Origin of the sequence: Hugenholtzia roseola DSM 9546 (genome assembly GCF_000422585.1) — a bacterium.
GTDB lineage: Bacteria > Bacteroidota > Bacteroidia > Cytophagales > Bernardetiaceae > Hugenholtzia > Hugenholtzia roseola.
This window is the reverse complement of the sequence record NZ_KE383879.1, coordinates 266,476-360,203: the sequence shown is the minus strand read 5'-3', so window position 1 is coordinate 360,203 and position 93,728 is coordinate 266,476. Positions and strand designations below refer to the sequence as shown.

General features: G+C 42.2%; 78 protein-coding genes and 1 tRNA gene (1 of these 79 running past the window's edge). 56 read left to right on the top strand and 23 right to left on the bottom strand.

Annotated elements, in window-relative coordinates; all coding sequences use genetic code 11:
* The 5 genes from G500_RS0112135 to G500_RS0112115 all read left to right on the top strand — a co-directional run.
* A partial coding sequence (locus G500_RS0112135) for an Rpn family recombination-promoting nuclease/putative transposase (protein WP_027002752.1) occupies window positions 1-693 on the top strand: 693 nt, incomplete at its 5' end.
* A 196-nt stretch (window positions 694-889) separates the two neighbouring features.
* Window positions 890-2,218, top strand: coding sequence for a TlpA disulfide reductase family protein (locus G500_RS23375; protein ID WP_051203520.1), 1,329 nt, complete (start codon window positions 890-892; stop codon window positions 2,216-2,218).
* Between the two features lie 407 nt (window positions 2,219-2,625).
* Window positions 2,626-3,579: a hypothetical protein gene (locus G500_RS0112125; RefSeq protein ID WP_154657142.1), complete on the top strand. Its 954-nt coding sequence runs from the start codon at window positions 2,626-2,628 to the stop codon at window positions 3,577-3,579.
* 150 nt (window positions 3,580-3,729) lie between these two features.
* Complete coding sequence (locus G500_RS0112120; RefSeq protein ID WP_027002750.1) at window positions 3,730-4,668, top strand: hypothetical protein; 939 nt, start codon at window positions 3,730-3,732, stop codon at window positions 4,666-4,668.
* Window positions 4,669-4,695: 27 nt separating this feature from the next.
* Entirely contained in the window at window positions 4,696-5,616 is a 921-nt protein-coding gene (locus G500_RS0112115; RefSeq protein WP_027002749.1) for a CHAT domain-containing protein, read from the top strand.
* A 297-nt stretch (window positions 5,617-5,913) separates the two neighbouring features.
* On the opposite strand, the gene G500_RS0112110 is transcribed toward G500_RS0112115, so the two are convergent.
* Entirely contained in the window at window positions 5,914-6,702 is a 789-nt protein-coding gene (locus G500_RS0112110; RefSeq protein ID WP_035757191.1) for a prohibitin family protein, read from the bottom strand.
* A gap of 196 nt (window positions 6,703-6,898) precedes the next feature.
* Between G500_RS0112110 and G500_RS0112105 the strand changes: the two genes are divergently transcribed.
* A complete protein-coding gene (locus G500_RS0112105; RefSeq protein ID WP_027002747.1) occupies window positions 6,899-7,954 on the top strand; it encodes a zinc ribbon domain-containing protein in 1,056 nt (351 codons plus the stop codon).
* A gap of 72 nt (window positions 7,955-8,026) precedes the next feature.
* Window positions 8,027-8,572 (top strand): GbsR/MarR family transcriptional regulator, encoded by a 546-nt coding sequence (locus G500_RS0112100; RefSeq protein ID WP_051203518.1) that lies wholly within the window; start codon window positions 8,027-8,029, stop codon window positions 8,570-8,572.
* A 96-nt stretch (window positions 8,573-8,668) separates the two neighbouring features.
* Here the strand turns inward: G500_RS0112100 and G500_RS0112095 are convergent, their stop codons facing one another.
* The 4 genes from G500_RS0112095 to G500_RS0112080 form a co-directional block, all read right to left on the bottom strand.
* Entirely contained in the window at window positions 8,669-9,301 is a 633-nt protein-coding gene (locus tag G500_RS0112095) for a peroxiredoxin (protein ID WP_027002745.1), read from the bottom strand.
* A gap of 175 nt (window positions 9,302-9,476) precedes the next feature.
* Window positions 9,477-10,883: a hypothetical protein gene (locus G500_RS0112090; RefSeq protein ID WP_027002744.1), complete on the bottom strand. Its 1,407-nt coding sequence runs from the start codon at window positions 10,881-10,883 to the stop codon at window positions 9,477-9,479.
* A gap of 162 nt (window positions 10,884-11,045) precedes the next feature.
* A complete protein-coding gene (aroQ, locus tag G500_RS0112085; RefSeq protein ID WP_027002743.1) occupies window positions 11,046-11,468 on the bottom strand; it encodes a type II 3-dehydroquinate dehydratase in 423 nt (140 codons plus the stop codon).
* A 44-nt stretch (window positions 11,469-11,512) separates the two neighbouring features.
* Window positions 11,513-12,238 carry a 3'-5' exonuclease gene (locus G500_RS0112080; protein WP_051203515.1) on the bottom strand — a complete coding sequence of 242 codons (726 nt, stop codon included), beginning with the start codon at window positions 12,236-12,238 and terminating at the stop codon, window positions 11,513-11,515.
* A gap of 693 nt (window positions 12,239-12,931) precedes the next feature.
* On the opposite strand from G500_RS0112080, the gene G500_RS0112055 reads away from it, so the two are divergent.
* From G500_RS0112055 to G500_RS0112045, 3 genes are read left to right on the top strand one after another with little or no spacing between them, the layout of a single operon-like run.
* Window positions 12,932-16,093 (top strand): tetratricopeptide repeat protein, encoded by a 3,162-nt coding sequence (locus tag G500_RS0112055; protein ID WP_027002740.1) that lies wholly within the window; start codon window positions 12,932-12,934, stop codon window positions 16,091-16,093.
* 37 nt (window positions 16,094-16,130) lie between these two features.
* Window positions 16,131-16,889, top strand: a complete 759-nt coding sequence (locus G500_RS0112050; RefSeq protein ID WP_211220157.1) for a Fic family protein — start codon at window positions 16,131-16,133, stop codon at window positions 16,887-16,889.
* Between the two features lie 31 nt (window positions 16,890-16,920).
* On the top strand, window positions 16,921-17,910 hold the full coding sequence (locus tag G500_RS0112045; protein ID WP_027002738.1) for a bifunctional heptose 7-phosphate kinase/heptose 1-phosphate adenyltransferase: 990 nt from the start codon (window positions 16,921-16,923) through the stop codon (window positions 17,908-17,910).
* A gap of 194 nt (window positions 17,911-18,104) precedes the next feature.
* Here G500_RS0112045 and G500_RS25100 read toward each other — a convergent pair whose 3' ends face one another.
* Window positions 18,105-19,118, bottom strand: coding sequence for an OmpA family protein (locus G500_RS25100; RefSeq protein WP_154657141.1), 1,014 nt, complete (start codon window positions 19,116-19,118; stop codon window positions 18,105-18,107).
* Window positions 19,119-19,638: 520 nt separating this feature from the next.
* Between G500_RS25100 and G500_RS0112030 the strand changes: the two genes are divergently transcribed.
* The gene (locus tag G500_RS0112030) at window positions 19,639-21,978 is read left to right on the top strand and encodes an ATP-dependent helicase (RefSeq protein ID WP_027002736.1); all 2,340 of its coding nucleotides are present in this window, start codon (window positions 19,639-19,641) and stop codon (window positions 21,976-21,978) included.
* A gap of 266 nt (window positions 21,979-22,244) precedes the next feature.
* Complete coding sequence (locus tag G500_RS0112025) at window positions 22,245-23,291, top strand: CAP domain-containing protein (RefSeq protein WP_027002735.1); 1,047 nt, start codon at window positions 22,245-22,247, stop codon at window positions 23,289-23,291.
* Window positions 23,292-23,399: 108 nt separating this feature from the next.
* Here the strand turns inward: G500_RS0112025 and porZ are convergent, their stop codons facing one another.
* Window positions 23,400-25,670, bottom strand: coding sequence for a type IX secretion system anionic LPS delivery protein PorZ (porZ, locus tag G500_RS0112020; protein WP_161626128.1), 2,271 nt, complete (start codon window positions 25,668-25,670; stop codon window positions 23,400-23,402).
* Window positions 25,671-25,840: 170 nt separating this feature from the next.
* Between porZ and G500_RS0112015 the strand changes: the two genes are divergently transcribed.
* The 3 genes from G500_RS0112015 (at window position 25,841) to nadC (ending at window position 32,083) form a co-directional block, all read left to right on the top strand.
* A complete protein-coding gene (locus tag G500_RS0112015) occupies window positions 25,841-30,010 on the top strand; it encodes a hypothetical protein (protein WP_027002733.1) in 4,170 nt (1,389 codons plus the stop codon).
* A gap of 290 nt (window positions 30,011-30,300) precedes the next feature.
* Window positions 30,301-31,164, top strand: coding sequence for a hypothetical protein (locus G500_RS0112005; RefSeq protein WP_154657139.1), 864 nt, complete (start codon window positions 30,301-30,303; stop codon window positions 31,162-31,164).
* Between the two features lie 43 nt (window positions 31,165-31,207).
* Window positions 31,208-32,083: a carboxylating nicotinate-nucleotide diphosphorylase gene (gene nadC, locus G500_RS0112000; RefSeq protein WP_027002730.1), complete on the top strand. Its 876-nt coding sequence runs from the start codon at window positions 31,208-31,210 to the stop codon at window positions 32,081-32,083.
* 77 nt (window positions 32,084-32,160) lie between these two features.
* Here the strand turns inward: nadC and phaC are convergent, their stop codons facing one another.
* Together phaC and G500_RS0111985 are read right to left on the bottom strand one after the other, a co-directional pair.
* Window positions 32,161-33,225: a class III poly(R)-hydroxyalkanoic acid synthase subunit PhaC gene (gene phaC, locus G500_RS0111995; protein WP_027002729.1), complete on the bottom strand. Its 1,065-nt coding sequence runs from the start codon at window positions 33,223-33,225 to the stop codon at window positions 32,161-32,163.
* Between the two features lie 230 nt (window positions 33,226-33,455).
* Complete coding sequence (locus tag G500_RS0111985; RefSeq protein WP_027002728.1) at window positions 33,456-33,887, bottom strand: hypothetical protein; 432 nt, start codon at window positions 33,885-33,887, stop codon at window positions 33,456-33,458.
* A 384-nt stretch (window positions 33,888-34,271) separates the two neighbouring features.
* Here G500_RS0111985 and G500_RS23365 point away from each other — a divergent pair, with 384 nt between their 5' ends.
* From G500_RS23365 to murI, 11 genes are all read left to right on the top strand, one after another.
* Window positions 34,272-34,619: an ArsR/SmtB family transcription factor gene (locus tag G500_RS23365; protein ID WP_051203513.1), complete on the top strand. Its 348-nt coding sequence runs from the start codon at window positions 34,272-34,274 to the stop codon at window positions 34,617-34,619.
* A gap of 79 nt (window positions 34,620-34,698) precedes the next feature.
* The gene (locus tag G500_RS0111975) at window positions 34,699-35,631 is read left to right on the top strand and encodes an arsenite methyltransferase (protein WP_051203511.1); all 933 of its coding nucleotides are present in this window, start codon (window positions 34,699-34,701) and stop codon (window positions 35,629-35,631) included.
* A gap of 90 nt (window positions 35,632-35,721) precedes the next feature.
* Window positions 35,722-36,321, top strand: a complete 600-nt coding sequence (locus G500_RS0111970) for a low molecular weight phosphatase family protein (RefSeq protein WP_027002726.1) — start codon at window positions 35,722-35,724, stop codon at window positions 36,319-36,321.
* A 144-nt stretch (window positions 36,322-36,465) separates the two neighbouring features.
* A complete protein-coding gene (locus G500_RS0111960; protein ID WP_051203509.1) occupies window positions 36,466-36,915 on the top strand; it encodes a GNAT family N-acetyltransferase in 450 nt (149 codons plus the stop codon).
* 65 nt (window positions 36,916-36,980) lie between these two features.
* Window positions 36,981-38,054, top strand: a complete 1,074-nt coding sequence (locus tag G500_RS0111955) for an alanine racemase (RefSeq protein ID WP_027002724.1) — start codon at window positions 36,981-36,983, stop codon at window positions 38,052-38,054.
* A gap of 219 nt (window positions 38,055-38,273) precedes the next feature.
* Complete coding sequence (locus G500_RS25740; protein WP_154657138.1) at window positions 38,274-38,426, top strand: hypothetical protein; 153 nt, start codon at window positions 38,274-38,276, stop codon at window positions 38,424-38,426.
* A 253-nt stretch (window positions 38,427-38,679) separates the two neighbouring features.
* Window positions 38,680-41,418 (top strand): PAS domain S-box protein, encoded by a 2,739-nt coding sequence (locus tag G500_RS0111940; protein ID WP_027002722.1) that lies wholly within the window; start codon window positions 38,680-38,682, stop codon window positions 41,416-41,418.
* A 94-nt stretch (window positions 41,419-41,512) separates the two neighbouring features.
* Window positions 41,513-43,063: an OmpA family protein gene (locus G500_RS0111935; RefSeq protein ID WP_154657137.1), complete on the top strand. Its 1,551-nt coding sequence runs from the start codon at window positions 41,513-41,515 to the stop codon at window positions 43,061-43,063.
* 75 nt (window positions 43,064-43,138) lie between these two features.
* Window positions 43,139-44,245, top strand: a complete 1,107-nt coding sequence (gene porQ, locus G500_RS0111930; protein WP_051203507.1) for a type IX secretion system protein PorQ — start codon at window positions 43,139-43,141, stop codon at window positions 44,243-44,245.
* 100 nt (window positions 44,246-44,345) lie between these two features.
* On the top strand, window positions 44,346-45,053 hold the full coding sequence (locus G500_RS0111925) for a lysoplasmalogenase (protein ID WP_027002719.1): 708 nt from the start codon (window positions 44,346-44,348) through the stop codon (window positions 45,051-45,053).
* 105 nt (window positions 45,054-45,158) lie between these two features.
* Window positions 45,159-45,995 carry a glutamate racemase gene (gene murI / locus G500_RS0111920; RefSeq protein ID WP_245574486.1) on the top strand — a complete coding sequence of 279 codons (837 nt, stop codon included), beginning with the start codon at window positions 45,159-45,161 and terminating at the stop codon, window positions 45,993-45,995.
* Here the strand turns inward: murI and G500_RS0111915 are convergent.
* A complete protein-coding gene (locus G500_RS0111915) occupies window positions 45,964-46,758 on the bottom strand; it encodes a DUF6348 family protein (RefSeq protein ID WP_027002717.1) in 795 nt (264 codons plus the stop codon). The two genes, murI and G500_RS0111915, sit on opposite strands and share 32 nt — an antisense overlap.
* Window positions 46,759-47,325: 567 nt before the next feature.
* Here G500_RS0111915 and G500_RS0111900 point away from each other — a divergent pair.
* Window positions 47,326-49,863, top strand: a complete 2,538-nt coding sequence (locus G500_RS0111900; RefSeq protein WP_027002716.1) for an ATP-dependent Clp protease ATP-binding subunit — start codon at window positions 47,326-47,328, stop codon at window positions 49,861-49,863.
* A gap of 91 nt (window positions 49,864-49,954) precedes the next feature.
* Here the strand turns inward: G500_RS0111900 and G500_RS0111895 are convergent, their stop codons facing one another.
* Window positions 49,955-50,869 carry a fructosamine kinase family protein gene (locus G500_RS0111895; protein ID WP_245574485.1) on the bottom strand — a complete coding sequence of 305 codons (915 nt, stop codon included), beginning with the start codon at window positions 50,867-50,869 and terminating at the stop codon, window positions 49,955-49,957.
* A gap of 35 nt (window positions 50,870-50,904) precedes the next feature.
* Complete coding sequence (locus G500_RS23360; protein WP_035757289.1) at window positions 50,905-51,399, bottom strand: low molecular weight protein-tyrosine-phosphatase; 495 nt, start codon at window positions 51,397-51,399, stop codon at window positions 50,905-50,907.
* A 597-nt stretch (window positions 51,400-51,996) separates the two neighbouring features.
* Here G500_RS23360 and G500_RS0111875 point away from each other — a divergent pair.
* The 3 genes from G500_RS0111875 (at window position 51,997) to G500_RS0111865 (ending at window position 56,243) form a co-directional block, all read left to right on the top strand.
* Window positions 51,997-53,424 (top strand): PDDEXK family nuclease, encoded by a 1,428-nt coding sequence (locus G500_RS0111875; RefSeq protein WP_154657135.1) that lies wholly within the window; start codon window positions 51,997-51,999, stop codon window positions 53,422-53,424.
* Window positions 53,425-53,429: 5 nt separating this feature from the next.
* On the top strand, window positions 53,430-54,581 hold the full coding sequence (locus G500_RS23355) for a site-specific DNA-methyltransferase (protein WP_086047894.1): 1,152 nt from the start codon (window positions 53,430-53,432) through the stop codon (window positions 54,579-54,581).
* 153 nt (window positions 54,582-54,734) lie between these two features.
* On the top strand, window positions 54,735-56,243 hold the full coding sequence (locus G500_RS0111865) for a leucine-rich repeat domain-containing protein (RefSeq protein WP_027002713.1): 1,509 nt from the start codon (window positions 54,735-54,737) through the stop codon (window positions 56,241-56,243).
* A 1,046-nt stretch (window positions 56,244-57,289) separates the two neighbouring features.
* Here G500_RS0111865 and G500_RS0111845 read toward each other — a convergent pair.
* Together G500_RS0111845 and G500_RS25735 are read right to left on the bottom strand one after the other, a co-directional pair.
* On the bottom strand, window positions 57,290-58,108 hold the full coding sequence (locus G500_RS0111845; RefSeq protein WP_027002712.1) for a M48 family metallopeptidase: 819 nt from the start codon (window positions 58,106-58,108) through the stop codon (window positions 57,290-57,292).
* Window positions 58,109-58,119: 11 nt separating this feature from the next.
* Window positions 58,120-58,299, bottom strand: a complete 180-nt coding sequence (locus G500_RS25735) for a hypothetical protein (protein ID WP_154657134.1) — start codon at window positions 58,297-58,299, stop codon at window positions 58,120-58,122.
* Window positions 58,300-58,416: 117 nt separating this feature from the next.
* Between G500_RS25735 and G500_RS0111835 the strand changes: the two genes are divergently transcribed.
* From G500_RS0111835 to G500_RS0111745, 15 genes are all read left to right on the top strand, one after another.
* On the top strand, window positions 58,417-58,926 hold the full coding sequence (locus tag G500_RS0111835; RefSeq protein ID WP_027002710.1) for a hypothetical protein: 510 nt from the start codon (window positions 58,417-58,419) through the stop codon (window positions 58,924-58,926).
* 284 nt (window positions 58,927-59,210) lie between these two features.
* Window positions 59,211-59,444 (top strand): thioredoxin family protein, encoded by a 234-nt coding sequence (locus G500_RS0111825; RefSeq protein WP_027002708.1) that lies wholly within the window; start codon window positions 59,211-59,213, stop codon window positions 59,442-59,444.
* 80 nt (window positions 59,445-59,524) lie between these two features.
* Window positions 59,525-60,559, top strand: coding sequence for an ACR3 family arsenite efflux transporter (arsB, locus tag G500_RS0111820; RefSeq protein ID WP_027002707.1), 1,035 nt, complete (start codon window positions 59,525-59,527; stop codon window positions 60,557-60,559).
* On the top strand, window positions 60,556-61,167 hold the full coding sequence (locus tag G500_RS0111815; RefSeq protein WP_027002706.1) for an arsenate-mycothiol transferase ArsC: 612 nt from the start codon (window positions 60,556-60,558) through the stop codon (window positions 61,165-61,167). The genes arsB and G500_RS0111815 overlap by 4 nt, the downstream gene beginning before the upstream one ends.
* Before the next feature lie 4 nt (window positions 61,168-61,171).
* Complete coding sequence (locus G500_RS0111810; RefSeq protein WP_027002705.1) at window positions 61,172-62,146, top strand: permease; 975 nt, start codon at window positions 61,172-61,174, stop codon at window positions 62,144-62,146.
* Between the two features lies 1 nt (window position 62,147).
* Window positions 62,148-62,603, top strand: a complete 456-nt coding sequence (locus tag G500_RS0111805) for a DinB family protein (RefSeq protein ID WP_027002704.1) — start codon at window positions 62,148-62,150, stop codon at window positions 62,601-62,603.
* Between the two features lie 270 nt (window positions 62,604-62,873).
* Window positions 62,874-63,275 (top strand): nitrophenyl compound nitroreductase subunit ArsF family protein, encoded by a 402-nt coding sequence (locus tag G500_RS0111795; RefSeq protein ID WP_027002703.1) that lies wholly within the window; start codon window positions 62,874-62,876, stop codon window positions 63,273-63,275.
* Between the two features lie 112 nt (window positions 63,276-63,387).
* Complete coding sequence (locus tag G500_RS0111790; protein ID WP_027002702.1) at window positions 63,388-64,095, top strand: aromatic aminobenezylarsenical efflux permease ArsG family transporter; 708 nt, start codon at window positions 63,388-63,390, stop codon at window positions 64,093-64,095.
* The gene (locus G500_RS26275) at window positions 64,086-64,397 is read left to right on the top strand and encodes an ArsR/SmtB family transcription factor (RefSeq protein ID WP_027002701.1); all 312 of its coding nucleotides are present in this window, start codon (window positions 64,086-64,088) and stop codon (window positions 64,395-64,397) included. Before G500_RS0111790 ends, G500_RS26275 begins: the two co-directional genes overlap by 10 nt.
* 87 nt (window positions 64,398-64,484) lie before the next feature.
* Window positions 64,485-65,123, top strand: coding sequence for a hypothetical protein (locus G500_RS25095; protein WP_161626127.1), 639 nt, complete (start codon window positions 64,485-64,487; stop codon window positions 65,121-65,123).
* 102 nt (window positions 65,124-65,225) lie between these two features.
* Window positions 65,226-66,098, top strand: coding sequence for a M28 family metallopeptidase (locus G500_RS25090; RefSeq protein ID WP_051203503.1), 873 nt, complete (start codon window positions 65,226-65,228; stop codon window positions 66,096-66,098).
* A 292-nt stretch (window positions 66,099-66,390) separates the two neighbouring features.
* Window positions 66,391-67,263 (top strand): hypothetical protein, encoded by an 873-nt coding sequence (locus tag G500_RS0111765; RefSeq protein WP_027002699.1) that lies wholly within the window; start codon window positions 66,391-66,393, stop codon window positions 67,261-67,263.
* 224 nt (window positions 67,264-67,487) lie between these two features.
* A complete protein-coding gene (locus G500_RS0111755) occupies window positions 67,488-69,059 on the top strand; it encodes an FAD-binding oxidoreductase (RefSeq protein ID WP_086047892.1) in 1,572 nt (523 codons plus the stop codon).
* Window positions 69,060-69,063: 4 nt separating this feature from the next.
* On the top strand, window positions 69,064-71,331 hold the full coding sequence (locus G500_RS0111750) for a 7TM diverse intracellular signaling domain-containing protein (RefSeq protein WP_161626126.1): 2,268 nt from the start codon (window positions 69,064-69,066) through the stop codon (window positions 71,329-71,331).
* A gap of 424 nt (window positions 71,332-71,755) precedes the next feature.
* A complete protein-coding gene (locus G500_RS0111745) occupies window positions 71,756-73,297 on the top strand; it encodes a YifB family Mg chelatase-like AAA ATPase (protein WP_027002696.1) in 1,542 nt (513 codons plus the stop codon).
* 286 nt (window positions 73,298-73,583) lie between these two features.
* Here the strand turns inward: G500_RS0111745 and G500_RS0111740 are convergent, their stop codons facing one another.
* Window positions 73,584-74,609, bottom strand: coding sequence for a glucosaminidase domain-containing protein (locus G500_RS0111740; RefSeq protein WP_161626125.1), 1,026 nt, complete (start codon window positions 74,607-74,609; stop codon window positions 73,584-73,586).
* A gap of 375 nt (window positions 74,610-74,984) precedes the next feature.
* Between G500_RS0111740 and G500_RS0111735 the strand changes: the two genes are divergently transcribed.
* Complete coding sequence (locus G500_RS0111735; protein ID WP_027002694.1) at window positions 74,985-77,012, top strand: thioredoxin domain-containing protein; 2,028 nt, start codon at window positions 74,985-74,987, stop codon at window positions 77,010-77,012.
* 51 nt (window positions 77,013-77,063) lie between these two features.
* Here G500_RS0111735 and G500_RS0111730 read toward each other — a convergent pair whose 3' ends face one another.
* Both G500_RS0111730 and rimO read right to left on the bottom strand, forming a co-directional pair.
* Window positions 77,064-78,536 (bottom strand): sodium:solute symporter, encoded by a 1,473-nt coding sequence (locus G500_RS0111730; protein WP_027002693.1) that lies wholly within the window; start codon window positions 78,534-78,536, stop codon window positions 77,064-77,066.
* 167 nt (window positions 78,537-78,703) lie between these two features.
* On the bottom strand, window positions 78,704-80,017 hold the full coding sequence (rimO, locus tag G500_RS0111725) for a 30S ribosomal protein S12 methylthiotransferase RimO (protein ID WP_027002692.1): 1,314 nt from the start codon (window positions 80,015-80,017) through the stop codon (window positions 78,704-78,706).
* A 239-nt stretch (window positions 80,018-80,256) separates the two neighbouring features.
* Here rimO and lpdA point away from each other — a divergent pair, with 239 nt between their 5' ends.
* The 3 genes from lpdA (at window position 80,257) to gldB (ending at window position 83,837) form a co-directional block, all read left to right on the top strand.
* On the top strand, window positions 80,257-81,651 hold the full coding sequence (lpdA, locus tag G500_RS0111720; protein ID WP_027002691.1) for a dihydrolipoyl dehydrogenase: 1,395 nt from the start codon (window positions 80,257-80,259) through the stop codon (window positions 81,649-81,651).
* 374 nt (window positions 81,652-82,025) lie between these two features.
* Window positions 82,026-82,775: a tetratricopeptide repeat protein gene (locus tag G500_RS0111710; protein WP_086047891.1), complete on the top strand. Its 750-nt coding sequence runs from the start codon at window positions 82,026-82,028 to the stop codon at window positions 82,773-82,775.
* Window positions 82,776-82,841: 66 nt separating this feature from the next.
* A complete protein-coding gene (gene gldB, locus G500_RS0111705; RefSeq protein ID WP_211220156.1) occupies window positions 82,842-83,837 on the top strand; it encodes a gliding motility lipoprotein GldB in 996 nt (331 codons plus the stop codon).
* Between the two features lie 87 nt (window positions 83,838-83,924).
* On the opposite strand, the gene ppk2 is transcribed toward gldB, so the two are convergent.
* The 4 genes from ppk2 to G500_RS0111685 all read right to left on the bottom strand — a co-directional run bounded on the left by ppk2 (window position 83,925) and on the right by G500_RS0111685 (window position 88,073).
* Window positions 83,925-84,770 carry a polyphosphate kinase 2 gene (gene ppk2 / locus G500_RS0111700; RefSeq protein ID WP_027002687.1) on the bottom strand — a complete coding sequence of 282 codons (846 nt, stop codon included), beginning with the start codon at window positions 84,768-84,770 and terminating at the stop codon, window positions 83,925-83,927.
* A gap of 54 nt (window positions 84,771-84,824) precedes the next feature.
* Window positions 84,825-85,934, bottom strand: coding sequence for a DUF4837 family protein (locus G500_RS0111695; protein WP_161626124.1), 1,110 nt, complete (start codon window positions 85,932-85,934; stop codon window positions 84,825-84,827).
* 145 nt (window positions 85,935-86,079) lie between these two features.
* Window positions 86,080-87,330 (bottom strand): TRM11 family methyltransferase, encoded by a 1,251-nt coding sequence (locus tag G500_RS0111690; protein ID WP_035757185.1) that lies wholly within the window; start codon window positions 87,328-87,330, stop codon window positions 86,080-86,082.
* Window positions 87,327-88,073, bottom strand: coding sequence for a BsaWI family type II restriction enzyme (locus G500_RS0111685; protein ID WP_027002684.1), 747 nt, complete (start codon window positions 88,071-88,073; stop codon window positions 87,327-87,329). The genes G500_RS0111690 and G500_RS0111685 overlap by 4 nt, the downstream gene beginning before the upstream one ends.
* Window positions 88,074-88,395: 322 nt before the next feature.
* Between G500_RS0111685 and G500_RS0111675 the strand changes: the two genes are divergently transcribed.
* Window positions 88,396-89,610 (top strand): NAD(P)-dependent oxidoreductase, encoded by a 1,215-nt coding sequence (locus tag G500_RS0111675; protein WP_027002683.1) that lies wholly within the window; start codon window positions 88,396-88,398, stop codon window positions 89,608-89,610.
* A 42-nt stretch (window positions 89,611-89,652) separates the two neighbouring features.
* On the opposite strand, the gene G500_RS26470 is transcribed toward G500_RS0111675, so the two are convergent.
* The gene (locus G500_RS26470; protein WP_281169327.1) at window positions 89,653-89,787 is read right to left on the bottom strand and encodes a hypothetical protein; all 135 of its coding nucleotides are present in this window, start codon (window positions 89,785-89,787) and stop codon (window positions 89,653-89,655) included.
* A gap of 60 nt (window positions 89,788-89,847) precedes the next feature.
* A complete protein-coding gene (locus G500_RS23345; protein WP_051203498.1) occupies window positions 89,848-90,333 on the bottom strand; it encodes a tetratricopeptide repeat protein in 486 nt (161 codons plus the stop codon).
* Window positions 90,334-90,754: 421 nt separating this feature from the next.
* Between G500_RS23345 and G500_RS23340 the strand changes: the two genes are divergently transcribed.
* From G500_RS23340 to nusG, 6 genes are all read left to right on the top strand, one after another.
* Window positions 90,755-91,174: a hypothetical protein gene (locus tag G500_RS23340; RefSeq protein ID WP_245574484.1), complete on the top strand. Its 420-nt coding sequence runs from the start codon at window positions 90,755-90,757 to the stop codon at window positions 91,172-91,174.
* 92 nt (window positions 91,175-91,266) lie between these two features.
* Window positions 91,267-92,106, top strand: coding sequence for a hypothetical protein (locus G500_RS0111645; RefSeq protein WP_027002682.1), 840 nt, complete (start codon window positions 91,267-91,269; stop codon window positions 92,104-92,106).
* Window positions 92,107-92,139: 33 nt separating this feature from the next.
* The gene (locus G500_RS0111640) at window positions 92,140-92,727 is read left to right on the top strand and encodes a hypothetical protein (protein WP_027002681.1); all 588 of its coding nucleotides are present in this window, start codon (window positions 92,140-92,142) and stop codon (window positions 92,725-92,727) included.
* Window positions 92,728-92,952: 225 nt separating this feature from the next.
* Window positions 92,953-93,023 (top strand) — tRNA-Trp (locus G500_RS0111630).
* A 231-nt stretch (window positions 93,024-93,254) separates the two neighbouring features.
* Window positions 93,255-93,446, top strand: a complete 192-nt coding sequence (secE, locus tag G500_RS0111625; protein WP_027002679.1) for a preprotein translocase subunit SecE — start codon at window positions 93,255-93,257, stop codon at window positions 93,444-93,446.
* A gap of 100 nt (window positions 93,447-93,546) precedes the next feature.
* Window positions 93,547-93,728 carry the beginning of a transcription termination/antitermination protein NusG gene (gene nusG, locus G500_RS0111620; RefSeq protein WP_086047890.1) on the top strand. 502 nt of this gene lie beyond the right edge of the window, so the window shows 182 of its 684 coding nt (coding positions 1-182); it begins with the start codon at window positions 93,547-93,549; its stop codon lies beyond the right edge, outside the window.

Here is a 93,728-nt window from a genome sequence, read left to right as displayed (position 1 = left end):
ATTTTCGATATTCATTGTAAGGCACTTTCGGGTGAAAGGTTTATCGTAGAGATGCAAAAAGCAAAGGTAAAATACTTCAAAGATAGAAGTTTATTTTATGTAACTTTTCCGATTCGCGACCAAGCGCAAGCAGGCGAGTGGAATTTTAAGTTAGAACCGATTTATTTTGTCGCCATTTTGGATTTTGAGTATGATGAGGCAGAGGAGCGTCGTAAGTTTCGCAGAGATGTGGCTTTGAAAGACCAAGATGGCGATTTATTTTTTGATAAACTACATTTCAAATTTTTGCAAATGCCTTTATTCAATAAAAAAGAAAATGAACTACAAACGAAGTTTGATAAATGGTGCTATTTTCTAAAAAACTTAGAAAGTTTTGACCAAATTCCAAATGTTTTGAAAGAGCCTATTTTCCAAAAAGCCTTCGGAACGGCAGAGTTAGCGAGATTAAGTGCCGAGCAAAGGGCAATTTATGAAGAAAATTTGATTCAATATTGGGGTATGAAAAGTGCGATTGAAACGGCAGTGGAAGAAGCCGTAGAAGCCGCCGTAGAAGCAGCGGTGGAGGGAAGTAAGGCTGAAATTGCGAAAAATGGTATTTTAAAAGGTTATGAAAATAAGATAATTTCAGATTTGACTGGTTTAACTGTAGAGCAAATAGAAAAGTTGCGTGCGGAGCTGAAAAAGAAAAGTTGATAAGAACCTTAGATTTGCCAAAAGCGAGTTCATGTACTAACTTTGGCTTCAAATGTTCAATATCATTAGGGTAAGGGGTTGTTATTTAATCGCACCCTTAGCAAATATTTTTCTGAAAAGGCGAAAAATTAGAAAGTTCCAGCTTTTTCAAAAATCGTTGCTTTAGCTTGTCTTAAAGGTCAAATAAATTTTCTTTATGAACTATAATCACAATTATTTGCTTAATATGAAGTTTTCCTTTTCTGCTTTTCTTCGGATAAATTTGATTGGTTGGAAAGCGGCAGCGGCTTTGCTTTTCCTCGCCTTTTTTTCCGCTTGTCAGGATAAGCCCACCGAAAAACCCAAGACATGGACGCTCGAAATGGGCAAGTGGCGTGGCGAGGTAGAAATTGTAGAGGGCAAGCGCGTGCCTTTTCTCTTTGAGGTAGAAAAAGATAGTGCAGGCAACTTTGTATGGACGTTGCTCAATGGGCAGGAGCGTTTTCGCTTAGATGAGGTTATCCAAAAAGATAGCCTTTTTACGATTCCGCTCTATATTTTTGATGCTGAAATAGAAGCAACTCTTTCGTCGACCAATACCTTGCAGGGTGTATGGCGTAGGCGTAGCTTTGGAAAGGCTACCGATTTGCCTTTTTCGGCAGAAAAAACAGAAATGCCGCGCTTTGAAGCCAAAGAGCCACCTATCAGCGATTTTTCGGGTAGTTGGGAAACCTACTTCCTAAAAGCCAACGGCGATAGCGTGCCTGCCTTAGCGACCTTTTCACAGGAAGGCGCAATCCTAACAGGCACTTTTCAGACCAAAACAGGCGACTATCGCTTTTTAGAGGGTATCGTAGAAGGAAATACGCTCAAACTTTCAGGCTTTGATGGGGCAACGGCAACGCGATTTGAGGCGACTCTCGATACAAGCACTCAAAAACGCAGGCTCAAAGGCGATTTTTGGGCAGGAGCTTCTACACACCAAACTTGGCAGGCAACCTTTAATCCTACCTTTGAGCTACCTGATGCCGAGAGCCTAACCAAACTAAAAGAAGGTTTTGATAAGATACAGTTTCGCTTTCCCAATATCGAGGGCAAAGAAGTAGCCCTAACTGATACGCGCTTTCAAAACAAGGTTGTTATCGTTCAGATTTTGGGTACTTGGTGCCACAACTGCATGGACGAAGTTGCTTTTTTAGCTCCTTTTTATGAAAAAAATAAAGCACAGGGCTTAGAAATTATCGGTTTGGCTTACGAGCAGACTGATAATTTTGAGCAGGCACAAAAAAGATTGCAGCGTCTTGAAAACAAAATGAAGGTAACCTACGAACTTCTTTTTGCAGGTACAAATGAAAGGCAATTTGTGGAACAGTCCTTGCCTATGTTGGAGGGTACGATTGCTTTCCCTACTACGATTTTTATCGATAAGAAAGGCAAAGTCCGCAAGATTCACACAGGTTTTTCAGGTCCCAGCACAGGAGCGAGTTATCAGGCTCATATAGACAAAATTTCTACCTTCGTGGCGCAACTTTTGAAGGAGGAGTAGCGTACTTATTAGAAAATCTTAACAATGTACTAACGCACTTGTTTTGGTCTGCTTTATCTTTTTTATCTTGTCAAAATACAGGAAACAAACAAGATAGGGCTTATTCAAAAACCTGATTTTCAGTATTTTGAAAAAAATCGTATCTTTGCTTTTGCTTATTAGTAGAAGTTCGAGGCTACCGCCAATAAAGCCGTCAGACCTTTAAAATGAAGACTAAGGCGTAGAAAATTTTGCCCCTTCAAAACTTTTTTGAAAAGGGCTGCGTTAGTTTCTCAAATCAAAAACGCTTTTCAAATAATTGGGCTTGGAAAATAAGTCGCTATCACCTTTTTTTCTCACCCTTTAAACCTTTTTGTAAAATTACTCTCTATACCATATCTCTCTTTATTTCAAATCAAAAGCGCATCATGAAAACTAAACTCTCATTTTTAATCGCTTTCTTTTTCCTTTTAGGAAGCACTGCCTTTGCACAAAGTTCTTCTTTTAGAGTTTTGGCGGCTAAGGGCAACAACACAAAGGGCAGCGAGGCTCTCCGAATCGGGACAACCCTTAGCCCTAACGACCAAATTACCTTAGCAGACGGCAGCTATTTGGGACTTCTGCACAGCAGCGGACAGACCCTTGAAATTCGTGAAAAAGGTACGTTCAAAGTTAGCGATTTGGAAGGACGTTTGAAAAAAGGAAATGCCGACCTTACAGGGCGTTATGCGCAGTATGTCGTTTCGGAAGTAGCGAAGGGCGAAGAAGCCGCAGGTGCGCACCGACACATGGGCAAAACGGGTGCGGTAGAGCGTGCAGGAAAATCTGCCATCATGTCTGTAATGCCTCGCTCTTTGAGCTTGGCAGGCGACCAAACCGTTGTTTCTTGGTTCGTATTGGAAGAAGTTGCCAAAATCAAGGAAGAGGACGTAGATAAGTATTTGGTTACGGTTACTGATATGTATAATAACGTACTTTTCACCGAAGAAACCGCAGAGCCTAACTTCGTCATTGACCTTACCGACCCACGCTACAAAGGTGAGCGTTCTGTTTTGTATCAAATCTCTGTTATGGAAGAAGGAAAAGAGTCTATCAAATCTGAACCCAATAACATCAAGCGCGTCAATGCGAAAGAGGCGAAAAAATACGTAACCGAAGCCGACCAAATTGGCGACAACTCTGCCTTAGGCTACCTCATCAAAGCCCAATATTTTGAAGAAAAGCAACTTTTGGCAGACGCAGTAGCGGCTTACCACAAGGCAATGTCATTAGAGCCAGATGTAGAAACCTACAAAATCTTATACGAAGGTTTCCTCGACCGCAACAAAATGACGAAAAACTCTATCTTAGACGCGATGGCTTCTAACAAAGAAGGCTACTAATCCATCAAATTAGCGTACCTTTCACTAACTCATTCAAAAAAACACTTCTCAATTTTCAATTTGGGAAGTGTTTTTGCTTTATCTTTGGATACCATTGCGCATTTGATAGGTAAAAAAGCCTCTTGAAAATCATCTACTTTTTATTTTTATATGAAAACTAAACTACTTACCTTTATATTTTTGAGCTGGACTTTCCTTCTGCAAGCCCAATTTGCAGAGCAGTTTTCTATCCTTGCACTCAAAGGGCAGGCTTGGCAAAATGAGCAACCTTTGAGGGTAGGAGGCAAAATCTCACCCCAAAACAAGCTCATTTTAGCCGAAAATACCTACATTGGCTTGGTCAATCAGGAAGGACAGACCTTAGAATTGCGCGGGGCAGCACAATGGACTTTTGAGCAACTCAAAGAAAAAGTAGCCCAAAAGAGTGCAGACGACCTAAGCCTACGTTATGCACAGTATGTCTTAGGCAAACTTACAGGCGAGGACAAGGAACACCAACTTAGATACACCACCGAAACAGGAGCCACCGAGCGCACTACCGAACAGCAAGATGTAGCTGTTGCGTTCCCTTCCTCTGTTAGTCTTTTGGGTGAGCAGACCGTTTTTTCTTGGTTTCTAAATGAAAGCAAGGTTAAGGTAAGACCGCAAGAAATTGAAAAATACGTCGTACAGGTAATGGATTTGTATAACGAAGTGCTTTTCAAAGAAGAAACCAAGTCGGAAGAGATTGTTTTAAATCTTAACGACCCACGCTGCAAGCAAAATCAGGCGTTTATCGTGCAGGTTGTGGCGATGCCTGCGGGTAAGAAGCAGCTTCTTTCTCGCCCTAATTACATCAAACGCCTAAATAATGAAGTTTCGCGAAAATATGCCAGCGAAGCCAGCAGAATTGGGGAAAGTCATTCCGCTTTGGGCAATCTTATCAAAGCACAATATTTCGAGGAGCGCGGGCTTTTGGCAGACGCATTGATGGCATACCGCCGCACTTTGAGCATAGAGCCAGAAGTGGAAAGCTACCAAATTTTGTATGAACAATTTTTAAAACGCCATCACCTCGATAAAGAGAGCATCTTAGGCGTAAAAAAATAGTGGTCATTTTATTCAAAGCACCCATTTATGTACGGTATCGATAAAGAAATTAAGGGCATTTTGCGTGCCTTAGACATTCTTTTAGAAAAAAAAGAATTTTTAGAAGAGGAATTACAAATTTCTACGGGGCGGCAAAAATTCGCACTTTTAAAACAAGTAGAACAAACCGAAGTAGAAATTGAAACTTACCGCCAAAAAGTAGCTACTTTGCAGGCGCGTTTGCAGGGTTCGCAGCAGGGCGAAGTTGTACTTGCCTTAGGAGAAGCCGCCCAAAAAGTGGAGCAGGTGCAAAGAGCCTATGCCAAAATGCAGCCACCTGTGGTCTGTTTGGCTTTTGCCAATGGGGAGGGGGCGTATTTAGAAAATTTGAAGCAGGAGGAAAAAGCCATTCGCGACGCTTTGCACCAAGCAGACGACGAAGGAAGTATTAAACTTTATACAGAATTTAATACTACGATTGCAGATTTGGTAAAAGTATTTACAGAAAAATACCGCAATAGGGTTGCCATCTTTCACTTTGCAGGACACGCAGGCAGTCAGGAGTTGGTCTTAGACGAAACCAGCGCAAACGCAACAGGGTTTGCCCAACTTTTAGCCCAGCAGCAAAGTTTGGAGTTGGTCTTTCTCAATGGTTGCTCTACAAAAAGGCAGGTAGAGGGCTTATTGGAAGCAGGGGTAAAGCGTGTTATCGCGACAAGCACCCCCATCGATGATGCGCAGGCAGTTGCCTTTTCAAGTCAATTTTACAAGTCGTTGGCGAAAAAAGCTACCTTAGGGCAAGCCTTTCAGGAAGCCGCCGCCCTTCTGACACTTCAAAATAGCCCTGTGCAGGTGTATCGCTCCGCCATTCCTAAAAGCAAGATAAAAGAGGACGTTGCGCCCTCGCCGCTTTTGTGGGGTTTTTATACCAAAGAAGAAGCACAAGCAGATTGGGAACTGCCTTTGTAGGCAATAGAAAATTTGGTTTTGCGCTTCGAAGAATAGAATTTAACTCCACTACCTTTTGGGGTAGGGCTGTTAAGTTCTAAAAACCAAATGCAAATGTAGGGACAAGGCATTGTCTTGTCCCCTATGAGATTGAAATAAAAAAGGAATGAATCCCACCCTGCCCTCCCCCAAAGGGAGGGTTTTAAAACCAAATTTTATTTCGTGTTAAATTTGAAAAAAACACCTCTGCCGTTGTTTATTAGGGCTTGGGCGCATTTTTTGTGTTCGTTTCTACCTTGAAAAACACTTTTTTGCCTACTAATCTATCAAAAAAGGCGTTGTGCCATCTGTAACAATGACTTTGGCGTTATTCGATTTAGAAAGTTCGCGAAAAGCCTCGATGCTTTTGTATTTGATAATCATATCATTAAGCCCTTCGGAAATAATTTTTTGTGCGTCGCGTATGCCCTCTGCCTCAATTTTGAGGCGTTCGGCTTCTTGGCGTTCTCTATCCAAGACAAATTGCATGGTTTGTGCCTCTTGTTCGGCTTCTAATTTGGCTTCGATGGCACGTGCCAATTTTTCGGGCAGGCGAATACTTTTGAGCAAGACCGACTCCACTACAAAACCTCTATCGCCTAAGATTTCGGTCATCTTTGCACTAATGGCTTGTTCTATCTCGAAGCGTTTGGAAGTGTGCATGTCTTTGGCAAAAAATTGTGAGGTTACATCTGCCGCCGCCGAGCGCAGGACGCTCAAAATAATACCTTCGCCGTTGCGCACGCCAACGGTTTTGATGACATCAATCGCTGCCTCTTCTTTGATGTGAAAAAGCACCGCTAATTCACAGCGAATACTCAAACCTTCTTTGGAGGGGAGCGCGTCTAAAACAACGGGCATATTGATAGTACGGGTTGGCACTTTGACAACTTTGGTCGTGAAAGGATTGTGAAATACCGCACGCGGCTGCATAATACCGCTTTTGATTTTGCCCAAACGCTGTTTTACGCCCACTTCGCCAGGGCGAATTACGGTACAAGCACTGATAAATTGTATCAAAAGCAGGCTGCAAAAGCCGTAAAAAAGCCAAGTTTGTATTTTTTTCATACAAAAAAAGAATTAGGTGGAAAAAGGGAAAGGCATTTGAAAGTCTGATGCAAAAAGGGGACTGGCTGCATAAAAATAGGCAAAAAAAAGCAGATTTCAAAGAACCTAAGTCATAGAAGAAAAAAAAATTAGCGTTTATCTTGCAACGTGTCTGGCACAATCGCCCTACTTTTTAGCTACCACAAACAAAAAAAATATGGAAAACGAAAAATCTTGTTGCCCTCATTGTGGCAAGGCATTGATGGCTCAAATGCCACTCTGCCCCCATTGCGGATTTGATTTGGAAAATGAACAAAAAAGTACCCAAGAAGAGCCTTTTATTCCTTCGCCCACTACTTTTTTAGCACCTTCGCCTAAGGATTTGTCGAGCGATTTAACCAATGATTTGCCTATTGAATCTGTGACGCAACCAAAAAAAATAAATAACCGCACGCCACTTGCACCCAAAAAAGCAAAACAGACTTCCAATAGCGAGCCTTTTCGCCCTGCTTTTTCGGACGAGCTATTAGAAAAAATACAAAATTTAGTAGAAAATAAACAAAAAAAATATAAAAACTACGCACTTATATTTGCTTTTGCAGGGCTTCTTTTGGTTTTTTTGCCTCCCTTTTGGATAGAGCCAATGGAAGGTGGAGGGGCTTTGTTGCTTTTGGGCTTGCTTGTTTTTCCTACTTCTATTTTTGTTTATTTTTTATACAAAAAAAGAAGTAAAGTTTTAGGAAATATGTTAACAGGAGAAAGTCTTTTGGCGTGTTTTTTCTATGAAAAAGATAGCTACCAAGAACAGATAGAGGCGCGTTTTCAAGAAAATCAAAATCGCAATAAAATTATGTTTAATTTTATTTTTGTAATTACATTGATAGTCTGCATAGGCTTACTTTTGCTTTCGGGCTTTGAAACAGAAATGTGGCTGACGGTGGGTTTTATGATGGGTTTTATGATTTTTTTAAAGTTGTTTTCCTATGCGATACCTTTTCTTACTCGGAAAAAAGAGCGTGAAAGCGTGGGTCTGGTCTTGATTTCAAAAGATGGGGTTTGGCAGGCAGGCTATTTGCACAGTTGGGTGCATTGGCGCACGCGGCTGAAAAGTGTCAAGTGGGATAAGGCTAAAAAAGAGCTATCTTTTCGCTATTCCGCACCTGTCAATTTATACCTAACGCGCGAATTATTGGTAAGAGTAGAAGTGCCAAAGGGCAGAGAGGCAGAAGGGGAGGCAGTGGCGGCTTTTTTTGGGTCTAAAAAAAGAAACTAAATATAACATTTTACCCATCAGAGGCGTTTTTTTGAAGATGCTATCCTACCTATTACCATTTTCTCCTGCGCTATGAAAAATATACCGCCTTCCGATACCCCTAAATCTCCACTTGCCTTCGAAGAAGCCAAATCGCGCTTCATAGAAGCATGGGGGGCATTGGGTACAACTTGGGGCATCAGCCGTAGTATGGCACAGGTGCATGCGCTTTTGCTTTTGGCGCAAGAGCCTTTGAGTGCGCAAGCCGTCATGGACGCGCTCAACATTTCGCAAGGCAATGCTAATATGAACCTTCGCGCCCTTATGGATTGGGGATTGGTAGAAAAAATAACCAAATTAGGTGAAAGGAAAGAATTTTTTGTAGCCGAAAAAGACATGTGGGAAGTTACGCGCCGTATCGTGCGTGAGCGCAGGAAGCGCGAATTAGAACCTATTTTTAAGGTCTTGGAAGAGCTAAAACAGGTAGAGGCACAAAGCGAAGAGGAGGCACAAAAGGCTGCCCATTTTATCAAAATTACGGAAGAGATTAGCACCTTTGCCGCGCGTGCAGAGCAGGCGATTGATATGATGCTCAAACTTTCTGAAAATAAATTAGTAGAAAAAATATTAAAACCCTAACTATTGAAGGTTTGTACCTTCAATAATTAGGGCAATAATTAGGGTTTGAATCGCGTTTAAACGCTCTTTGAAGCCCTATTTTTTCGCATCAAAGCCTTAGTGAGCCGCTAAGTAAGTGGCTACGCCTTCTTTTGTTGCGTTCATAGCCTCTTTGCCTTCGCTCCAATTTGCAGGGCATACTTCGCCGTATTTTTCCACATGCGCTAAGGCTTCTACCATACGTAGGGCATCATCGATGTTACGACCCAAAGGAAAATCATTGACTACTTGGTGCTTGACGATACCTTCTTTGTTGATAAGGAAAGTGCCGCGAAGTGCAATCGGTGCGCCTTCGAATATCAAATTGCCGTTTTCGTCGTAGCTATAATCGCCACCCAAAACGCCGAAGTTAGTGGCAATCGTCTTGGCAAGGTCAGCGACAAGCGGATAAGTAACGCCCTCGATGCCACCCTGACCTTTGGGGGTAGAAAGCCAAGCTAAGTGCGTTTCTTCGCTATCGGTAGAGCAGCCTACTACTACTGCATCACGCTTTTCAAACTCTGCTAATTTTTCTTGAAAGGCTAAAATCTCGGTAGGACAAACGAAGGTGAAGTCTTTTGGATAGAAGAAAAAGACGACATATTTTTTGCCCAAATACTGGTCGAGTGAGAAGTTACCCACGATTTCTTCGCCGTTGATGACAGCGGGAGCAGAAAAACGAGGAGCAGGTTTGTTGACTAAAGTTGCCATAGTAAGTTTTATAGATATGAAAATGAATTTACCAAACAAGGGATAGATACCAACTAAAAGCCCCCAAAAAGGCGCGAAGACCTTTCAAGGGCTTTCTTATCCACAAAAATAACACACAAAAAGATAACGCCCAAACGAAAAAAAGGTTTTAACCGATTTTTAAAGACCCAAAGCCTTATTCGGCGTTCTTGTCGGCATCACCTTTTGGGTTGAGTGGTGGGTTGAGTGGCGATAAAGGTTCATTTTTTTTATCATATTCGGAATCTAAGGCAGTAAAAAATTTGATGTATTCATCTAAGGCAGTGATAGAGTCCAAATCCATAGGCGCGTCTTCCTTTGGCTCTATATGGGTTGTTTTTCGGAGGTTTGCCCTAATTTTGGCATCGAGTTCTTCTTCCGAAATTTCACCATAGACTTCATTTTCTAAACTTTCTTTGGTGTTAAGCTCCTGAATGTCAGAAAGTTCTTTTGCTAAGTAACGCAAACGAAGGTTTGTTTTTTCCTGAAAACGCAGCACTTTCAACTTTTTATTGATGCGTCCCAGCGTTTCGATACGCTTTTGTACCAAACGCAGGTTTTCATGGCAGGCACTAATGACTCTTTTGCCCATCTCTATATTTTCATGGCTCAAATCGGCAAAGAAGTCGTCTTCTAAAAAGTATAACGATTGGTCGTTGCGGTCTTTTATCTCAAAAAGGACAATGGGGTTTGCCATGCGCTCTAAATCGGGGTTGCGACGCTGATAATAAAGCGTTTTGTAGGCTTCTTGTAGTTTGTCTTCTATGCTTTTTTTCAAATCTTTTTCCTTATCTATTTGGGCAGTGTTGTTCGCAATTTGCTGTTCTATGGCTTCGATAGTGCCATTTTTGGGCTGCTCTTTGGTTTTTTTCGAATCGGCTTGCGCTTTTTGGGTTTTGAAGGCAGGTGCAGGAATGTGGGTTGCGCCAAATTCCTCGAAAGTAGCCAAGTAGCCTAAATCGCTTACAAGGGCTTGTTTCCACGCTTTGAGTAGTTTTTCGGTAAATTCTTCAAAATCGCCTTCCTGAAAAAAGCGACTTTCAATTTCTACATCACGATAAGAGCCGTCGCAAATGACAAGTTTGGCTTCGCTATCCAAGCCTGTGCCTATGGGTTGTGGTGGTAGCCCTTTGCTTTGGGCTTCTGCCCGATTTTGTTCTATTAAAAGGTTGATTTGTTCGTTTAGATAGCGTCTTTGACGGCGCGGGGGCTTGTGTGGATTTCTGATAAGGGTAATGCTCTTGATATGGCGCAGGCGGGTTTCGACGCGCTCATGATTTGCCCCTCGCTGTATTTCCAAATCCAGACTTGTAATTTTTACACTTCTAATTTGTTTTGCCCAATATTCTTTAAAAAGTGGAAATAAGATAGAGCCAGAGATGAGCAAAAAAAGAATCTGAAAAAAAGACGGCATCCAGACCATGCTATAAAAAAAGGCAATTCCTGTTACTAATTTGCCAATAAAAATATTGTTCATCGGGCGCATGGCAGTTTGCTCATAGCGTACTTCGCTCGCCTGCTTTCTAATCTCGTTTGGTCTTTCTTGGTGAGAGTTGGTCAGCATATCGGGAAAATAAACAGTGTGGTGGAATAAAATTTTGTGTATTTCGTTTTTTCTGCATTTTTATTGGCAAAAGTCAGATAAAACAAAAAGAAAAGCCCGTTTGAATACAAACGTAAGATAGCCTCGAATGGTTCTTTTCAAAACTCGCAAAAAAGGTAAAATTTATGCGTCCTTTTGCAGAAACTCTATCGCCAAGCGGTAGCCCTCCAAGCCCAAGCCTGTAATCATACCGACACAAACTGCACTAAGAAAGCTATGATGGCGAAATGCCTCGCGCCCAAAAATATTCGAGATATGCACCTCTACGGCAGGGGCAGGAACGGCGCGAACTGCGTCTGCAATCGCCAAAGAGGTGTGTGTGTAAGCACCTGCATTGATAACCAAGCCCTGATGCGAAAAGCCGACTTGCTGAATGTAGTCGATAAGTGCGCCCTCGTGATTGGACTGAAAGTAGGAAAGTGCCAAATTGGGATAGCGGTCTTGAAGGCTTTTAAAATAGGTTTCGAAAGAGAGAGAGCCGTAAATTTCGGGTTCGCGCTTGCCCAAAAGGTTGAGATTTGCGCCATTGATGATAGCAATTTTCATAGGGATATGATTTGTTATGATTTTTAAAATAAAATGACGCTTTTCTAAAAAAGTTCATCTACATTTTTGATGCCTCTTTTTTGTAATTTTTTGAGTTGGATTAGAAAAATTTGAGCGGTAGCCAAAGTATCGCCTGCCGCCGTATGCCTTTGTGCGATACGCAAATCGTATTGATTAGAGAGCGCGTCTAAGCTAAAAGCGTCGTCGTTTTGGGTCAGATGCTTTTGTAGGCGTTTTTCCATACGAGCCGTATCGAGCTGCGGATTGAGCAAAGCAAGTTTGGTTTCCTTGTTCGGAAAAAGCACCCGATTCATCATACTTTCCATCATACCTACATCAAAACCTACGTGATGCGCCACCAAAACATCTGTACCAATAAAATCCAACCATTGTTCAATAGCTTTACTTTCCGAAATGCCGCCTTCGGTTTCTTGTGGCAAAATTTGGTGAATGGTGATAGAATGTTTGCTACCTGTTTTTTGGCGCGGTATAAAAAATTCCAGACTCTCGCCTATTTGTATCGTTTGCGCTTCCAAACGCAATGCCGCCAAAGAAATGACGACATCTTTTTGCATATTCAAGCCCGTAGTTTCGGTATCAAAGACTACAAAACGCGCCTTTTGCAGGGTAGGAAAAGGGCTTTGACTTTCCTGCCGCTGACGGTGAGCGCGATAATAGCGCACAGCCCATTCAGGGAGTTGGGGAAGGGCGTTTTCCCAATTTTTCTGTGTCTGCTTATTTTTCAGATAGGCTATAAAGTTCCAATTCATAGTTTTTTGAGTTGATGCCAAAATATAAACCGTTCATTCCGCTTGCCCCTTCTATCTGCGAAGGGCAATTCTTTTTCGCTTGCTGCTATGAATTTCGAATAATTTTGCGAATTTTGCAAATGCAATAATTAGGCTTGAGGTGCTTTCAACCCAATATGGCGTTGTTGTAACGGTCAGAAGGTCAAAAAATAGGGCTTTGTGCTTCTGCAAACCTCCTGAAACCCCACCCTGCCCTCCCCCAAAGGGGAGGGTTCGAAAACCAAATCATTTTTTGGCATAAATGCAAAAAAATGATGCCGAATCAAAGCCCCGCCATAATGGGCAGTAATGTTAAGTTCTGTAAAAAGCCTTGTTTTGTCAAATTTGAAGTGAAATAAAATTTGGGCAGAACCCTATTTTTGGGTTTGAAAATCCTTTTTTATTTCAATCTCACTGCGGACAAGGCAATGCCTTGTCCCTACATTTGAACCTGATTTTTAGAATTTAACATTACTGCCCCAAAGGGGAAGATGCGAAGATACCCCCACCCTGCCCTCCCCCCCATAGGGGAGGGTTCGAAAATCAAATCAATTTTTTCGCATAAATGCGAAAAAATTGATACGAAATTGAAGCCCCTCCCTATGGGGGAGGGGTTTGGGGTGGGGTGCATTTTAAAAACAGACAAATTACAACCACTTAGAAGAAACTACTTGCATGGAAAACCTTTTTTTTTGGCAAAACTGGAAACTATCTGAAAAAATAATCCTGACCAGTTTTTTGGCTCTCTTGGTCTTGGCGGCAGGCTTTTTCGCTTTTGCTTGGTATAGTGGCGTAGATGAGGCTTTTCGCTGGGAAAAGCAGGCGGAATTTCGCGCTTTCCCCTTAGAGGTGGAACGTTTTGAAAAGGGCTTTTTCGAATGGAAGGCAGAAGTGCCAATTTATGTGCAGCAGGCGCACTATCAGGCAAATCCGCGTGTGGTGATAGATGTCTTTTCGCCGCTTTATTTATTTTTTATCGGCTTGGCGATGGTCGGCTATTTGGCAGCGATTACCTATTTGCCCAAATTATATTTTGCTATCGGTACAATTTTGGTCGCTTTCTTTCTTTCTTTTGCCAATTTCGACGCGCTCACCTATTTTCAGACCCTACTGACGCTAAACGATTCTCAAAATCTATTTATCGTCGCGCTCTTGCTTTATCTGCCTTTGGCTTTTGTCTTCAATTCTTTTTATACAAAAGCCCCTTTTAGTCTGCGTTTGGCGGCTTTTTCGTTGATTAGTGTAGGCTTCTATTTTTATATCAAATTGCAGGCGGCAGTTGTGCTTTTCCCCGAAAATTTTATCGCCTCGCAAGGCATTGTCATTCCCCTTGTGATAAGTGTGATTTTTATCCTCCTCAATGGGCATGAAATTCCGCGTGCCTTGCTCTACATTACCACTTTGGCGGGCAGGGCTTCGAATACCAACATGACGCATTTTTTTATCGCTTCGGGACTTTTCGCGCTTAATTCTTTCTATGTCTTACTCAAATCGGTGCGCTTTATAGAATGGGAGATGTACCATTTGCCACCCAAAACGAGCCTGCTTTTGATAGTCTTTTTGGCACTTTGGGGCGTAAAACATCGGGCTTCACAGTACGAAAAAGTGTTGCCCTTCGGACTGCCTGCCGCCATTATTACCTTAGCAGGGGGCATTATTACATTAGCTACCTTCTCTTTTTCGATGCTCAACGCCAACGACCCCATGACGGAGGGCTTGGAAGATGTCGTTATTTTTTCGCAGGTAGGATTTTCTATCATCTTTATCGTTTATATCATAGCCAACTATGGAACAATTTTAGAAGGAAATTACAATATCTATAAAATCCTTTGGCAACCGCGTCAGCTCGATTGGAGTTTTGCCGCTTTGATGGCTTATATCATTGTTGCGATTTTATTGTATCGTGCAGATATGGCGGCATACCGTCAGATACAGGCAGGGGTGCAAAATCTCATGGGCGATACCTTTGCAAAAGAAGCCGAATATTATCAGGCTTTGCACACGGCAGAAAGCATGGACAAGGCGCAAGAAGCCTACGGCATGGCTGAATATTACTACAATTATTCGGCAGGTCTGAATGCGAGCAACCATAAAATGCATATCGGTTTGGCTACCTTGGCTCTCAAAATGGGCAAGTTCAAGACCGCCTACAATTACTATAATCGCTCTTTGGGCAAAAATCCTACCCCACAGGCTTATGCGATGGCGGCACAATTAGCCTCTGAAAGGCTCAACGACCCCGCCGAAGGTTTTAATAAGATTTACTACGCCAAGGCGATTTTTCCTGAAAACCCCTACATCTGGACAAATTTGAGTTGGAACTACCTCAAAGGTGAGCAATTTGTTATCGGTGCAGACACCTTATACGAATACCTCAACAATGCCCGACGCTATGCTTTTTCCAATCCTGCTGCTGAAATCAATTTCTATGCCTTCCAAGCCATGAACGACAACGCCGTAGAAAAGGCGGATTCTCTTCGTAAAATTTGGCTTCGTGCCGATAACATAGAGGCGCATAATAACGAATTGCTTTGGCTTTTGGGAAAAGTGCCTACCGAAAATTTGCCTGCCCTAAAAACGGAATTTCTACAAGATACGGTTTATAATTTTAATCAAGCTCTCTATCTCTACCATTATACCTTAGCCAAACGCGATACAGCACTCTTGAATTATTATACCAAAATTCAAGATAAAATGGACAACTATCCCGAATTGATACTTGCCCAAGCCCTGCTTTTCTACCAACAGAATCGCACCAAAGAAGCCCTCGAAAGTTTGCGTTACTTGTTGCAATATCACCCCAGCGTGCAGTATTGGCATCTTTTGGCAGTTTGGTATTTGGAAAATGAAAACTACCGCGCCGCCGCCGATATTTGGAAACAGACGACCCTTTCAGGCAATTTTGAACACAGTTTTTATCGCGCTATCGCCCTTAGCCATTCCAAAGAGCAAGCCGACCGCGCCGAAGCGCGTAGCCTTTGGCAGGCTTGGGATACATTGCCACAGCACCCTTATCAGCCCACAGCAAAAGAAATGTTGCGCCTGCTTTCGCCCGAAGTTGCCATCGAGATAGACCAGATACAAGACGACGAAGCCCTGCACCGTTTTCTTTATTTTAGAATGGAAAGCCTTGATGAAGCTACTTTTGTGAAGGCGTTGGAAAAAATGAGCGACCTCAATGTCTTGGTAGTGGCAAGTGCCGAGCGCATCAGGTATTGGGTAGAAAAGGGCGAATTGGAAAAGGCACAAGCCTTACGCGACCAAATTACGGGCTTAGGTGCAGGCGCGAAACTTTCTGAAAAGGCGAAAAATCAGCTCCTCGAAGCCGACTTAGCCCTGCTTTATGCCCTTAAAAGGTATGAAGAGATGCTGCCGCTGGCACAAAGTTGGAAACCCGAAAGGGCGCAAAGAACGCGCAAAAACTACTATCTGGCACTTTATTATAGCCAAAAAAATGACTCTACACAAGCCGACCACTATTGGCAATTAGCACACAAGGGCAATCCAATGGATTTGAACACCTACAAAGAGGCAATCGCCTATTACAATAAAAACGGAAAAGTACAAAAAGGCTATGACTTTGTTTTAGAAGGGTTGCGCTTTATGCCTGATGATATTTCAATTAAAAAGTTATATATCTTACAGGCTTTGGAAAACCGCTTGGAAACCTTCGCCCGTAGTACCTTCGAAGAGTTGAGCAGCAAGGTAAATGAAAGCTACCTGACCGACTTTAAAAAGCAATACGACAGTCTTTTAGAGGTCATTCAGAAAGAAGAAGAACGCTTCTTTGTAGGCGAAGAAATGCCCGTTAGTGGCGAACAGCCCGCAGGTGAATAGTTTTATGATTTGTTTTCTCTCTAATTTTAATACCCTTTTGGAAACTATCTCCCCTCGTCTGACCGAAATCTTAAATCGTATAGAAACCCACAAAAGCCGCTTAGATGCACTAAGAAGTAGGCTCGACAACGAAACAATACGTGAGGCTTTGCGTGTGGAATTTCTCTATGAAAGCAATCGAATAGAGGGCAATAGCCTAAGTTTGCGCGAAACACAAATGGTTATTTCCGAAGGCATGACCATCAGTGGCAAGACATTACGCGAACATCTGGAAGCCATCAATCATAGAGAGGCGATTACTTTGATAGAGGAGGCAGTAAGAGAAGATGCGGATTTTTCGCCTTACTTGCTCAAACAAATTCACGCGCTGGTCTTGCATGGCATTGATAGAGAGGCAGCAGGACGCTATCGCCATATTCCTGTTTTGATAGCAGGCAGCGCACACAAGCCGCCTGCCCCCTATCTTTTGGAAGAGTTGATGGACGCTTATTTTAATTTTTACGAAAACTATAAAAGCAAACTTCCTGCCGTACTCTTAGCCGCTCTTTTGCACGAAAAACTTGTTAGTATTCACCCCTTTGTAGATGGCAATGGCAGAACGGCGCGTTTGGTCATGAATCTGATTCTCCTTCGTGCGGGCTATCCTTTGGCTATCATTGGGGGCGATTATGAAAGTAGGATAGCCTACTATCAGGCATTAGAAGACGCAAAGGATAATCCAGAGAGTTTTTCTATATTTATCGCTCAAAAAGTGGAAATGGCTCTTTTGCGCTACCTAAATATTTTAGAGGCTTAGGCTGCTTTTTTATTTCAATCTCACCTTTCTTATGACTTCCCTACGTTCTCTTTTTGATGCTTTTTCCGATTTGCGCGTGCTTATCGTGGGCGACGTAATGATTGATTCCTATCTTTGGGGCAAGGTAGAGCGCATTTCGCCCGAAGCTCCTGTACCGATTGTGCAGCTTCGAAAGCAGGAGCAGCGGCTCGGCGGAGCTGCCAATGTAGCCCTCAACGTGCGTGCTTTGGGTGCAAAGGCTACGATTGCCACTGTGGTAGGCGATGATGCGGAAAGTCAGACCCTTTTCCAACTTTTTCAGGAAGCAGATATTGATACTTCGGCGGTTGTCAGGAGCGCGAAACGCCCTACTACTATCAAACACCGCATTTTAGCAGGCTCGCAACACCTACTGCGCGTGGATTCGGAAACCACAGAACCGATAACCCAAGCCGAATCGCAGGAATTGATAGTTAAAATTCAGGCTTTGCTACCCCAAACGGACGTGCTTATTTTCGAGGACTACGACAAGGGGGTACTTACCGCTGAAAATATTGCACTTCTGATAGAAATGGCACAAAGGCAGCAAATTCCGACGGTAGTAGACCCCAAAAAGCGCAACTTTTTGTCCTATCGCGGAGCTACCTTATTCAAACCCAACTTGAAAGAATTAAAAGAAGGTTTGGGATATGATTTTAATATAGCAGAGCCTTCGGAGCTTGAAAAGGCAGTAGAAAAATTGAAAGCCCTTATGCCTGTTGAAAACGTACTGATTACGCTTTCCGAACGGGGGGTTTTTATGGCAGGGGCAGACCAAAAACATCATATTGCTGCACACAAGCGCGAAATTGCCGACGTTTCGGGAGCAGGCGATACAGTGGTCAGTATTGCGGCTTTGGTCTTGGCTTTGGGCGAGCCGCTTGCTTTGGTTGCAGAATTGGCAAATTTAGGCGGCGGCTTGGTCTGTGAATCTTTGGGCGTTGTGCCGATTCAAAAAAATAGACTTCTACAAGAAGCGCAAAACTTGATGCTCAATATTTGAGGTTCAAGATGTGAGGTTGATATTTCATTTGTCCTTGCGTTGGTTTGTCCATCTCAAAGGCTAATTGTTGTATTTCTAATGTAGCTTTTTTTTATTCTAATAGCTTATATTATAAAAGTTTTGTCTTTTATCTAAAAAGGCAATAAAAAAAGCAAGCCGTCTGTTTCCCACAAACGGCTTATAAAAGTACAAAATTATTTTACCCAAATGCTCACCCTTCGGTTTTTTGAGCGGTCGTACTCGCCTTCATTGGGGGCAATAGGCTGACTTGCACCCGCCCCGATTGCCGTAATTCGTTTTTCGTCAATGCCTGCCGCTTTGAGCTTGGCTTTGAGTGCATCTGCTCGCGCTTGTGTGAGCTTTTGGTTCTTGGCTTCGTCTTTTTTGCTATCGTTATGCACCGTGATTTCTATTTTTTTTGTCGCATCTGCTTTCAAGATAGTTGCAAGTTCTGCCAACATGGGTTCACTTTCTAAGCGAATAAGTGCATTGTCTAAACCAAAGAAAAGATTATAGACATCGGTTTTGCCTGCCAAAATGCGTTCTTTAGTGCTTTTTATAGGTGTTTCGTCATAAAAAGCCACTATTGGTGCGATAGCAGTTTCTTTGTGTCCGTAATTAGATTGTACCAAATATTTGATAAATTTTACATTTTCTTTTGGCTCAATTCTAAACACTTCAAAAAATTGATTGCTATGAAGGGTAAGGGGCAATACCTTTTCGAAATGCTCGGTGTCGCTTGTCGAAATCCAAACTTGTGCATCTTTGACATGGCGGTCGGAATAGCCTTCGCCCGAATAATATTCACTGCTCAAAATACCGATATAATTGAGCGTTTTGGGTTGTGTAAGTTCGATAATTGCCCATTGTGGCAGCGTCTTATCGGGATTGTAGCTATCGCCAATGTACCAACATTGCGACTGCGACTTGTTGTTTTCTACGTATTGCGCAAAAAGTGCCTGATTGCGTAGCACCAATTCGTCGGGATTCCAAGCCCCAACATGGTTTTCATAGCTATATTTTATCGTTTTCGCCAAACCCATTCCTTCGCCATATAGTAAATTTTTTGGTAAATCTGAAAAAGGAATTGCCTGTGTGTGAGTGGGAACGTAGTCTTGCGCAATCGCTATTTCGTGAGTGGGTTTCGAGTTCAGATAAGCGGCTAAACCCAAGCCTATGCTTATGACAACCATAGATAACTTCTGCATGCTTAAAATTTTATTGGTTAAAAATTTGGTTTTGTGAGCATCATATAAAAAATGCACCTCTACCGACAGCCAAGTTTGTGCCTGCCTTCCAACGAAGGTACGAAATTAGGGCGAAAAAAGTCTATCTTTTCGAGAATTTTTTAGATTTTTCGAGGTTTTAGTGTTCAATGATACCACCTATCAGTATGGCAAATTCTTGGATTTGTGTTGTAAGATACTACAAAAAATAGTAAAAATTTATGCATAATATTATTTTTTACATATTTTAATAGTAGCAGCCCTGCAAATCTAAGAAGTTGGATTGATGAGGCTTAGTTTCCGACTACGCCTAACCAAGAAAATCCTTTTTATTGGCTAAAATTTTTGTATTTTTGTGTGGCGGTGCGAAAGCCGCGCTCCTTGCACTCAAAAAGGCAGGCAATTTCCAAAAAGAGGCAGATTTACCTTTTTTATAGCCGTCTTATGGTCTTTGTGTAGTCTTTTTTTGCCTATTTTCCTATCATTTTCTACTTTCTTTGCCATGTCGAATCCAGAGAAACTTCTCCAACAGCTCAATGACAAACAACGCCAAGCCGTTACGCAGACCGAAGGGGCGACGCTCATTATCGCAGGGGCAGGGTCGGGCAAGACGCGCGTCCTGACTTATCGCATTGCCTACTTATTGGCTTTGGGCGTAGAGCCATGGCAAATTTTGGCACTCACCTTTACCAATAAAGCGGCTAAGGAGATGCGCGAGCGCATCGAAACCTTAGTAGGCACAGAGGCGCGAAACCTTTGGATGGGAACTTTTCACTCCATTTTTGCACGCATCTTGCGTTATGAAGGACATAAGTTGGGTTATCAATCTAATTTTACCATCTATGATACCGACGATTCCAAATCTCTATTAAAAAATATCGTCAAAGAGTTGAAATTAGACGACAAAGTCTATAATGCCAATAGCTTGCTGAATCGAATTAGTAGTGCTAAAAATAGTTTAATTTCTGCCAAAGAGTACAATCTAAATCCGCAATTTAAAGAAGAAGACCGCCATGCGCAACGTCCCGAAATGGGGCGCATTTATCAGATTTATACGCACCGTTGCTTTCAGGCAAATGCGATGGATTTTGACGATTTACTTTTTCAGACCAACGTGCTTTTTCGCGACCATTTAGACGTTTTACACAAATATCAACACAAGTTTCGCTACATTTTAGTAGATGAATTTCAGGACACAAACCTTTCACAATATTATATCATTCGCAAACTTTCGGCAGTGCATCTCAATATTTGCGTGGTAGGCGATGATGCTCAAAGTATTTATGCCTTTCGTGGGGCAGATATTCGCAATATCTTAAATTTTGAAAAAGATTATCCCGATTTGAATATTGTAAAATTAGAACAAAATTATCGTTCTACCCAAAATATCGTAGAAGCTGCCAATAAAGTAATTGAAAACAACCAGAAACAAATTAGAAAAACCGTTTGGACAGAAAACTACAAAGGCGAAAAAATAGACCTCTTTAAAGCAAATTCCGACAACGAGGAAGGGCGTTTGATAGCCAGTGCCATCTTCGAGGCGCGAGCCAATAAAAAACTCTCCCTTAGCGAATTTGCGATTTTATACCGCACCAACGCCCAATCGCGTGCCTTCGAGGAAGCACTTCGGCGTTTGGGTTTGAAATACCGCATCATCGGGGGGCTTTCTTTCTACCAACGCAAAGAAATCAAGGACATTATCGCTTATTTTCGCATGGCGACAAACCGCTATGACGAGGAGGCTTTTCGCCGCAGCATCAACAATCCGCGACGAGGCTTGGGCGATACCACTTTAAATAAGGTTTATTTGGCTTCGCGTGAAAATGCAATTCCAATTTTTGAAGTCGTTAAAAATACGGCACGTTATTTAGGTTCGAATCGCGCCAATGCAGGTCTGGAAAAGTATGCCCTTTTGATAGAAACTTTCGCCAAGATAGCGGAGGAAAAAGATGCTTACGAAGCGGCAAAATTTATCGCCCAACAGTCGGGATTGATGAAGGCACTCTTCGAGGATAGTACCGTAGAGGGGCGAAGCCGTTACGAAAACGTGCAGGAACTTTTAAATGCCACCAAAGAATTTGTGGATAATCCTGAAAATGAGGAGAAAACCCTCGCTTTTTTCTTACAGTCCGTTTCGCTTATCACTTCGGGCGACGAAGCCAAAGATGACGAACCAGCGGTTACGATGATGACTATCCATGCGGCTAAGGGTTTGGAGTTTTCGCAGGTCTTTGTCGTGGGTATGGAGGAAGATTTGTTCCCTTCGGGGCGCATGATTGGTAGTCGTGCCGAATTAGAGGAGGAACGCCGTTTGTTTTATGTTGCCATTACACGCGCCAAAGAAAAACTCACACTTTCCTATGCCCTGACGCGCTACTATTTCGGTTCGCTCAAACCCTGTGAGCCTTCGCGTTTTCTTTTCGAAATAGACCCTGCACTGCTTAATTTGAGCAACCCAAGTCGCGTTCTGAATCAGGGCGATAACTTTGGCAATACGCACTACAAGCCACAAACTCCTGCCTACAAAAGCGACAAAACTGCTGCCAAGCCTACTTCGCCCGCTGCTTCCTCGACTCATAAAGAAATCCGCCTTTCGCCCCCTTCTATTCCTTCGGTAGGAAGTTCGCCCAACGCCCATGTGCATAAGCCGTCAGAAGATTTTAAGGCAAACCCTTCGCACCAAATCGAGGCGGGGCAGCGCGTAGAGCATGCCAAGTTTGGTTATGGCAATGTTTTGCGTTTGGAAAATGCGCAGGGGGGAAAAAGAGCCATCATCGCTTTCGATAAAGTGGGTGAAAAGACGCTTATCCTTTCTTTTGCCAAGCTAAGAATTGTAGAATAAAAATAGGGGACTGCCGCCTTGTCGGTATCACTATCGACAAGGGCAGGGTATTGCCTTTTCCGAAGCAAACTTGAAGCAAAAAAAACAATCTTAAAAAAATCAATCCCAAAAAAAATAAAACCCTAAGAGAATCACAACAAAAAGTTGCGCCTGCCTGCCATTTCATGCAATTTCATGAAATGCCTTCTATCCTACAAAAAGGAAAACTAAGCAAACAAAATGGCGTTTAAGTAGGAAAATAAACACTTCTTAAACACAATTTTAAAATGGGAACGCCTCTTTTCAACCTACTTTTTACTGCCCTGTTGCTTTTTGGGGCAACGCTGCCTGCTTTGAAGGCGCAAAAAAATTATTACGACGGTAGTATTTCGGGGCGCAATTTTCGCCAAAATCCACTTTTTCAGCAAAAAATAGGCGATAAAGTAGATTATCGCCGCCTCAATGCCTGCCTTTTTTTCGCTACCAACGAACAACGCCTTAAAAATGGGCTAACAGAAGTGCCGCATTTACTTAGCATGGAAATTGCCGCTTGGCATCATTCGCGTAATATGGTAGAAAAGGGTTTCTTTTCACACTACAATCCCGTAGAAAAAGAACGGAAAAGCCCTACGGATAGGGCAAGATTGGCAGGTCTGAAAAACCCTTCGCCTGCCGAAAACATTGCGTATTACGGTTTGGGTGGGACACATCATACCATGACGGAAACTTATTTGGAAGTGGCTCTCAATTTGGTGCAGCAGTGGATGGATTCGAGAGGGCATAGGGAAAATATCCTATCAAAACAAAATCTCTACATGGGCATGGCGGTTTATATAGACATAAAACCGTACTTAGATTCGGATAACCGCCCCACAAATGGATTTTATGTTAAATTTTACGGAACACAAATGTTTCAATGGTTTCATCAGCCCGAAGAAGATTTTACCACTGCCACCGACAAACTCTCTGCCTTTGACGGACAAAGACCGATTATTGTGCAAAAAATAGAGCAAGTAGCTGTTTCAGAAGAAAAAATACAAAATCATACCACCAAAATTGCAACAAAAGACGATAAAACAGTTGTTTCTTTATATAGTCTTCCTAATTACAGAGGTGAAAAAAGTGTCATTGCCGTAGGCAAACATTATTTATCAAATTTATCTATTGGGCGCAGCCTTGCCTCCGCCCAAATTCCGACAGGGTATCGCCTAATCGCCTTCCACGACGAAGCCTGCCAAACGCCTATTTTTTCTTTGCAAGGCGATACGGAATTTGTGGGTTGGAAAAATTTTCACAAAGCGGCTGCCATTATCATCGAACCCCTCAAAAAATAGGGTAGGGATAAGGCATTGCCTTGTCCGAAGTGAGATTGAAATAAAAATAAGTGCTATCTTATCTTTATTTTATCAAACTTTCAAAAAATGTTCGTTTTGTTTTTTTCACTATTCTACAATCGCAAGTTTTCCTACTAAGGCTACCTCGCCATTCCTATCGCTGGCATAGACCAAATAAACGCCACTTTTGGCGCGTCTGCCGTTGTAGTCTGTGCCGTTCCAAGTAACTCTGCCGCCGAAGGATTCAGTTTCAAAAATTAAGCGTCCTTCTATGTCTGTAATCTTGACGTTGGCGCGGTCGGTAAGCCCATCGAGGGTAATAAGCCCTGCAAAGCGGCTCAAAACGACGGGGTTGGGAAAAATTTTGAGCGCATTTAGCTGTGTTTCGGCTTCTTTTGCGGTGCCACGATAGGAAATTACGCCGCTGGGGGTGGCAAAAAAGACTTCGCCTGTTTGGTTTTGAATGGCGATGGATAAGATTTGGTTGTCGAAGAGCGGGCTATTTTGGGTGGTGAAATTGCTAAAAATTTCATCGCCATCGCTGCCTACTAACCAAACGCCGCCCTGTGTGCCTACCCATTTTCTATCGCCGCCATCGAGGGCAAAGGCACTAACGGCTTCGTCGCGCAAAAGCCTTTGTCTATTGAAAAAGACTTCGCTGGCTTGTGGGCTGTTGCTGTTTAGAATGGTGGCGGGGTTGTTGAAGATTTTGATAGCGGCATTGCCTAAGCCGTCGCCTCCTACCCAAATTCTGCCTGCCTTGTCTTCTATGAGGCTTGAAATCTGTTGGCTTGGTAGTCCGTTTTGGTCTTCGGTTAGGTAAATATTTTCGCTATTTTCATTAAAAACCAAAATGCCGCCCGTCCTGCCCAAACCGCCTTGGCAGCGCACCCAAATTTGATTGCGGCTATCGATGAGCATTTCTAAGGGGTAGCGCGAAATATTTTGTTGGAAACGGAAGCCGCGCCAATCATTTTGTGGGGTCTTGCGCAAATAGTAGTCTTCGGTAGGAAAACTATCGAAAAGGGCTACCCAAAGATTGCCATTTTTATCGGTCTTGACATCGATAACGCGATTGTGAGGCAAAGGCGAATTGTCTTTGTTTAGAACAGAAAAGCTATCATCATTCAAATTCCAAACTAAAATACCATCTTGCAGAGAAGCAATATAAACTTTTCGCTCGCCTGCCACATAAGCCGCCGAAACCAAATCGCGCAAGGGTGGAATGGCGCGTGTGCCTTCTACGCTTGTGTTGGCGTTGTAATTTGTCCAGCTGCCGTTTTCAAAGACGTAAAAACCTGTGTTTCTATTAAGTGGTCGCACCTCGCTATCAAAGCCGCCCGAAAGCACCAAAATTTTATTTTCGAAAGTTATCATACGAAAGGCATCGGGGCTATAAGTGCCAGAAGGGTAGAGGCTTACAAAAGCTCCGCTTTGATTGGTGAGCAGCCCTGCCTGCGCGTCGGCAGCCCAAATGTTGCCTTGTGCATCAATTTGAAAAGCCTGTAATGCCTGCCCCTGTGTAGGGCTATTGATAGGGCTAAGGGTCTGATTTTCAAATAGATAAAGTTGGGAAGGAGTGGTTATCCAAACCTGACTTTTGGTTTCGTTTTGGTCTAATTGATAAAAACTTTGAGGGGCAATCGCTTCGAGGCGCGTTGCGGTATTGCCCTCTTGCGTGCGAAAAATTCCTACTTCGGGCAGGGCGAAAAGCAGCATTTCTTGGGTTTGTGCCAAAGCCGTAACTTTTCCGCTCACACCAGCGAGGGTCTGCCAATTATTAAAATCTTGCGGGTTTTGGTTCAATGAAACCGAGCGCAAGCCTATGTCGGTAGCGGCAAAGAGGCGATTCTGAAAAATTGCCGTTGCGTAAATGGGTATTAGTTCGCCGTTTAAACCTAAATTTTGATAGACATTTAAAATCCTGCGGCTATTCAAATCCAAAACCACGATACCAAAATCGGTAGAAAGGTAGCCCTGATTTTGATGGAAGGCGATATGATAAATGCGGCGGTTGCGAAAGTTGTTGTCGGAAAGGAGCAGTGGTAGGTTGGTAAAAGTGTCGTCCTGCCAAAGGTCGAGGTTGCCGTTTTGGTAGCCTAAAAGGAGCAAATCCAAGTCTTGATGGTAAGCTAATGCGGTGATGCCATTATCGCTAAGTCCCTGATTTTTAGACACAACTTCTAAGGTCTGAAAGGTCTTGTCGTAGCGAAAAAGCCCATTTTGGGAGGCTACCCACACGTTTTCGGGGGTCAGGGCGAGCCTTTGTGCGTTGTAGTAGGTGAGGTGTGTGCGCCAAGTGCCGACAGCAATTTCTTGCTGCGCCTGCAAAGGCAGCGTTAGGCTCAATAGCAAAAAAAGGACAATCGCTTTCAACATCAGAGTACCGATTAGTAAAAAATGAAACAAAAGAGGACACTGCAAAAATACGCTTTTTTTTATGCTTTGCAGCAGCCAAGTCTGATTTCTGTCATTGTTTTGGGGGCGGTCTTTTTCTAATTTGCCTACTCTTTTCAACCTTTTCCAGACCCCTTTCTACTATTTTGAATATGCAGACTACCTCTTATTTTTCGCCAAAACCCTTTCGAAGCCGCAAATTATGGCTTTTTAGTTACCTTTTTTTGGCTTTACTTCAACTCTTTGCGTCTTTGAAAGCCCAAAATCCGAAAGAAATTTTCACCCATGGCAGCCCCCCAAGTGAGTGGGAAGTGGGCGATAATACTAAAAACAACAACGGACTTTTGGCAAAAGAATTTGGGAAAGAATTTGAGCATCAGGTTACAGAAGATAGAAGCACAACCCTCACTTCGGGTCCTTATGCAGGCACAAGGGTAGAGTCTTACCTTTCCAAAACGGTGATGCAGGGCGAAGCCGTTGTTGTGTATGTGCGTCAGATGGCACAGGTGCAGAGCATAGCGAGCTATCGGCAGGAATTGGAGCAGCGTTTTGCCGAAGATTTTATAGAAAACAACGAACATCAGAGCAGCAGCCTAACGTTTCGGCAGCAGCGCAAGACCACTTTTCAGGGCTACAAAGCCGAACAACTGATGTATGATGTCAAAGAGATTTTCTATGACTATGGTGTTTCGCAATCTATGGCAGGGGGCATGAACAAATACAATACCTACGAACGGCATAGCACGCCTTTGCAGGTGCAGGGAATTATCAATGTCGTCTTGGTGGAAATTTCGCCTAAGATACAATTTGAAATTATTGCCTATGCTGCTTCGGCAGAAACGGCTACCCTCAAAGAACGCCTCCGACAGATTGGCGAATTTACCGAAACTTTCCGCTTTTTTGGTCAGAATCAGGCAGGAGGGGGCAATTCAAGTACAGAAGAAAGTTCGCAAAATGATACAAATAGCGGTACAAATAGTAGTACAAATCACAACCCTGCAAGCGGTTCAGACGATTCCGAAGGTAGCTCTACCCTCGTAACCATTGCCGTTGGTACGGCTGTGGCAATAGCGGTCGCCACTATGGTCAAGGTTCTGACAAGTTTGATAGGAAAAGCCACTTCGCCTGCAAGTGGTGGCGGAAAAAAGAAGCCTTCGCACACAAATAAAAATCAGCAGACCCAAAATCAGACCCAAAATCAGAAACAGAATCAGACCCAAGAAGAAAGCCATCAGACCGAAAAACAAAAAGAGAAAAAGCAAAAACGCCCCAAAGGGTATGTTCTGCATCTTAGTCAAAATCAAATCTCTTTGGCGGTAGGCGAAAAGAAAAACTTTTCGGTGCGCGTTTTAGAAATTGAGGCAGACGGCACGCAAAATATCGCTTCTGATGCCCAAATTTGGCTCAAAAGCGAATCGGCAGCCCTGCAAATTTTGCCCGAAACGGGGCGCGGCACGTTGCAGACCTTCTTACAACTAACCCAAAGCCCTAACCAAAGCCAATTTTTTGTCAATGTGGGGGCGAGTGTGCAGAGTAAAATTGTGCAGGAAAGGTTATTGATTCAGGTGCAAAGTCAAAAATCGGAATACGAACTGCGCACCATGCAGCTCCCTGCCGAAAAGACCGAACTTATCCCTGACGGCAAAGATGTCATCTATTTTTATGCCCAACTTACGAACCTCAAAAATCCTGACGACCCTGCCTTAGCCGCTGCCAATCAGAACCTGCACATAGAAAAAATGCCACAAGGTGCAGACTGGCTCGATATGTCCGAACCGCAAATGAAGGACGGTTGGAAAGCCGTAGCGATACAAGCCTCCGACCCCGACCCCAATAGCAGCCTTAATCCACGCCCTGCCGCCGTAAGTGTGCGCGTCTGGACAAATTTTGAGGGGCAAACTTTTTCGCGCGTCGTAGATTTTCCTTTGCAAGGCGAAGCCGTCTTAGATGTGGATAGGGATACGATTCATTACCCTTATTTGGCAAGTGGTAAAGATGCGCCGCGCGTGCAGATACGGGCAGCCGTAGCCACAAATAGCAGCGAAAAATGGACTTTTTCGGCGCATTATAGCAAAGAAGGCGAAGCCCTGACCCAACTCAAAGTTATCCCACAAAACAACAAAGAAGCCCTCATAGAATTTGCTGCGCCCACAGCACCCCTGCCGCCAAAAGCTACCGAACTTTTCAATACCGTTATCCTACAAGCCAAATCTAACTTGCAGACAACCAACGAAAGGCATCTCAAAGTTACGCTATTGCAAGAGGGGATTCAAATTTGGAAGGGAGAGCAAATTGCGGCAGATGAAGAAAAGGCAATGCGACAATGGCAGATTTCTGTTTTGGTCTATGATGCGCAAAAGATGGAACTTATCCCCGACCCAAAGGCGGTAGAAAAGTTGGAATTTGTGTTCAAATCGCAGCAAAAAGAAAAGAAAGTGGAAAATCTTTTAGCCGTCGCCGACCTCACCTTTCATTACCTCGATACCTTTGAGCAGGGGCGTGCTTTGTATCAGATTATTGCGCAAAATGCAGTGCCAATAGATGAAAAATCGTACCCTGTGCGCTTGCTTATCAAAGCCCATTCGCCTTTGGCAAAGCGCGATTTCGAGTGGCTTATCGAGCCTGAATTTGTTGGCAAAAAACTTTCACCCCAAGAGGAGGCAGAGGCAGAGTACGAAAAAATCATTACCTACATCAAAAAACACGTGCCTGCCGAAAAGATAGCCGAAATGTTGCAGTTGGTTCAGAAAGAGAAAGTGCATTTGGGCAAAGAAGGGCTTTACAAATTGCGACACGATATTCACGAGCGCAATGTAGAGGCGATTCTCAAACAGGGCAGAGCCTATATGCAAGATGCCGAATGGAACGGAAAGGTAGAATATTGGCTCGAATGGGTACAATGGGCAGGCGATTTAGCCTTCAATGTCGTTTCGGCAACGTTTTTCGGTCCTTATGCACCTGCCGTAAGTATGGCAAAAACGCACAGCATCAGTGCCTTGCAGTGGCATCTGGAAGGCAAGGATATGAACAAGTGGTTTAGTGAAAATTTCACCATTCACTCACTTTTCAAAGCTACCGAAGGGCGGTTGGTAGATGTGGATAGAATCAAGGAGATTATCCGCTCGCGCGGGGGCGTAGGCGATAAACGCGCCTTAGTGATTGCATGGTCGGCTTATATTGCGTATCATTTTTGTTACAATGTTTTTTGGGAAGAAAAATCCGTAGTGGAGGCTCTCAAAACCGTAGCAGCCGAAATCAGAGATGAGCTAATTGTTTCTTTTTTGGTCAAAAAATGCAGAGCCGAAATGGAAAGCAAGCAACTTGCTGAAATGACTCCCGAACACAAAAAAGCGCGTGATATTTTCAAAAAAAATCCGAAAACAGGCGAATACAGCATTTCCGAAGCCGATGTCATGCACGCCATGCGAAACCCACAAATGATGCGCAGCCTCAAAAACTTCGACCCCGATATGCGTCGCGCCTTCAATCATACCCGCGACAAAATCATGCAGGCGCACGATAGCAAACTCAAAAAGCACATCTTAGACGATTTGAAAAAGCAGGGCTTCGAAGGCTACACCGAAGACGACATCTATATCCACGATTTTCGTAGTCCTGATGGCAAATTCGATGATGCCTCCATCAATACCGACCGCGACTACCGCGTTTTGATAGATGTCAAAGACCCCAGCGGCAAAAAATTGTACCATGAATATCCTGCCAATAAATGGCAAGAAAAATCGCTACAAATCTTTGGCGAAGTGAGCGGCAAACCGCAGGGCGTATCTGATGCAGATTGGGCAAAGGAACGCAACATCACGCCGACGGATAGAAAACATGCCGAAGCCTGTCCCGACTATTCCGACCACCATCTGACCAAAAATAAAAACGGCGACGTGCTTATCGAAATCCGAGAACCCAACATCAACGCCGTAGAGCGGGGAGAGGGCAAACTCTATGACCCCAAAGGCATGGGCGAAATGTATAAAGAAAAAGTCCTGACCAATTTCGAGCAGCCCAATCACCCTTCACACGTGCAACATTCCGAAGCCGTCGCGCAGGCACAAAAGGGAGTCAAGACCCTCGAAAAAGTGCGCGAAGGTTATGCCAAGCAAGACATCGAGATGCCCGAAATCGACCCCAAAACGAAAGCAGGCATGGAGGCGGTAAAAAAATATCCTACCGACATGGAATTTGACCCCCAAAAGTCTTTCGAATTTACGCAGGAAATGAACAAGTTGGGCTTTAAAGGTGGCACGCCCCAGCAGGTGATGGGCAGTTTTGCCGATTCCCTTAGTTTGGAATACGGCAAATTGGCGTAGGCGCGTATTGATTCGCCTTTGTCTATTTGTAGGGACAAGGTAGCCTTGTCCCTTGTAGGGCAAATGTATGTTTTCAGACCAAATAAACAAAGGGGCTTTGGGGCATTACATTTGCTTTTGCCAAAAAAAATTACGATTATTACGCCTGAAAAGCCAAAAACAAAGTCTATGCAGGGCAGTAGGTAGGAAAAGTTTTATTTTTTTCTTTTTTCCTACAAAAATACGCTACGCATTTGCTTTTCAAAGCTAAGTTTTACCCAAGTTTAAAACAAGTTCAAACCCAACGCAACGTGAAAACGAACCAAAATTTTTTCAAAAATGACTTCAATACCCGTTTTAGTCCCTTGCAGTTGGTTATGCTTGCCCTGCTTGGTATTGGGGTAGCGGCGTTTGTGGCTTATATGTTTTCGGCTTCGGCTTCGCCTAAAAATGTGGAAAAAATCGAGGACAACTTTTTGCTCGAAGAGATAAAAAAAGCGAATCTGGAGCATCTCAAAACCATTGAAGGCTTAGAGGCACAACTCAAAGAAATGCAGACGCAGGCGCAAAAACACAAAGACGAGGCACTGCAAAGGCAGGGGCAGGTAGATGCCAAAGTCGCCCAAATGGAGGCAAAAGCGCAAACCATCGACGAGCTAAACAAGCAAATCAATACCCTCAAAGACGACAAAAATCAGCTTCTACGCATCATCGACACACGTGCCAACGAAGTGGCTGCCCTTACCGAGCGCAACAAAGAGCAAAATGCCCTTATTAAAGCCACACAAGACCAATTTCTACAAGCGCAGGAGCAGGCACGACAAGACCAAAATGCACTCAAAAATTTGCAGGAAGAGTTGCGCGTTGTCAATCAGAAATACAACATTGCCCAAACGCATGAGCGCGAATTGCAAAATCAGGTCAATAAGCTCATGGAAGACCTAAGCCAGACGCGCACCGAATTGAATCAGGCAAAAATAGACCTCAATGATGCCAAAGCCGAGCTTCGCATCTTGAAAGAAATTCACCCTATCAAACAAAACAACGGCAATTTGCAGCAGGTAAGCTCACCCTCGCAGCAGACCGAAGACCAAAACTATGCTCTCAAAATTGTGGCTATTGTTTCGGTGATTGTGATGTTTATCGTCTTTGTGGTCTATATGCTGCACAATTAAGGTTTTTCAAAAAAATAAAAAATAAGAAAACAAAAAAGTAAAGATGCACAACTACCTCACGCCTGCCGCCCTCCAGCAGTTTATTGCAAATGCCTTAGCCGAAGACAACGGAAAGGGAGCAGTTGCCTTTTTCGGTGACCATTCTGCCTTAGCAGCCATTCCCGAAACGGCACAAAATACGGCGCAACTTCTTATCAAAGACAACGGCATTTTGGCAGGTGTAGAATTGGCAAAACTTATTTTTGAGCAGGTAGATAAAGATTTGAAACTTACTTTTTTTAAAAAAGAGGGCGAAGCAGTACAAAAAGGGCAAATTGCTTTCGAGGTCAGTGGAAGGGCGCAATCCATTCTAACTGCCGAAAGAGTGGTGCTAAATTGCATGCAGCGCATGAGCGGAATTGCGACGCTCACACAAAAATACGTCCAAGCCGTTTCGCATACCCAAGCCAAGATTTTAGACACGCGCAAGACCACACCTAATTCGCGCCTAACCGAAAAATGGGCGGTACGCATTGGCGGCGGCACAAATCACCGTTTTGGGCTTTTTGATATGATAATGCTCAAAGACAACCACGTAGATTTTGCAGGTGGCATCAGAGCAGCCATAGAAGCGGCACAGCAATATTTAGAAAAAAACGGGCAGAAGCTACCCATCGAAATAGAAACCCGAAATTTGGAAGAAGTAAAACAAGTCTTAGAAGTGGGTGGGATAGATGTCATTATGCTCGACAATATGGACATAGACACTATGAAAACTGCCGTCGCGCTTATCAATGGGCGATTTGAAACAGAGGCTTCGGGGGGCATTACCCTCGAAACGATTGCCGCCGTAGCCGAAACAGGCGTAGATAGCATTTCGGTAGGGGCATTGACGCACTCTTACCAAAGTCTGGATTTGAGTTTGAAGGCGAAAAAGTGAAATTTCTAACAAAATTAAAAAACAAACCCTAAGTGCCTTTGAGAAACTTAGGGTTTGAGAAAAACGATTTTTTAGGTCTAATTGTCGCGCTCTAATAGCCAAGTTGAAACGCGCGGCGCAAGTTCTTTTTGCGAGCGGCTGCCTACAAAAACGCCGATATGTCCCCCCGGAAATTCATAAAGGGTTTTATCTTTCGAGCCTACATGGTCATTGAGCGGTTTGGTAGCCGAAGGCGGAACTAAGTGGTCTTCCGAAGCGTAAATCGTTAGGACGGGCATGGTGATATTTTTTAGCTCCACGCGCTCTCCTGCCAATTCAAATTCGCCCTTGATGAGCTTGTTTTGCTGGTACAAATCTTTAATAAACTGACGGTAACATTCGCCTGCCTGCGAGGGGCTATCGCCTACCCAATGCTCCATGCGCAAAAAGTTCATCATCTTATCTTTATCTTGTAGCATGTCGGCTATCGTTACGTACTTGCGTACCTTGCTGATGGGTTTGAGCATATCGAAGCCCATATTGAGAAATTCGCCGGGTACTAAGCCGTCGTTGGCATCTACTACCTTATCTACATCTAAATCGCGCGACCATTTGAAAAGCAAACCGTCTTCGGTAGAAAAATCAAAAGGCGCAACTAAGGTGATGAGATTTTTAATCTTATCGGGATTGAGTGCCGAATAGATAGTGGAAAAAGTGCCGCCCTGACAAACGCCCAAAAGGTTCACTTTTTGTAGCTTATGACTCTTGCGAATGTAATCGACGCAGCTATTGAGGTAGCCATTGATGTAGTCGTCCATGGTCAGATAGCGGTCGGCGCGTGTGGGGTAGCCCCAGTCTATGAGGTAAATATCTAAGCCTTCGTTGAGCAACTTGCGGATAAAGCTACGGTCGGGTTGCAAGTCCATCATATCGAAGCGATTGACCAGCGCGTAGGAGATGAGCAGGGGCGTTTTGTGCTTGACCTTGTCGCTTTCATAGTGAAAAAGGCGCACTTTGTCTTCCTGCCAAACACAGACCTTATTGGCAGTCGCGACATCTATCTCTTCCACTTCGCTAAGAAGTTGGTAGCCTTTCATGAGTTTTTCCGACTGCTCTACAAACTCTTTTGCGAGATTGACAAAAACCTGAGTATCTTGCACCATAATAGAAAATTGTTAATAAAAGTGTGGAGAAATGACCGAAAATAGCAAATCGAGAGTAAGAAATTGAGGGTAAGAAATCAAAGATAAGATTTCTGGTCTTGCAGCGGCAAAGTTGCCCTTCATAGGGAAATTCGGCGCAAAGCCTTGCTTTCTTTCAAGTGCGATATATTGCCAAAGATACATTTTTTACCTCGAAAAACAAAATTTTATCCTTTAAAACTGCCTCTTTCTTAGGATTGTGCCGCCAATTCGCCCTGCATCTGATTAAGCCAACTCTCAATCGGTGCAATAGATTTGAAGTAGTGAAATTCTAAGTTCAAGCCCTGCTGCGCCAACTTCTGAACCGCTTGGGTCAGATAGAAACGGTTAAACACATCTTCCGAAAGTACAATCGCAACTCTTTTTAAGCCTAATTCTACCGCCTGCGGAACAGCCTGCTCGCGAAACCATGTTTGGTTTTCTATCGACACTACGCCTGCCTTTTGCATATTGCTAATAAAAAGATTGACGCGCCTTTCCTGCATATAATCCAAGACCTTGCTCAAAATTTGGCGATACTCCTGATGATTTGCCTGCTTGCGCCAAGTGAGCCAAAGGGCTGAAAACTCGCTAAGATACAAAAGCTCTGCCGTAGGGCTTTCAAAAATACAAATTGAAGTCATAAAAAAGCAAGTATAAAAAGAATAAAAAACTATGATTTTGAACTAACAAAAGCAATAGGTACGCCCCAGCAAGATACAAAAAATCTTCTGTTAAGAAAAATTAACACAAAGAAAAGCCGCCTTTGCAACCCAGTGATGTTAAACTCTAAAAATTAAGTTCGAATGTAGGGACAAGGCATGTCTTGTCCGCAGTGAGATTGAAATAAAAAAGGGCTTTCAGACCTAAAAAAAGGTTTGTCCCAAATTTTATTTCGTGTCAAATTTGATAAAACTTTGACAAAACAAGGCTTTTTACAGAACTTAACACTACTGCCCTGCAACCTTTTCTTTCTTTTATCGTTATATTCAAATAAAACAATGTAGCACCTCAATCCAATCCTTCCTATGGGCAGCCGAAAGACAGAACTTTTCACCGAACAAGAAAATGAGTTAGCCGAACTTCTAAAAGTGCTATCGCACCCTGCACGGCTCAAAATTATTAGTTATCTTTTAAAGGTAAAAACTTGTATCGGAAATGACATTGTAGAAGAAATAGGCATGGCGCAGCCCACTATTTCGCAGCACCTCAAAGAACTCAAACGCCTTAAAATTATTCAAGGTACGATAGAGGGAACGAGTATCTGTTACTGCATAGACCCAAAGGGTTGGAGCGCGTTTCAAGAAAAAGTTTTACTTTTTTTCAACCAAAATCCCAATCAAGACGCTCATCAAGAAGGAGCTTGTTGTATTTAACAAAATCCTTTTAACTTCTTTTCACTGTTTTTTCGCTGTTTTTTTTATCATTTTCTAATCACTACTCTCTTTTCCGCTCATGCAAAATCTTCAAAATTCCGACTCCACAATAGATTCCCAAGCCCAAGAAATTGCGCTCAAAGAAATGGTGCGCGAGCGTTACGACCGTATCGCAACCCAAGAAAAAACCCTAAATGCCGCCTCCTGCTGCGGTGCTACTGTGCCTTCTAATAAGATTTACAACATCATGATGGACGATTATTCCACCATCGAGGGCTATGCCCAAGATGCCGATTTGGGTTTGGGCTGTGGCTTGCCTACCGAATTTGCCCATATCAAAGAAGGCGATACCGTACTCGATTTGGGGTCAGGGGCAGGCAACGACTGTTTTGTGGCACGCCACCTAACAGGTGCGAATGGCAAAGTCATTGGCGTAGATTTTTCGGATAAGATGCTCGAAAAAGCGCGTCTGAATGTAGAAAAATTAGGCTACAACAATGTAGAATTTCGCAAGGGCGATATCGAAAACTTGCCCATTACAGAGGCTTCCATCGATGTCATTGTAAGTAATTGTGTATTAAATCTTGTGCCAAATAAAAAAGCAGTTTTTAGTCAGATGTATCGTGCCTTGAAAAAAGGCGGACATTTTAGCATTTCCGACGTAGTATTAGTGGGCGAACTGCCACAAAATTTGCGCAAAGATGCCGAAATGTATGCAGGTTGCGTTTCGGGCGCTATTCAAAAAAACGACTACTTGCAAGCCATAAAAGAGGCGGGTTTTGAAAACATTACCATACAAAAAGAAAAGACGATTTCCATACCTGACGATATTTTAGAAAAATATCTTTCAGAAAAAGAAATACAAGATTTTAAAAAAGGTGAAGTAGGAATTTTTAGCATTACGGTTTTTGCACAAAAAGACCCCCAAAGTGAGCCTGCCAAACGCCTTTTTTCGCCCAAGAAAGACACAAAGAACGCCAATACTTGCGCCCCTAATTCGGGTTGTTGTTAGAAAAGTGAGATAGCTTTTGTCTTTGTGGGAGCAAATTTTAATTTCGTTCCTACAAAGACAACTTTTTATTAAAAAATAAACGTATTAAAAATGAAATTGATTGAAAAAATACTCGCCTCTTTTTCTGCCATTCCCAAAGCGCGAAAGGAAGTCTTAGAAACGGTTGCGGCTAAGATAAGCGAAAAAAAGAAACAAAATTTGCCCATTCAAATTACGACAATTTGTACACACAATTCACGACGCAGCCATTTGGGGCAGGTTTGGCTACAAAAAGCCGCACAACATTATGGCATTGAAAAAGTGAGTGTTTTTTCGGGTGGCACAGAGGTTACGGCTTGTCATCTCAATACGATTGCAGCCTTAAAAAGGGCAGGTTTTGAGATTGTAATGCCTATTCAAACTTTGGACACAAACCCCATTTATAGGCTCAAAATAGAAAAAGATTTAGAATTAAGTCTTTTTTCAAAATTTTATTACGACAAAAGCAATCCGCAAAAAAACTTTATCGCGCTTTTATTTTGTTCGCAAGCCGACACAAGTTGCCCCTCTGTGGCAGGTGCGGCGGCGCGTTTTGCACTTCCTTTCCAAGACCCCAAGTTGGCAGAGGGAACGCCTTTGGAGGCTCTTACCTACGACGAGGTTTCTATAAAAATTGCGACGGAGATGTTTTTTATGATGAGCAAAGTCTAATTGTTTTTAGTATAAAAAATTAGCTTTCTTTGTCTTTCCCTTCTTTCTTTTGTACCTTTGTGCCTTCCAAAAGCTAAAAACGACAGGGCTGCCTGAAAAGGTAGCTTTTTTAGCGATTTCAATATTTAAAAAAATACACAATTTATGAAAATTCTTACCTTCCATGCCCAAAAAGAGATGGAGCAGTATTTCTCTTTTTCCGAAATAGTTGATTTTTTATATAAAAATCTTGACCAATATGGCGACAAAAAAGAGGACATCGCCAAATGCTTGCGCTATGCTTTTGCGCCAGAAAGAGGGGGCGCAGTGCATGTGGGCTTTTCCGAATCGGATACCGAAAGACAGGTAGTTTTGGGCGTTGTCGTTACCAATCAGACAGGTATGCAGGGCTACATTCCCGAAAATATTTTGGTCTATATTGCTATCAATCAGCAGTTTAGAGGAAAAGGTTTTGGCAAAAAAATGATGCTGCATGCCTTAGCGCACACAGAAGGCGACATTGCCTTGCATGTAGAAAAAAACAATCCTGCGCGTTTTCTGTATGAAAAATTGGGCTTCGAAACGCCTTATTTGGAAATGCGACTCAAACGCTAAGGTTGTCCATTTGTTTTTCTAAGTCTTATGACTTAAAAACTATTTTCTTACTAAAAAAAATAAGCATGGCTTTTTTAGAACTTTATTCTGATAAACTTTCCCAAAATTTCAACTTTCTAAATACACAATTTCAACAAGCTAATATAGAGTGGGCGATAGTTTCGAAACTGCTCTGTGGCAATGAAATGTATTTGAAGGAATTAGTCGGGCTGGGAATCCGCGAAATTTGCGATTCGCGTGTGAGCAATCTCAAAAAAATCAAACAACTTGCGCCCGAAGTGCAAACGGTTTATATCAAGCCCCCTTCGAAGCGAAATATTCGGCAGGTAGTAAAGTATGCTGATGTAAGTTTTAATACAGAATATAAAACAATTTGTTGGCTTTCAGAGGAGGCGACCCGACAAAAGAAACTGCACAAAATTATCATTATGATAGAATTGGGTGACCTGCGCGAGGGCATCATGGGCGACGACTTGATAAATTTCTACGACTCTATTTTCAGACTGCCTAACATTAAAATTTCAGGAATAGGAACAAATTTAAACTGTTTGAATGGTGTATTGCCTTCTACTGACAAACTCATTCAATTAAGCCTCTACAAACAGCTCATCGAGGCGCGTTTTCAGCGCGAGATTCCTTGGGTTACGGGCGGAACTTCGGTTGTTTTGCCGCTTCTGCTCAAAAAACAGTTGCCCAAAGGTATCAATCATTTTAGAATGGGTGAAACGCTTTTTTTCGGAAACGATTTATTAGAAAATAAAACGATTGAAGGAATGAGTAGTTATACCATGAAACTTTTTGCCGAAATTATAGAAATTCAGGAAAAACCCAAAGTGCCGATAGGCGTGATGGCGGTCAATCCTTCGGGTGAAATGTTTGAGGTCTGTCAAGACGATTACGGCAAAACTGCCAAGCGTGCCATCATAGACATTGGCGTTTTAGATGTAGCACAGCCCGATTTTCTGCTTCCCGAAGACAAAAACTTGAAAATTGTTGGGGCAAGTTCGGATATGATTGTGATAGACCTTGAAAATAGCGAAAAAGAATACAAAGTAGGCGATTTAATTAGTTTTGATTTGAAATACATGGGTGCGCTGCGCCTGCTCAATTCCGACTATGTAGAAAAGATTTTGAAATAAAAGTTAAATTTTTTGAGATAGGGGCAGGACGTTGTCTTGTCCCAAGTTTTTTTGAAATAAAAAGAACTTTCAGACTAAATAAGGAAAAATAGCGCGTTGCAAGACCTTGTCTTGATACAACTTCTTAGTCCTTTCTGCGTTTGTGTTAAAAAGGTTGAAAATTTTTCGGATTTTCTATTCCGAACAAAAAAATTAGTAGGCATTACCAAAAATATTTTTATGAAAACAACACTTTTTTCAAATCGTCTTTATGCTTTTTCGTTATTGGCTATGTTTTTAGTAGGACTTTTCCTAACAAGTAGCTGCCAAAAAGCTGCCTGCCATGTGGGTAAAAAAGAGTACAAGCGCAAGATGAAACAGGTGGGTTTTTAGCTTTTTGGCTCATCTTGAAGCGATTTTTGAAAAAAAAATCCTGCTTTCTGCGATTAAGCCTGCCAAAGGTTGGGCGTTTTGAAAAAAAACACTAATTTGGGGGCTTGTAGCCGCCTGCCTCCCAAAAAAGGCGCGGTTTTATAGAAATAGAGTTGTCCCATGCCGTTTGTGTTTTGGTATTTTTTACTACCAAAACGAAGCCTTTTTAGAAAGCCTACGGTTTGGGCAGGATTTTGGGGTATGATTTTGAGGTATGAAAAAATACATTCGGGTAGAGGATTTTAAGCCTTCGCTGGAAAAAATGCAGGCGTTCAAAGACGAGGTCTATGAGCGCGTGGATAGGCTTATGGAAAGCATTTTGGGTAGCTATGTGGCTTTTAGCATTATCCTTTCTTTCTTTTATCGGGAAGAATGGGAGTGGTATCTGCTACTTATCAGTGGCGGCTTGTGGATTGGCTACTATTTGGGTAAGAAGTTTGTCAATGCCGCCGACTTACGCTACCTATTGAGTAGTATTTTGGCAATGTTTTCTATCCTTTTTATGGTGCAAATGCAGGGCGCGTTTTACGTCCATTTTTCGCTATTTATCACCATGAGCCTTTTGGTTTTGTACCAAAATTGGCGTTTGATAGCCGTTTTTGCAACTATTACAGGGCTTTATTCTGTTATTTGTTTTCTTTTGATAGTAGAATTAGACTATCAGGGGTTGCGTTATTACTTTTTAGATGTAGCCGATTGGGGCGACAAAGACCGCGCTTGGCTTTTGGGCTTTTTAGGCACGCTCATGGGGGCTTTGCAGTTTGCTTGTTGTGTCGTTTTTGCACGATATTTAGAAGCACAGACCGAAAAAAACGCTCAAAATCGCATTTATTTGTACGAACAGCTCAATATAGAAGACAACATCAAAATCGCCGAACAGATAGCCAAAGGCGACCTCTATCAGCAGTTTCAACCCAAAGAAAATGACGCAATCGGGGCAGCCTTGCTCGATATGCGCGACAATTTGCGGCAGTTTGTAGAAAAGGAAAGAGCCGTAAAGTGGCACAGCGACGGCATTGCCCTCATTAGCAGTGTTTCGGTCAGCAGTGATACCGTGGCAGAGTTGGTAGAAAAGGTTTTGAAAGAAACAATTAAATACTTGCACGCACAGCAGGGTTCGATTTTTCTTTTAGAAACGGACGAAAATACACAGGTGCGCTATCTCAAAACCGCCGCCACTTTTGCCTTTGGCACAGAGAGAATCTTGGATTCGGAAGTAGGATTGGGCGAAGGGCTTATCGGTCAGGTGGGGAAGACCTGCAAGACCGCCTATTTAGAACAAGTGCCTGACAATTATTTTTATATCAAATCGGGTTTAGGGCAAGCTCCCCCTAAAAGCCTGATAGTCATTCCTTTGCATCTAAAAGGGAGTCTGGTCGGCGTACTTGAAATTGCCTCGATGCACTACCTCAAAGATTTCGAAAAACACTTTTTAGAAGAAATTTCCGAGCGCATTGCGGCTACACTTTTGGCTTTGCGTGCCAAAACTGCCAACGAAATACTTTTGCGCGAAACGCAAGAATTTACCGAACAGCTACGCGCACAAGAAGAGGAGATGCGCCAAAATGTAGAAGAACTTTCTACTACCCAAGAAGAATTGGCGCGTCAGATGCAGCAGACCGAACTCATCAAAAATGAATTAGCCGCGCAGGTAGAAGCTCTCAATCAATCGGCTTTGGTCTTCGAAACAGATGCAACGGGGCGTATCGTTTTTGCGAATCCGAAGTTTGCCGAAACGCTCAAAATCAAACCCGACGAGGCGTTGGGTAAAAATTTGAGGGAGCTTTTTGGGCAGGCAACGGCACTTTTAGAAAATTGGGAAGTGGCGCGATTGGGGCAGGTGGCACAATGCACTTTCCAAGCCTCTAAGTCGGACGGGATAGACTTTTGGGCAAATGCGACTTTCGCACCCGTATTAGACGAGGACGAAAATACGCGCAAGGTTATCGTCATAGCTTTTGATGTTTCCCGACAGGTAAAACAAGACAAACGCCTCAAACGCCTTTTACAAGAAACCGAAAAGGCGCGAAATCGTGCCTCCCAAGCCAATAAAAATGCCAGCGAACAGCTACGCGCCATCAATGCCTCGATTGCGATGGCAGAATTTGACAAAGATGGCTATTTTGTATCGGTCAATCCCGTTTTTTGTAGCATCTTGGGCTATAATGCCAAAGAATTAGTAGGGGCTGACCACCACATTATCACGCCGCCACACATCATGGAAAGTCCCTTGTATAAAGAAGGCTGGCGCAGGCTCTCCGAAGGCGATTCGGTAGAGGGCGAGTTTCAAAGAGTGGCGAAAGATGGCACTAAAAAATACCTCAAAGGCTCTTATACGTCCGTTTTAGACGAAGAAGGAAAAGTAATCAAAGTCATTTTGCTTTGCTATGATGTAACCCCAATGATAGAGCAGGCAAAGGACATGGAAGAATTTGTTTCCCAAATGCAGGCGCAGGAAGAGGAAATGCGCGTAAGCATGGAAATGCTACAACAGATGCAGGAAGATTCGGAAGTAAAGGCACAAGAATTGGAAAAAAGCACCGACAAGATGCTTTCGCTGATGCACCTTTTGGATACTTCGCCTGCCATTATTGCGCGTTGTTACAATGATGAAAGTTATACCATGTTTCACGTCAATCAACGCGCAGAGGAAATTTTGGGCTATTCGAAAGCCGAAATCGAGGCGCGTGGTTTTGCCGATTTTATGCACCCCGAAGACATCCCCTTAGTCAATGAAGCCGTAGCAGACAAACTTGCCATAGGCGAACCCTACTACATCTCTTATCGCCTTCTTCCTAAAAATGGGCAGCCCAAATGGGTATGGGAGCATGGGCGTTCCATTACTTACGAAGGAAAATCTTTTATAGATTTCTTTATCTTTGATATTTCCTACCTCGAACGCGATGAGGTAGAGGAAATTAGGCTCAAAAAAGACACCAAAACGGAATCTTAATAGGGTTAAAAACAAACTGTTTTCTATACCACTTTCCAACCCTCCCACTTTCAAAAGCGGCAATTCAGCATCAATTCCTAACTTTTTGGCAAATATGCAAACAAGACCCAATCCATTTTTTATCCTCTTGAGCCTTTTGGCTCTTTTTGCCTGCCCTACCCTTTGGGCGCAAAAAGACGAAAATCCTGCGCCGCCTGCCGAATTTAGGCAGCATTTACCCGAAGTTACGCCCATTCCCAAAGGCAGAATCAACTGTTTGGCGGTAGATAAGCACAATACCAAATGGATAGGCACAGAAAATGGCTTTGTGGCTTTTTATGCCGATAGCACTTGGCGCACCTTCGAAAACCCCAATACCTTTGATACGCTTATTCACAAGGTTAGCTCGATTGCGATTGCGCCTAACGGCAATATTTGGTTGGGTTCGTATTCAAATGACATTGTCAGTGTGGTACAATTAGATAGTTATGGCGAGTATGTTTCGCACGTAGAAATTCCCACTTTTAGCAATCGCAATTTTTATATCAAAGCCGTTTCGGTAGATAAACAAGGCGGCGTTTGGGTTGCGACACAAGAAGGAGGGTTGTGGCAAATCGCCAAAAATGGCAAAAAGACCCTTTACGACCAAAAATTTGATGAAAATATTTATACCGACGAATTTAACGCCGTCTATGCTGCCCCAAACGGCGAAATTTGGGTAGGCACAAGCAAGGGCATGTTCACCATTCAGAACGGCAAGATGAAGGATACCTATGATGTTGTATCGGGTTATGGCGAGGATAATATTATCTCGATTGAAGCCGACGAAAAGGGAAACGTCTGCGTTACGGCAGTGGATAGAAAGGGAAAGCAATATTTTGCCTGTAATCAGCAGATGTATCGCATGGCAAAGCGCATTACCCGCGCCAGCGACTTCCGCTTTAATGATGTCTTAGTCTTGGCAAGCGGCGATATTTGGGTAGCAGGAAAGGGCATGGCTCTTTCGCGAGGCGGCGAATGGTTTTTTTATGATGAGAACAATTCCGACCTAAAAGCCAAAAGTGCCACTGCCGTAGCCATCGATAGCGATAGCACCCTTTGGATAGGAACAGCCGTAGAGGGGCTTTTTCAGATGAAATTCAAAAAAGAAGAGCCGATATTGGCACAAAACAACGAAGAAGACCCCAAAAAAGAGGAGGTTTTTGTACTCGAAGAAAAAGTGGAAACTACCGAAATCGAGGTCAAGCCCCTCGAAACTTTTGCGCCCGAAGTAAAGACGGTTAAGATGAAGGAAACGGTCATGGCGAAGGGTAGCACTGTTACGCTCAATGAAATCAGTTTTCAAACCAAAAGCTACGCCCTTTTACAGACGGCAGGTTTAGACGATTTGGCAGTTTTTCTAAAAGAAAACCCCAAAGTACGCATCGAGCTTTCGGGACATACCGACCGCGATTTGCCGCGCTCACACCCACAATACGAAAAGGTGCGGCAGCTACAATTAGAACTTTCGCAAAAGCGCGTCCAGACCGTAGTAGATTATTTGGTAGGAAAAGGAATTGCGCCTGAAAGAATCGTAAGTAAGGCGTATGGCGGCAGCAAGCCCTTAGTGGCAGGCAATTCTGAAAAAAATAGGCGGGTAGAAATGAAAATCTTGGAGGTAGAATAAAACTTCGTTTTTGCAGCGAAAATACTATCTTTGCGTTTAGGTTTGAAGTCTTAACTTTTCCTTCCTTTCGCGCCCATGACTATTTCGGCAAATCCGCTTCTGCATATTTTTCAAAAAAGCAACTTTTCTTTTTTTCAAATCCTCGTACTACTATGGTTTTTGGGCTGTTCTCAAAGCAGCCTTTGGGCGCAACTTGGGGGGCGCAGTAGCTTCTCTTTCCTCAATATGCCCCTGCACACGCGCACTACTGCCTTGGGCGGAGTCAATGTCAGTTCGCAAGATAGTGAAGTAGGCGTACTTCTGCACAATCCTGCCCTTCTTTCAAAAGAGGTTGCCAATCAGTTTGCCCTCAACTATTACGGTTTTCAGGGAGGCATCAATCAGACTACCCTTGTTTATGCGCACAATTCCAACAAAATAGGGCTTTGGGGCGTTTCGCTGCAATACCTAAACTATGGAAAAATAGCAGGCTTTGATGCTTTGGGAAACCCTACTAACGATTTTTCTGCCGCCGATTTTGCCTTATCCGTTCATAAATCGCATCAAATAGATAACTACCAACTTGGCGCAACCTTCAAATGGGCAGGCTCACGTATTGATAATTTTTCCGCAGGGGGCTTTTTTCTCGATATAGCAGGTACGCTTTTGCACCCCGAAAAAGATTTAAAGGTAGGCTTGGTTTTGAAAAATATTGGATTTTTATACCAAAACTACACATCAAGCAGCACCTTCACGCCACCTTTTGATGCACAGTTGGGCGTTTCCTACAAACCCGAAAAAATGCCTGTCCGCTTTTCACTTACCCTGCACAATTTCAGAAATAATGTCGTCTATAACGACCCTACACGCAATACCCAATTAGACCCCAACGGCATAGAAATTCCCGTAGATACGCGCACAGGTGATAAGATTTTGCGCCGCTTCGTCTTGGGGGCGGAATTTATTTTGCACAAAAATTTTAATTTGCGCTTTGGCTACAATTTTTTGCGTAGGCGCGAAATGATAGTGGCAGCACGTCCAGCTATGGTTGGTTTTTCCTTTGGTATGCGTTTGCGCGTCCGAAATTTAGATTTTGCCTACTCGCGCTCGCTTTTGCACGTAGCAGGAGGGGCAAATCAGATTTCGCTTACTTTTGATGCTAAAAAACTCTTTAAAAAACAAAAAGTAAGTTCGCAAGACTAACCGTGCGATTTTTTGTTTATCTTGCACCCAATTTGCTGCTCAAAAGCCTTTTTTGGGCGGTATGATTTGAAAATGACCTAACTCTTTTCTTTTGCTCCTCATGGACGAACTAAAATCTCAAGCCAAACTCGTATTGGCACTCTTTGGCGCAGCAACCTTGGCTAATTTGTTTTCTAAATATGCCAAACTCTTCTGGCTCGAACAAGTGAGCAAGCCTTTGCTTATGCCCTTGCTTATGATTTTCTTTTTTGTACAAATCGACAACAAAAAGAATCCTACTTTTCGCCTAACGCTGGCTGCCCTTTTTTGTGCTTGGGTAGGCGATGCCGCACTTTTATACGATAAGACTAATTCGCTTTTCTTTCTGGCGGGCTTGTCGGCTTTTTTGGTGGCGCATCTGATTTATATTTTTATTTTTCGCAGTTCGGTGGTTAGTCCGTCAGGGCGCACTTGGAGTCAGATAGGATTAGACGCTTTCCCTTTTGTGGCGAGCGGCGCAATTTTATACGGCTACTTATACACATGGCTAAGTTTTGAAATGAAAATCGCCGTTTTTGTGTATGCTGCCGTTATTGTCTTGATGGTCTATATGGCGTTGCAACGCACAGGGCAGGTTTCTTCGCAAAGTGCCAAATGGGTCTATTATGGGGCATTTTTCTTTATTATCTCCGATGGCTGTTTGGCTTTGGATACTTTCGTTTATGGCATCAATATTCCCTATGCAGGTGTAGTTGTGATGCTTACCTATTTGATAGCGCAGTTTTCTATCGTAAGAGGGCTGATATTGGAAATAGAAGAAAGAAGTTAGACGCTTTTTTTCTGATTTGATAAAGAAAGTCCTTTGCCGTTTTGTTCGTTATGATGCTATTTGAGCGGATTCTCATTTGCCAGAAAGTCTAAATTTTGTTTTTTCATGGAAATGTTTTTTTCTTCGGAAAACCGTTCCGCGCCTATTGGCGTTTTCGATAGCGGCATTGGTGGCATGACGGTTGCTAAGGCGATATCGGAATTATTGCCCCAAGAGCGGCTCATTTATTTTGGCGATACTGCCCATCTGCCTTATGGCGAAAAATCAACAGCCGCATTGCAGGCTTATGTGATTAAATCCATAGATTTTTTGCTCTCACATGGCTGCAAGGTGATTGTCATTGCTTGTAATTCGGCTTCGGCGGCGGCGGCGGAATTGGCGCGTGCCTACACAGGCTCACGTGCAAAGGTCATCGATGTCATTACGCCTATGGTCGAGTGGGTGGCAAAGGCTTTTCCCAATCGCGAGGTAGGACTTATTGGCACAAGGCAGACAGTTCATTCGCAGGTCTATCAAAGGCAAATTGCGCAAAAGCAGGCAGGCATCGCGCTTCATGCCTTAGCAACGCCCCTTTTGGCAAGCCTAATAGAGGAAGGTTTTTTCAATGACCAAGTAAGTAAGGAAGTTGTGAAAAGCTACCTTTCCGACCCTATCTTAGCACCTATCCAAGCCCTGATTTTAGCCTGCACCCACTATCCGCTTATCAAAAATGACATCGCCGCTTTTTTTGAAAAACAAGGGCGGGAGGTAGTCTTGATAGATGGCTCTATGATTGTGGCAGAAAGTTTGAAAGCCTATCTGACCGAAGAAGCACTTTTGAGCAGTGAGAAAACGGAAGCAGACGCTTTCTATGTGTCTGATTTTACACAATCTTTTCAGGCTACTACCCAAATTTTCTTTGGAAAAGAGGTCAAATTGGCTTTGTTCCGCCTATGGGAGTGAGTAAAAAATATTGCGTAACCTGTGCGCCCCCCTGCAAACGGGGCAGCCATTCGCTTTGGCTTACGTTTTTTTGGGCTTCTTTAAAAAGAAAACCATCGAGGCTTAGTTCTAAAAAGGCTTCTTGGTCTTGGTTGTAAAAAAGGCGCACTTTAAGATAGTGAAAAGGGTCTTGTGGCTGCTGCAAAACGCGCTCTAAGGTAGGAAGCAAGACTTTAAAAAAGGCAAAATCGGACAAAGGTGTGCTTTTGGGTGCAATCTTTTCACCGTCGGCATTTTGAGAAGAATCGTATTGGGCAGGCAAAGCCCAAACCTCCCAATGCGTCCATTTTTGAGAAGACATAGGCACAAGGTCGCCCCCATTTAATAGCTCCCAAAAGGCAAAAAGGGTGCTAAACCAGCGGCTCAAAATTTCTTCTATCGCCTCGGTGAGCGAAGGGGCAGTGGCGGAAAATCTATCGCTTAGGCTGTATTTTTCTACGCCCCAAGTCAGGATAATTTCAAGTGCGATATGAATATCAGCCTCTTGGTGCAAAAAATAAGGCAGGCGGATTTCTACCTCGAAGGCTTGTTGGCTAAATTGAAACGCCTCCACAAAGGCATTTTCTCTAAGCGTGCAAATATAGTCGCGCGTTTCGAGATTTTCTTTTAGCATTTTTAGCGTGTAGGCACGAAGGGCAGTCTGCTCTTCGGCTTCTTTTTCGAAATAGCGTTCATGTGGCTTTTTCTGAATCTGACGAAAAAGATTGAGCAAGTAGTGTATCATAGAAAGAAGGAGTCAGGATAAAGAAGGTAGCAAGATTTTACCCAAAAATAAAGATACGAAAAAATAGGCTTTCGCCCTGCCTGCCTGACAAGATTGCAGTTTTACAATCGCCTTTTTAGCCGTAGAAGTCAAAGATTGACAAAAAGGCAGGTTTAAACCTTTCCTCACGATTTGGCAATCTCTTTGCCCACTCGCTCCTACCAAAAAGGGTAGTGATGTTAAATTCTAAAAATCAAGTGCAAATGTAGGAACAAGGCATTGCCTTGTCCGCAGTGAGATTGAAATAAAAAAGGGCTTTCAGACCTAAAAAAGGTTTGTCCCAAATTTTATTTCGTTTCTAATTTGACAAAACAAGGTTTTTCGCAGAGCTTAACATTACTACCCAAAGGGGTAGCACAAGCAGGCTTGTCAAAATTACTTTTTTTTCGGTAACATAGCACGCCTATTTTGCGTTTTGACAAAAAAAAGCTATCTTGTAAGCAGCTATCCAAACCACCTCTAAACCTTTTAATTTTTATTACCTCCAAACTCGCCGCCCCAACACCTGCGGCTTTAAAACGGACTTCTATGGAAGCAAAATTTTCGAATAGAGTGAAAGAAGTAATTTCACTAAGCCGTGAAGAAGCTTTGCGGCTCGGACACGACTATATAGGCGCAGAACATCTACTCTTGGCGATGATTCGTGAAGGCGAGGGCTTGGCAGTTATGGTCTTAAAGAAAATGGGCATTTCGCTCGAAGACTTGAAAGCCGAAGTAGAACGTGCCACCGCTGGCACTGCCAACTTCAACATTCGCAACCTGACCAATCTCCCCCTAACACGCCAAACAGAGCGCGTTCTGAAAATCACATACATCGAGGCGCGTTACTTCAAAGCGCAGCTTATCGGTACTGAACACCTTTTGCTCTCTATTTTGCGCGACCCTGAAAATATCGCGACCCAAATCTTGGAAAAGGCGGGAGTGAGTTATGACAAGGTCAAAGACCTGCTCGAATATCACCACACTACCGAAGAGCAACTTCCACAAGCCAGCCGCGACGCTGACGACGACGAAGACGAAAATAGCCGCATCTTTGGCGGCGGCGCAGGCAGAAGCGAACCTGCAAAATCGTCGGAAAAATCGCGCACCCCTGTTTTAGACAACTTCGGACGCGACCTAACCAAACTTGCCGAAGACGACAAACTCGACCCTATTATCGGCAGAGAAAAGGAAATCGAGCGCGTGGCACAGATTCTTTCGCGCCGCAAAAAGAACAATCCTATTCTTATCGGCGAACCGGGAGTCGGCAAGACTGCCATTGCCGAAGGTTTGGCTTTGCGTATTGTACAGAAAAAAGTGTCGCGTGTCCTTTTTGGAAAGCGCGTCGTTACCCTCGATTTGGCTTCCTTAGTGGCAGGCACAAAGTATAGAGGGCAATTTGAAGAGCGCATGAAGGCAGTGATGAACGAATTAGAAAAAAATTCGGATATTATTCTCTTTATAGATGAACTCCACACTATCGTAGGTGCAGGAGGCGCGTCAGGTTCGCTTGATGCTTCCAATATGTTCAAACCTGCCTTAGCACGTGGCGAAATCCAATGCATCGGTGCGACTACCTTAGATGAGTACCGCCAATACATAGAAAAAGATGGGGCTTTGGCAAGACGTTTCCAAATGGTAATGGTAGAGCCTACCTCGCCCGAAGAAACCGTACAAATCCTGCACAACATCAAGGATAAGTACGAAGGGCATCACCACGTTACCTATGACGAAGAAGCCATTAAAGCCTGCGTTGCCCTTTCTGAACGTTATATCACCGACCGCTTCCTGCCCGATAAAGCCATTGACGTTTTAGACGAAGCAGGCGCAAGGGTGCATATCAATAACATTCATGTCCCCGAAGAGATTGTAGATTTGGAAGCACAAATCGAGGACGTGAAAAAGGAGAAAAATCAGGTCGTCAAGAGTCAGAAATACGAAGAAGCCGCACAGCTTCGCGACAAGGAAAAAAGGCTCATCGAAAAATTGGAACGTGCCAAACACAAGTGGGAACACGACACCCGCAAGATGACCTATCCCGTAACCGAAGACGACATCAGTTCGGTCATTGCTATGATGACAGGCATACCCGTTAAGCGTATTGCACAAAGCGAGGGGCAAAAACTTCTCAATATGGGCGAACTGCTCAAAGGGAAGGTTATCGGACAAGACAACGCCGTTTTGAAGTTGGTCAAAGCCATTCAAAGGACGCGCGTAGGGCTGAAAGACCCCAAAAAGCCTATCGGTTCGTTTATGTTCTTAGGTCCCACAGGGGTAGGCAAAACCGAGCTTGCCAAAGTTTTAGCTACTTACCTTTTCGATAGGGAAGATGCCCTTGTGCGCATTGACATGTCCGAATACATGGAAAAATTTTCCGTTTCGCGCTTAGTAGGTGCGCCTCCGGGATACGTAGGCTATGAAGAGGGCGGACAGCTTACCGAAAAAATCCGTCGCAAGCCCTATTCTGTCGTGCTTTTAGATGAGATTGAGAAGGCGCACCCTGATGTCTTCAATATCTTGTTGCAAGTTTTAGATGACGGTATCCTTACAGACGGTTTGGGTAGGCGCGTAGATTTTCGCAACACCATCATCATCATGACCTCCAATATCGGCGTGCGTCAGCTCAAAGATTTTGGAACAGGTATCGGCTTTGGCTCTACTGCCAATACCGAACAGCTCGATGATGCCATGAAAGATACCATTCAGAAGGCACTCAAAAAAGCCTTTTCGCCCGAATTTCTCAATCGCTTAGATGATGTCATTGTCTTCAATTCTTTGGAAAGAACGCATTTGCACAAAATCATCGACATTTCCTTAGATAAACTCTTTGGCAGAATCAAATCGCTTGGCTATGAGGTCAAACTTACCGATTCGGCGAAGGACTTTTTAGCAGAAAAAGGATATGACCCGCAATATGGCGCACGTCCGCTCAATAGAGCCATTCAAAAGTACCTCGAAGACCCTGTGGCAGAGGAACTTTTAAAGGGTGAGATTGCCGAAGGCGATACCATCTATGCCGACCATGAGGCAGGCACAGAGGAACTCAAAGTTCGGATTCAGAAAAAATCCGAAGAAAAAGAAGCCTAATTGTGTAAAGTTTCAAACAAACAAAACCCTAAGTGTCCGCAAGACGCTTAGGGTTTTTTCTTAGGTTATCTATTTTATGAAACGCCGCTTTTTATAGGTATGATTTGATAATTTCCTCTGCCTTATTGAGGTAAGATTTTCCAAAAAGATTGGCATGCACCAAAAGCGGGTACAGTTGGTAGAGGGCTTTGCGCTCCTCGAAGCCTGCCAAAAGTGGATAAGTAGCCTGATATGCCTGATAAAATGATTTTTCAAAGCCGCCAAAAAGATAAGTAAAGGCAAGTTCTATTTCTCTATTTCCGTAATAAACGGCAGGGTCTATCAAGGCAGGTTCGCCTTCCTTATTTGAAACGACATTGCCGCTCCAAAGGTCGCCATGGAGCAGAGCCGACTTTTCCTGTGGCAGCAGTTGGGGCAATTTTTCGTATAATTTTTCGGCTTTTTCTACCCATTTCCTATCAATCATGCCCTTGTAAAATGCCAATCCAATTTGAGGGCGCAATCTTTTTTCTATAAAAAAATCTATCCAGTTGTCATAAAAATCATTTTTTTGTACCAAAGAGCCGATAAAGTTATCGAAGTGCAAGCCATATTTGGGGTGTGTCTGTTGGTGCAAAAGGGCAACTTGTTCGCCTAAGATTTTAGAAAAACTATCTTTTCGGAATGTATTATTTAGATTTTCTAAGAGCAAATACGATTTTTGGTCTATTTTACCATACGCCAAAACCTGCGGAATGAGAATTGTATCGGCATCGGCTAAAAGTTCTAATCCTTGCGCTTCGGCTTGGAAAAAGGTTTCGTCTTGGCTATCGTTCCATTTGAGAAAAAAGTTGCCTTCTTTGGTTTCAAGCAGCACTGCATTATTGATGCAGCCCCCTCCTAAGGGTTGAAATTTGAGAATCGGGACGTTCTTTCCAAAAGCAGAGAAGAGAATTGCCTCGAAAAAAGCCTCGTAATCGTCGGCGGGGAACGCCATAAAATCTTGGTTGTGAAGGAAGTATGCCATAGGAAAAACGTTTGTAATAAAGAGGGGAAGGGTGCTTAGTCGGGAAAATGGGTCTGTTGCAGGTGGTTGAAAAAGCCTTGTGTGGCACGTGTCAGAATTTGGAAAACGGCTTCGAAGCCTTCTTCGCCGCCGTAGTAAGGGTCGGGAACTGCACTTTCGGCAGGCTCACCGAAGGGGCGCAGGAGTGCGATTTGGGCTTTTATAGGGGCTTGGTGTTGCTTTTGGGCGGCTTGTGCTTGGTGCAAGACCATCTTATGTACGGCATTATCTGCCGTAAGGATATAATCAAAATCATAAAAATCTGCAAAACTAATCTGACGCGCTCGGCTGGGCAGATGTACTTGATGAGCCGCAGCGTTGCGCAACGTGCGGGCATCGGCGGGCTGCCCGATATGATAGGCACTTGTGCCTGCCGAATCCACGCCTACTTGTTGGCTATAGCCTTTTTCTGCAAGCAATTTGAGGAGCAGCCCTTCGGCTAAGGGCGAGCGGCAGATGTTGCCCAAACAAACAAAGAGAACGCGAATCATAGACATTTTGGGGAAAGAAGGCTTTTCAGAAATAGCGAAAGGCTTGGGTGCAGTCAATCACCGACATAGCGTATAATTCGCTTCTTTTTTTCAAGTTTTCGTCCGCAAAGCTACACAAAAAAACAAGATTTCGCAAGACCTTACATAAAATTACGCTTAAAATTTGTGCTACTTTCATCTTTTTGTCGCAAAATTAAAAAACTTTTAAACCACGCTTCACCTTTAATTCTAAATTTTTGGGCGGCATAGCTTTTCATGGCTTATTTTGAGCGCAATAAAACGCCGAACTACAAATCTTTCAATCTGGCGAGCCAAAGGGGGCGGTTTTTTAGGTATCTTAAAAAAAGACAAAAAACTTACACAAGAGCTTTTTGTATAAAAAATGAGCAAGCAGGGTAAACAAAATGAGAGGTAGGTAGGCGAAATTCACAATCTTCAACCTCTATCTCTATTTAAAAAAAATAATGCTAAGGTGAAAAAAGTTGCAATTTGTGTGAGTTTTCTGTATATTTGGGGGATTGTGTTACTAAACATAAAATTAGTAAAGGCAACCTTGTTTTGGTATAAGTATAATTTTTTAACTTTAAAAATGGCACTATGTTAATGATTGGTATTTCTACTGAACAAAATACAACCAACTTGATTCCAGCTATTCAATGCGGAGTAAGTGAGTTTTTAATCATAGAAACTTCTTATGCTAATAGCCAAAAATGGGCAGATGGTTTTAAGGAAGTGCTTGAAAAGCGACAAATCCACTGCGATAAAATTATCCTTAACTCAAATGAAGATAGTGACATCATTGCTATAAGTGAAAAAATTAAAACTAAAATTAAAGACAAAGAAAGTTGTATTTGGAATGTTGGAGGTGGACAAAAGCCGCAACAATTTGCCATTTGGCAGGTGTTTCAAGAAAGAAAAAATAAAGATAAAATTTGTTATGCAAATCCTGCGACGAAAAATTTAGAATGGTGGGAATACAAAGAGGAAAAACTAAAAAATAGGCTTGAATCTATTGATGTAATTCTTACGGCAGCAGAAATCTTGAAAACATTTGGTTATGTTATTAAAGAAAATGCTAAAACCGAACTGATTTATAAAAAAGGACAAGCTACTATAATATTAAAAAAAGAGATTAAAGATTTATTAAAATATGATGAATTTAGAGAGTTTTTATTTAGATTGCCTGCACAAAATTTTGAGCAAATAGATGAAGATTTGAAATATAATATAAACGAAATTAAAAATATATTGCAAAATAAGTCAGAAAATATTATATCTTATATTAAGTCAAAAATTCTATATTTTCCAGATAAAAATAATGTAGATAGTTTTTCAAGATATTTAAAAAATAGTATTTTTCTTAAAAAAGAAAAAGATAAAATTATAAAAGGAGAATTTTTTAATATTATTAGAGGTGAAATAGCTCCTGTTTCTGTTCCAATCGATAATAAAGAGTTAAAAAATAAATTAAATATAAATAAACTTAATGTATCAAAAGATACACTAAAAAATATTTCAAATTTTGATAGAACAGCGTTCTATTTTGAGCAAATTATAGTTCAAAGAATTAAACAATTATTAGATACTACTGAACACAAAGTTATCGAGGCTTACGCCAATTTAGAAATTGCTAAACAAACGAATCAAGGTGAGCAAGCCGCCGAATATGATGTTTTTTGTGTTACGAATAGAGGAACTTTGTTTGCTTTTGATGCCAAAACATTTGATTTTGAGAAAAAAGATTCTGATGCACGTTTACATAATCTTTCACAAGCAGGCGGTAGGTATGTGAATTTCTATCCAGTCATTCCTTATGATTTGAAAGACGTAAATAAAGACTTCTTTCCGAAGAAACTTAAAGAACTTCCCGAAAAACTTACTAAAAGGGGGATTAAATTTTATGTAGTTGCCGACAATGAAAATGATAATTTCAAAATAGTTCAAAACAATAATATAATTGAAAGAAGTGAAGGAAATCAGGCTATTGAATGTAAAATCTTAAATGAAAATGCTTTAAAATCTTAAAGCCCATGCGCCTACATTACCCCCACAAAAAAAACGAAACTGAAATATACAATCAAATTCCTGAAACTGAATTTGTAAAGCAGAATGATGAAATAAGTCCAAACAAATTGATTTTTGGTGAAAACTTGCTGGTGCTTAAAAATTTGGTAGAAAAGCAAAATTTTGTAGGTAAAATTGACCTTATTTATATCGACCCGCCCTTTGCTACCAACAACACCTTTACCTTTTCCGACGAAAGAACAAGCACGATAAGCAACGAAAAAAAGGGCAAGGTTGCTTATTCAGATAAATTGCAAGGGGGAGCGTTTTTAGAGTTTTTGCGTGAAAGATTGGTTTTGCTCAAAATGCTTTTATCAGAACAAGGTTCAATTTATTTACATATTGATTACAAAATTGGGCATTATGTCAAGATTTTGATGGACGAAATTTTTGGCATGGAAAATTTTAGAAACGACATTACACGCATAAAATGCAATCCTAAAAATTTTGCAAGAAAAGGTTATGGAAATATTAAGGATATGATTTTATTTTATTCAAAAGGTGAAAATCCAATTTGGAATGAACCTAAAATGCCCTACACCGAAGAAGATAAAATTAAACTTTTTCCTAAAATAGATAAAAACGGCAGAAGATACACCACAATCCCTTTGCATGCCCCAGGCGAAACGCAAAACGGCAATACTTCGCAGCCCTTTAAGGGCATATTGCCCCCAAAAGGCAGGCATTGGCGAACAGAGGTAGCCACCTTAGAACTTTGGGACAAAGAAGGGCTAATTGAGTGGTCGGATAAGGGCAATCCGCGCAAAAAAATTTATTTAGACGAGCAAGAAGGAAAACGGGTGCAAGATATTTGGGAAATGAAAGACCCACCATACCCTCAATATCCCACAGAAAAAAATGCAGAGGTGTTGGATTTAATTATCAAAACTTCTTCAAATTCAGGCAGTTATGTGTTAGACTGTTTTTGTGGTTCGGGAACAACTTTGAAGTCCGCACAGCTTTTAGGCAGACATTGGATAGGCATAGACCAATCCGAGCAAGCCATCAAGATAAGCAGCGAAAAAGTAGAAAGCCTTGCAGGAGATATATTTGCACCTAAGCCAACTTACGAAAAAATACGCTGTAAAAAAGAAAAAACGACGCAATGGGGGCATTAAAAACAAGTTAGGCAGGCTTTTTTCTTGAATAGTTATACTTTTTCTTGGCTTTTGTGCGTATGAAAAAAAAGGTGCGCCAAATTTGCTTTGTCCAAAGGCGTTTTGGTTGCGGTATCTGTTATTATTCCTGAAAATATTTAAAAAATATCTCACATGCGAAAAAGAAAAATAATCGTATTCGTATTTCATTTTTTTTGTCTTAGTGTCGGATTAGGCTTTTGGCAGGGCGTATCGGCGCAGCAGCCCCTACAAATGTGGTGGCAAAATTTGGACTCTATTTGGCAAAATGTCTTTATACGCACGCAAAAATGGGAGGGACAACCGTCGGCACAACAGTTACAGGCTTTGGCTTTGCTGAACGAACTCGATATTTCGGGTACGAAAGATGCCTACAATGATTCTATTTTAGATTTAGAACCATTAAGAATTTTGTCTAAATTAGAAGTTTTAAATTGTTCTTATACGCCTATTAGCAACCTTGCGCCTCTTGCAGATATGCCTGCTTTGCGTATTCTAAGGGCTGAAAAAACGCTGGTTTCCGACCTAAGCCCCCTGACTGCCTGCCCCAATCTGACCGAAATTTGGGTACAAAAATGTATCGGTATTAAAAATTTGCCACAAAATTTGAAAAAAATTAGCAAATTAGAAAAGCTATCTATTTCAGGCACAGGCATCACCGACTTAAAGCCTTTGGCGGAGAGCAAAAATCTCAAACGCCTTTATATCGCCTACACGCTGATTTCCGACCTAAGTCCGCTTTCAAATCTGACCCAATTAGAGCGAATTAGTTTTATCATGACTCCTATTTCTGATATAAAACCGCTTGTGAATTTAGACAAACTCACTTCTATTTTGGCTTGGCGCACCAACATAGAAGACCTCACTCCGCTGCAAAACCTGACAAATTTAGACGAACTTTATATCGGTTGGACAAAAGTAGAAAGCCTGCTGCCGCTGCAAAATCTCAAAAAATTGCGCCTACTTTCCTGCAATGATACAAAAATTGTAGATATCAGTCCTTTGAAAAATTTGACTAATTTAAAGGAGCTTTATTTGCAAGATACAAAAGTAGAAAATCTTGCGCCACTGCAAAATCTGGTAGCCTTAGAGATTCTTACTTTGGATAGAATTACGGCAGAGCCAAAGTCTGCCTTGTCGGATTTGGTACAACTCAAAACGCTTAGTTTGGGTAGTACCAACGTTCAAAGTTTAGATTTTATACAAAAACTTGTGCTTTTAGAAACGCTTAATATAGAAGCAAATCCGATTACCAGCCTTGCGCCTTTGGCGGATAAGAAAAATTTAAAGGAATTGCGAATCGGACAAACGCAGGTAACGACTTTGAAGCCGCTGCAAAATCTTACCCAAATAGAAAAATTAGAGTGCCAAGATACGCCTCTTACTGATTTGGAAGGGCTTGAAAATAAGCCCAATTTGAGCTACCTCAATGCGCGAAATACGCAGGTGGCGCAGGTAGAGATTTTGGCACAGGCGCGCAATCTTTCCTATTTAGACCTCGCTTATACGCAGATTAAAAATTTAGATGCCTTAAAAGTGCTAAAAAAATTGAACAAAGTTTATATCTTTCGCACGCCGCTACACGACCATATTTCCGAACAGTATGACGTGTCGGGCGAAGGCGAATTTGAGGTAAATGAATAAAAAACTATTTCCAACTTTGCCAATTTTTATGAAAAGTCCTCGTCCTTGCGTATGCTTGCAAAGGCGAGGGTTTTTGTTTTTTTCCATTTTTGCAGCAAGAAAATTTAAAAATTTAGAAACAAAGCAAAAAGGGTTTGGCGAATTTTTAAAATTTTTCTAAGTTAAATTTTGTTAAAATGATTCAAAAAATTGCAAAATAGCGTTTTGTTTTTTATCTTCCCAATGCCTTATGAATCAGAAATCTAAGGCTGTTTAGTCTGACTGTGGTTTTTTCTGCTCTTTTCCACTTGCAAAAAAAAAGATAGCGAAAATCTGACTGAAACATTAAAAATAAAAAAATGGAATTCAAACTAAAAATTTTATAGATAGTCCAAATATCACTATTTCTGACTTTCTGTGTATCTGCCTACCTTTTCCTTTCGTGGAAAGAAACCGTAATAGTTGCTGCTATTAGCTTTTTTATGGGCGTTGTTACAACGATAAAAGCCTTAAATGCACCCCACCCCAAACCCCCAGTAATGTTAAGTTCTGTAAAAAGCCTTGTTTGGTCAAATTAGAAACGAAACAAAATTTGGACAGAACCCTTTTTTAGGTCTGAAAGCCCTTTTTTATTTCAATCTCACTGCGGACAAGGCAATGCCTTGTCCCTACATTTGAATCTAATTTTTAGAATTTAACATCACTGCCCAAACCCCGCCCCCATAGGGCGGGGCTTTTTTATCATAAAGTATCTTTGCTTTGTTATGCAAAATATTGAAAATTAGTTTGATTTTCGAACCCTCCCCTATGGGGGGAGGGCAGGGTGGGGGTTCAGCAGGTTTGCACCAAGCACAAAACCCAGATTTTTAACTTTCTGACCGTTGTAACAACGCCTTTTTTATGGTTATCCCTTCCGCTTTTAGTTTTTTTATATTTGAAAAATATTTTAAGAATAAATGATATTTTTCAAATCCTTATAAGGTTTTTGGCAGTACATCTTGACAAAAAAATAAAGTCCGTCGGATAGGATTATAGCCTACTGACGGACTTTCTGCCTTTTTGAGTTTTTATTTGGGCAGCATATTTTTGAAGGTTTGATAGTTTTTGCTGCTCAATTTGGTGCTGCACTTCATGGCGGCGGCTTTTTGGTTGATGTCGGCTACGCGGTTAGTGGGGCTTGGGTGCGTGCTTAAAAATTCGGGTACGCCTGCGCCCTGCCCTTGTGAGAGGAGTTTTTGGAAAAAACCTGCCGCCCCATTGGATTGGTATTCGGTGGCACAGAGGTAGATGACCGAATAATCGTCTGCTTCCTTTTCGGCTTCGCGTCCGTATTTGAGTCCGATAAGCCCTTGTGCAATTTGTGTCATCATGCCTTGTTTTTCTTTGCCCAAGACGACATCGAGTAGGGTCTGGATACCGTAGGTGCGTGTCATTTGTCGGGTAGAATGGCGGCGGTCGGCGTGTGCAATTTCGTGTCCCATTACGCCTGCAAGCTGGTCTTCGTTGTCTAAAAACTTAATGATGCCTGTATAGACGTAGATGTATCCGCCCGGGGTGCAAAAGGCGTTTAGGGTCTTGTCGTCGTGTATGATTTTGACCTGCCATTGGAAATCGTTTCGGTGCTTTACTTTGCCCGAATTGAGGATTTTATTGGTGATACCGCGCAGGTATTGGTAGGCTTGGGGATAGTCTTTTTCGCTCAAAATTTTGTAGTCGGGGCTGCTTTCTATTTCGGCAGCTACTTTTGCACCGAGTTTTTTATCGTCCTCGACGGTGAAAAGGTTAAACTGATTTTCGCCTGCTGTTGCTACCTTACAAGCGGTTTGCTCGAAGGTAAAAGTAAGGGCGATAAGAAGAAGAAGGAAATAAGCTCTTATTTTTTGCATTAGAATTGAAATTAGTGATAGGTAAATGATAGAAAAACGACGAAATTGCCTTTAAATCGCCTTTGTTGCGCCTCTTTGGGCTTTACAATGCCCTGCACAAGGCAAAGGAAAGATAGGGCTTTTTCTGGTTGGGTAGCTCCTACAATTTCGCAAAGATTGTCCCAAAATGGTGCTGCCGTCTTTTTTTGCATCTTTTTTTATGTTACTTTTGCAAAAAAGCAAGCCTTTATCAAACAAAACTCACCGCTTACGAGTAATAAGCGCGACCCTATTTTCTTTCCATTCTTTCTCTTTCCTCTTTACTTTATATGAACGAAGGATTTTCTCCCGCAGCCATCAAACAATTACGCGAAAAATGCCAACAAGAAGGCAGGCAGTTTGTCCTCAATCCAGACATGGAGCGCACGCCCGAATCGGTAGGGGTCTATTTTGTAGGCGAGTATCAGGGCAATCCCGTTATTTTTGATGCCTGCATTTATACCCTGCGCCTTCAATATGAAATGGATATCTACGAGGCTGCCGAACAGCGCGTTGCCGATGCCTTTCCTGCCTTTAATTTAGAAAAAGATGCCGATAGCAATCCCGAAGCGATGGATTATTTCAACGAAATGCTCGAAACCCTGCAAGAGGAAGGCACTATCCGCGTGAGCGAATTTATCGAGTTAGACGATTCCCTTTCCTATGGCGTAGGCTTAGATGCCTGCCTCAATGTGCGCGAATGTACCGACGAGGTCATTGAGCGTTTCATCAAAAATTTCAACCTTAGCAATTTAAAATTAGACCCCAAGTCTTACGCCTTCGAGCTTACCAACGACTAAATCAATAGTTAAACCAACGGCTCATCTGTTCTTATTCATAGAAAAAGTGGTTTGCAACTGCCCAAAGGCACAAACCAAACGCTGTTTTCTTTCAGCCCTACGAAAAATAGCGATAGCCCCAAACTTGCCAAATTATCCCAAGCGTCTAAGCGCGAATTGGGAAGGCAGCGTTTGGGGTCTTTTTTTGTAATTGAAAAGGTAACTTTTTTCTTACAAATTTCGTCTTTCTACGAAAAACGTATTATCTTTGCAAAACAAAACACTCATCTTCAATCCTTTTCAAAATGAAAACCATCAAAATCTTGGGTACAGGTTGCCCCAAATGTAAACAAACCGAAGCGAACGTAAAAGAAGCGATTTCGCAGTTGGGTATCGAGGCGCATATTATCAAAGTAGAGGATATTCAAGACATTATGGCTTATAATGTACTTTCTACCCCTGTTTTGGTCATAGATGAGCAAATTAAAATCAAAGGCAAAGTCGCCACTGTTGAGGAGGTAAAAAATATTTTAATTTAAAAATAAAACAAAAATTATATTTTAAGATTTGAAAGTTACTATATTTTCAAATCTTAAAATATGAAGTTGAAAATTAAAAAATGAAACCAAAACTCAAATTTCTCGACCGTTACCTTACGCTTTGGATATTTTTAGCAATGCTTATCGGCGTGGGCTTAGGTTATTTTTTCCCCAATACGAAGGAAGTTTTTGATGCCCTTTCGGTAGGGACTACCAATATTCCATTGGCAATCGGGCTAATCCTGATGATGTATCCGCCTTTGGCAAAAGTGGATTATTCGCTCTTGCCAAAAGCCTTTGAGAACAAAAAAGTTATGTCGCTCTCCCTACTTTTGAATTGGATAGTGGGTCCGATATTGATGTTTGTTTTGGCTGTTGTTTTCCTCAAAGATGAGCCAAACTATATGGTTGGACTTATCTTGATAGGTTTGGCACGTTGTATTGCGATGGTGATTGTATGGAATGATTTGGCGGGCGGAAGCCGCGAGTATGCCGCCTTGTTGGTGGCATTGAATAGCATCTTTCAGGTCGTTACGTACAGTTTTTACGCTTGGCTTTTCATCAATATTTTGCCCCAGTCGCTTGGTTTGGGGGATTTTAACATTCGAGTACCGATGGACGAAGTGGCTCAAAGCGTCTTTATTTATTTGGGTATCCCCTTTTTAGGAGGTTTTTTGAGCCGAAAATTTTTGCTAAAATCCAAAGGCATTACTTGGTACAATACCAAGTTTGTTCCCAAAATTTCACCTATTACTTTGTACGCCTTGCTTTTTACGATTGTATTGATGTTCAGCCTCAAAGGTGATAAAATCATAGCATTGCCTTTTGAAGTATTAAAGGTAGCTATTCCGTTGGTAATTTATTTTGTCTTGATGTTTTTTGTGAGCTTTTTTATCAATAAAGCAATGGGGGTAAATTATCAAGAAAATGCTTCGATTTCATTTACGGCTACGGGCAATAATTTTGAATTAGCCATCGCCGTTGCGATTGCCGTTTTTGGCATACATTCCGAACAGGTTTTTGTGGGAGTTATCGGTCCTTTGGTCGAAGTGCCTGTCTTGATTTTATTGGTAAGGGCAAGTTTATTCCTCAAACAAAAATTTTATACAAAATGAACACAAAACTCACAGAACTTTTGAATAGTTTTTCGGAAAACAATATTTCCGAAGAGAGAAAATCGGTTTTAATGCCGCTTTCAAATTACCTAAAAAGTAAGCTGGAAAAAGGCGAAACGATTCGCTTAAATTTTATCTGCACACACAATTCGCGCAGAAGTCATTTGTCGCAGATTTGGGCGCAAACGGTAGCTTTTCATTTTAGGATAAAAAATATTTTTTGCTATTCGGGCGGTACGGAAGCTACGGAGATGTTTCCTAAGATTGCCGAAACATTACAAAATCAGGGTTTTGAAATTTTGCAGCTTTCGGAAGGAAAAAATCCCATATATGCCGTTAAATATGACGAAAATGAAGCCCCGATGATTTGTTTTTCCAAAACCTACGATTATTTTTTTAATCCACAAAGTCAATTTGCAGCGATTATGACGTGCAGCAGTGCCAACGAAGCCTGCCCAATGGTTTTGGGGGCTGAGGCACGCTTTCCTATCGAGTACGACGACCCTAAAGCCTTTGACGGTACGGAACTGCAAACGCAGATGTATGCGGAAAGAAGTTTGCAAATCGCACAAGAAATGTGGTGGGTTTTCAAATCATTAAACGCTTAAATCTATGTTTGATTGGATTCAAAACTTTGCCGATTGGTTGGTGTATCAGGTTTTCGGAATTGCCCAAGATTCGCATTTGGGCAGTTCTTTGAACTTTTTTGTGTATGATACCTTCAAAATTTTGTTGTTGCTTTTTCTCATTACCTTCGTGATGGGCATTGTCAATTCTTATTTTCCGATAGAGCGTATTCGCAATTTTTTGTCAAGAAATAAACTCTACGGATTGGAATATTTTTTGGCATCTACTTTTGGGGCAGTAACGCCGTTTTGCTCGTGTTCGTCTGTGCCTTTGTTTATTGGTTTTGTCAAAGGCGGGATTCCTTTGGGGATTACTTTTGCTTTTTTGATAACTTCACCTTTGGTCAATGAAGTGGCGATTGCGATGTTTATTGGTATGTTTGGTTGGAAAAGTACGCTAATTTATGTTTCAAGCGGGATTTTGTTGGGAAGTATTGGCGGTTTTATTTTAGGCAAACTCAATTTGGAGCATTTACTTTCGGATTGGGTTCAAAATGTGTTGAAAAATGCCCAAACCGAAGACGAAATGGAAACCGAAGAAATGACCTTCAAGCAACGCCTTCCCGAAATTACAAAAGAGGCTTACGGAATTGTCAAAAGTGTTTTTTGGTACGTCATCATAGGCATTGGCATTGGGGCATTGATGCACGGATTTATTCCTACGGGCTTTTTTGAGGAATATATTAGCAAAGAAAACCCATTGGCTGTACCTTTGGCGGTCATTTTGGCAGTGCCGATGTATAGCAATGCGGCGGGAGTTTTACCCATTATTCAAGTTTTGGTACAGAAAGGAATCCCTTTGGGAACGGCGATTGCTTTTATGATGGGCGTGGTGGGGCTTTCTTTGCCCGAAGCGACTTTGCTCAAAAAAGTAATGTCCGTTAAAATGATTGCCATTTTCTTTGGTGTCGTAACGACTTGTATTATCATTTCAGGGTATTTATTTAATTTAATTTTGTAAAATGACACAATCTTTTCACCGTATTTGGGTAGAGGCACGCACACGCTTCTCTAATCAGTTAGTTCATTTGAACGCAACAGATTTGACAAAAAAATTAGAGCCTGCACCTAATTCGGTAGGTTTTCTTATTCGCCATATCGCAGATGTGGAGCTATTGTTTGCCAAAAATGTTTTCAGGCTACCCGACGTAAAAGTGTCGGCTAAAACCGTCATAGAAAAAAGCGACACGGGCGAGTGGACAGACCTACAAAGTCTTTTAGACTATCAACAGTATGCTTTTGAGAAACTGGAAAAGGCTATTTTGAGTCAGAGCCAAGCCGACTGGCAAGCTCAAATCACGACCCAAGAATTTGGCACTAAGACCAAAGCCGAAGCCTTTGCGCGTATTCTTTCGCATACTGCCTATCATGCAGGACAAATGGCTATCATTTTAAAATACGGCGCATCAAAAAGTTAGCACTCATATTATCTTTGCTGGTTAATTGGCTATTTGCGCTCAATGGTGCCGCCGCTCAAACGGTAAAAGTCAATGATACGGATTTTTCAAAAGGGCGACTCAGCAATATCCAAACCAATTCCTAAAAACCGATATTCTCAATAAAGAGGCACTGCCTTGTGAAAAGGATCGAGTGCCGAGATTTGTTTTCTCAAATTTCGTGTTTTTGCGAAATACGAAGTTTGTCTGTTGTTTTTCTTATTTATTTCATATTTTAAATTATTTTTCAAAATGAAAAATCTAATCTTTGTATTGTTTGTTATATTTGCATCTTTGGCGTTTTGCCTGCCTTCTGCGCAGGCACAGTCTCAACGGATTGAGGTGATAGATTTTCACTCTACTCACCGTTGCAAAACTTGTCTCAATATTGAGAGTACGACGCAGGCGGTATTGAATAAACATTTCGCTACCGAGCTAAAAGCGGGTAAAATTGTTTTCAAGACGCTCAATGTAGATGAAAAAGCCAATGAAAAAATCGCAGAAAAATTCGAAGCCACAGGAACTGCCCTTTGGATTTATCGTGCCGATACAAACTTAAAAATTGATTTGACCGATTTTGCTTTTATGAATATTAGCAATTTCGAGAAATTTGAGACGCATTTGGTCAAAGAAATTCGAAGAGCTTTGCGCTAATTTTCAAACGATTTGGTAGCCCTTGTGAGGAGTCTGTAAGATATGGTGGCGTATTTTACAACCTCACAAGGAATTAAATTCAAAATTTAATATAAAAATTAAACTTAACAAAATGGATTTTCTAACTGAAATAGTGCAATCCAGCGAACTGCCGCTGATTGTAGCTTTCGTCTTGGGCTTGCTAACAGCGGTTTCGCCCTGTCCTTTGGCTACTAATATTACCGCCACCGCTTTTATTACACGTAGCTTTCAGGATAAAAAAGCCGTTTTGTGGAGCGGTATTTTTTATACACTGGGGCGTGCTTTTAGTTATACGCTAATAGGAGCGGTTATCTTCTTGGGAGCAAGTAAATTTCAGGTCGCTAAATTTTTTCAGGGCAATGGTGAAAAATACTTAGCTCCCCTGCTGATTTTGATAGGACTTGTGATGTTGGATGTGATAAAACTCAATTTTTTAGGAAAAATAGACTTGACTCATCGCCTTTCCGAAAAATTCCAAAACAAAGGTTTTTGGGGTGCGTTTATGTTGGGAGCATTGTTTGCCTTAGCTTTTTGTCCGTATAGTGGGGCTTTATATTTTGGCATGTTGCTACCCCTGACGGTTTCGAGCGTAAAGGGTTTGTATCTGCCTTTTGTTTTTGCGGTGGGAACGGGCTTGCCAGTCTTGCTTTTTACTTACTTGATGGCGTTTGCAATGGGAAAAGTAAGCAAAATATTTAACCTTATACAACAAACGGAAAGAGTTTTGCGCCAAGTGGCGGGTGCTGTTTTTATCTTAACAGGAGTCTATTACACTTTAATTTTTTTAGAATGGATATAGTTGAAAAAAAGCCTTATACTGAAACTGATGAAAAAATCGCGCTTTATGCCAAAGCGATAGCACACCCCATAAGGGTCTATATTCTGCGCTTTTTGGAAAAACAGTGCGCTTGTTTTGCAGGCGATATTTCGAAGGAGTTGCCTTTGGCAAATTCTACCGTTTCGCAGCACCTCAAAATCTTGAAAGAGGCGGGATTGATACAAGGCGCTATCAACCCGCCTACGATAAGCTATTGCATCAACCGCAAAAATTGGAATCAGGCACAGGAATTGTTCAACGATTTCTTTAAGGTCAAAATGTAAGCCATTGCAAATGTAAGGAGTGTTGTATTTTTGCTACTCATTGGGCGTTTTCTACTTCCCTTTACTATTTCAATTATTTTCTACAAAATGCAAAAAAAACTACTTCTCTTTTCTTCTTGCACCTTCTGGCTGCTACAAGGGCTATTGGTTTGGCAACTTGCAGCGCAAACGAAATCGAGCCAGCAGATTGCTCTCGATAGTGCGGCGGTGCGCTTTTCGCAAACCATTACCGAAGCGGATTTGAAAAAGCACCTCTCTATCTTGGCTTCTGATGCCTACGAAGGGCGCGAAACGGGTACGAAGGGGCAAAAAATGGCGGCAGAATACCTGCGCACGTTTTTTCAGAACGAAAACATAGGTTCGCCCTTAGCAGGTTATGTCCAACCTTTTGAATTGGACAAAAAAAACAAACTGCCCCAAAACACGCTCAAAATCAATAAGAAAACGCTGCAAAATAAAAAAGACTACTTCTTTGTCGGAAATTGGGAACAGATGACTACCCAAAATCAGGAGTTGCTTTTTGTCGGATATGGCATCGAAGATGAAAAATACAACGATTACGCGCAAGTGCAGGCAGAGGGCAAAATCTTGATGATTTTGATGGGTGAGCCTAAAACGAATGACCAGACTTATCTTATTTCGGGTACGAATAAGCCTTCAATTTGGTCTAAAAATGAAGAAAAACTAAAAATTGCACTCAAAAAAAAGGCAAAAGGTATCGTGTGAGTCTATGAAAACGACGCACTTTTTAGCTTCACACTCAAACAGTATGAGCCGTATCTCAATCGCGCTTCCTACGATTTTAAGACAGAAGGCGACCAAGAAAATTTGAAAGACTACAATTTGCCACAAATTTATCTCAATAAGTCCTCTTTTTTTAAAGTGATGAAATGGAACGATAAAAAAATGGCACAAGAGGTAAAGACGGCGATTGCACAAAAAGGCGTTTGGAAAAAAAGTTTCCAGACCGATTTCCTTTTAGATAAAACCGCCAAAGCCGAAACTATCCAAACCGAAAATGTTATCGCCTTTATCGAGGGGACGGACAAAAAAGAAGAGGTCTTGGTCATTTCGGCACATTACGACCATATCGGTATCATCAATGGCGAAATTAACAATGGCGCAGACGATGACGGTTCGGGTACGGTTACGGTCATGGAATTGGCACAGGCTTTTCAGGAGGCGAAAAAAGCAGGTTTTGCACCCCGCCGAAGCATTGCTTTTATGTTTTTTACAGGTGAAGAAAAGGGCTTGTTAGGTTCGGAATACTACTCCAATAATCCTATTTTTGAGCATAAAAACGTAGTGGCGAATCTCAACATCGACATGGTAGGCAGAATAGACAACCGCTATGAAGACAATCCCGACTACATCTATGTTATCGGTTCGGATATGCTTTCCGACGATTTGCACCAATTACAAGAGCAGGTTGCGAAGCTCTACGCCCCTCAAATCAAACTCGATTACACCTACAACGACAAAGACGACCCCAACCAGTTTTATTACCGCTCCGACCATTACAATTTTGCCAAACACGACATACCTGTCATTTTCTACTTCAACGGCACTCACGAAGACTACCATCAACCCACCGACGAGGTAGAAAAAATCCACTTTGGAAAGATGCAAAACATTGGCAGGCTCATTTTCGCAACGGCTTGGCATTTGGTACAAAGTGAAAACCGCCCTACTTTGAAATAAGAATGTGAGAAGCACGTCAAAGGTTGCGCTTAAAAATCCGCAAGTGCGTCGTCTGCACCTGCGGATTTTTTGTTGAACAAAAGTAAGGGTTATTCCTTAGTCCAGATTCAACATTTTTTTGTGTTGTTTTCGAAAGGGAAAAAAACTTGATGTGAAATCTTTTTTGCACTCTAAGATTTTTATTTTGATAACGTGCTGATTTTCAAATATTTAACTTGACAATTCTACGAAAGGAAACTACCTTTGCAGCCGTTATGTTTATCCCCGACTTCTTTACACAAAAATATCATTGATGAAAACCCTTACTTTGCCACTTGATAAAACTGCTACCCCTTCGCCTGTGTCTTCTCCTTTGTTGCAGAAAGAGCTTACACAAAGCGCGTTTATTGAAAAACAGTTAGCTTGTCAGCCCTTAGCGGCTTCTTTTGGGCAAGCCTCAAAATCGGATAGGCGTGCTGCTAAGGCTTCTTTGCCTCATTCACGCCTTCGGCTAAGGGTCTATCATACGGCTGATTATCAAGAGATTGCGCAAAAATATTATCAAGCGCAGCTCGAAGTATTGAAAGAGTTTGGAGTCAATGGCATTAGTTCGATTAAAAATAAGTGGTGGGAAAATCCTACTTCTTATATGTTGGTGATAGAAGACGCGGAAACGGGCGAATTGGGCGCAGGCATGCGCCTTGATGTCGTCGACCCTTCGCACCCCATTCCTTTGGAGGAGGCTCTCAAACAACTAAGCCCTGACATTGTGCCAAGGGTGCATAAATACAACCACATTTTGGGCGAAGCCTGTGGTGCTTGGGTGAAAAAAGAATTTAGTGAGCGTGGGCTGCCCAAACTGTTGATGCGCTCTTTGATAGCCTTTTCCGTCAAGGTGCGTGTGCAGGTGATTGTCGCGCTGGCAAACCAATACACCAAGCGCATGACGGAAGAGTTGGGCTTTACCTCTATTCCAAATTTAGGCTCGAATGCCGCTTTTTGCTACCCTGATACGCGCTACCTTTCCACAGCGGTAGAGATTGAAGATACCCTGCATTTGCCTACCCTGCCCGCTACCGAACGCGAGTTGGTCAATCAGTTGCGCAAGCAGCCACTCCAAACTTTTTACGAAACATATCGCGGCAGTGAGGTCATTTCAATAGAATGTGACCTGCGCCTTTGGTAGTTTTCCCCTATCAAGGTGGCACAATGGTCATAAAAAAGATATAAAACATAACTTTTGAACGATTAAAGAGAGGCTTTTGTCGATTTTTTCTAAAAAATTGGCAAAAGCCTTGTTTTTCTGTTTTTTTTTGGCTTGTTTTGAAAAAATAAGGGATACCCCTTAGAAACGCGCCTATTTTCAGTCTGTTTTTCGTTTTTTGGTTCGGATTTCATTTTTTATCGCCTATGAATCGTTTTTTTGCTTCTACCGAGTGGCTCAAACCGCTTCGGGCAGTGTTAGACCAAAATATTATCCTACCCCACCAAGAGGCGTATGTGGCTACTTTTCCGCACCCGACGCAGATAGTTGCGGTATTACACCCTACTTCGAGCGAGCAACTTTCCGCTGCCCTCAAAATTTTGAATCTGTACAAGCTCCCTTTTTATGTGGTGAGTGGAGGTAAAAATATTGGCTTAGGTTCGGCATTGCCTCCCGTCGAAGATAGCATTTTGATAGATTTATCAAAAATGAACAAAATTTTGCACTTAGACGAGGAAATGGCTTATATCACACTTGAAGCAGGCGTTACCTTCGAGCAAGTAGCGACCTACTTGGAAAAACAAGGCAGCAACCTGATGATGGATAGTATCGGCTCTACGGGAAAAGCCAGCGTCATTGGCAACGCTGCCGAAAGAGGGCATGGCATGGGCATGTATGCTGATAGGTTTCAAAATGTGTGTGGCTTCGAGGTTGTTTTGCCTACGGGTGAAATTATCCAGACGGGTTTTGCCGCCTACGGGCGCGACTGCAAATTAGCTCCCTTAGCCAAATCAGGGGTAGGTGCGAGTTTAGATGGCTTATTTACACAGTCAAATTTGGGTATTATCACAAAATTAAGTTTTTGGCTCAAACCGAAAAACGATTTTTTACAGACTTTCCTTTTCGAAATCGATTCCGACCTGCATTTGGCAACACTCACCGACCTTTGGCGCAACCTGCGCTTGAAAGGTTTGCAGGCTTCTTTGCGCATTTTTAGCGACACAAGGCTGATTGCCATTCATACCCAAATCACCAGTGAGCAGGCATGGACGGAAACACTAAGAAAGGAATTGCGTCAGAAAGTTGGTATCGACTCAAAGTGGGTAGGCTTCGGCGGCATTTATTCCCTTTCAGAGGCACACGCCCAAGCCGACCGCCAAATTCTGACCGAAAAGCTAACTCTCCTAACCAAAAAACTACGCTTTTTTGATGCCCAAAGTCTGCAAAACGCTACGACAGAGGCAGAAAAGCAAGCGGCTCTTTTTTTCTATGAAAATTCCGTACTTCGTGGGCTTGTTTCCGATAAACCCCTTGATATGTGCTATTGGCGCAAAGCCGACCGCGAACAAACACAAGAGGCACGCGCCGACTTGTACCAAGCCATTCACAAGGATAAGTGTGGTGTGATATGGTATTGTCCCATTATTCCACAAAAAGGAACAGACCTGCTCAAATGTATAGATTTGGTAGAAAATATTAGCCAAAAATATCAGTTGGAAATCAATATCGGCTTTTTTTTTATTGCTGAAAGAGCCATAGACATCACAGGTGCAATTTGTTATGACCGCCTGCAAGCGGGCGCAGACCAGCGAGCCTTACGCTGCCAAGACGAAATCTTGCAAAATCTAATCGCACAGGGATACGCCCCTTACCGCTTAGGGGTGCAGTCGATGTCGCTTATCAAACATCTCGACCTCGATACACAGCTTTTTCTACGTCGCCTTAAAAATCAATTAGACCCTTTCGGCTTGTATGCAGAGGGTAGATATATTTTGTAAAAGTATGAAAAATAAATTCTATATTTTTGTTATACTCTTTCTATTTTGGCAGTTGGAATCTACCAAAGCGCAAGACCAAAATACGATTGTAGTAGATTCGCACAAACCTATAAGGCTCAAAGGTACGCAAATGGGTTTTCTTATCGATTCGCTGCACCAATATCACTTTGAAGCCATAAGGGAGGAGAAAGGGGCAGCCTTTGTGCCTCTTGCCCAAGATGTCCCCAATTTGGCAAATACAACGGCTACGATTTGGGTAAAGATGGTCATTCAGAAAAAAATTGAACCAGATATTATATTAGAAATTGCGAATCCCCTTTTAGATAGCCTCGATTTTTTTACGCCCCAGCCTGATGGTAGTTTTCAGAAGGTGGAGTTGGGAGCTAAAAAGCCTTTTGCGCAACGTCTGTTTTTGCTCAATAATTTTGTCTTGCCGCTACCTTTCCAAAAACAAGGCGAAAGCCAGACTTTCTACCTTCGGATTCGCAGCGAGTACCCGATTGAATTGCCGATTCAAATTCAGACCCTGCAAACTTTGGCAGAGGCGAATCAGAAACAAGATACGGCAATGGGCATTTACATAGGCTTTATGATAGTAATGGCAATTTACAACTTTTTTATCTTTCTTTCTGTAAGAGATAAAACTTATCTTTTTTATATTGGCTATGTCGTTTGTTTGGGCTTTCTGTATGCAAACTTTAAAGGTTATGCTTATCATTTCGTTTGGGCAGATTTGCCGCAAATAAACTACTACATTCCGCTTTTGGTTTCCCTAACAAGCATTTTTATCTTACTTTTTGCACGTTCATTTTTAGAAACGTATAAAAAGTATAGAAAAATTAGTATCGGAATTTATATCTTAATTGCCATTTTTTCGCTTCTTTCTATCCTCAACTTGGCAGGTTTGTATGCCATTAGCGCACCGCTGTCGCAACTTTTTTCGCTGCTGATGGCAGTCTTTCTCCTCGTTACTGCTTCCTATTGTTATCTGACGGGGCTTAAAATTGCACGTTTTTATCTCTTGGCTTGGACAGCCTTTTTGGTGGGCGTGATTGCCTTTATGTTGCAAGTGATGGGTGTTTTGCCTACTACGCCTTTTACACAAAATGCGGCTCTCTTTGGCTCTGCCTTAGAAGTGGTCTTGCTTTCTTTTGCTTTGGCAGATAGAATCAATGCGTACAAAAAGCAAAAGGAAATGGCACAGAAAGAAGCCTTAGCGAAAAAGGAGGAAAATGAGCGACTTATTCGCGAACAAAACCAACTTTTAGAGCAAAAAGTAAATGAGGCTACCGAAGAATTGAAGATGGCTAACGAAGAGCTTAATTCTACCAACGAAGAACTCAACGCCAATCTGGAAACCATACAACAGCAACATCTTATCATTGCCGAGCGTTCCGACGAGCTAACTGCTTTAAATGAGGAGCTACATTCTACCAACGAGGAATTGAACGCTACCGTAGAGATGGTTAAAAAACAAAACAACCTTATCGAGGAAAAAAATCGCCACATTACCGATAGCTTGCGTTATGCGCGAACCATTCAGAACGCCATCTTGCCCTTCGAGGAGCGCATGGAATTGTATTTGAAAGAATATTTCGTTTTCTATCGTCCCAAAGACATCGTATCGGGCGATTTTTACTGGATTAGCGATTTGAAAGGAAAGGTGTATTTAGCCGTAGCCGACTGCACAGGGCATGGCGTACCCGGTGCCTTTACGTCTATGATAGGTTCGGCAGCCTTAGATGCGCTTATTGATAGAAATGAATTGGAAAATCCCGCCGAAATTTTGGAAGCTCTCCACCAAATTATCCGCAAGTCTTTAAAACAAGACAACAACGCCAATGCCGACGGCATGGACATCGCCCTTTGTGTTTTGGAATACCTACCCGAAGAAAAGTGCAAAGTCGCCTTTGCAGGCGCACGCCGCCCATTGCGTTATTTCAAGGCGCAGGAGCAGAAATTGTACGAAATTAAGGGAACAAATAGAAGTATTGGTGGCTATTCGCGCAAAAAAGAAACCCGTCCTTTTGAGTATGAAGAAATTATCTTAGAAAAAGATGATGTTTTTTACATCAATAGTGATGGCTTTGCCGACCAAAATAATGCGCAAGATGACAAATTTGGCAGTCATAGGCTCAAAAGGCTTTACCAAGAAATTGGGGCTTTGCCTTTGCCGCTTCAAAAGCAAAAAATAGAAGCAGCCTTCGAAGCCCATATCGGCAACGAACCGCAGCGCGACGACATTACACTGTTAGCCGTCAAGATTAAGTAGTAAGGCTGTGCAGGGCTATAAAACTTGAAATCAGGGAATCGGAAAGAACAGTTTTTATTAAATTCTAATTAAATTCTAAAAATTAGGTGCAAATGTAGGGAGAGGGCATTGCCTTGTCCGCAGGGCGATTGAAAGTAAAACATTTTTATATTTAAACTTAAAATTAGTTTAACTTTGTATAAAATTCAATAAGATTGTCTGCAATCCTCCTTTCTAAAAGCCGTTTTTTCTCTGGCAGGCGTTGGCGAGTTGTTGATACTTGCCAACGCTTTTTTTTGGCTTTCCTAAAAAGAAAGTCTTTTTGGATTTTCTATTTGATGTTTTCTCAAAATATTTTTATTTTTAGCAGTTATTTCTGCATCAAAAGGCGGAAGCTATCTTTACCATTTGGCTATCTTTCAAACGCATTTTAAAAAACAAAAAGATGATTGCAAAAACATTTGGCGCATCAGTAGTTGGAGTCGATGCCAATATTATTACGTTGGAGGCGAATGTCATCAAGGGGACGCGCATTTTTATCGTCGGATTGGCAGATAGTGCCGTCAAGGAGAGTGAGCAGCGGGTAGAATCGGCACTCAAACAGTTGGGATTTCGAATTCCTCGCCAAAAAATTGTCATCAATTTAGCTCCCGCCGATGTACGAAAAGAAGGGGCTGCCTACGATTTGCCCATTGCGCTATCTATCTTAGTGGCTTCCGACCAAATCGAAGCCCTCGACTTTGACAAATACGTCATCTTAGGCGAACTGGCGTTAGATGGACAACTTCGCCCTATTCGCGGCGTGTTGCCTATTGCCATAGAAGCCCGAAAACAAGGTTTTAAAGGCTTTGTGCTGCCCAAAGAAAATGCTGCCGAAGCTGCTATTGTCAATGATTTGGATATTATTGGCGTAGAGAATTTGGAAGAAGCCATTGCTTTTTTTGAAGGTGAAAAAACTATCGCACCCCTACACATCAATACGCGCGACCTTTTTTCCCAAAAACAAAACGAATACGAAGCCGACTTTTCTGACGTGCAGGGACAGGAAAATATCAAACGCGCCTTAGAAATTGCAGCAGCAGGCGGACACAATGTCATTATGATAGGTTCGCCGGGGGCAGGCAAAACGATGCTCGCCAAAAGATTGCCCTCTATCCTCCCCCCTATTTCGTTGCATGAAGCCTTAGAAACGACTAAAATCCATTCAGTGGCGGGTAAGATTGTCGGGACAGATTCTTTTTTGGTAGTCCAACGCCCTTTCCGCGCTCCTCATCATACCATCAGCGACGTTGCCTTAGTGGGTGGTGGCGGCAATCCGCAGCCGGGCGAAATTAGCTTGGCGCACAATGGCGTACTTTTTCTAGACGAACTACCCGAATTTAAGCGCACTGTCTTAGAAGTCTTGCGGCAGCCTTTGGAAGAGCGCAAGGTTACGATTTCACGTGCCAAACTTTCGGTAGATTTTCCTTGTAATTTTATGCTTATCGCAAGCATGAATCCCTGTCCTTGTGGCTATTACAATCACCCTGAAAAAAGTTGTACTTGCCCACCGGGTAGTGTGCAGCGGTATCTCAATAAAATCAGTGGTCCTCTTTTGGATAGGATAGACCTGCATGTAGAAGTTACGCCTGTTTCTTTTGATGAAATGACGGCAAATAGGAAAACCGAAAGCAGTGCCGATATTAGGGCGCGGGTCATCAAGGCAAGGCAAATCCAAACGCTGCGTTTTCAAAACATGGAAGGTATCCATTCCAACGCTATGATGCCTTCCCAACTTGTCAAACAGGTTTGTAAAATTGATGAAAAAGGAAAACAGATGCTTAAAAGTGCGATGGATAAGTTTGGACTTTCGGCGCGTGCCTATGATAGAATCTTGAAGGTGGCGCGTACCATTGCCGATTTGGAAGCAAGTGCAGATATAGCACCTTACCATTTGGCAGAGGCAATTCTTTTCCGCACCTTAGACCGAAGCAACTGGGCAAACTAAGGGGGTACGGGTTTCAAATTGGCTTATCCTCGCCTCGCCGTTGTTTGCCGCCGTTGTTTGTGTCCTCACAAATGACAAAAAAACTGCTGCCGTTGTTTGTGCCTCACAAATGACAAAAAAAACGACGTTCTCAAAGAGAACGCCGTTTTTATTTTCACTCAAATTTACCTAAAAACTACAATGTATTTTACTGCCGTTGTTTGCCGCCGTTGTTTGTGTCCTCACAAATGACAAGCCGCGCCGTTGTTTGTGTCCTCACAAATGACTGTTTGCGTTTCACAAGTGGCTAAAAATCCAAAAGATAAAGCTGATAACGTGCAATGATTTGCTTCAAACCCTCGCCGTAGGCTACATTTTCGGCACTGCCTATCAAATCTGCCCAATCTTCGTACTTCTTACCTTTTGTAAAAAGAGGCGCGTAACGTTTGTCGGCGGCAAGCATTTCAGAGTGGGCGCGGAAGGAAGCCCAAGCCGAAGGGTAGCTTTCTAAATCGTTTTGCACCAAGCACTTCAAAATCTTGGGTTGCGTCTGCGCCAATTCTTCTTCGGTTCGCACTATCCAATCTTTAAATAGCAGGGCTTCTGGTTCGGAAAAGTAGAGGCTCAATAGGCGAAGTTCGGGGTCTTCTTCTTGATTTGGGTCGGATTTTTTGTGGCGAATATTAAAATAATTATTGCCTACAACACGCGAACCAAAGGCAGTTTCTAAGGCAGAGCGCGAAAGGGTAATAGAGGCAGGAATGTTGTATTTTACCTGTTCCATCAAAGCAGTTTCTATTTTGCGAAGGGCTATGCTATCGGTAAAGAAGTGATAGACTTTGTCTGGGGTCTGGGCAGTTTGCAAAATATTTTTGCAAAACAGTTGTGCTATCTCGCGATTGATTTCTAAAAGTTTATCGCTATTTAATTGGTCTAAACGCGAAACTTTATTTTCAATCAGGGCATCACTAATCAAAATCTGCTTGGCGATAATAAAATCTTCTGCCACTTTTTGCGCTAAGACAGGCGCACGCTCAAATTCGCTTGTGGGGTGAATATAGAGGTGTTGTGTCTGTGCTTGTGTTTCAATTTCTGCCATGCCAAGCGAAATGAGCCAGTCAGGGTGGCTTTCCCTGACCCAACGGAGCGGTTCTAAGTAGGTTACGAACATGCCACAAAGAAAACCGACGGCAAGCCAAGCAATCGTCTTTTCTTTGATAACAATGTGAAATTCATAGAGCTTCTCACGCCAAACCACCGCCAAACGAATGGGGGGAATTGCCTTGAGCGGCAAAGGGCGGACGTATTCTTTGATGATGGGTAAAAGTTTCATAAGGCTATTCTTCTCTTTTGTGCTATTCTTATTAGCAAAGGTACGGCAAGAATTTGGAACTGCAAAATTTTTCGCCATCTTTTTGCTATTTTTTTTAGACATGTCGGCGAAAAAGGCTAAAAAAGCGGCTAAAACCCCATTTGGGGCGGCTTTCGCTTTTCCTTTTTTTATCAAACCCTAAAAATATTAGCAATGTTTCTACTTTCTGCGCTCCATTTTTGAGCCTCGCGCTTCTTTTTTGGCGAAAAAGCTGTGTGGCTGCCAAAACTTTTTCTTGATTTTCTCTTTTTTTGTTTTTTGCCTATCTTCGAGCCTCTTGTTGGTATTTGGTTTTACGAAATGAGGCTTTTATTTTCACTTTAAAAAATAAAAAATATGAACCGTCTAATTCACGCCCTAAGTCCTTATCTATTACAACATGCGCACAATCCTGTCGATTGGTATGAATGGTCGGATTTGGCTTTGGAAAAGGCAAAGGCTGAAAACAAGCCGATTTTGGTCAGCATTGGTTATTCGGCGTGCCATTGGTGTCATGTCATGGAAAAGGAGAGTTTTGAAGATGCGCAGGTGGCAGAGGTGATGAATCAGAATTATATTTGTATCAAAATAGATAGAGAAGAACGCCCCGATTTAGATGCCATTTACATGGAGGCGGCGCAAGCCTTTGGTGCGAATGGTGGCTGGCCGCTTCATGCCTTCCTCACGCCCGAAGGGAAACCTTTTTATGGCGGCACTTATTTTCCTAAACACAAATGGATAGAAATTTTGCAGCGATTGGCAGAAATTTTCAGAGAACGCGCCGAAGAAGTTTTTGAAAGTGCCGATAAGGTTACGGCTTTCCTACAAAAGAAAGAGTCGGAAAAGTACAAATTGTACGGAGAAAGGGTTGCCTTTGAAAAAGAAACCGCAGCGGCGATTTATGCCGATTTTAGCCAACACACAGACCCTGATTTTGGGGGCTTCGGAAGTGCGCCTAAGTTTCCTATGCCAATTTATTACGAATTTTTACTACAATATTTGTATCTTTTCAGAAAAGAAGAAACGGCTACAAAGACTATAAAAGAGCATCTAATTTTTAGCCTCGACCAGATGATTTTTGGCGGCATTTATGACCAAATTGGAGGTGGCTTTGCGCGTTATGCAGTGGATAATGAATGGTTTTTGCCGCATTTTGAGAAAATGTTGTATGATAATGCTCAACTCATTGGACTTTATGCGCAAGCATACGCCCTTACGGGTTTGGAGCGGTATAAAGAAACCGTTTATCAGACGATAGCATTTTTGGAGCGCGAACTTAAAAATAAGGAAGGCGGCGGTTTTTATTCTGCTTTAGATGCCGATAGCGAAGGCGAAGAAGGCAAGTTTTATGTTTGGAAGGAGGCAGAATTGTTGCAAATTTTGGGTGAAACTGATTTTCAATTTGTGAAAAATTATTACCACACTACTGCACAAGGGAATTGGCAGGAAGCGCAGGCAAATATTTTGTTTCGCAATCAAACAGATGCAGACTTTGCCTCTGTGTATGGCTGGGAAATAGAAAAGGTAAAAGAAAAAGTAAAACAAGTTCAGACCCAACTCTTGGCAGTTCGTCAGAAAAGAATACCCCCTCACACCGACGACAAAATTCTCACTTCTTGGAATGCCCTGACTATCAAGGGTTTGTGTGAAGCCTATTTTGTTTTCGGTCAGGAAAAGTGGAAAGATTTAGCCTTAGAAACCGCCCATTTTATCGAAACCCAAATGCGCAGCGAAGGCAAACTTTTGCACACGTATAGAAAAGGGCAGGCGCGTATCGAGGCTTTTTTAGAAGACTACGCCGCCTTGATAGAGGCTTATATTTGGCTCTATCAGGCTACTTTCGACGAAAAATGGTTGGAGCAGGCTGCCCAAGATGCTCAATATGTTTGTACTCATTTTTTTGACGAACAAGAAAATCTTTTCTTTTTCAATGGGCAGAAAGAAATATCCGACCTAATTGCACAAAAGAAAGAAGTTTTTGATAACGTCCTGCCTGCTTCTAATTCTTTGATGGCAAAAAATCTGCACTTTTTAGGTCTTTTATTACACAAGCCTCAATGGACAGAACTTTCCGATAAGATGCTATATCAAGTCTTTCCTTTGGTGCAAGCCGAATCGCGCTATTTGGCAAATTGGGCGGCACTCTACGCCATCAAAACTGCACAAACAGCCGAAATTGCTATCGTAGGGGCAGATTTTAGAGAAAAAGCGAAAGAATTGCAGCGACATTTTATCCCCAATAAAGTAGTGGCGGCTACCGATACTGAAAGTTCGCTCCCACTTTTGAAGGGGCGAAATAGCGATAAAACGCTTGTTTTTGTGTGTAAAAATTACACCTGCCAACTCCCACAAAGCGAAGTAACAAAGGCATTAGAACTTTTGTAGCAAAATTGAATCTAAACCCTAAGCAGGGCAGGGGCTTAGGGTTTAGGTTATTTATTTTTCTTTTTTTATCAAAAACAAAAGCAAAATAAAGGTAATGATACCATTCACCAAAACAAGTTCATAGCCCATCTGATAGCCATTGAAAAGCTGTGGCGAGTAGTGATTGAGCAGGTAGGTAAGCAGCGGAGCAAGCAGGCAGAGCGCAGGCACAAGGCGGTCGTGCAGCCTTGCACGCAGGAGCAGCCCGAAGGCAAAAAGCCCTAAAAGAGGACCGTATGTATAGCCTGCCATGCGCATAACGCTATCTATAACCGCTTGATTATTAGCATAATAGGCGATAAGCATTATCAAAAAAGTGAGCAGAGAAAAGACCAAATGCACGCGAATCCGTTTGGCGCGTTTTTGTGCTTCGCCTGTTTTTGAGCGATTGAAGCCCAAAAAATCTACGGTAAAGGCGGTAGTAAGGGCAGTGAGGGAGGAATCGGCACTGGAATAGGTGGCGGCAATGATTCCGACAAAAAACACCAACGCGCCTATTGTGCCTAAGTGGTTTTTAGCGATAAGCGGATAGAGTGTATCGGTATTGGTAGGGATTTCTACGCCTTTTGCTTGTGCAAAAAGATAAAGAGAAGCTCCTAAAATAAGAAAAAAGAAATTCACTATCAGAAGCGTCAGGCTAAACCAAAACATATTTTTTTGCGAATCTTGCAGCGTGCGGCAGGAAAGATTTTTTTGCATCATATCTTGGTCTAAGCCTGTCATGGTCAGGGCAATGAAAATACCCCCTAAAAACTGTTTGAAAAAGTTGCGCGACGAGCTACCCTCCCACACAAAAATCTGACTATAAGGGCTTTCGCTAACTTGCTGCCAAAGTGTGCTAAGGCTTTCAAAACCAAGTGCTTCCGAAATGGTGTAAATCGTAATGACAAGGGCAAGCAGAAAAAAAGCCGTTTGCAGGGTATCTGTCCAGATGATAGTTTTGATGCCCCCACGAAAGGTATAGACCCATATCAGGGCAATGGTAAGCAGGGAGGTAAGCTCGAAGGGCAAGCCTAAGTCGTCAAAGACAAAGACTTGCAGCACCTGTGCCGACAAAAAAAGCCGCAGCGCAGAGCCTACCAGACGTGAGAGCAGAAAAAAGGCAGAGCCTGTTTTGTATGTCCAAAATCCAAATCGCGTTTCTAAATATTCATAAATAGAAACACTTTGTAGGCGATAATAAAGCGGAAGTAAGATTGTACCAATAATTGCATAGCCCACTAAGTAGCCCAAAACCACCTGCAAGTAACTGAAAGCGACAAAGCCGCCCTCTGCCGCTTTTCCTACCTGACCGGGTACGGAAAGGAAGGTTACGCCCGACATAGACGCGCCAATCATACCAAATGCCACCACAAGCCAAGGGGCTTGGCGGCTGGCGTTGAAAAAGTCGGCGGTATTAGCCCCTTTCGCCGTTTTGCGAGCAATCAGCAGGAGCAAGACGAAATAGCCAAAGAGTACAAAAAGAATGGTTTGTGGAGAGAGCATAGTGGGAAATCGTCGAGTATAATAAAGACTTTTTGAAGTGTTTTTAAAATTAGAATTTAGGCACAACTTACGAAACGCCTTTTAGGGTGCTTCTAACTTATTGAAAATCAATGCGTTAATCGCACCTTAAAGGGTACGCTACAAGTTGGTTCATAAACGCCACAATTTTACTTATTGAGCGTTCCAAACAAATCAAAATGCGTCGCGTCTGTAATCGTTACAGAGGCAAAGTCGCCTAAGCGGACAAAATTTTGAGTGGCATCAATCAGCACTTCGTTATCTACTTCGGGTGAATCGTATTCGGTTCTGCCGATAAAATAATTACCTTCTTTTCTATCAAAAAGCACTTTAAAAGTTTTACCAATTTTGGCTTGGTTGTGGCTAAGTGAGATGGCTTGCTGCACGTCCATAATTTCGGCAGCTCGCCTTTCTTTCTCTTCCTGCGCAATGGTGTCGGGCATAGAAAAAGAGTGGGTATTTTCCTCGTGTGAGTAGGTGAAAACGCCCAAACGCTCGAAGCGCATTTTTTCTACAAATTGTATCGTTTCTTCGTGATGCGCCAAGGTTTCATGAGGGTGTCCTGCAATAAGGGTCGTTCTGATGGCAATTTGCGGCAATTTCTGACGAATGGCATCGATAAGTTCTTCGGTCTTTTGGCGCGTAATGCCGCGTCGCATGTGTTTGAGGATTTCCGTTGCGCCATGTTGAAGTGGCATATCCAGATAATTGCAAATATTGTTGCGTTCCTTCATGACATCAATCACCTCCAAAGGAAAAGAAGCGGGGTAGGCATAGTGGAGGCGTATCCATTCGAGTCCTTCCACATCAGAAAGGCGGCGCAATAGTTCGTCTAATTGTCTTTTTCGGTACAAATCTATGCCGTAGTAGGTCAAATCTTGGGCAATAAGCATCACTTCTTTCACCCCTTGTCGTACCAAATTTTTAGCTTCCGTAATAAGTTCTTCCATAGGGCGCGATACGTGTCCGCCGCGCATGAGCGGAATGGCGCAAAAAGAGCAGGGGCGGTCGCAGCCTTCGGCAATTTTCAGATAGGCATAGTGAGGGGCAGTAGTGGTAAGCCGCTCGCCTACCAGCTCGTGCTTGTAGTTGGCGTTGAATTTATTGAGTATCAAGGGCAAATCCATTGTACCAAACCAATCATCTACTTGCTCGATTTCGGCAGCCAGCTCGTCTTTGTATCGATGGGAAAGGCAGCCCGTAACGTAGAGTTTTTCTATTTGTCCGTCTTCTTTGGCTTGTGCAAAGCGCAAAATGGTGTCAATCGACTCTTGCTTGGCACGCTCTATAAAGCCGCAGGTATTGATAATGACCACATTGGCATCATCGCTTTGTGCTTCGTGTGTAGCCTCTATCTGATTGCCTTTGAGTTGGGTGAGCAAAACTTCCGAATCTACCAAATTTTTCGAGCAGCCTAAGGTAATGATATTGACTTTATCGCGTTTGAGGGTCTTGGTTTTCATAATGCAATTTGTATCAAATAAGTGGGCGCGTTTTTTTGGCAAAGGTACGATAAAAAATCGTCTGTGGCGTTTTTTTCTAAAAATGCGCCGCTTGCTCATTTCAAACCCGAAGGCACTTGAAAACCCTTGGGTTTGAAATCCAAAAAAATCCGTATCTTTCGCCTGCAAAGTGGCTTTGCCCCTCTTGAACAAGAAATTTTTTTCAAACCTAATCACACATAAAACCATATTTCAATTTTATGGCAGCAAATTATGATTTAATCGTTATCGGTGCAGGACCGGGCGGATACGTAGCCGCTATTCGTGCCTCGCAGTTGGGCATGAAAGTAGCCGTTGTAGAGCGTGAGGCTTTGGGTGGCATCTGTTTGAATTGGGGCTGTATCCCTACAAAAGCCCTGCTCAAATCGGCACAAGTTTTTGAATATGTCAAGCACGCCGCCGACTATGGTATCCAAATCGCAGAGGCTTCTGCCGACTTCAACGGCATGATTGCACGCAGCCGCAACGTAGCCAATGGCATGAGCAAAGGCATCGAGTTTCTTTTCAAAAAGAATAAGATTGAAAAACTCATGGGCATAGGCAAATTGGTCTCGAAAGAAAGCGTAGAAGTTACCACTGCCGAAGGCAAAAAAGAGGTCTATACTGCCAAAAATATCATCTTAGCCACAGGCGGACGCTCGCGCCAGTTGCCCAATTTGCCCATCGACGGCAAAAAGATTATCGGCTATCGCGAGGCGATGTCTTTGCCTACACAGCCTAAAAAGATGGTCATTGTCGGTTCGGGTGCGATTGGGGTAGAATTTGCCTATTTTTATGCTGCCGTAGGAACGGAGGTTACGATTGTAGAATTTATGCCACGTATCGTACCCGTAGAAGACGAAGACGTGTCTAAGGAATTAGAGCGTCAGTACAAAAAAATGGGTATCAAAATCCTAACCTCTTCCGAAGTTACGAAGGTAGATACCGCAGGGGCAGGTTGTAAGGTTTTGGTCAAAAATGCAAAAGGCGAAGAAGTTATCGAATGTGATATTGTTCTTTCTGCCGTTGGCGTAGAAACCAATTTAGAAAATTTAGGCTTAGAGCAGCTCGGCATCAAGACCGAAAAAGGAAAAGTCTTGGTAGATGATTTCTTCCAAACCAACGTAAAAGGCGTATATGCCATCGGCGACATCGTGCGCGGTCCCGCCTTGGCGCACGTTGCCAGCGCAGAGGGTATCATTTGCGTAGAAAAAATCGCAGGGCATCACCCCGAACCTTTGGACTACAACAACATTCCGGGCTGTACCTACTGCACGCCTGAAATTGCTTCCGTCGGACTTACCGAAGCCAAAGCCAAAGAGATGGGCTATGAGGTAAAGGTAGGAAAGTTTCCTTTCTCGGCTTCGGGCAAAGCCAGTGCAGCAGGCGCAAAAGAAGGCTTTGTCAAAGTTATTTTTGATGCCAAATACGGCGAATTTTTGGGTGCGCATCTTATCGGTGCAAACGTAACTGAAATGATTGCCGAAGTGGTAGTGGCGCGTAAGCTCGAAACCACAGGACACGAAATCTTGAAAGCCGTACACCCACACCCGACTATGTCGGAAGCCATTATGGAGGCTACCGCAGCCGCTTATGGTGAGGTCATTCATATCTAAGACAAAAGTTTTAAGCGCGGTCTAAAACTGCAAACGGTTGAAAGACAGCACCACAAACCGCCTTTGTGCTTTCGCAAAGGTGGTTGTTAAAACGGTAAAAGCCTCAAATGCACCCTGCCCCAAACCCTAAGGGTCTTGAAGACCCTTAGGGTTTAAGCCCAAATTTTATTTCGTGTCAAATTTGACAAAACAAGGTTTTTCGCAGAACTTAACATTGCTGGAACAGGGGGCAAGGAGGTTTGCTCGAAGTACAAAACCCCGTTTTTTGACCTTCTGACCGTTGCAACAACGCCTTTGCAAAGGTGGTTTGTTGTAAAAAAAATAAAACCTCAACAATAAAAACACGAAGCATTTTATCAAATCCTATCAAAACTATGAAAAAAATGGTGAAAAAATACATGAAAATTTATACGAAAATTTGTATTTTGGGTCTGATATGCCTGCTGCTGCTCGCTTGTCAGCCTGCTTTAAAAAAGGACATCAATCAGGCGCGTCAGTGGCTTTCCGAACAGAAATATGAGGAGGTGGTTAAATTATTGAGCAAAACAGCAAAAGACCATGCCAAACAGCCCGACGTATTTAATATGCGCGGCGTAGCCTACCTCGAATTGGGCAAGTTTAAAGAAGCCCAAGCCGATTTTGAGAAAGCCATTACACTAAACGAAAAAGACTACCGTTATTTCTTCAACTTAGGCAATCTTCATCAGAAGCAAAAAAATTATACCCTTGCCGTAGAAAATTATGAAAAGGCTTTGAAATTAGATAATAGCGTATATGAAATTCACCACAATAGCGGCGTTGTCTTATTAGCTTTGCAACGAAACGCCGAAGCCTTAGCCGTTTTGAATCGCGCCATCGACTTACAAGCCAGCGACGCAAATCTCTACCTCACGCGCAGCGAAGCCGCCGCCAAGATGAATCAGAACGAACAAGCAAAGCACGATTTGGAAAAGGCGATTTTATTAGAGCCTACTTTGGGAACGGCACATTTGCGTTTAGCGGTCTTGCAGCTTTCTCTTTCCAAAGGCAAAGCAAGCGAAGATGTTTGCCTACATTTGCAAAAGGCAAAGGAAAATGGCTTCGAGGCACAGGCACAAGCCCTATTGAATGAACATTGTAAGTAATTTTCATTTTTAAATCTAAAACTAAATATGTACAAAAAAGAACGCCCCTTTTCCGCTTTTTCCAAAATGTCTTTCTTTTGGGTAGGATTTTGGTTTTTTATCCTAACGGCTTGCCAATCCGATACAGAAAAAATACCCGACGTTTCGAATATCCCCGTAGAGGTTCGAATTGAAAGGGCAGATTTGGCATTGATGAAGGATAAAAGCGAGGCTGAAATTTTGGCTTATTTGCAGGCAAATCCTGATTTGACAGAAAAAGGGCTGCACCTTTACGAAATGGAAGATGTCAAAGCCTTGCACCTTTTGGCGCAATCGCCTTTTATCGATACGATGATGCAAAATGTAGAGCGTGTTTATCAACCTGATACCATTCAAAAAATTGAAAATGATTTAAAATTCTTTTTCCAACTTGTAAAATACTATTATCCTGAATTTCATGTCCCCAAAATATACGGCATGGTATCGGGTTATGGCACTGATTTGGTCATGACCGATAGCTTGGTTGTAGTGGGTTTGGAGTTTTTCTTGGGCGATAGGCAGGCTTATTACCGTCCGCCTGTGGAAAAAATACCCAACTATATTTGGCGCAGGTACGATATTCACTATATTCCTGTGCATTTGGCGCGTGAGGTTTCGCGTCTTTTCAATGCCTTAGACAAAGGCGACGACAATACTTTGATGAGCCAGATGATTTGGGCAGGAAAGGCGCATTATTTCATGGAAAAGGTTTTGCCCAAGATGAGCGAGGCGCAGGTAATAGGTTATACGGAACAAGAGTTAGCCACTTGTTACGAAAATTTGCCTTCTATTTGGGGCTTTTTTGTAGAAAAAAATCTATTTTTTGAAAAACAGCAACTTTTAAAGCGAAAATTTGTAGATGAAGCTCCCTTTATCGCTGAAATGGGGCAGCAGGTGCCAGGGCGCGTAGGGCAGTGGTTGGGTTGGCAAATTGTGCGTGCCTACATGAAAAATCACCCCGAAGTTTCGCTGCAAGATTTGATGAAAGAGCAAGATTATGCTAAAATTTTTAATGATTCTAAGTTTAAGCCGCAAAATAGATAAGTAGAAAAATAGTTGCAGCAAGGAATAACTAACAGTTTTTTATGAACTGTTAGTTATTGTACAATAATAAAAATAAAAAGATAAAACTTAATCGTGCATTTTCAAATCTTGATGATAGATAGAAACAAGGTCTTTTTTTAGGTCTAAATCTATCTTTTCAAGTTTTTTATCTTCATAGTCGAATTGTGATAATACGTAGTGAATCGCTGCCAAACGCGCGTCCTCTTTGTCGTCTGCATCAATCACAACCCAAGGGGCAAACTTAAAGTGCGTCTTGTCGAGCATTTTTTCGCGATAATGCGTAAAAATATCCCACTTTTCTTGTGCTTGCTTATCCACAGGGCTTAATTTCCACTGTTTGAGCGGATTTTTGGCACGCTGCTCGAAACGTTTGGCTTGTTCTTTTTTGCTCAAATTAAACCAAAATTTGATAAGAATAATGCCATCTTCGGTAATAAGATGTTCAAATTCAGAAACTTGTTCCATAAAACGTTCATAGGCTTTGGGCGTACAAAAGCCCATAGCTGGCTCTACCACTGCCCTATTGTACCAACTTCTATCAAAAAAGACCATTTCCGAAGGGTTGGGTAGGTGCGGAATGTAGCGTTGGAAATACCACTGTCCGCGCTCTAATTCGGTAGGTTTGGGCAGGGCTACAATGCGCGTTTGGCGTGGCATCAGGTGCTGGGTAAAGCGCAAAATTGCGCCTCCTTTTCCTGCGGCATCTCTGCCTTCGAAGATAATAGCCAAGCGAATGTTGTTTTTAATAATCCACTGTTGCATCTTAACAAGTTCTATTTGCAATAGTTCAAGACTTTGTTCATAGTGCAGCGTCTTGACAATGGATTTGAGGTTGATTTTTTTGGCTTTTAGCAGGGCTTTTACGCCCTTTGGTGTGGCAAGGAGGGCTAAGTCTTCTTCACTAAATTGCATAAAAGGCAAATAATTGAAGTTGAAAAAAGAAGAACGAAAAAGGTTTTTGCCTTTTTAAAGGGGTTGCAAACTCCAAATGAGCGACTCTACATCACGTATCAATTCGCGTTTTTCGAGTCTTTGTGGGGCTTCTACAAAACCTTCAACGTAAAAAATGCGATTTCGTTTTTCATCTACAAAGGTATGCGAAATAAAGGGACCACCTGCGGTGCGCGAACTCAATCGCCAAAGCGCACGCATTTCTCTACTATAATTTCCATTTCGATTGATTTCTTGGTAAAAAGGCGCAAGCATATCGGCTTGACTTTCCATATAAGAGCCATGTTCGGGGTCTTTGATGAAGGTCTTGCCTATCCAATCGCGCCATGCCAAGATGCTATCGGGTTCAAATTGTGCCTTAGAAGTATAAGGGCGGTAAGAAATGATAAGGTTTCTATCGCCCAAAGGGTCTAAATTGCGAAGTAGGATAAAACCAAGGTCGTCTTTTTTGTGATTTTGTGCTTCTAAATAGCCCAGCGGAATTTGTATTTTAAAATCATGTTGATTTTGATACTTTTCCATAAGTTTTTCGTCTTTTCCTCCTTTTAGGTTTAGTGCCAAAACGCGCTTTCGCTCGGAGGCTTCAAAGACTTCGCGGATTTTGAGCCTGTTTTCTTTCAAACTTTTAGCAATTTGTTTGTCATTTTTACCACAGATAAAAAATAGGTTTTGTCCTTTCGCAAACTCGTCTTTTTTGTAGATAAAATATGCCACACTATCGCGCATGACCTGCTCGATGGCTTGGGGCGAAAAGTATTTTTTGATGGCTTCGCTTTGTGCCGACTTGCTATCTAATGCCAACACAACCAAGACAGAATGGTGAGTGGTTAGGAAATCGCTACCCGAAGTAGGGTCTACTTTGATGAGTTTGAAGCGTGGCTCGTTGTGAATAACCCCTTGCAGCGGGTCCATTAGCACTTCGCGGACTTGTAAGCCCAAATCGCCTTTCCACTTACCTGCGTCCATGAGCAGCACTATCTCGCTGCGGCTGCCGCTGGCTTTGGGTATGAGATTTTTATATTTTTTGCTCGCATCTTCGCAAGCGGTAAAGGTAGCCAAAAGGAGAAGCAGCAGTGCCAATCCAAATGTTTTTGACTTTAAAAAAGAAGAAATTGCAGTAATCATAGCTTCTTGGGACAAGGGGATAATGAACAAAAGGGAAAATACAGGTTTTTTGAGGAGAGGCAAGTGAGTAAAATGTTTTGTTAGTTTTAGCATAAAGCGTAGCTTTGAATAACAAGATTATTGCATTGAAAAAAGCAAACTATTTTTATTCTTTCTGCATTATTACGATATACTCGTTGTTCATTGTTTCGTCTTTCTTGCCTGTTACGTTTGTCGGGCTGTTTTTGCTTGGCATACGTTTGTTGGGAATGTTACGAATAATGGTTTCTATATGCGAAAAACCTTGATGTTCAAAAAAGTCTTTGGTTATTTCGTCTGTCGGTAAAACCTCGCCTTTTACTTTTCGGTTGCCTACAACATAGCAGGCATAACCACCTTTTTTGATAGTTTTGGCTACGTTTTCAATAGACTTTTGATAGTCGTAATAAAACGAAGAAACTTCTTTGGCTCTTTTTTCGTCTGCCAACACAATTTTTTCAAGACTTTCTTTGAGTGCCAAACTGTCAAAATTACAAACTTCTTTTTGTCGTTTTCCGCCCATTAAATTGTTGTCTATTTGGTTGGCATTATCTACATCTAACCACTCGTTGGCAAGTCTTGAAAATTGTCCGTAGGCAACCGTTGTGCGACTATCTCCATAAGGCGGTGAAGTTACAACAATATCAACACTTTCATTTTCAATATATTGTACTTCATTGCTTGTATTAAAATCATAGACTTGTGAAGTCGCATTTTGTTTTTGCTCTAAAAATGATTTCAGCCCCTTGTGATTTCGGGCTAATTTACTCTGCATTAAACCAAAAACATCAGGGTTGAATTTTTGCATTTGTTCGGCTGTCATTCGGAACAATTTAAACTCGCTATTTCGTGTAAAACTGCTTTCTCTTACGGTTTCGCTAAATGCTATTTTGAAAAAATTGCTTACATTTTCGTCTTCTATTTTATCAATAAAGTTTTTGATGATGGCTAATTTTTCTTGCACGCCTTTATCAAACCAAAAATCAATGTTATTGATTTGCGGAATAACTACGCTTACCTTATTGTTAAAATTGAACATTAAGGAAAATATATAATCATTAAAATCTTTGAGGTACAAGTCTAAAACTTGTAGGTTTATTTTAGTCGTTTTTGTTTTGGCAATAAGTCGTGCCAACGGGTTTAAATCCGTTCCTATTGCATTGATTCCTTTCAAATTAGCTTCAACCAAACTTGTGCCTGTTCCGCAATAAGGGTCAAAAAGTAAATGACTATCCGTACCGTATTTTGTCAAAATACGTTCTGCAATTTGCGGTATCATCATTGCAGGGTAGTTGTGGTAGCAATGTGTAAATTGTTTGGTATTTGCCCCTACAAAGTCCCACGAAAAATCTGTATATTTTTTTTCGGTTAGTATCATTTGTAAAGTGTTTTGAGGTCTGACACAATTTTTGAAAACTCATTGATAGGTGATTTGAATTTTCCTGATTTTGTAAGATACACAAAATCAAAGAAATTCAACATTCCTATTTGTTGGGGTTGTGTGATTTCATCATAAAAATTGGTTGTGATAAACCCTACTCTAAAATCTGCCTTTACTTCAAAACTCAAATTGTATTTTTGTTTGATTTGCATACAGTCTTTTGATGTGGCAATATCCATTAGAAGTTTCCATTTGTAGGTTTGTCCTGCTCTTTCTCTCAAAGATGTTTTCATTGAGAAAATCAAAACAGGTGCTTTTTCTAATTTTTTGCTGTGATAAACCATCAAATCCACGTCTGGTTTTTGCACATCATCTCCTACCTGAATAGTAGCATAATCTTCTATGAGTTCGTGTTTCTTTGGTTTTAGTGTAATTACTAAGTCTTTGTTTATCAAGCCTTCATTTTGCAGATAAATTAGGGCATAAGCCACCAAACCTTGAAAACCATTTCCTGCAACTGCCTTTCTCGTCTGTGAGGCATCACTTATTTCGCCACTTTTGATACGTTTTTGGATAATCTTTTCAACTTCTGCCGTTGAGCTTTGCATAATTTCGGTGAGGTAAGAAATAGCCTTTTCTGCCCCAAGTTCTTTTACTTTTTTCTCAAAGTTCTGTCTGATAGGGGCAAAATAGTAACGTCCTTCTACGTCTTCAAATACTTTTTGATTGGTTTCAAGCATATCGTTTGGTTTTGAGTAGGCAGGTTGTTTTTTTTCTACAAAGTTTTCCAACCAGTATAACCCCAAAAACACAAAAAGTAACGCCCTTTTGAAAAAAATAGAAGAAAAATAAAAAAAAGAGATTTGAAAGACAAAGTGAAATCTCCAAACACAAGAAAAACGAATAAAAAGATAGGCTATCGTAGTTGTGCCTTTTTATAGAGCCTGCCTACCTTCTAAATGCTTTGATAGGTTTGGATATGACGGCTTTTAGTCTTGAAAAGTCATTTTTTTTTCAGACTTTTGCCCTACTATTTTTCACACACCCTAAAACCACACACAGATGAGCATTATCGCCCTTATTAAAGAAGATAAAATTCCGATTGATAAACGGGTAGCCCTCACCCCTACACAGTGCCAAGAGGTACGAAAACTTTTTCCTTCTGTGGAAATTTGGGTAGAAAAAAGCCCAATTCGCTGTTTTTCAGATGCAGAATATGCGCAGGCAGGTTGTAGATTGGTAGAAAAAGCCGATTTAGAGCAGGCAGACATTCTTTTGGGTGTAAAAGAAGTACCCATTCCAAATTTGGTGGCGGAAAAGACCTATTTTTTCTTTTCGCATACTATCAAAATGCAGCCCTATAATAGAAATTTGTTGCGCGAAATTTTGGCAAAAAACATACGCCTGATAGATTACGAAGTGCTGACAGACGCAAAAGGCGAGCGCGTGATAGCTTTTGGAAGGTATGCAGGTTTGGTAGGCGCGTATAATGGTTTGCTTTCCTATGGAAAAAAAATGCAACTTTTTGATTTAAAACCTGCGCACCAATGTTTTGATATGCAGGAATTAAAACTCGAACTCGAAAAAGTGAAACTCCCTGCGGTGAAGATAGTCGTAACGGGCGGCGGCAGAGTCAGTAAAGGCGCAATAGAGATGCTCCAAATGGCAGGCATTAGGCAGGTTAGCCCCCAAGCGTATCTAAGCCAGCACTTTGAAGAAGCCGTTTTTACCCAACTGCGCTCACAAGATTATCACTTGCACAAAGAAAACCAACCCTTTGAGGCGAAAGAATTTTATCAACACCCTGAAAATTTCAAGGGCGATTTTCTAAAATATGCGCATTGCACCGACTTGCTTATCGCTGCCGCTTATTGGAATCCGAAAGCTCCGCTCCTTTTTACAAAGGAGGAAATGCGACATAGTGATTTTAAAATAAAAGTCATTGCAGACGTTACCTGCGATATCGAGGGTTCGATTCCTTCTACACATCGCCCCAGCACGATAGCCCAGCCCAATTACGACTACAATCCGACCACAGAAAAAGAGGAAACTGCCTTTTCGCGCCCAGAAAATATTACCGTTATGGCGGTAGATAACCTGCCTTGCGAACTACCACGTGATGCTTCACGCGATTTTGGTAGGGAAATGATAGCCCAAGTTTTGCCTCACCTTTTGGGTGCAGATGCGGAAAAGCGTGTAGAAAATGCGACTATCGCCGATAAAGGCAGCCTTTTGCCTAAGTTTGCCTACTTGCAGGCGTATGTAGAGGGCAAATAAGGTAGGAAAAGCCAGATAGGACAAGTAAGATAGAAAAATCGTTCAAAATTTGGATAAAAATAAAGTAGCAGGCGGCAAGCAGTCCTTCATCTTTGTCTTGGGGGCTTGTCGAAAAGGGCGGTCTTCCAACTCAAAAAATGCCACTTTCGCCAAGCCTCTGCCGCTTCTAATTTTCATTTTTTATGTCTATTTTTAAAACTTGAACACAAGCAATAATTTCAAAAACTGCGCTTTTTGCTAAGAGCGTCCCAATTTTCGCTTCAAAGTGTTGATATTTTGTGCCAAATTGGGATACGAGGGATTGATTTCATACAAACTTTCGAGCGAACCCAAAAGAGCTGCCATATCGCTGATGGTGGCGTAGATGTGTGCCGCTCCTGCCATAGCCCCGAAATGACGCGGTTCGCGTTTGAGGGTTTCTTTGATGTCTTCGAGAGCTTGTTTGTAATTGCCCCTTAAAAAATAGGCGGTGGCGCGTTTGTTCCAGGCTTCGGCGTAGGAATCTTTGTAGAGCAGGGCTTCGGTAAAAATTTTGATGGCATCATTGTAGTTGCCCGCAGTGAGGGCTTCATTGCCTTCTTTCATCATCAAATTGAGAGAGGCATCTCCGCTATCGAGCCAAATTTGCCAAATCTGATTGATAATCACTTCGGCGCGAGTTTCTTGGCGAGCGTTTTTGAGCAGGGTAAAGAGGCGGTCTAAGATTTCTTCTTTTCGTGTCATGGCGGTAGGAAGTTAAGGAAGTTAGGTAAAAGAATTAGAAAAGGAAAGACAAAGGGTGTGCATAACACTTTTATTTTGAAGGTGGAAGGGCAAAGGTAAAAAGATGAAGGTAAAAAGAGAAAAAAGGCTTTTTCCGTTTTGAAGCAGCAAAACACTTATCAAAGGGCAAAAATTAGCCCAAAAAAGCAAATTTTAGAAACACACTTTCTTTTTTTTGGCTTCAAATCGGGCTTAGACCCAAAAAGAGGCGCGAAAAAGGGCTTTGCTACCAAAAGGGCAGTTTTACCCAAATAACACAACAAGAAAGCGAAAAGTTCAATTCCCTTTTAGAGCCTACCGACAAAATATTTTTTTAAAAAATTGCTGCATTTGGAAAAAAAACGTATTTTTGGCTTTGAGGTAGCAAAAGCCCCCTCGATTTTTGCAAACTTCTTTTTTTCCATCTTACATTCCTATTCAAATGGTCAATAGCGGCAAGGAAATTTCGAAAAATGAAGCCAATAAATTAGAAAACTTCATCAAATACGTCCAAGAGCGTATCGTAGATTTAACCAACTTAGAAATCAAGACCATTGTCGGCGAATTTGATGTAACCGTTGATAATGAAATTGCGCCCCGTCAGGGTGAGGATTTTAAGGTGATGAATAGCCGCATCAATTTGATTGATGGCGACATCACGACCCACATCAGCAACGATTTAGTCTATGACAAATACGAATGGTTGCGCAATTTTCACGCCCACAAAGAGGAGCGCGGACACGAAATTATCAATAGCAACATTCAAGCAATTATGTCTTTGATTGAACTATTCAAAAAAACAAATCAGGAACAGAAAAAATAAGTGCGCCCGCCCTCTCACTGCTGCGCTTTGCGGAGGGCGCGTAGCCTTCAAAGCGTTCTTTCTTTTTCTAAATCGGCTTGTAACTGTTTCCTATGGCAAATTTTTTAAATAAATTAGCGACCGATTTGCTGCGCTTAGAAATCAATACCATCATCAAAGATGAGATATTGTGCGTAACAGCAAATTCCTACCGTCGCGAGCTTTTTGATTTGGCAGAAGAATATCGCGCCAAATTGGTAGAGTTCAATGGCACAAACTACATGTATGATGTTACAGCGGAAGATTTGCTCAACGAGCAGTTTAGCCAACGCACAGGCGGCGAGTTGGGTTTTTCTGAAATTATAGAGTATTGTGATAAAAAAATTGAACTTTTTATCAATACCATCGAAGCTGCACCCGACAACCAAGACCTTCTGCGCTATGCCAAAGAGTGTAAAATCATGGCTTCGCGCATCAAGACCCAAAGTCTGCGCATCATAGATGTCTTAGAATTGCAAAAAGAACTCTATCCCGACCAAGAATGGGCGTGGAACAATGACTATCCCGACCACCAAATTGATAAAATTGCCGACCTACCCTTAGAAGCCGACCAAATTGCGATTATCCGAAAGGCGAGCGAAATTGGCACGCAACACGTTGTCTTGCAAACCGTTGTGCAGGTGCAGGGCGATATTACCTCTTATATGACCAATCGCTTTTTGCGCCATACTGAAAAGGAGCAGCGAATGATGATAGAGATGCACCAAGAATCTATCAGCACAGGTATCCGAATGTGGCAGGGCTTATTCAAAGCCATTGGCTCTTTGGCTTCGGGCGTTTTCAATGCCGTAACCAAAAATACGCGCAGTGCCGCAGGCAGAAGTGCAGGCGCAGGCGGCAGCATGGGCGTACCTACACGTGCCAGCATGCGCAGGCAGAAAGAAGACAAGTAATCGTGCTTTTTGACTATTTTTAAACCTAAGAATATGGTAAAAAAGCTCACCTATATTTGGGATTTCTTCCTCACTTTGCGCCACCAATTTGTGTTAGCTACCTACCTGCCTGATTTTTTTCGCTACTTGGTGCGTTTCATCAGGCGGGGCGGTTATAGCGTCCGCACAGAATTTGAGTATCAGCCCAAGACGGCAGCTGCCCCGATAGCTTTTCAATTTCATTCTTTTATTCAATTAGATGGCGATATTGTGTTTTACTGTCCGCACATTCGCCGCTACCCTACGGCGGAATGGGCGCAAACCTATGAAAAAGCCTATCAAACTCATTTGAAGGCACTCGACGATTTTATTATCGTCATGGAGCGCGGCTTGGGTTTTATTGGTTTTCTCTTTTCCCTGCCTATCTTTATAGGAGTCAATTACAAACTGTTAGACGATTTTGTCAATCTTATCATTACAGGCAGTTTTTCGGAAAACTTGCAGCAAGAATTATGGAGTTTGGCTATCTTTCTGGGGTCTTCTTTTGCCCTACCTTTTGTAGTCAAATGGATTGCGCCCTATGCCTTTAAAGTGGTTTGGTACTTTGTCAAGCGTTATTTCGGAAAGAAATTGCCCATATAGCAGCCAAAAAATCAGGGGTAGAAGATGGGCTTTTTTATCTCTAATGCCTTGTTTTTCAGGGTGTTGCCGCAAAAGCGATTTTTTTTCAAACTTTTTTCCGTTTTTTTTCGATTTAGATTTGTTTTTCGAAAAATATGCCCTAACTTTGCAGTCCAATTAGAGAGGTAAATAGAAAAGCCTTTTTGTTTCCTCAAATTGATGCAGTATATAGGTCTTTCCATATACACGGGTGTAGTTCAACGGTAGAATAGCGGTCTCCAAAACCGTTGATCATGGTTCGAATCCATGCACCCGTGCAAAAAAGCAAAACAAAGACAAGCACGTTTATACCTTTTTAATAATACCTTTATTAGAAAGGCAGAAAAAAGTCTTTTGAGCAGATAAAATGAGTTAGGTGAGTAAAGAGCCACAATTCTTTACTCACCCTTATTTTTGATACTTTTTGTATCACTTCTCTTTTCTGTTTGTTCTTCTTTGTCGCTTTATCCCTATCTTCAACAGAGGTCTTACCCTTAGACGCACTTCCTATGAACCGTTTTATCGAGTTTTTGAAAGAAAGCCGTACCGAAATGTTAGAACACGTTACCTGGTCTAAATATGCAGATTTGCAGCGCACCTCGGTAGTGGTTTTAGTCGCTACTCTGATTTTTGCACTTGTCATCAAGGGCATGGATATGAGTTTTCAAGCAGGCGTTGCCGCCCTTTACGACCTTTTCTAACCTTTATCAATCCTGATAACGGAAAGAACAAGCGCGGTGCAAGCCCTTTTGTCCCTTTCTTTCAACTTTTATCTTTACCTTCTCATACTTTATCAAGGCGATGAGCAAAAAAAATACCGACACAACAACCTCGCAGAGCAAAGAAAAAAATGCCGCACAAGAGGAAAAACGCGAACCACGCTTGGAGTGGTATCTGCTTAGAGTGGTAAGCGGACAGGAACGCAGTGTCAAGCTCTACCTCGAAAAGGAAGTGAATATCAATAAGTTGGGTGAGTATATTGC

Bases quoted from the DNA above. Each gene is read 5' to 3' on its own strand.
- G500_RS0112115 (WP_027002749.1), top strand. From the start codon at position 4,696: ATGTACGGTATCGATAAAGAAATTAAGGGCATTTTGCGTGCCTTAGAC.
- G500_RS25735 (WP_154657134.1), bottom strand. From the start codon at position 58,299: ATGCAAAAAAAGACGGCAGCACCATTTTGGGACAATCTTTGCGAAATT.
- G500_RS0111730 (WP_027002693.1), bottom strand. From the start codon at position 78,536: ATGCTCTCTCCACAAACCATTCTTTTTGTACTCTTTGGCTATTTCGTC.
- aroQ (WP_027002743.1), bottom strand. From the start codon at position 11,468: ATGAAAATTGCTATCATCAATGGCGCAAATCTCAACCTTTTGGGCAAG.
- G500_RS0111695 (WP_161626124.1), bottom strand. From the start codon at position 85,934: ATGATTACTGCAATTTCTTCTTTTTTAAAGTCAAAAACATTTGGATTG.
- G500_RS0112030 (WP_027002736.1), top strand. From the start codon at position 19,639: ATGTCGAATCCAGAGAAACTTCTCCAACAGCTCAATGACAAACAACGC.
- secE (WP_027002679.1), top strand. From the start codon at position 93,255: ATGAACCGTTTTATCGAGTTTTTGAAAGAAAGCCGTACCGAAATGTTA.
- G500_RS0112125 (WP_154657142.1), top strand. From the start codon at position 2,626: ATGAAAACTAAACTCTCATTTTTAATCGCTTTCTTTTTCCTTTTAGGA.
- G500_RS0111875 (WP_154657135.1), top strand. From the start codon at position 51,997: ATGTTAATGATTGGTATTTCTACTGAACAAAATACAACCAACTTGATT.
- G500_RS0111865 (WP_027002713.1), top strand. From the start codon at position 54,735: ATGCGAAAAAGAAAAATAATCGTATTCGTATTTCATTTTTTTTGTCTT.
- G500_RS0111765 (WP_027002699.1), top strand. From the start codon at position 66,391: ATGAAAACCCTTACTTTGCCACTTGATAAAACTGCTACCCCTTCGCCT.
- G500_RS0111825 (WP_027002708.1), top strand. From the start codon at position 59,211: ATGAAAACCATCAAAATCTTGGGTACAGGTTGCCCCAAATGTAAACAA.
- G500_RS0112095 (WP_027002745.1), bottom strand. From the start codon at position 9,301: ATGGCAACTTTAGTCAACAAACCTGCTCCTCGTTTTTCTGCTCCCGCT.
- G500_RS0111845 (WP_027002712.1), bottom strand. From the start codon at position 58,108: ATGCAAAAAATAAGAGCTTATTTCCTTCTTCTTCTTATCGCCCTTACT.
- nadC (WP_027002730.1), top strand. From the start codon at position 31,208: ATGCACAACTACCTCACGCCTGCCGCCCTCCAGCAGTTTATTGCAAAT.
- G500_RS0111805 (WP_027002704.1), top strand. From the start codon at position 62,148: ATGACACAATCTTTTCACCGTATTTGGGTAGAGGCACGCACACGCTTC.
- G500_RS0111795 (WP_027002703.1), top strand. From the start codon at position 62,874: ATGAAAAATCTAATCTTTGTATTGTTTGTTATATTTGCATCTTTGGCG.
- G500_RS23365 (WP_051203513.1), top strand. From the start codon at position 34,272: ATGGGCAGCCGAAAGACAGAACTTTTCACCGAACAAGAAAATGAGTTA.
- G500_RS0112025 (WP_027002735.1), top strand. From the start codon at position 22,245: ATGGGAACGCCTCTTTTCAACCTACTTTTTACTGCCCTGTTGCTTTTT.
- G500_RS0111935 (WP_154657137.1), top strand. From the start codon at position 41,513: ATGCAAACAAGACCCAATCCATTTTTTATCCTCTTGAGCCTTTTGGCT.
- lpdA (WP_027002691.1), top strand. From the start codon at position 80,257: ATGGCAGCAAATTATGATTTAATCGTTATCGGTGCAGGACCGGGCGGA.
- G500_RS0111925 (WP_027002719.1), top strand. From the start codon at position 44,346: ATGGACGAACTAAAATCTCAAGCCAAACTCGTATTGGCACTCTTTGGC.
- murI (WP_245574486.1), top strand. From the start codon at position 45,159: ATGGAAATGTTTTTTTCTTCGGAAAACCGTTCCGCGCCTATTGGCGTT.
- G500_RS25100 (WP_154657141.1), bottom strand. From the start codon at position 19,118: ATGCAGAAGTTATCTATGGTTGTCATAAGCATAGGCTTGGGTTTAGCC.
- G500_RS0112080 (WP_051203515.1), bottom strand. From the start codon at position 12,238: ATGAATTGGAACTTTATAGCCTATCTGAAAAATAAGCAGACACAGAAA.
- G500_RS0112105 (WP_027002747.1), top strand. From the start codon at position 6,899: ATGGAAAACGAAAAATCTTGTTGCCCTCATTGTGGCAAGGCATTGATG.
- G500_RS0111960 (WP_051203509.1), top strand. From the start codon at position 36,466: ATGAAAATTCTTACCTTCCATGCCCAAAAAGAGATGGAGCAGTATTTC.
- G500_RS26275 (WP_027002701.1), top strand. From the start codon at position 64,086: ATGGATATAGTTGAAAAAAAGCCTTATACTGAAACTGATGAAAAAATC.
- G500_RS0111790 (WP_027002702.1), top strand. From the start codon at position 63,388: ATGGATTTTCTAACTGAAATAGTGCAATCCAGCGAACTGCCGCTGATT.
- gldB (WP_211220156.1), top strand. From the start codon at position 82,842: ATGTCTTTCTTTTGGGTAGGATTTTGGTTTTTTATCCTAACGGCTTGC.
- G500_RS0111940 (WP_027002722.1), top strand. From the start codon at position 38,680: ATGAAAAAATACATTCGGGTAGAGGATTTTAAGCCTTCGCTGGAAAAA.
- porQ (WP_051203507.1), top strand. From the start codon at position 43,139: ATGACTATTTCGGCAAATCCGCTTCTGCATATTTTTCAAAAAAGCAAC.
- G500_RS0112015 (WP_027002733.1), top strand. From the start codon at position 25,841: ATGCAGACTACCTCTTATTTTTCGCCAAAACCCTTTCGAAGCCGCAAA.
- arsB (WP_027002707.1), top strand. From the start codon at position 59,525: ATGAAACCAAAACTCAAATTTCTCGACCGTTACCTTACGCTTTGGATA.
- G500_RS0112045 (WP_027002738.1), top strand. From the start codon at position 16,921: ATGACTTCCCTACGTTCTCTTTTTGATGCTTTTTCCGATTTGCGCGTG.
- G500_RS0111690 (WP_035757185.1), bottom strand. From the start codon at position 87,330: ATGATACTAACCGAAAAAAAATATACAGATTTTTCGTGGGACTTTGTA.
- G500_RS25095 (WP_161626127.1), top strand. From the start codon at position 64,485: ATGCAAAAAAAACTACTTCTCTTTTCTTCTTGCACCTTCTGGCTGCTA.
- G500_RS0111750 (WP_161626126.1), top strand. From the start codon at position 69,064: ATGAAAAATAAATTCTATATTTTTGTTATACTCTTTCTATTTTGGCAG.
- G500_RS0111740 (WP_161626125.1), bottom strand. From the start codon at position 74,609: ATGAAACTTTTACCCATCATCAAAGAATACGTCCGCCCTTTGCCGCTC.
- G500_RS0111815 (WP_027002706.1), top strand. From the start codon at position 60,556: ATGAACACAAAACTCACAGAACTTTTGAATAGTTTTTCGGAAAACAAT.
- G500_RS23355 (WP_086047894.1), top strand. From the start codon at position 53,430: ATGCGCCTACATTACCCCCACAAAAAAAACGAAACTGAAATATACAAT.
- G500_RS0111710 (WP_086047891.1), top strand. From the start codon at position 82,026: ATGAAAAAAATGGTGAAAAAATACATGAAAATTTATACGAAAATTTGT.
- G500_RS0112120 (WP_027002750.1), top strand. From the start codon at position 3,730: ATGAAAACTAAACTACTTACCTTTATATTTTTGAGCTGGACTTTCCTT.
- phaC (WP_027002729.1), bottom strand. From the start codon at position 33,225: ATGGTGCAAGATACTCAGGTTTTTGTCAATCTCGCAAAAGAGTTTGTA.
- G500_RS23375 (WP_051203520.1), top strand. From the start codon at position 890: ATGAACTATAATCACAATTATTTGCTTAATATGAAGTTTTCCTTTTCT.
- G500_RS0111685 (WP_027002684.1), bottom strand. From the start codon at position 88,073: ATGCTTGAAACCAATCAAAAAGTATTTGAAGACGTAGAAGGACGTTAC.
- G500_RS0111675 (WP_027002683.1), top strand. From the start codon at position 88,396: ATGAGCATTATCGCCCTTATTAAAGAAGATAAAATTCCGATTGATAAA.
- porZ (WP_161626128.1), bottom strand. From the start codon at position 25,670: ATGTTGAAAGCGATTGTCCTTTTTTTGCTATTGAGCCTAACGCTGCCT.
- G500_RS0111975 (WP_051203511.1), top strand. From the start codon at position 34,699: ATGCAAAATCTTCAAAATTCCGACTCCACAATAGATTCCCAAGCCCAA.
- G500_RS23345 (WP_051203498.1), bottom strand. From the start codon at position 90,333: ATGACACGAAAAGAAGAAATCTTAGACCGCCTCTTTACCCTGCTCAAA.
- G500_RS0111915 (WP_027002717.1), bottom strand. From the start codon at position 46,758: ATGATACACTACTTGCTCAATCTTTTTCGTCAGATTCAGAAAAAGCCA.
- G500_RS0112110 (WP_035757191.1), bottom strand. From the start codon at position 6,702: ATGAAAAAAATACAAACTTGGCTTTTTTACGGCTTTTGCAGCCTGCTT.
- G500_RS0112090 (WP_027002744.1), bottom strand. From the start codon at position 10,883: ATGCTGACCAACTCTCACCAAGAAAGACCAAACGAGATTAGAAAGCAG.
- G500_RS0111640 (WP_027002681.1), top strand. From the start codon at position 92,140: ATGGTAAAAAAGCTCACCTATATTTGGGATTTCTTCCTCACTTTGCGC.
- G500_RS0111955 (WP_027002724.1), top strand. From the start codon at position 36,981: ATGGCTTTTTTAGAACTTTATTCTGATAAACTTTCCCAAAATTTCAAC.
- G500_RS0111645 (WP_027002682.1), top strand. From the start codon at position 91,267: ATGGCAAATTTTTTAAATAAATTAGCGACCGATTTGCTGCGCTTAGAA.
- G500_RS0112100 (WP_051203518.1), top strand. From the start codon at position 8,027: ATGAAAAATATACCGCCTTCCGATACCCCTAAATCTCCACTTGCCTTC.
- rimO (WP_027002692.1), bottom strand. From the start codon at position 80,017: ATGAAAACCAAGACCCTCAAACGCGATAAAGTCAATATCATTACCTTA.
- G500_RS0111745 (WP_027002696.1), top strand. From the start codon at position 71,756: ATGATTGCAAAAACATTTGGCGCATCAGTAGTTGGAGTCGATGCCAAT.
- G500_RS0111755 (WP_086047892.1), top strand. From the start codon at position 67,488: ATGAATCGTTTTTTTGCTTCTACCGAGTGGCTCAAACCGCTTCGGGCA.
- G500_RS26470 (WP_281169327.1), bottom strand. From the start codon at position 89,787: ATGAAAATTAGAAGCGGCAGAGGCTTGGCGAAAGTGGCATTTTTTGAG.
- G500_RS0111735 (WP_027002694.1), top strand. From the start codon at position 74,985: ATGAACCGTCTAATTCACGCCCTAAGTCCTTATCTATTACAACATGCG.
- G500_RS0111835 (WP_027002710.1), top strand. From the start codon at position 58,417: ATGAACGAAGGATTTTCTCCCGCAGCCATCAAACAATTACGCGAAAAA.
- G500_RS0111970 (WP_027002726.1), top strand. From the start codon at position 35,722: ATGAAATTGATTGAAAAAATACTCGCCTCTTTTTCTGCCATTCCCAAA.
- ppk2 (WP_027002687.1), bottom strand. From the start codon at position 84,770: ATGCAATTTAGTGAAGAAGACTTAGCCCTCCTTGCCACACCAAAGGGC.
- G500_RS0111900 (WP_027002716.1), top strand. From the start codon at position 47,326: ATGGAAGCAAAATTTTCGAATAGAGTGAAAGAAGTAATTTCACTAAGC.
- G500_RS25740 (WP_154657138.1), top strand. From the start codon at position 38,274: ATGAAAACAACACTTTTTTCAAATCGTCTTTATGCTTTTTCGTTATTG.
- G500_RS0111985 (WP_027002728.1), bottom strand. From the start codon at position 33,887: ATGACTTCAATTTGTATTTTTGAAAGCCCTACGGCAGAGCTTTTGTAT.
- G500_RS0111810 (WP_027002705.1), top strand. From the start codon at position 61,172: ATGTTTGATTGGATTCAAAACTTTGCCGATTGGTTGGTGTATCAGGTT.
- G500_RS0111895 (WP_245574485.1), bottom strand. From the start codon at position 50,869: ATGGCATACTTCCTTCACAACCAAGATTTTATGGCGTTCCCCGCCGAC.
- G500_RS0112055 (WP_027002740.1), top strand. From the start codon at position 12,932: ATGGAAAACCTTTTTTTTTGGCAAAACTGGAAACTATCTGAAAAAATA.
- G500_RS23360 (WP_035757289.1), bottom strand. From the start codon at position 51,399: ATGATTCGCGTTCTCTTTGTTTGTTTGGGCAACATCTGCCGCTCGCCC.